Raw genomic sequence first — 108,985 nt, forward strand, 5'->3', positions numbered from 1 at the left:
CGGCTCGGCCGAGGCCCGCGCCAGCTCGGAGGCGCCGGCGAAGGTGGCCACGGCCAGGCGGCGCGCCTGCTCGGCGCCCAGGCCCATCTCGGTGCCGGCCTGCGTCATGGCTTCCAGGAAGTAGAAGACGTAGGCCGGGCCGGAGCCGGACAGCGCCGTGACCGCGTCGAGGTGGCTTTCCTGCTCCACCCACAGGTGCTCGCCGGTGGTGGCGATCACCTGTTCCACGCGCTCCTTGTCGGCGGCGACCACGCCGGCGCGCGCGTACAGCGCGGTCATGCCCTTGCCCACGAGCGCGGGCGTGTTCGGCATGGAGCGCACGATGCGCTCGGTGCCCAGCCAGGCGGCGATGCTGTCCGAGCGGATGCCGGCTGCGACGCTCAGGTGCAGCGCCTGCCGGACGTGCGCCCTGGCCTGCGCGGCGGCCTCCTTGAAGGTCTGCGGCTTCACCGCCCACACCACCAGGCCGGCCGAGGCCAGCGCGGGCCCGGCGTGCTCCTGGGCGTCGACGCCGAACTGCTGCTTCAGGCGCGCGCGCGCCTCGGCGAAGGGCTCGACCACGGCGACGTTCGCCGGCGCGAGCCCCTGCTGGATCAGCCCGCCGATGATGGCGCTGGCCATGTTGCCGCCGCCGATGAAGGCGATGCGGGAGGTGCTGTCGTTCATGCGGTTTCCTCGTAGGCGAAGGCGGCGAACTGGGTGACCTGCCGCCCGCTGAAGTTGTCGTCGCTGGCCACCACCAGGCAGCGGCGGCCGCCGGGCAGGGCCGGCCCCCAGCACATGGCCTCGGTGTTGTCCAGGCGCGAGAGGCCGAGCTGCGCGAAGTCGGCCACCAGCCGCTTTGCCGCGGGCCGGTACTCGCCGGTGCGCAGGGCAGGCAGGGCCAGCGTGTCGCTGCCCTCGCGCGTGTCGATCTCGTACAGGCGCAGCGAATTGCCCACGCCCAGGCTGAAGGCGCGCTCCAGCACGAGCATGCGCGTGGCGTCGATCATCAGGACTTCGGCCACGCCGTTGTCGGTGAAGCCGCCGGGGATGGCGGGCGGCTGCGGCACCGCGTCCGGCAGGTAGGCGATCTGCCGCAGTGCGCGGCCGCCGGCCACGTCGAAGGCGGTGAAGCGGCAGGGGCCGCCCGGGCGGCCGACGCCAGGCACCGGCCCGTCCTGTTCCAGCGCCGCCTCCATGGCGACCCAGGCCGTGCGCGCGTCGGGCGCGAGGGCCAGGCCCTCGAAGGTGTTGTTGTCGCGTGGGCCGCTGCCCGGGCGCGAAGCGAAGTGCAGGTGCTGGGGCACGACGAAATCACGGACGTGCGATCCGTCGAGCCGCGCCTCGCGCAGTCCCGGGGCTGGTTGACGCGGTAATCGCCCTCGCTGGCCCACAGCAGGCCGCGGCCACCCGGCAGCAAGCGAACCGCCTCGGGATCCACCACCTCGCCGCGCGTGGAGCGGCGCGGATAGGGCTGGCCGTCGGCCTGGCGCAGCGTGACGACGTCGAGCACCTGCACCCGCAGGGCGTCGGCCCGCACCGCGACGTCCAGCGTGTAGAAGCGCGCCGGCTGCAGTTCCGAGCGGTCGTCGCTCAGCGCCACCCAGAGGCCGCTGGCCGGGTCGTGGTCGACGCCGGACAGCCCGCCGACCGTGGTGCCGCGGAAGTCCATGTGGTGCGGCAGGATGGTTTCGCCCAGCAGGCGCAGCCGCGAGGACCGCCGCCGGCCGGGACGATGGCGCGCGGCGCGCAGCCGGTGACGGCCGCGGCGCACAAGGCGGCCGCGCCACGCAGCAGGCGGCGGCGGGAAGGGGAGGCGACGGGCGGAAACACCATGGGAGCGGCAGTTTAGTGCCATGCGTTACGCTGCGCCCCCATGAAATACGTCTTGGCCCTGGACCAGGGGACGACCAGTTCGCGCGCGATCGTGTTCGACCAGGAGGCACGCGTCGTGTCGGTGGCGCAGCGGGAATTCCGGCAGGTCTTCCCGCAGCCGGGCTGGGTGGAGCACGACGCCCGCGAGATCTGGGCCACGCAGCACTCGGTCGCGCTGGAAGCCATGGAACGTTCCGGCGCCTCTGCCGGCGACTTCGTGGCGCTGGGGATCACCAACCAGCGGGAAACGACGGTGCTGTGGGACCGGGCGACCGGCCTGCCGGTGGCCAACGCCATCGTCTGGCAGGACCGCCGCACGGCGCCGCGCTGCGATGCGCTGCGCGCCCAGGGCCGCTCCGCACGCATCCAGCAGAAAACCGGGCTGGTGATCGATGCCTATTTTTCCGGCACCAAGCTGGAATGGCTGCTGGACAAGGTGCCGGGCGTGCGCGCCCGCGCCGAGGCGGGCGACCTGGCCTTCGGCACCATCGACAGCTGGCTGGTCTGGAACCTCACCGGCGGCCGCGTGCATGCCACCGACCCGAGCAATGCCTCGCGCACCATGCTGTTCAACCTGCATACGCAGGATTGGGACGAGGAGCTGCTGGCGCTGCTGAATGTCCCGCGCGCAGTGTTGCCGGACGTGGTGCCCTCCAGCGGCGTGATCGCCGAAACGGAGTCCTCCCTGTTCGGCGCCGCGCTGCCGATCGCGGGCATGGCCGGCGACCAACAGGCGGCCACCTTCGGCCAGGCCTGCTTCGCGCCCGGCATGGCCAAGAACACCTACGGCACCGGCTGCTTCATGCTGATGAACACCGGCGCGCAGCCGGTGGCCAGCCGCAAGCGCCTGCTCACCACCGTGGGCTGGCAGGGCCCGGCGGGGGCGCACCGCACCGCCTATTGCCTGGAGGGCAGCGTCTTCATGGCCGGGGCGACCGTGCAGTGGCTGCGCGACGGCCTGCAGGTGATCCAGTCGGCGGCCGAAGTCGAATCGCTCGCGGCGCAGGTGGACGACACCGGCGACGTGTACCTGGTGCCGGCCTTCGCGGGGCTGGGCACGCCGGACTGGGACGGCTACGCGCGCGGCACGCTGGTGGGCATGACCCGCGGGACGACGACGCGCGCGCACATCGCGCGGGCGGCCCTGGAGGCCATTGCGTTGCAGTCCGCCGACGTCTTCGGCGCCATGGCGAAGGATGCGCGCATTCCGCTGCGGGAATTGCGGGTGGACGGCGGCGCTTCGCGCAACAATCTGCTCATGCAGATGCAGGCGGATTTCCTGGGCGTGCCGGTGGTGCGCCCGCAAGTCACCGAGACCACGGCGCTGGGCGCCGCCTACCTCGCGGGACTGGCGACCGGTTTCTGGAGCGGCGCCGACCAGATCTCTTCCCAATGGCAGGCCGATCGCCGCTTCGAGCCGCGCCTGCCCGAGGGTGAGCGGGTGGCCAAGCTCGCGCGCTGGCGCGAGGCGGTGGAGCGCGCGAAGGGCTGGGCCCGCCCTTGAACGACGTTGCCATGACCCGCGCCGTGCCGGCACGGCGCGAGGACCTGTTGGCGCGCCTGGCGCAGGGCGGCACCTGGGACCTGGCCGTGGTCGGCGGCGGCGCCACCGGCCTGGGCGTTGCGCTCGACGCCGCAGCGCGTGGCCTGCGCGTGGTGCTGCTGGAGGCGCACGACTTCGCCAAGGGCACTTCCTCGCGGGCCACCAAGCTGGTCCACGGCGGCGTGCGTTACCTGGCGCAGGGGAACATCGCCCTGGTGCGCGAGGCCCTGCAGGAACGCACGACGCTGCTGAAGAACGCGCCGCACCTGGCGCAGCCGCTGCCCTTCGTGATGCCCTCGTACAAGCTGTGGGAGACGCCCTTCTACGGCATCGGCCTGAAGATGTACGACGCGCTGGCGGGCTCCGCGGGCCTGGGCCCCACCGAATTCCTCAGCCGCCGGCAGACGCTGGCCTGCCTTCCGACCGCCCGGCCCGACGGCCTGAAGGGCGGCGTCAAGTACTGGGACGGCCAGTTCGACGACGCACGGCTGGCGCTGGCTCGCGCGCACGGCCGCCAGCCGCGGTGCACTGGTGGTGAACTACTGCCGGGTCACGGCGCTCCAGCACCGGGACGGCAAGCTCACCGGCCTGACCTGCCGCGACGCCGAGACCCAGCGCGAATTCACGGTGCGCGCGACCTGCGTGGTGAACGCCACCGGCGTCTGGGTGGACGAACTGCGGCGCCTGGACGCCGAGGCCACCGGCCGCCAGGTCAGGCCGATGGTGGCGCCCAGCCAGGGCGTGCATGCGGTGGTGGACCGCGAGTTCCTCCCCGGCAACCACGCCCTGATGGTGCCCAAGACCGCGGACGGGCGCGTCCTGTTCGGCGTACCGTGGATGGGCAAGCTCATCCTGGGCACGACCGACACGCCTCGCGGCGACCTGCCCAAGGAGCCGCGTCCGTTCCGCGAGGAGCTGGACTTCATCCTGAGCGAGGCCGGCCGCTACCTGGTCCGGGCCCCGCGCCAGGAGGACATCCGCAGCCTGTGGGTCGGCCTGCGGCCGCTGGTCAAGCCGGTCGGCGACGACGGCGAGCCGACCAAGGCGCTGAGCCGCGAACACACGGTGCTGGTGAGCCGCAGCGGCCTGGTCACGGTCACTGGAGGCAAATGGACGACCTACCGCGCGATGGCCGAGGACGTGCTGGAAAAATGCTTCGATGCCGGGCTCCTGGCGAGGAGTCCGGCGGGAGTGACCGCTGACTTGCGATTGGTCGGGGCGCCTGCGCCCGGGGCCGTGGCCACGTCGATCAGCGCGGCTCCCGGCCTGCATCTGTATGGCACCGAAGCCGGCGAGGCGGACGCCCTCCAGGGCAGCCAACGCCACCTGGGCGGCGGCCTGACGGCGGCGATGGTGCGCTTTGCCGCCCGCTATGAATATGCGCGGACGGTGGAAGACGTGCTGGCCCGCCGCATGCGCCTGCTGTTCCTGGACGCCCGGCTGGCGGCCTCGCTGGCCGCCGAAGTCGGCGATCTGCTGCGCCAGGAAACCGGGGCGGATCCCCAGGCCGAAGCCTTCCGCGAACTGGCCGCGAGCTACCTTCGCATGCCAGTTTGACCAGGAACAATGTAGGAGGCGTTTGACAACGCCTGCACATCTGCCATAATCGCGGGCTCGCCTTTTTCGAGGTGAGCTTCTACCCATACGAAGTTCCGGCCAGCGCGCAAGTCGCGACCGGGGCGACGGCGGGACCAAGACTGCCCCGATGTCCTGATGGATTGTCCTTCAGGGTGCGTTCGGGACAAGTTGGGAACAATTGAAATGATCCAGACTGAATCTCGGCTCGAAGTCGCCGACAACACCGGCGCGAAGTCCGTCCTGTGCATCAAGGTGCTCGGGGCTCCAAGCGCCGCTACGCCAGCGTCGGCGACGTCATCAAGGTGAGCATCAAGGAAGCCGCTCCGCGGGGTCGCGTCAAGAAAGGCGAGATCTACAGCGCAGTGGTGGTCCGCACCGCCAAGGGCATCCGCCGCGGCGACGGCTCCCTCATCAAGTTCGACGGCAATGCCGCCGTGCTGCTCAACAACAAGCTGGAGCCCATCGGCACCCGCATCTTCGGCCCGGTCACGCGTGAACTGCGTACCGAGAAGTTCATGAAGATCGTGTCGCTGGCCCCGGAAGTCCTGTAAGGAAGACCCCGCCATGAACAAGATCCGCAAGGGTGACGAAGTCATCGTCCTGGCCGGCAAGGACAAGGGCAAGCGCGGCCGCGTGGCCCTGCGCAAGGACGACCAGTACCTGGTCGTCGAGGGCCTCAACCTGGTGAAGAAGCACACCAAGCCCAATCCCATGAAGGGCACCACCGGCGGCATCGTGGAGAAGGCCATGCCGATCCACCAGTCCAACGTGGCGATCTTCAATTCCGCCACCGGCAAGGCTGACCGCGTGGGCATCAAGGTCGACGGCGACTCGCGCAAGCGCGTGTTCAAGTCCTCCGGCGAAGAAATCAAGGTCTGACCATGTCCCGTCTGCAACAACACTACCGCGAGAAGGTCGCTCCCGAGCTGGCCGCGAAGTTCGGCTACAAGTCGCCGATGCAAGTGCCGCGCATCACCAAGATCACGCTGAACATGGGCGTGAGCGAGGCCGTGGCGGACAAGAAGGTCATGGACAACGCCGTGGGCGACCTGACCAAGATCGCCGGCCAGAAGCCCGTGGTGACCAAGGCCAAGAAGGCCATCGCCGGCTTCAAGATCCGCGAACAGCAGGCCATCGGCACGATGGTCACGCTGCGCGGCGCCCGCATGTACGAATTCCTCGACCGCTTCGTGACGGTTGCCCTGCCCCGCGTGCGCGACTTCCGCGGCGTGTCGGCCCGTGCCTTCGACGGCCGCGGCAACTACAACATCGGCGTCAAGGAACAGATCATCTTCCCGGAAATCGAGTACGACAAGGTCGACGCGATCCGCGGGCTGAACATCTCCATCACCACCACGGCCAAGACCGACGAAGAGTGCAAGGCACTGCTCGCGGGCTTCCGTTTCCCGTTCAAGAACTGAAGGTACAACGTGGCTAAAACTGCTTTGATCCAACGCGAACTGAAGCGCGAAAAGCTGGTCGCCCAGTACGCGAAGAAGTTCGAGGAACTGAAGGCCGTCATCAACGACGCGAAGAAGAGCGACGACGAGCGCATGGCCGCGCGCCTGGCGCTGCAGAAGCTGCCGCGCAACGCGAACCCCACGCGCCAGCGCAACCGCTGCGAAATGACCGGCCGTCCGCGCGGGACCTTCCGCCAGTTCGGCCTGGCCCGCGCCAAGATCCGTGAGCTCGCCTTCAGCGGCGACATCCCCGGCATCACCAAGGCCAGCTGGTAAGCCAGGGCAGGAGATTCAGATATGAGCATGAGTGATCCCATCTCCGACCTGCTGACGCGTATCCGTAACGCGCAGATGGTCTCCAAGGCGACCGTGAGCGTGCCCTCTTCCAAGGTGAAGGTGGCCATCGCCCAGGTGCTGAAGGACGAGGGTTACATCGACGGCTTCCAGGTGAAGAGCGAGAACGGCAAGTCCGAGCTCGAGATCGCCCTGAAGTACTACGCCGGCCGTCCGGTGATCGAGCGTATCGAGCGCGTGAGCCGCCCCGGCCTGCGCGTCTACAAGGGCAGCGCCGCCATTCCCCAGGTCATGAACGGCCTCGGCGTGGCGATCGTGACCACGCCCAAGGGCGTGATGACGGACCGCAAGGCGCGCGCTACCGGTGTCGGTGGCGAAGTGCTGTGCTACGTCGCCTAAGGGAAGGATAGGAACATGTCCCGAGTCGGAAAAATGCCGGTCGCCGTCCCCCAGGGCGTCGACGTGGCCGTCAAGGATGACCAGATCAGCGTCAAGGGCAAGGGCGGCCAGCTGTCGCTCGCGCAGAACGCGCTGGTCAAGGTGAGCAACGAAGGCGGCAAGCTGACCTTCGTCGCCGCGAATGATTCGCGCGAAGCCAACGCCATGAGCGGCACCATGCGCCAGCTGGTGAACAACATGGTGCAGGGCGTGACCGCCGGCTTCGAGAAGAAGCTGTCGCTGGTCGGCGTGGGCTACAAGGCCGCCGCCCAAGGCAACAAGCTGAACCTCACGGTGGGCTACTCGCACCCCGTGAACATCGAAATGCCCGCGGGCATCACGGTGGCCACCCCGACCCCGACGGAAATCGTGGTCAAGGGCGCCGACCGCCAGCGCGTGGGCCAACTGGCCGCCGAGATCCGAGCCGTTCGTCCGCCCGAGCCCTACAAGGGCAAGGGCATCCGCTACGCGGACGAAAAGATCGTGATCAAAGAGACCAAGAAGAAGTAAGGAGCATGACGATGTTGACCAAGAAGGAACAGCGTCTGCGCCGTGCGCGCCAGACCCGCATCCGCATCGCCACGCAGGGCGTCGCCCGCCTGACGGTGAACCGCACCAACCTGCACATCTACGCGAGCCTGATCTCCGACGACGGCTCCAAGGTGCTGGCCACTGCGTCCACCGTCGAAGCCGACATCCGCAAGGAACTCGGCGGCTCCGGCAAGGGTGCCACCGTCGCCGCCGCCCAGTCTGTGGGCAAGCGCATCGCCGAGAAGGCGAAGGCCGCCGGCGTCGAGAAGGTCGCCTTCGACCGCGCCGGTTTCGCCTACCACGGCCGCGTCAAGGCGCTGGCCGAAGCGGCCCGCGAAGCCGGCCTGCAGTTCTAACGGACACGGAAACTCGATATGGCAAAGATCCAAGCGAAGACGCAGGGTGACGGTCCGGAAGACGGCCTGCGCGAGAAGATGATCGCGGTGAACCGCGTCACCAAGGTGGTGAAGGGCGGCCGGATCCTCGGTTTCGCCGCACTGACCGTGGTCGGCGACGGCAACGGCAAGGTCGGCATGGGCAAGGGCAAGTCCAAGGAAGTGCCGCTGGCCGTGCAGAAGGCGATGGAAGAAGCGCGCCGCAACATGACCAGCGTGACGCTCAAGAACGGCACCATCCACCACAGCGTGTTCGGCCACCACGGTGCCGCCCGCGTGATGATGGCTCCCGCTCCCAAGGGTACCGGCATCATCGCCGGCGGCCCGATGCGCGCCGTGTTCGAAGTGATGGGCATCACCGACATCGTGGCCAAGAGCCACGGTTCGACGAACCCGTACAACATGGTCCGCGCCACGTTCGACGCGCTGAAGAACGCCACGACCCCCGGTCAGGTGGCGGCCAAGCGCGGCAAGTCGGTCGAAGACATCTTCGCCGCCTAAGGAGTACGCAAATGGCGAACGAACAACAGAAGACGGTGAAGGTGCAGCTGGTGCGCAGCCCCATCGGCACCAAGCAGTCCCACCGCGACACCGTGCGCGGCCTGGGCCTGCGCAGGCTGAACTCGGTCAGCGAACTGCAGGACACCCCTGCGGTGCGCGGCATGATCAACAAGGTCGACTACCTGGTGAAGGTGCTCTGACATGGAACTGAATACCATCAAGCCCGCCGAAGGCTCGAAGAAGGCGCGTCGCCGCGTCGGCCGCGGCATCGGCTCCGGCCTGGGCAAGACCGCCGGCCGCGGCCACAAGGGCCAGAAGTCCCGCGCGGGCGGCTACCACAAGGTCGGCTTCGAAGGCGGCCAGATGCCGCTGCAGCGCCGCCTGCCCAAGCGCGGTTTCAAGTCGCAGAACCTGAAGTTCAACGGCGAAGTGACGCTGGCGGACCTGGAGATCCTCGGCCTGGCCGAAGTGGACCTGCTGGCGCTCAAGACCGCCAAGCTGGTCGCGCAGATCGTCCAGAACGTCAAGGTCATCAAGACCGGTGAACTCAAGCGCGCCGTCAAGCTGACGGGCATCGGCGCAACCGCGGGTGCCAAGGCTGCCATCGAGGCAGCCGGCGGCTCCCTGGCGTAAGCGTTGAAAGGCGTACGTGGCAACTAGCGCAGCCCAGATCGCGAAGACCGGCAAGTTCGGCGACCTGCGTCGCCGGCTGGTGTTCCTGCTGCTCGCCCTGGTGGTCTACCGCGTCGGGGCGCACATCCCCGTGCCCGGCATCAACCCGGACCAGCTCGCGCAGCTGTTCAAGGGCCAGCAGGGCGGCATCCTGAGCCTGTTCAACATGTTCTCGGGTGGCGCGCTGAGCCGGTTCACGGTGTTCGCGCTGGGGATCATGCCGTACATCTCGGCTTCCATCATCATGCAAGCTGCTCACCTACGTGGTCCCCACGTTCGAGCAGCTGAAGAAGGAAGGCGAGGCCGGCCGGCGCAAGATCACCCAGTACACCCGCTACGGGACGCTGGGCCTGGCGCTGTTCCAGTCGCTGGGCATCGCGATGGCGCTGGAAGGCTCCGCCGGCCTGGTGATGAACCCCGGTTTCGGCTTCCGCCTGAACGCCGTGGTCAGCCTGACGGCCGGCACGATGTTCCTGATGTGGCTGGGCGAGCAGATCACCGAGCGTGGCCTGGGCAACGGGATCTCGATCCTGATCTTCGCGGGCATCGCCGCGGGGCTGCCTTCGGCGATCGGCGGGCTGCTGGAACTGGTGCGCACCGGCGCGATGGGACCGCTCGTGGCGATCTTCATCGTGCTGACCGTGGCCCTGGTGACCTACTTCGTGGTGTTCGTGGAACGCGGCCAGCGCAAGATCCTGGTCAACTACGCGCGCCGCCAGGTGGGCAACAAGGTCTACGGCGGCCAGTCCTCGCACCTGCCGCTGAAGCTGAACATGGCCGGCGTGATCCCGCCGATCTTCGCGTCGTCGATCATCCTGCTGCCGGCGACGGTGGTGAGCTGGTTCTCGACCGGAGACAGCATGCGCTGGCTCAAGGACATCGCGGCGACGCTGAGTCCCGGACAACCGATCTACGTGATGCTGTATGCCGCGGCGATCGTGTTCTTCTGCTTCTTCTACACGGCCCTGGTGTTCAACAGCCGGGAGACCGCGGACAACCTGAAGAAGAGCGGCGCCTTCGTTCCGGGCATCCGGCCGGGCGAGCAGACGGCGAAGTACATCGACAAGATCCTGGCGCGTCTGACGCTGGCGGGTGCGATCTACATCACCTTCGTCTGCCTGCTGCCGGAGTTCCTGATCCTGAAGTACAACGTGCCGTTCTATTTCGGCGGGACCTCGCTGCTGATCATCGTGGTGGTCACGATGGACTTCATGGCGCAGGTGCAGAACTATCTGATGAGCCAGCAGTACGAGAGCCTGCTGAAGAAAGCGAACTTCAAGACTTCACTCGGTGGCTGATGCCGCATGTCGAAAGACGATGTCATCCAGATGCAGGGGAGGTGGTCGAAAACCTCCCGAATGCAACCTTCCGGGTGAAGTTGGAAAACGGGCACATGGTGCTCGGACATATTTCGGGAAAGATGCGGATGCACTACATCCGCATCCTGCCGGGTGACAGGGTCACCGTGGAATTGACGCCCTACGACTTGTCGCGGGCACGGATCGTGTTCCGCAGCAAGTGAGCGGATTGGAAAAGGTTTAGGAGAGAACAAATGAGAGTTTCGGCTTCCGTCAAGAAGATCTGCCGCAACTGCAAGATCATCCGCCGCAAGGGCGTGGTCCGCGTGATCTGCACCGATCCGCGTCACAAGCAGCGCCAGGGCTGAGAACAGGTTTAGAGGAAAAGACATGGCACGTATCGCCGGCATCAACATTCCGCCGCACCAGCACGCCGAAATCGGCCTGACCGCGATCTTCGGCATTGGCCGCACGCGCGCTCGCCAGATCTGCGAAGCGACCGGCATCCCCTATTCCAAGAAGGTGAAGGACCTGACCGACGCCGACCTGGAGAAGATCCGCGACCAGATCGCCCAGTTCACGATCGAGGGCGACCTGCGCCGCGAGACGACGATGAACATCAAGCGTCTGATGGACATCGGCTGCTACCGCGGCTTCCGTCACCGCCGCGGCCTGCCCATGCGCGGCCAGCGCACGCGCACCAACGCCCGCACCCGCAAGGGTCCGCGCAAGGCGGCGCAGGCGCTCAAGAAATAAATCGTCGAAAGAGATAAGACATGGCCAAGGCTCCTGCCAACAACGCCGCGCAGCGTGTGCGCAAGAAGGTCCGCAAGAACGTGAACGACGGCGTCGCCCACGTGCACGCGTCCTTCAACAACACGATCATCACGATCACCGACCGCCAGGGCAATGCCCTGTCGTGGGCGTCTTCGGGCGGCCAGGGCTTCAAGGGCTCGCGCAAGTCCACCCCCTTCGCCGCCCAGGTGGCGTCGGAAGTGGCCGGCCGCGCCGCCATGGAGCAGGGCATCAAGACCCTGGACGTCGAGATCCGCGGCCCCGGCCCGGGCCGCGAGTCGTCCGTGCGTGCGCTGGCCGCGCTGGGCATCCGGATCAACTCGATCTCGGACGTCACGCCGGTGCCGCACAACGGCTGCCGTCCGCAGAAGCGTCGTCGTATCTAAGCTTTAGCTCACGCTAAGCCCACCGCCGGCGGCGCACGCGCTGCCGGCTCCCGCGGCAACTGGCCGCGGTAGTCATTTGAAGGAAAGTAAAAGTGGCACGTTACCTCGGCCCCAAGGCCAAACTCTCCCGCCGTGAAGGCACCGACCTGTTCCTGAAGAGCGCCCGCCGCGCCATCAGCGACAAGGCCAAGTTCGACTCAAGCCCGGCCAGCACGGCCGCACTTCCGGCCAGCGCACGTCCGACTTCGGCCTGCAAGCTGCGCGAGAAGCAGAAGGTCAAGCGGATGTACGGCATCCTGGAAAAGCAGTTCCGCCGCTACTTCGAGGAAGCCTCCCGCCGCAAGGGCAACTCCGGCGCGAACCTGCTGTTCCTGCTCGAGTCCCGCCTGGACAACGTCGTCTACCGCATGGGCTTCGGCTCCACCCGCGCCGAAGCGCGCCAGCTGGTGAGCCACAAGGCGATCACGGTGAACGGCCAGGCGATCAACATCCCGTCGTACCAGGTCAAGGCCGGCGACGTGGTCGCGGTGCGCGACAAGTCCAAGAAGCAGAACCGCGTGGTCGAGGCGCTGCAACTGGCCACCCAGGTCGGCATCCCGGCCTGGATCGAAGTGAACGTGGACAAGGCCGAAGGCACCTTCAAGAAGGTCCCGGACCGCGACGAGTTCGGTGCCGACATCAACGAATCGCTGATCGTCGAACTGTATTCCCGCTAAGCCGTTTCGAGTTTTTCTAGTTCCCAACCGCCGGGCACGGCGGTTTGGGCGCTTCACCAGCCTTACCGGTGTAACGAGCCGGGGGTATTGAGAGGAAGTCCTGCATGCAAACCAACCTGCTGAAACCCAAATCCATCAACGTGGAACAGCTTGGCACCAACCGCGCCAAGGTGACCCTGGAGCCGTTCGAGCGTGGCTACGGCCATACGCTGGGCAACGCGCTGCGCCGGGTGCTGCTCTCGTCGATGGTCGGGTACTCGGCGACCGAGGTGACCATCGCCGGCGTCCTGCACGAGTACTCGTCGATCGACGGCGTGCAGGAAGACGTCGTGGGCATCCTGCTGAACCTCAAGGGCGTGGTGTTCAAGCTCCACAACCGCGACGAGGTGACCCTGTCGCTGCGCAAGGACGGCGAAGGCATCGTGACGGCCGCCGACATCCAGACCCCGCATGACGTCGAGATCATCAATCCCGACCACGTGATCGCCACGCTGTCGCAAGGCGGCAAGATCGACATGCAGATCAAGGTGGAGAAGGGCCGCGGCTACGTGCCGGGCACGATGCGCCGCTACGGCGACGAGCCGACCAAGTCGATCGGCCGCATCGTCCTCGACGCCTCGTTCTCGCCGGTCCGCCGCGTGAGCTACACCGTGGAAAGCGCGCGTGTGGAACAGCGTACCGACCTGGACAAGCTGGTGATGGAGATCGAGACCAACGGTGCGATCACCGCCGAAGACGCCGTGCGTGCCTCCGCCAAGATCCTGGTGGAACAGCTCGCCGTGTTCGCGCAGCTGGAAGGCTCGGAACTGGCCGCGTTCGACGCGCCGGTGCAGCGCAGTTCGCAGCAGTTCGACCCGATCCTGCTGCGCCCGGTCGACGAACTCGAACTGACGGTGCGTTCCGCGAACTGCCTGAAGGCCGAGAACATCTATTACATCGGTGACCTGATCCAGCGCACCGAGAACGAGCTGCTGAAGACCCCGAACCTGGGGCGCAAGTCGCTCAACGAAATCAAGGAAGTGCTCGCCTCGCGCGGCCTGACCCTTGGCATGAAACTGGAATCCTGGCCGCCTGCCGGCCTCGACAAGCGTTAATCAACCAATGGTGAACTGGCAGTACCTGACACGGCTGCCTTTAGATAAGGAAAGGAACACACCATGCGTCACGGACACGGTCTCCGCAAACTGAATCGCACGAGCGAGCACCGCCTGGCGATGCTGCGCAACATGATGAATTCGCTGATCGAGCACGAGGTCATCAAGACCACGGTGCCGAAGGCGAAGGAACTGCGACGCGTCATCGAGCCGATGCTCACGCTGGGCAAGGAGCCGACGCTGTCGAACAAGCGTCTGGCCTTCGACCGCCTGCGCAATCGCGACAACGTCGCCAAGCTGTTCTCCGAACTCGGCCCGCGCTACAAGGCGCGCCCGGGCGGCTACACCCGCATCCTGAAGATGGGCTTCCGCGTCGGCGACAACGCGCCGATGGCGCTGGTCGAACTGGTGGACCGTCCCGAGCCCACCGAAGCTGCCGGCACCGAGCAGCAGGCGGCCGAATAAGTTATAATTTCCCTTCTGACGCGCGGTGGAGCAGCCTGGTAGCTCGTTGGGCTCATAACCCAAAGGTCGCAAGTTCAAATCTTGCCCGCGCAACCAATTCAAAAGCCTTCTTCGGAAGGCTTTTTTGTTGCCCGCGTCATCGCGCAGCAAGCCTCGGCCGCTAAGTTCCGTGCGCGGGGCGCGGTGCCCCGGCGAAGGGGCACCATGCAAGTCGTCCACACCATCGCAGCGCTGCGCGAGCGGCTTGCGGGCTCTCGCGCCCCGGCCTTCGTCGCCACCATGGGCAACCTCCACGACGGCCACATCGCGCTGGTGCACAAGGCCAAGCTCCTGGGCGACGTGACGGTGGCCAGCGTGTTCGTCAACCGCCTGCAGTTCCTGCCGCACGAGGACTTCGACAGCTACCCGCGCACGCTGGAGGCCGACGCCGCCAAGCTCGCCGATGCCGGCTGCGACCTGCTGTTCGCCCCGAACGAGCGCGAGCTCTATCCGCAGCCCCAGGCCTTCAAGGTCGTGCCCGATCCTGCGCTGGCCGACCTGCTCGAAGGAGAGTTCCGCCCGGGCTTCTTCACCGGCGTGTCCACCGTGGTGATGAAGCTGTTCCAGTGCGTGCAGCCGCGCGTGGCGCTGTTCGGCAAGAAGGACTACCAGCAGCTGATGGTGATCCGGCGCATGGTGCAGCAGTTCGCCATGCCGATCGAGATCGTGGCGCACGAGACCCTGCGCGCGGAAGACGGCCTGGCGCTGTCGTCGCGCAACGCCTACCTGTCGCCGGAACAACGCCAGGAGGCGGTCCAGCTGTCGCGCGCGCTGGCGCGGATGGCGCAGCAGCTTCGCGGCGGCGCCGCAGTCGCGGCGGTCGAGGCGGAAGCGATGGCCACGCTGGCGCAGCGTGGCTGGCAGCCCGATTACATGACGGTGCGCAGCCGCAACGACCTGCAGCCGCCGGGCGCAGGTGAACCGGTCGTCTTGCTGGGCGCCGCGCGCCTTGGCAGCACCCGGCTGATCGATAACCTCGAAGCCTGAAGTGGGATCGCGATCCTGAGTATGCTGCGGCTCCCCGAACAGGAGCCCGCATGGCCGATCTCAGCGCCTTTCCCATCACGAAGAAGTGGCCGGCGCGCCACCCCGACCGCATCCAGCTCTACTCGCTGCCCACGCCCAATGGCGTGAAGATCTCGATCGCGCTGGAAGAACTCGGCCTGCCCTACGAGCCGCATCGCGTCGCCTTCGACAGCAACGACCAGACCTCGCCCGAGTTCCTGTCCCTCAACCCCAACAACAAGATCCCGGCCATCATCGATCCGCAAGGGCCGGGCGGAAAGCCGCTCGCGCTGTTCGAGTCGGGCGCGATCCTGGTGTACCTGGCGGAGAAGTCCGGCAAGCTGATCCCGCAGGACGCGGCCGGGCGCTACCACGCGCTGCAGTGGGTGATGTTCCAGATGGGTGGCATCGGCCCCATGTTCGGCCAGCTCGGCTTCTTCCACAAGTTCGCCGGCAAGGACTGGGAGGACAAGCGCCCCCGCGACCGCTACGCGAGCGAGGCGAAGCGCCTGCTCGGCGTCCTCGACAAGCACCTGCAGGGCAAGCAATGGGTGCTGGGCGATGCCTACAGCATCGCCGACATCGCGATCTTCCCCTGGGTGCGCAACCTCGTGGGCTTCTATGGCGCGGCGGACCTGGTCGGCTTCGCCGAGTTCAAGCAGGTGCAGCGCGTGCTCGACGCCTTCGTGCAGCGGCCGGCGGTGATCCGAGGCCTCGACATCCCGCCCAAGCCCGCGGGCTAGCCTCAGGCCGTCGCCGCGTAGTCGAGCGCGAGCTCGCCGTCGGTGACGGGATCCAGAACGTCTTCGAGCGTCGGCAGCAGCGCCATGGTTTCCTTCTGGATGTGGGAGACCTGGCGCTCCACGAGCTCCAGCGTGATGAGGCGCAGCCGGTCCCAGCACTCTCGTCGATCGATGCTGCCGGCGGCCGCCTCGCGCGCGAGCGGGACCAGTTCCGCGGCCGCTTCGCGGATCGCCTCGTGTTCCTCCTGCAGCAAGCTGGCCATCGCGCCGTCGCCCGCATCCGCGATGCGCGGGAACAGCTGCTCCTCCTCGAAGCGGAAGTGCCGGCCGATGTCGTGCTCCATGGCGTGTGCGAACTCCAGCAGCAGGCGCGTGATCTGAGGCGTCACGGCAGGCGCGCGGCCGATCGCCTGTTCCATGCGCGAGAGCAGATCGAGATTGGCGCGGTGCTCCTCGTCCAGCATCCGGCCGACCTGGGTGGTGGTCATGGGCAGCTCCTTGCAGTGAATACCGGTATCAAACTACCGGAATTGGCGGCCGGGACATTGCGCCAGCTCAAGGTGCGGCGCGGCGCAGCCGCCTGAGGAGCTGCAGGCAGAAGCCGGCGAACGCGAGGGCCCCCGCCAGGCCCGCCAGTGCGGCGAGCCGGACGAGGACGGCGCTGTCCACGGCGAGGGCGATCGCGAGCAGGGCGAAGGCCGCCAGATGGCACGCGAAGTGGGCGCGCAGGCAGCCCTCGTGCGTCAGCGAGGAGGCGGTGGGGCCGCGGCGCCGCCCGGCGGCCGCGTGCAGGGCCGCAAGGAAAGGCAGGATCCTTTGCAGGATCCCCATCACGAACCCCAGCAGCCATGCCAGCAAGGCAAGGCCGATCCATGCGCGCAGGCGCGGCACGTCCGCGCCGGCCCACGCGAGGCCCCCCAGCACGAGAGCCAGGACCAGTGCCGCCCACGCCAGCTTGACCAGCACGAAGGAGCGCCCGAGCTCCTTGCGCATGCCCGATGCCAGCGTGCGGCGCATCGACTGCAGGTGCAGCAGCACGCCGACGACCGCACAGGTCCAGGCAAGCGCGCGCAGCCAGCTGGCGTCTGCTGCCAGCAGCGAACCCGCAGCCATACAAAGCGCCGCCACCAGCAGCGCGCACGAGCCGAGCTGCACCGCATCGCGCGGCGGACGCGCGAGCGCGAACATGGGCACCAGGATGTAGGACAGCCCGAGCGCCAGCATGCCCATGAAACCGAAGGGTGCGAACAGCAAGTGCATCGGGAGCAGCAGCTGGCGACTCGGGGAGGGCCAGCCCAGCCAGCCAGCCACCAGCAGCAGGGCGCTCGCCAGCAGGATCCACAGCGAAGCCAGTGCGACCCAGGCATGCGCGGCCACGCCCGGCATGCCGCGCGCGCCGGCGAGATGCCTGGCGACCAGCCCGCCCCACGCCAGCAGCGCGAAGCCCACGGCCAGTGCGCCCGCCGCCAGCAAGGCCGGCTGCGCCCCGCCCATGCCCAGTGCCACCGCCGCCACGCCGGGGACGTACAGCCACCAGATCGCCTTGAGCGCGCGCTCGCCCACCGGCGACTGGCGCGTCGCGACCGGCAGCAACTGTGCCGCGGCGCCCAGCGCCGTCATGCCGAACACCCCCAGGGTGAAGAGGTGCAGCGCCGCCAGCGGCCAGCCCAGCCCACCGCCGAACGACAAGGCGTCGCCGGCGCAGGCCGCGAGCGCCAGCCACGCGAGCACGTGGTACACGGCGGCCGCCAGCGAAAAGCGCAAGGGGATCCCGAGCGGCAGCAGCCTTCCGCCTGCGCCGCCGAGGAAGGTCGCCGCGACGCTCATGGCAGCTCGCGCAGCAGCAGCCGGACCTCTCCCGCGGGCGCGGCGATGCGCTCCGCGCCCCAGCCGATCTCGGCCAGTTCCGCATACAGCAGCAGCGGGTCGCGGTCATGGTGCACCACGAGAGACTGCCCCTCCTCCAGCGTGTGGATGCGCTGCAGGATGGCCACCAGCGGCTGGGGGGCGGCAGTCCACGCACGTCGATGTGCGCGACGTCCTGCTCCAGCCATTCGTGGGCGATCGGGTCGTCGTTCATGAGGGTGCCAGTTCCGCGCGCGTGCGTGCGGATGCGGACGCGCTCGAGGCGTCGTCTGCCCCGAGCACGGCCGTCCCCCGCGCCGCAGCACGCGCAGCATGCCGAGCGCGCCCGCCACGCGAACGCAGCCAAGCGGGGCTTTCGGCCCGAAGGCCGCGCCGGCGAGCGCAAAGCCATGCGCGCGAGCAGGCGTGCACCGCCGTCGTCGCCCCGTGCTTCCGTCCAGCAGGCAGGCGCTTCGGGCGGCAGCAGCACGGGAGCGGCGGGGCGCGAAAGCCGGAGGTACGTGCGCCACTCCGCCAGCGTCATCACGCTGTCACGCCAGCCTTCGGCATAGCCTTCCCGCGTGGCATCGAGCACGAAGCGCACGGGAGGATGCGCATGCCTGGCCTGCAGATCCCGCGTCGCGTGCAGCGGCATCGGCACCGCACCGGCCCAGATCGCACCGAGGAAGGCCACCGCGTGTTCCAGGTCCCGCACCGGCCGCATCATCACGACCTCGCCCGGAAGCACTTCGCAGTCCAGCCAGGCGGCGCCCGCCAGCGTCACCGCCGCACGCAGTTCCTCGTAGCCGATGTGCTGCTCGCCGCAGGCGAGCGCCGTGCGTCCGGGCATGTCGGCCGCAAGCAACTGCGCGGCCGCGTTGATGAGATGGGAGGTGGCGGCAGCCATGACCTTGTCAGCCCGCCAGCTGGCGCAGCAGGCGGGCGAGCAGCGCGCCGGCCGCGTCGCGGCGGTACTGCGCCGAGGTGACCGTGCTGCGCATCGGCGCGAGCTGCCGCTGCACCAGCTGCTGCACCTTCTTCCATGCGGCCTCGTCCGCCGGCGCGCCCTGCAGTTCCGCGCCGGCATCGACCAGCACCGGCAAGGAGTTGGTCCCGGAAATGCCGATGCGCAGGCTCACGAGGTGTCCGCGCTCGACTTGCATCGCGACGGCCACCGCCGCCAGCGGGAAGTCGACTCCGCCGCGGGTCCGCGCCTTCGCATAGCCGATGCGCAGCTGCGCGGGCAGTGGCGGGACGCGCACCTGCGCCAGCAGTTCGCCCGGCCGCAGCACCAGGTGCGCGGCCCCGTCGTCCAGGTACATCTCCTGCAGGCCGAGCGAGCGCTGGCCATCGGCGCCGCACAGCTGGACGCGCGCGCCAGCGGCCAGCAACACCGGCGCCAGGTCGCTGCAGAAGGCCGCATGGCAGCGATCGCCTTGCGGCGCGACATGGCAGGTGCTGCCGCGATGCTTCAGGCAGTAGCCGTTGGCGCAACGCCACCAGTCGCTCTGGTTGTAGAACACGCAGCGCGTGTCCTGGCAGAGATTGCCGCCCACGGTCGCGGCGCTGCGGTGGCCGCTGGCAGCGACCGCGCGTGCGGCCTCGGCAAGGGCCGGCAATGCCCGCGCAAGGTCTGCATCCTCGGCCAGCGCCTGCACGGTGGTCGCGGCGCCGATCACCATAGTGCCATCGGGCTCGCGCACCAATCCCGAGATCTCGGGCACCCCGTTGAGGTCCACCAGGGTGGCCGGCGCGCCGATGCCGCGGCGCAGGTTGGGCAGCAGATCGGTGCCGCCACCGAGCGCGCACGCTCCGGGTTCGGCCAGCATCAGGGCCGCCGAGCGCAGGTCGGTCGGGCGCTCCAGCGTGAAGGAGGGCAGGCCACGCGTCATGCGGCCTCCTCGGCGGGACGGCGCAAGGCCTCGAGGCGACGCGCGCGGCGCCGGGCGCGCAAGGCCTCCAGCACGCGCTCGGGCGAGAGCGGGAGGGCGTCGAGCCGCAAGCCGAGCGCATCGGCGATCGCGTTGGCCACCGCGGGCGGGCAGCCGTGCAGCGCACCCTCGCTGCCCTCCTTGGCACCGAAGGGGCCCAGCGGGTCCATGCTCTCGATCAGCGTCACCTCGATGTCGGGCGACTCCGCCATCGTCGGGATCCGGTAGTCCAGCAGGTTGGCGCGCAGCGGCAGGCCCTCGTGGTACTGCGTCTCCTCGGACAGCGCCTGGCCCATGCCCATCCACACGGCGCCCTGGATCTGCCCTTCGAGGGCCAGCGGATTGATGGCGCGCCCGCAGTCCTGCGCCACCCAGACCTTCTGCACCCGAACCAGGCCGGTGTCCTCGTCCACGTGCACCTGCGCGACCTGCGCGGCGTAGCTGAAGCCCGCCGTCGAACCCACGGCGGCACCGCGGAACTTGCCGCCTTGCGTTTCGGACGGGGTGGACCAGCTGCCCTTGACGGTCAGCGTTCCGGTGTCCACCAGCGCCGCCTGCACGCATTGCGCGAATTCCAGGCGCTCGCCGGTTCCGGTGCGCACGCAGCACTCGCCGAGCCACTCCAGCTCCGACGGCTCCGCCTTCAGTCGCGTGGCCGCCGCCTCGAGCAGCACGCGCCTGAGTGCTTCGGCCGCGCGCAGCGCCGCGTTGCCGACCATGAAGGACACGCGTGATGAATAGGAGCCGTTGTCCTTGGGCGTGAGCGCGCTGTCGGCGGACACGACGCGGATGCGCGCCATCGGCAGCAGCAACACCTCCGCAACGACCTGGGAGAGCAGCGTCGTCGATCCCTGGCCGATGTCGGAGGCCCCCGTGAACAGGGTGATGCTACCGTCAAAATCGAGCTTGAGTGTGACCACCGCATGCGGCTCGCCAGTCCAGTGCACCGGCTTGGCGGAACCGCTGACGTAATGCGAGCAGGCCATGCCCAGGCCCACGCCGGGCGGCAACTGGCCGCGCCGCTGCCGCCAGCCCGACGCGCTTTCGACGGCGTCCAGGCACTGCGGCAGTCCGTACGAATTCACCTGCAGGTCGTTGAGCGTGCGGTGCGGCGCCTCCAGCAGGTTGGCGCGGCGCAGGGCGAAGGCATCCAGGCCCAGCGCTGCCGCCGCTTCGTCCAGCAGCGACTCGATGCCGAAACGCACGTTCACCGCGCCGTGCCCGCGCATCGCGCCGCAGGGCGGCAGGTTGGTGTACACGCGGGCGCCGCGGTAGCGGACCGCGCCGACCTTGTAGAGCGCGTGCAGCAGTGCGCCGGCATAGAGGATGGTGACCAGACCGTAGCCGCCATAGGCGCCACCGCGCTGCACCACGTCGGCCTGCAGCGCCGTGATCTCGCCGTTGGCGCGCAATCCGATCTTCAGCTCGATCTCGCTGTGCGGACGTCCGCGGTGCGTGAAGAAGACTTCCTCGCGCGTGAGTTCCAGCTTGACCGTCCCCCGCAGGCGCGGGCCAGCGCCGCCGTCACCATCTCGAAGTTCAGCGGCTCCACGCGGTGCCCGAAGCCGCCCCCGACGAAGGGCTTGACGACGCGAACCTGCGAAGGATCCAGGCCCAGCGTCTGCGCCAGCGTCAGGTGCAGGTAGTAGGGGACCTGCGTCACCGAATGCACCGTCAGCCGCTGCGCCTCCGGCTCCCATTGCGCGATGGTGGTGTTCAGTTCGAGCTGGCCGTGCGCGATCTCGGCGCATTCGAAGCGGCGCGCCAACACCAGGTCGGCCGCGGCGAATCCGGCCTCGACGTCGCCGAACTCCTGCTCCACCCGCCGCTCGAGATTGCCCGGACGGTCCTCGTGCAGCGCCACCGCACCCTCCGCGCGCGCCGCGGCGGCGCTGAAGTAGGCGGGCAGTTCCTCCAGTTCGACGCGCACGGCGGCCAGCGCCGCCATCGCCGTCGCCTGGTCGTCCGCCGCCACCGCGAACAAGGGTTCGCCGCGGTAGCGCACCTTGCCGCGCGCCAGCGGCCATTCGTTCTGCGAGATCGGGATCACGCCGTAGGCCGCGTGGAAGTCCTCGCCGGTGATCACCGCATGCACGCCGGGCAGGGCGAGCGCGGCACTCTTGTCGATGCAGCGGATGCGCGCGTGAGCAACCGTGCTGCGGCCGATCGCACCCACCAGCGCGGGCCCGGGCTGCAGGTCCGCGGTGTAGCGCGCGCGACCCGTGACCTTCTCGACGCCGTCCACCAGCGGCGTGCGCACGCCGATCGAGTGCGTCGGCGGCGCCGGTTCCTGGACGAGGGGTGCGTGCTTGCTCATGGCGCCTTTTCCGCGACGGCCCGCACCGACTCCACCACCTTGACGTAGCCGGTGCAGCGACAGAGATTGCCCGCCATCGCCTCGCGGATCTGTTCGTCGCTCGGGTGCGGCACGCGCCGCAGCAGCGCCTCCGCCGCCATCACCATGCCGGGCGTGCAGAAGCCGCATTGCGTGCCGAGGTGCTCGTGGAAGGACTTCTGCAGCGCGCTCATGCCGCCGGCCTGCGACTGGCTCTCGATCGTCTCGATGGCGGCGCCGTCCACGGTGGCCGCGAGCGTGATGCAGGCCAGCCGCGGCTTGCCGTCGATGATCACGGTGCAGGCACCGCACTCGCCGCCGTCGCAGCCCTGCTTGGTGCCGGTAAGGGCGAGCGAGTCGCGCAGCACGTCGACCAGCAGCGCGTTGTCGGGAACGGCGACGGTGCGCCGGCGGCCGTTGACCTTCAGGCGGAGCAGGCGTTCGGTCACGTCACTGCTCCTTCCTGCGCAGGTCGCGCACGCGCACGGCCTTGCCCTGGGAACGCGCGATGGTCCCAGGCACCAGCACCGTCACGCTGGTGCTGATGCCCACGTGCACCTTGATGTGGTGCACCAGCTCGCGCGCCAGCCCGTCGAAGTGGTCCGAGGGCACGCCGGGCTGGGCCTCGATCTCGATGTCCACTTCGTCCAGCACGCCGCGCCGCTGCACCACCAGCTGGTAGTGCGGCGCCAGGTGCGGGCGGCCGACCATCACCGCCTCGAGCTGCGAGGGATAGACGTTGACGCCGCGGATGATCAGCATGTCGTCGTTGCGCCCCGTGATGCGCAGGATGCGGCCGTGCGTGCGTCCGCACTCGCAGCGTTCGGTGCTGAAGCGCGTGATGTCGCGGGTGCGGTAGCGCAGCATGGGCAGCGCCTGCTTGGTCAGCGTGGTGATCACCAGCTCACCGGCCTGGCCCTCCGGCGCCGGCTTGCCCGTTTCCGGATCGATGATCTCGAACAGGAAGTGGTCCTCCCAGCCGTGCAGGCCCTGCTGCAGGTGGCATTCGCAGGCGACGCCGGGACCCATGATCTCGGACAGGCCGTACACGTCCACCGCCTTGAGGCCGAGCCGCTCCTGGATCTCCGCGCGCATCGCGGCGCTCCAGGGCTCGGCGCCGAACAGGCCCACGCGCAGCTTGCTCTGGCGCAGGTCCACGCCCTGCTGCTCGGCCGACTCCGCGATGGCGAGCGCATAGGACGGCGTGGCGCACAGCACGGTCGCGCCGAAGTCCTGGATCAATCCGACCTGGCGCTCGGTGCCGCCGCCGGACACCGGCACCACGACGGCACCCAGGCGCTCGGCCCCGTAGTGCGCACCCAGCCCGCCGGTGAACAGGCCGTAGCCGTAGGCGTTGTGGACGATGTCGCCGGGGCGCACGCCGGCGCCGTACATGGACCGGGCCATCAGGTCCGACCAGTTCTCCAGGTCCTGCCGCGTGTAACCGACGACGGTGGACTTGCCGGTGGTGCCCGAGCTGGCGTGCAATCGCGCGAGCTGCTCCACCGGCCGCGCGAACAGGCCGTAGGGATAGTGGTCCCGCAGATCCGTCTTCTGGCTGAAGGGCAGCGCGGCCACGTCGTCCAGCGTGCGCACGTCGGCTGGCCGCAGCCCGGCGGCCCGCATGCGATTGCGCACGGGCGGCACGTTGGCATACAGGTTTTCCAGCATCTCGCGCAGGCGGCGCAGCTGCAGCGCTGCGAGCTGCTCGCGCGGCATGGTCTCCAGCTCGGGATGCAGGAAGGCCTGCGTGCGCGTGGTGTCGGAGCGGGTCGTTCCATCCATGGTCGGTCCTCAGGCTGCGGTGCGGGGCACGCCGCGCACCGGCATGCGCGGCAGCACGATGCCGTGGTGGAATCCGGCACGCGTGATCAGGTCGAACTTGAAGCGGCCGCCGGTGATGGCGGCGAGGGCGCCGGCTGTTGCGAGCAGCACGGCGCTCGCGAACGGCGGCAACGCGGTGCTCGCCGCCACCAGCGCGAGCACGCTGGGCACCAGCGCCCCGAGCCACTGGAGAAAGCGCCCCGCCGGCTCCAGTGCGCGCAGCGCCAGCGCGGCACCGTCCGTGCGCTGCAGCCGCTCGCGCCAGACTCGCCACAGCAGCCAGCGCACGATCAGCAGGATCGCCAGCACGACGGCCAGTGCCGGCGATGGCTGCGTCCACGCGCCCACCAGCCAGAACAGGCCGAGGCCCTCGGTGATGCCCGTGGCCATCAGCAGCGGCCGCGTCCAGGGCTCGCGCCAGGCCGGGATCGCCATCGCGCTGCCGAGGATGCGGACCTGGCAATAGAGGAAGGCCGCGGCCGCGACGACCGCAGGCGCGATCGCCCAGTGCACGCGGAGCAGCACCGCGAAACCCAGCGGGAACAGCAGGAGCGCGGCCAGTGCCTCGCGCGACATCCATGATCCCTTCAGGTGCAGCAGCACGTTGGCCGCGCGCAGCGGCCGGCCCAGTTCCAGCCACACGGCGAACAGGCCGAGCGCGACCAGCGCCAGCCCCAGCGCGAGCAGGCCGCGCGCTTCCGGCCGGTCCAGCGCGCAGAGCAGGGTGACGATCACCAGTCCCGCACCGGCCCCACCGCAGACGAAATTCGCCGCCGCGCGCCAGTCCCAGTGCGGCTGGATCCGTTGGAGGTGGCGGCTTTTCATGGCCTCTTGCGATCCCACAGGTAGTAGAAGCCGGGGCCGGTGCCCAGCTCCTCGTTCAGGCGGAAGTGCTCGTTGCGCGCCAGCAGCTGCGACACGTTGCTGCCCGGATCCTCGATGTCGCCGAAGGCCAGCGCCTCGGCGATGCAGGCGTTGACGCAGGCCGGCGTCGCTTCCGGGTCGCGCCCCGGCAGCAGCCCCTTCTCGAGGCCCTGGTCGATGCGGTCCACGCAGAAGGTGCACTTGGTGGCCACCGAGCGCTGCGATGCGTCATCGCGCCGTTCCTCGTTCGCCGTCGGCGTCTTGCCGTAGGCGAACACGCCGGCGGGCGACTTGGAACGCGCCTGGTAGGGGCAGGCCATGGTGCAGTAGGCGCAGCCGATGCACAGGTCGTAATCGATGGTGACGATGCCGTCGGCGCGCTTGCGCGTCGCGGTGGTCGGGCACACCGGCAGGCAGGCGGGCTCGTCGCAATGCTGGCAGCCGATCGGGATGAAGGCGCGCTGCACGTCGGGGAACTCGCCGGTTTCCACGTCGAGCACGCGGCGCCACTGCACGCCAGGGGGCGTGGCGTTGGCGTGCTTGCAGGCCGCCGTGCAGGTCTGGCAGCCGACGCAGCGGCGCAGGTCCGCGATCATCGCCCAGCGTGTCATGCCGCCTCCTTCGCCTTGCGCACGCGCACGCGCACCAGGTCCGCGCCCGATCCGGTCGCGTCGGTGAGGTCCAGCGACATGCCCGCCAGCGCGTTCAGGCTGGGCACGCCGAAATCCTTGGCCAGCGGTGTCGCCCAATGACCGAACTGGCCGATCGCAAGGACGGTGTCGGGCCGCACACCCTGGCGCAGCACGGCACGCCCGCTCACCTTGCGCTTCGGCGTCGCGATCTCGATAGCGTCGCCGTCGGCGATGCCGAGGTCGCGCGCGCTCGCCGCGTTGATGATCAGCCCGCGGTGGCCGGCGATGTTGTCGGCCACCTCGTGGATCATCTGCAGGCCTACATTGCCGCCCCAGGCGTACTGCATGCTGCGCGCGGTCAGCAGCCAGAAGGGGTAGTCGTCGGGCGCGGAGCCGCTCTTGCGCACCGCGTCGGACCAGGGCTGGCTGAAGTCCTTGCACGCCGGCAACGCCTGGTACTCGTGCAGCTGCTGGTCCCACCAGTCCATGCCGTTCTCGTGCAGGCGCCGCCCGAGCTCCACGCCGACGCGCGCCAGCCGCTCCTGGTAGGGCAGCTCGAAGCGCAGGCCGCGCTCCACCATCGTCGGATACAGGTACCAGTCGCTGCGCGGGAATGGACGCGTGGCCAGGCCGTGTTCCTTCCACCAGTCCAGGCCGTGGATCTCGGCCCCGTCGGTGAGCTCGGCGCTCGCGGCGCGGCACACGGCGTCCCAGATCGCGTCGCGATCGGGATCGCGCGCGGGGTCGAGCGAGAAGTCGCCGGCGGCGCACTTGAGGGGCACGCCGGCCGCGCCCTTGTTGATCGCGGCGACGTAGCCGGGCGTCAGGCCGGTGCGGCGCGCGAGCTCGCTCGCGATCTCGGTGAAGTCGCGCGTCTCGCCGCGCGCGGCCACCGCCGGCTGGCGCAAGGCATAGCCTTCGTGGTCCCAGAACTGCTCGACGTACTTGGTGCCGCCGATGCGGATCAGCTGCAGGCTTTCCAGGTCGGTCGCGTCCGGCAGCAGCACGTCCGCGAAGTGGTTGGTCTCGTCGCGCGTGTAGGCGAAGGCCACCACGAAGGGGAAGCGCGCCATCTTGTCGGCGATCGCCGCGGTGTCCCAGAAGGAGATCGCCGGGTTGGTGCGGTAGACGAACCACACGTCCGGAAAGGTCACGCGCGGCAGCCCCTTGGGCGTCGCGTCGAGGAACATCCAGGAGAAGTGGGTCGGGCCTAGCGCCTGGCTCCAGGGGCCATCGCCCGCCAGCGGCACCATGCTGCGGTAGGCGTTGCGGATGTTCGGCTTGGCCGACCAGTGCTCCTTGTCGGTCGGGTTCAACGGGTAGTTCATGAACCCGTCCGGTCCCGGCCGCGCGCTTTCCAGCCGCTGCGCCATCGGCCGCACGATCCGCACCGTGGTGCCCACCGTGCCGCCCGGCACTTCGAGCGCGCCGACCAGCGTGGCCAGCACCGTGCGGGCCCAGCAGGATTCGAAGCCGCCCCAGCCGTTGTTGACCGTCTTGCCCAGGCTCACGGCGACCGGGCGGTAGGGCAACTGCTTGCCGTCGATCTCGATCGTCTGCCCGACGCAGGCGTGCTGCAGGTATTCGTTGGCGACCTGGCGGATGGTCGCCGCGCTGACGTCGCAGACCTTCGCCGCCCATTCGGGCGTGTACTCGCGCATGTGCTCCACCATGCGGGTGAAGGCGGTCTGCCCGCGCAGCAGGCCCTCGGCGAGCACTTCGCCGTCGGCACCGACCTCGATCGCATCGACCTCGTGGCTGCCTTCCAGTGCTTCGGTGATGCCGGGCGTGTCGTGGCAGTGCGCTGCGTTGGACGCGCCGTCCCACACCAGCGGCTTGCGCGAGGAGCGGTCGCGCAGGAAGTAGCCGTTGGGCCCGACCAGGTAGGGCGAGCCGGTGCGGCGCGCCAGGAACTCGACGTCCAGCGAGGAACGGGGCGCCTCGTGCAGCATCACGTGGATCAGCCCGAACAGGAAGGCGGCATCGGTCTTGGGCTTGAGCGGAACCCACTGCGCCGAGCAGGCACCGGTGACCGACAGGTGCGGCTCCACCTGCACCCGCTTCATGCCGCGGGCCCGCGCGCGCGAGTGCCGCCAGATGCCCACCACGCCGCCCGAGGCCTCGATGTTGGAGCCGCAGGAGATCAGGTAATTGCACAGGGGCGTGTCGGCCGCGACGATGAAGGCGCGGTGCCAGAACTCGCCGTAAAGATGCTCTGAGTGGTAGCACTTGACGCCTGGCCGGAGCCGAAGCCCATGTCCACCGGCCCCCAGGCCGCGAGGAAGGCGGGGAAGGTCCCCATGTACGACTGCGGCGTGCCGCCGCCGCCGAAGCTGGCGGCCACGCGCGGGTAGCCGGATTCATCCGCGAGACCTTCCGCCCGCACCCGCGCCAGCTTCTCCGTGATGAGCGTCATCGCCTCGTCCCACGAGATCGGCACGAAGCCCGGATCCTCGTCGCGCCCCTTCTTCGGGTTGGTGCGCTTCATGGGCGTGAGCACGCGGTTCGGGTTGTAGGTCTTCTGGATCAGCCCGAAGGCCTTCACGCATACCTTGCCGCCGCCGGGGTGGATGCCGGCCGCGCAGAAATTGGGCTCGACTTCGGTCGCCACGCCGCCTTCCACCTTGACGGTGAGCAGGTCCGGCCCGGCCACGCACTGGTAGCAGAGCGTGGGCACGCGCCGGGTGGCGGCGGCGGCAGTCATGCCATGCCCGCCTTCGCCGCCTTGGCGGCCAGCCGCTGCTCGGTCGTCGCCACGTCGACGATGAAGCGCTGGTGCGTCGCGCGGCAGATCGGGTCCACGCTGTCCTTGCCCTGCACCGAGAAGGTCACGGCGCGGCCCTTCAGCGCGACCAGCTCCACCTCCAGTTCCACCGGCATGCCCTGCAGCGTGGCGGCGAGGTGGTCGAGTTCGATGCGCGTGCCCACGGAGTCCTCGCCGGGGTCCAGGTGCTGCAGCAGCAGCTCGCGGCAGGCGACTTCCACGTCGCGCACCAGCATGGGCGTGGCATACACGCGCGCCTTCTCGCCCATGAAGCCGATGGTGCGGTCGCGGGTGACTTCGAAGCGCGCCGTGTGGCGCAGGCCGGGTTGCAGGGTCGTCTTCATGCGGGAGTTCCTTCAGCACAGGTTCCGAGATAGGCGCGCTGCACCTGGGGGTTGCGCAGCAGGTCCCGCGCGCCGCCCCCGAGCACGATGCGCCCGGTTTCCATCACGTAGCCGCGGTCGGCGATGCCCAGCGCCGCGCGCGCGTTCTGGTCCACCAGCAGGATCGTGGTGCCCAGCCGGCGCAGCGCGGCGATGCGCGCGAAGATCTCGGCCACCAGCCGCGGCGCCAGTCCCATGCTGGGCTCGTCCAGCAGCAGCAGGCGCGGCCGCGCCATCAGCGCGCGGCCGATTGCCAGCATCTGCTGCTGCCCGCCGGACAGGTTGCCGGCCGCCTCGCGGCGCTTCTCCGCGAGCACGGGGAACAGTTCCAGCACGGGGTCCAGGTGCGTGTCGCTGCCGCGGGCGAATGCGCCCAGCCGCAGGTTGTCCTCCACGCTCATGGGGCCGAACACCTGCCGGCCTTCCGGCACCTGCACGATGCCCAGCTGCGCGCGCGCGCGCGCCGGCAGCCGCGCCAGGTCCTGGCCCTCGAAGCGGATGCTGCCGCCGCTGGCGGGCTGCACGCCGGAGATGGTTCGCAGCAAGGTGGTCTTGCCGGCACCGTTGGCGCCGACCAGCGCCACCAGTTCGCCGGAGCGCACGTCCAGGCTCACGCCGGCCAGCGCGGGGATGCGGCCGTAGCAGCTGGAGAGCTTGGAAATCTCAAGCATGCGCGGCCTCCGCTGCTTCGTCCTCGTCCAGCGTCGCGGTGTCGGTGCCGAGATAGGCCTCGATCACGCGCGGATCGGCCGCCACCTGCGCGGGCGTGCCCTCGGCCAGCTTGCGTCCGTGGTCCAGCACGAACACGTGGTCCGACACTTCCATCACCAGCGCCATGTTGTGTTCGACCAGGACGATCGTGGTTCCGGTTTCGGCCAGCCGCTGGATCAGTGCGTCGATCTCGCGCGCCTCAGTCGCATTGAGGCCGGCCGCCGGTTCGTCCAGCAGCAGCACGGCAGGCGCGGTGGCCAGGGCGCGCGCGATCTCCAGCCGCTTGAGCGCGCCGTAGGGCATCGCGCCGGCCGAGGTGTCTTCCCAGCCGGCCAGGCCCACCAGCCGCAGCAGCTCGCGTGAAGCGGTACGGCATTCCGCTTCTGCGCGCGCCAGCGCGGGCGTGCGCAGCAGCGCGGAGAACAGCGAACAGGGCTCGCGCAGGTGGCGGCCGGTCATCACGTTCTCCAGCGCGGTCATGTTGAAGAAGACCTGCAGGTTCTGGAAGGTGCGCGCGATGCCCGCCATCGCGAAGCGGTGCGTGGGTTGGCCCGCGAGATCCTGGCCGGCCATGAGGATGCTGCCGCGATCGGGCCGGTACACGCCGCTGAGCATGTTGATCAGGCTGGTCTTGCCGGCGCCGTTGGGGCCGATCACGGAATGGATCAGCCCGGCGTGGAAGACGAGGTCGATGCCGGCGATGGCGTGCACGCCGCCGAAGGACTTGGCCAGGCCGCTGGCGGTCATGAGCGTCATGAGGTCCTCCCGCGCCACCAGCGCGCGAGGCTGGGCACCAGGCCCTGCGGGAACAGCACCATGGTGGCCACCAGCACCGCGCCGAAAACCATCATCTCGTAGTCCTTCAGCACCGTCAGCAGCTGCGGCAGCACGGTGAGCACGGCCGCGCCCACCACGGCGCCGAACACCGAGGCCATGCCGCCGAACACCACCATGATCACCAGCTCCACCGAGTGGAGGAAGGACGCCTTCACCGGCGTGATGAAGCCGGCGTAGTGCGCGGTCAGCGCGCCGGCCAGCGCCGCGAGCACCGCCGACAGCGTGAACACCTGCAGCTTGAAACGCGCGGCATCGATGCCCAGCGTCTGCGCGGCGACCTCCGAGCCGTGCAGCGCCCGCAGCGCGCGGCCGTTGGGCGACTCGATCAGGTTCAGCGCCAGCCAGACCGTGCCGACCAGCAGCACGCCGGCGATCCAGTACCAGAGCCGCTCGCCCTGCACCGCCCACCCGAACAGCACCAGCGGCGGCACCGTCATGCCGTCCGGCCCGCCGGTGAGCTTGTCCTCGGTGGTCAGCGCGATCGAGATGATCACGCCCAGGCCCAGCGTCGCCATCGCCAGCGTGTGGCCCTTCAGGCGCAGCGTGGGCCGGCCGACGACATAGGCCAGTGCGCCGACGCCGGCACAGGCCGCCGGCAGCGACAGCCACACCGGCACGCCATAGCGCGCAGCGAGGATCGCGCTGGCATAGCCTCCCAGCGCGAAGAAGCCCGCGTGGCCCAGGCTGATCTGCCCCGCGTAGCCGATCAGGAGGTTGAGGCCCACGCACACCACCGCGTTGAGCGCGACCTGGATCGCGATCTCGTAGGCGTAGTTGTTCGGCAGTGCGAGCGGCGCCAGCACCCACAGCAGGGCGAGCAGCAGCGTGCCGCGCCCCTGCGGCCAGGCGGCGCGGCTGGGTGGGGCCGCGGCCTCAGACGCGGTCGCTGCGGCGGGCACCAAGGAGGCCTCCGGGCAGGAAGAACAGGACGGCGAGGATCACGACGAACGCGATCGCATCCTTGTAGGCCGAGGACACCAGGCCGGCGCCCAGTCCCTCGACGATGCCGAGCACCAGGCCGCCGAGCACCGCGCCCGCGAAGCTGCCGAGGCCGCCCAGCATGGCGGCGGCGAAGCCCTTGAGGCCCAGCATGATGCCGGCGTCGTAGGAAGTGAAGGCGATCGGTGCGATCAGCACGCCGCCGATCGCGCCCAGCCCCGCGGCCAGGCCGAAGCTCGCGAACAGCACCGCGCGCGTGTTGATGCCCACCAGCTGCGCGGCCAGCGGGTTGTACGAGGTCGCCAGCATGGCCTTGCCCAGGAGCGTGCGGCGGTAGAAGGCGCCCAGGCCCACGACGGCCAGCGCCGCGCCGCCCAGCACCCACAGGCTTTGCGGCAGCACGGTCGCGCCGGCGATGGAGATCGGCTCCTCGCCCGAGAAGCCCGGCAGACGGAACACGCCCTTGCCCCACACCAGCTGCGCCAGCCCGCGCAGGAACAGCGAGACGCCGATGGTGATGATGATCAGCGTCACCGTTCCCGAATGCCGTGCCGGCGAGATCGCGATGCGCTCGATCAGCAGCGCCACGATCGCCGAGGCCGCCACCGCCAGCAGGATGGACACCGGCAGCGGCAGGCCGAGCGCCAGCAGCGTCACCGCGCTCATGCCGCCGATCATCACGAACTCGCCCTGCGCGAAATTGATCGCGCCGCTGGCGTTGTAGACGATGGTGAAGCCCAGCGCGACCAGGGCGTAGATCGCGCCGGCGGTCAGCCCGCCGGCGATGAACTGGAGCCAGGCCGAGCCCATGGCCGATCCACGGCTACTTGACGAGCGACCAGTTGCCGTTGCGGACCTCGAGCATGCGGAATGCCGTGAGGTCCAGGCCCATGTGGTCGTTGGGGGGGACATGTTCACCACGCCGCCCGTGCCCACGTAGCCGCGCGTGCCTTCGATCGCGTCGCGCAGCTTGGCCTTGTCGACCGAACCGGCCCGCTTGATCGCGTTGACCGCCAGCATCAGCCCGTCGTAGGCGTGGCCGCCGAAGGTGGAGACGTCGGTCTTGAACTTGTCCTCGTAGGCCTTGCGGTAGGCCACGACGACGGGCTTCTGCGCGTCCTCGGCGGGCAGCAGGTCGGACACCAGCAGGGCGGCGGCCGGCAGGCGCACGCCTTCGGCGGCGGGACCGGCCAGGCGGATGAACTCGCGCGAGGCGACGCCGTGCGACTGGTACAGCGGCAGCGTCAGGCCGACCTGGCGGAAGTTGCGCGTGACGATCGCGGGGCCCTGGCCGAAGCCCGCGTTCAGCACGGCCTGCGCGCTGCTCGCCTTGATCTTCGCCAGCTGCGCCGTCATGTCGGTGTCGGTCGCGCCGTAGGTCTCGTCGGCGACGAACTCGACGCCGTACTTGGCGCCCACCTTCAGGCATTCGCCGCGCATGGACTTGTCGAAGCCGCCGCTGCCGGAGATCAACGCCACCTTGCTCAGCTTGCGCGCCTGCAGGTCCACGAAGATCTTCTCGCAGGCCATGCGGTCGGTGTGCGGCGTCTTGAACACCCACTTCTTGGTCGGCTCGACGATCGGCACGGCGCCGGCCAGCGAGATGAAGGGCGTCCCCGCCTGTTCGGCCAGCGGCACGGCAGCCATGGTGGTGCCCGTCGTCGAGCCGCCCACCAGCACGTCCACCTTGTCCTGCTCGATCAGCCGCTTGGCGAAGGTGCGCGCCTTCTCGGCGTCGCCGGCATCGTCGTAGGAGACCAGCTGCACCTTGCGGCCGAGCAAGCCGCCCTCGGCGTTGATCTTCTCGACGTACATCTCCAGCGTCTTGAGTTCGGGATCGCCGAGGAAGGCCGCGGGGCCGGTGACGGAGAGGAAGGTGCCGATGCGGATCGGTTCCTGGGCGAGGGCGCTGCCGCCCGAGAGCGCCCCGGCGAGTGCGATGCCGGCGGCGGAGAGCAGGCGCAATGCGCCCTCGAAGCGAATGCGAACCATGAGCTTGTCTCCTGTAGGTGCCGGACTCGTAGAATCGGTCGCAGCTGAATTCATTCTGGTAGCCTGATGCCGGAATTCATTGATCTGGCGTAAACTTTTGACTCGCACTTCCTCCCGTTTAACCCGTAGATCCCCACCGGCGATTCCGGCGAGCTCGGGAGCGGTGACCGTCCGCCCGGTGCGCCGCGCGGACCTCGAGCAGGTCATCTCCCTCGATGCCACCGTCACCGGGGTCGAGAAGCGCAGCTATTGGGAGCGCGTGTTCCGCCGCTACGGGCAGGCGGCGCGCGCCGAGCAGCGCTGGTTCCTGGTGGCCGTCGCCGGCAAGGAGGTCGTGGGCTTCCTCATCGGTGAAGTGCGCGACTGGGAGTTCGGCTCGCCGCCCTGCGGCTGGCTCTTCGCCATCGACATCGAGCCGCGGGCACGGCAGGCCGGCATCGGCACGCGCCTGCTGGCGGCGCTGTGCGAGGGGCTGCGCGCCGCCGGCGTGCGCAAGCTGCGCACCATGCTGTCGAGCGACAACACGCTGATCCTGTCCTTCTTCCGCAGCCAGGGCATGATGGCCGCGCCCATGATCCCGCTGGAGATGGACCTGGCCCCGGCGGAGCGCGCATGAAGTTGCAGGTCAACACCAAGCTGGCGCTGTGCAGCGTCATGGAATTCGCGGCCGACCCGCAGCGGCACATCCCCGCCGCCGAGATCGCCGAGAAATACGGCGTGTCCGCCCACCACCTGGCCAAGGTGCTCGCCGAGCTGGCGCGTGCCGGCGTCGTCGAGTCGGTGCGCGGCGTCGGCGGCGGCTACCGCTTCGCGGCCAACGCGCGGCGCCTGACCTTGATGGACGTGATCAGCCTGTTCGAGGACGTCGCGCCCGCGCACCGGCGCGACGCCGAGGAAGGCACGCCGGTGGAGCGCGGCATCGGATCGGTGCTGGCGGAGATCGACCAGATGGCGCGGGCCACCTTCAGCTCGATCACCATCGCCACCATGCTGCAGCTGGTGCAGCGCCAGCAATCGCGCGGGCGCACGCGCTCCTGAGCTCACGGCAGGGCCTGGCCCTCCGCCGGCTGCGCCAGGCGCAGCAGCCACTGCCAGCCCTGGTCCACCTCGGCCTGCAGTTCGGCGATCGAAGCCGGCGAGAGGCCGCGGTAGCGGCGCTGCAGCGCCAGGTAGTCCGCCACCGGCCGCGGCCGCAGCCCATAGTTCAAGGTGTAGCGGGTCCCGTCTTCCACTTCGTACAGCGGGAAGGCACCGCATTCCACCGCGTAGCGCGCTGCGCGCAGGCCGCCGTCGTCGCTCAGCCCCCAGCCTTCCACGCAGGGCACCAGCAGGGTGAGCAGGCGGAAGCCGCGCAGGCCGCGCGCCTTGTCCACCTTGCGTCGCAGGTCGTCGAGGTGGCCGACGCTGGCCGTCGCGGCGTAGGGCACGCCGTGCGCGGCCAGGATCGCCGTCAGGTTCTTCTTGCGCGTGGGCTTGCCTTGCGGCGTGGAGCTGGTGCGGGCGAAATGCGGCGTCGAGGAGGACTTCTGCGCGCCCGTGTTCATGTAGCCCTCGTTGTCCAGGCAGACGTAGAGGATGTCCTCGTTGCGCTCGGCGGCGGAGGACAGTGCCTGCAATCCGATGTCGTAGGTGCCGCCGTCGCCGGCCAGCACCACCACCTGCGTGTTCGAGCGGCCCTGCGCATCGAGTGCCCGGCGCAGCCCGGAAGCCGCCGCCGCGCTCGACTCCAGCGTCGGCTGGTACACCGGGATGCGCAGCGAGCTGTAGGGCTGCGGGCCCGCGATGATCGCCATGCAGGAAGGCGGGATCACCGCCATGGTGTCGGCGCCGAGCTGCGCCAGCACGTGCCGCGCCGACAGCGCCTCGATGCAGCCCGGGCAGGCGGCATGGCCGGAACAGAGCATGGCCGGCGTGCGTTCGAGGGTGGTTTCCATGGCTAGCCCCAGGTGGATTCGTCGGCCGGGACGGTGCGCAGCGCGTTGCGCACCAGCTCGCAGATGCGTTGCGGCGGAACGTTCACGCCGCCCACGCCGGCCAGCACGCCGTGCAGCTGCGGCGGCGTGTCCAGGCCGTAGAGGGCGCTGCGCAGTTCCTGGTGCAGGATGCCGCCCAGGCCCGGCGAGTGGTCGCGGTCCAGCACCAGCACGTGCGGCACGCCCCAGAGCGCCCGTTGCAGCGCGCGCAGCGGCAGCGGCCGCAGCATGCGCAGCTTGAGCAGGCCGGCCGGCACGCCCTGCGCGCGCAGCGCGTCGATCGCCTCGCGCGCGGTGCCGCACATGCTGCCCAGCGCGACCACCACGATGCGCGCGCCGTCGCAGCGGTAGCGCTCGACCAGGCCGTAGGTGCGGCCCGTGAGTTCGCCCCAGGCGCGGTCGGCCTCCTGCGCCACTTCGAGCGCCGAAGCCATTGCCTCCTCCATCGCCTGGCGGTGCCGGCAGTACATCGCCTGCGTCACCACGTTGCCCCAGGAGGATGCGGCCTCGGTGTCCAGCCGCTGCGCCGGCAGGTAGGGCGGCAGGTAGCGGTCCACCAGCTGCTGGGGCGGCACGTGCACCGGCTCCAGCGAATGCGAGACGTAGAAGGCGTCGTGGCTCACCATCACCGGCAGGCGCACCCGCTCGGCGATGCGGAAGGCCTGCAGCACGGTGTCGAGCGACTCCTGCGGGCTCTCGCTGTAGAACTGGATCCAGCCGGTGTCGCGCTGCGCGAGGCTGTCGGTCTGGTCGGGCCAGAAGGCCCAGGGCGAAGCCACCGTGCGATTGACGTTAGCCATGACGATGGGCGCGCGGGCGCCGCTGGCGTAATGCAGCACCTCGTGCATCAGCAGCAGGCCCTGCGAAGCGGTGGCCGTGAACACCCGCGCACCCGCGAGCGAGGCAGGGATGCAGGCCGCCAGCACGGAATGCTCGGATTCGGGCGTGAGGATCTGCGCGTCCATCTCGCCCTGGGCGTGGAACTCGGTGATCTGTTCCAGGATGGGCGTCTGCGGCGTGATCGGATAGACCGGCACGACCTGAGGCCGTGCCAGCTTGGCCGCCCAGGCCACCGCATGGTTGCCGTTGAGCAGCATGGTGCTTCCCTGGACTTCGTTCATCGCAGTTCCTCCTGCAGCAGCATCGAGCCCGTCGGGCATTCCCGCACGCAGATGCCGCAGCCCTTGCAGTAATCGGCCAGCACCGCATAGCCCTCCGGCCCGTGGCTCACCGCCAGGTCGGGGCAGTACTGGAAGCAGTTGTCGCAGGAGGTGCAGCTGCCGCAGGAAAAGCAGCGGGCGGCCTCCGCCTGCAGTTCGGATGCGCTCAGGGGCAGCTGCACTTCCGGGTTGCCGGTGAGGCGATCGGCGACCGGCAGGCGGCGCTGCTGCGCGCGCCGCGCCTGCGGGTGGTACCAGGTGGCGATCTCGTGGGCAGCCGTCGCCGGCACCGTGGACGCGGGCGTGCGCGCCTGCCCGCGCCAAGCGCGGTCGATGTCGAGCGCCGCGCGCTTGCCCATGCCGACCGCCTCGGTCACGAAACGCGCCATGCTGGCCACGTCGCCACCGGCCCAGAGTCCCGCCCTGGCCGTGGCCTGGTGTTCGTCGACGCAGAGCACGCCGCCCGATGAAGACACGCCGGCCGCGACGTCGAGGTCGGCGTCCTGGCCGATGGCCACCACGATCGCGTCGGCCTCCAGCCGGAAGTCGCTGTCCGCCAGTGGCTGCACGACGCCGGCATCGAAGTGCACGCGCACGCAAGCGAGCCCCAGCGCGCCGGCAGCGTCGGCCACGCCGCGCAGCATCGCGCCGTCGCACAGCAGGATGCCCTCCTCCAGCGCCTCGTGCAGCTCCTCGCGCTGCGCCGGCATGCGCTCGCGCGGCTCCAGTGCCAGCACGGTCACGGCGCAGCCGGCCCGGCGGCGCTGCGCGCGACATCCATCGCGGCGCTGCCGCCGCCGACCACGACGATGCTGCGTCCGAGCCGGGGCGTGTCGCCCTCGCTGCAGCGGGCCAGGTAGTCGCTGCCCTGCATCAGCCAGGGGGCCGAGGCCGGAAGCTGCGGCAGCCGCTTGCTGCGCGCGGCGCCGGTGGCGAGGTACACGGCATCGTGGCTGCCCCGCAGGCCTTCGATGGCCGCCGCGTCGAGTGCCTGCACGCGCACCTCGATGCCGAGCGCGAGGATGCGGTCGACCTCTGCGTCCAGCACCTCGCGCGCAAGGCGGTAGGCCGGGATGCCGTGGCGCATCAGCCCGCCCAGCCGGGGCTGCCGCTCGTAGAGCGTGACGCGCCAGCCGCGCAGGCGCAGCTGGTACGCGGCCGACAGGCCCGAGGGGCCGCCGCCGACGACGGCGGCGTGCCCACCGCTGGTGGCGTCGGGAGCGGCGAACTGCCAGCCCGCGGCCAGCGCCGCATCGCCGACCGCGCGCTCCAGCGCACACACCGCCAGCGCCTCGTCGTGCGCCGCGCGGTTGCAGGCCGACTCGCAGGGGTGGTGGCAGATGCGGCCCGAGATCGCGGGGAAGGGGTTGTTGAGCGTCAGCACTTCCCAGGCGCGCTTCACGTCGCCATTGCGCGCGTGGCCGATCCATGTGGCGATCTCGCCGTTGACAGGACAGGCCTGGTGGCAGGGCGAGGGCCGTGCCAGGTGCCGCGGCAGGGCCGCGCGCCAGGTGCCGGTCTTGAAGACTTCGGTGGTCCCGGTGGTCCAGGCGGTGGGCGGCAGGGACGCGTTCATGGCGCGACTCCTGCAGCTGCGCACTCGCCGCCTCGTAGCCGGCGACGCAGGCTGCGGCGTTCTCCTCGCCCATCTGCGGCGACTCGGTGCGCAGCAGCGCTTCCAGCGTCACCAGCGGCGGTTCGCCGAGCACGCGCGCCAGCGCCCCCAGCAGCGCCGAGTTGACGATGCGCCCCAGGCCCAGGTTGCGCGAGATGCTCATGGCATCGACCGCGACGATGCGGTAGCCCGGCGCCTGCGCGCGCAGCTGTGCCGCCGTGTGCGCGGAGTTCACCACGATGGTCGTGCGCTCGTCCGCCCGCGACAGCAGCGGCGGCTGCAGCAGGCTGGCGTCGAAGCAGAGGATGGCGTCGGCCCGTTCGATGTCGCAGCGCAGCCGGATCGGGTGTTCGGCCACGCGCAGGAAGGAACTCACCGGCGTGCCGCGCCGCGCCCCGCCGTAGGTGGCGAAGGCCTGCACCTGGCGGCCGCCGGCGAAGTAGGCCCGCGCCAGCAGGTTGCCCGCGGTCTGGGCGCCCTGCCCGCCGCGTCCCTGGATGATGATTTCGCGCATCGGCTGCTCCTGCTTCACGCCGCGGTGGCGTGGATTTGTTGACGAAGTGCAAGGTTTGCGCACGCAGGCCGCCTACCATGGGCTGCAACCTGGAGGCCACCATGCTGCTGACCGTGAGCAACCTGCACAGCTGCTATGGCGAGAGCCACATCCTGCGTGGCGTGGACCTCGCGCTGCCGGAAGGTGCGGCGCTCGGCCTGCTCGGTCGCAACGGCATGGGCAAGACCACGCTGATCAAGACGCTGCTGGGCATCGTCCGCCCGCGCGAGGGCAGCGTGCGCTTCGCGGGGCGCGAAGTGGCGGGCCGCGCGCCGTGCGAGATCGCGCGCCTGGGCATCGGCTACGTGCCCGAAGGACGCGGCATCTTCGCCAACCTCTCGGTGCGCGAGAACCTGCAGGTGGCGGCCCGCCCGGGCCGCGACGGCCGCTGCGACTGGACCTACGAGCGCGTGCTGGACACCTTCCCGCGCCTGAAGGAGCGGCTGGACACCGGCGGCCAGCTGGTCTCCGGCGGCGAGCAGCAGATGGTGGCCATCGGCCGCGCGCTGCTGACCAACCCGCGGCTGATGATCCTGGACGAAGCCACCGAGGGCCTCGCACCGCGGATCGTCGAACACATCTGGCAGGTGGTGGCGCAGATCCGCGCCGCCGGCATCAGCACCATCATCGTGGACCGCAACTACCGCTCGGTGCTGCGCCACACCGACTGCGCCGTGGTGCTGCAGAAGGGCAAGGTGGCGCTGGCCGGCAGCTCCGCGGAGCTCGCGCAGCAGGCGCCGGCGCTGGAGGGCTTGCTGGGCGTGTGAGTTCATCGCGGCAGCACCGCCGTGGCTTCGAGCTCGATGCAGGCCGGGTGGTCCAGCAGGTCGGCCACGAAGATCATGCTCATCGCCGGATAGTGCCGGCCCATGCGCTCGCGCCAGATCGCGCCCAGCTCCGCCCGGGCGGCGAGGTAGGCGGGCTTGTCCTTGCAGAAGGCGGTGATGCGGCAGACGTGGCGCGGCTCGCCGCCCGCGCAGGCCAGCACGGCCAGCACGTTGTCCAGGGCCTGCGCGAACTGCGGAGCGAGCGCCTCCGACGCGAAGCGCTGCTGCGCATCCCAGCCCACCTGGCCGGCGATGAAGACGATGCGGCCGGCCTCGGCCTCGATGCCGTTGGCGTAGCCGGTCGGCGCCGTCCAGCCTTCGGGAAGCAGCACGCGCATGGAGGCCTCCCGGTTCAGTCGTGGTAACGCGGAGGATCCGGGTCGTCCGCCCAGTTGGCGGGCGGGGGCGGCACCTTCGCCAGCCAGCCTTGCAGCAGGTCGATGTGTTCCTGCTCCTCGGCCTGCAGCCGCAGCGCCGCGCGCCGCACCTCCTCGCTGTCGCTGCGCGCCACCAGCGCCGCGAAGAAGTCGTGCGCTTCGCGTTCCGCCTGCAGCGCGACCTGCAGCGCATGCCAGGGCTGCATCAGGTAGTGCGCCTGCTGCAGGTCGGCGCCGCGCGGCGCCTGCGCCGCTGCCGGCGGCACGGGCGGCTGCTGCCAGCCCATGCTGCGCATCAGCTCCTCGGCGTGCCGCGCCTCCTGCGTCGCGAGCGAACGGAACAGCGCTGCCGCCTCGCGGTTGTTGTGCGTCTCCAGCACGTCGGCGAACTCGGTGTAGCGCTCCACGGCCTCGCGCTCGAAGGCGCAGGCATGCGCCATCAGCTCCTGCAGCGTGCGTGGTACGGCAGCGGGCTGGCTGCTCACAGCGCGAACTCCGCTTCCAGGTCGGGGACGGTGCGGCGCGCAGGCCCGGGCATCCCGGAGTAGGGGGCGCGCTGGCCCGCGTACAGCACGCCGATGTTGAAGCCGTCGTCGGTCATGATGCGCTTGGCGGCCCGCGCCGCATCGTCGGTGGGTGCGACCGGGGCCGGATGCACCACGTTCTTCCAGTCGCGCTGCTCGGGGCGGAAGGTGATGCAGGGGCTCAGGATCTCGATGAAGGAGAAGCCCGGGTGGCGGATGCCGGCGGCGATGATCTCCGCGGTGGTGTTCTGGTCGCCGGAGAAGGCGCGCGCGACGAAGTTCGCGCCGGAGGCCAGCGCGATCACCAGCGGGTGGAAGGAGCGCACGCCGGTGCCGCCCGGCGACAGCTTGCTGTCCCAGTCCGGCTCGGTGGTGGGCGAGGGCTGGCCCTTGGTCATGCCGTACACGTGGTTGTCCATCACGATGTAGGTCAGGTCCACGTTGCGGCGGCAGGCGTGCAGGAAGTGGTTGCCGCCGATCGAGTAGCCGTCGCCGTCGCCGCTGGCCACCAGCACCGTGAGTTCGGGGCGTGCGACCTTCAGCCCGGTCGCGGCCGCGAGCGAACGCCCGTGCACGCCGTGGAAGCCGTAGCAGGAGGTGTAGGCCGGGATGCGCGAGGAGCAGCCGATGCCGGAGACCACCGCCACTTCGTGCGGCGGCCGGCCGACCAGCGACAGCGCCTTGGTGACGGCGTTGAGCACCGTGTAGTCGCCGCAGCCCGGACACCAGATCGGCTTGGTGGCGGACTTGTATTGCTGCGCGGCGTAGGCCTGCGCGCTCAGGCCGGGGGATGGCACATGTCATTCATGATGTTCGCTCGCGCTGATGTCACCCTCTCCCGCTTGCGGGAGAGGGCCGGGGTGAGGGGACGAAGTCACGGGCGCTGCTCCTCGGGTTGCGCCCAGGCGAGCAGGGCGGCACGGATGTCGGTGGGCCGCAGCGGCAGCGGCCCGGGGCGGTGGAAGCTCGCCGGCTTGCCGGGCAGGTCGGCCACGCCGCGCAGGTAGTGCAGCAGCTGCGCGCCGTGGTTCTGCTCCACGACCATCACGCGCTGCACGCCATCGAGCGCGCGCTCCAGCACCGCGGCCTGCAGTGGCGCCAGCAGCCGCAGCACGATCACGCGCAGCTCCACGCCCTGCGCCCTGGCGCGCTGCACGGCCTCGTGCACGGGTCCGGCGCTGGAGCCGAAGGTGATCACCGCGAGCGGGCCATCGCCTTCGACGTCGGCCCAGCGGCTGCCGTAGTCGTGGTCGCGCAGCTTGCGCAGGCGCTTGTCGAGCTGGCGGCGGTGGTCGGCGGCCTGGCTGCTGGGAACACCCGCTTCGCTGTGCTCCAGGCCGTCCGCCGTGTAGGTGACGCCTGGGGTTCCCGGAATCGCCATCGGCGACACGCCGGTGGGGGTGTCGCGGTAGCGCCGGTAATCGGGCGTGTTCGCGGCAACGGTGCTGCGCAGCGCGGTCGATGCGGGCAGCGCCGGCGCGGCGATGACGGCGCGCGACTGGCCCATGAACTGGTCGGACAGCACGAGCGCGGGCGCCTGCAATGCCTCCGCGAGCTGCACGGCCCATTGCAGGGTGGCGGCGCAGTCGGAGATGGAAGTCGGCGCAAGCACCAGGCGCGGCGCGTCGCCGTGCAGGCCGCCCACCGCGTACGACAGGTCGCTCTGCTCGCTCTTGGCCGGGATGCCGGTGGAGGGACCGCCGCGCATCACGTCGACGACGACGATCGGCACTTCGGCGGCGACCGCCAGGCCGATGCCCTCCGTCATGAGCGAGAGTCCGGGCCCCGCGGTGGCGGTGAGCGAGGGCACGCCGCCGAAGGAAGCGCCGATCACCATGTTGATCGAGGCCAGTTCGTCCTCGGCCTGCAGCAACGCGCCGCCCACCTGCGACAGCGCCGGCGCCATCCACTCCAGCATCTCGGTGGCCGGCGTGATCGGGTAGGCGGCGACGAAGCGGATGCCGCCGCGCAGCGCGCCGTAGCCCGCCGCCTCGTTGCCGCTGAGGACCCAGCGCGGCGAAGCGGCCTCGCGCCGTTCGTGCGGCGCCGCGGCGACGTCGCGCGCGGCGGCCACGCCTTCGCGCAGTGCGCGCAGGTTGGACTGCAGCACGTCGGCGTCGCGCTTCCAGCCGGCGTGCACCGCTTCCTCCAGCGCGTCCAGCGGCAGCCGCGCCAGCGCGCCGGTGACGCCGAGTGCCAGCATGTTGATCCAGCTGCCCGGGATCGCCTTGGCCATCTTCTTGAGCGGCAGCGCGAGCACGCGCGCGCCGGTGGCGAGGAACACTTCCGGCACGTCGCCGGCATCCGCGTCGCACACCAGCAGGCCGCCCTGGCGCAGCGGGATCTCGTCGGCGAAACGGTGCACGTTCTGCCAGTCGATGGCGAACAGCACGTCGAAGGCGTCGTCGAGCGACTCCACCTGCTGCGTGGCTATGCGCAGCAGGGCGGCGGCCTCGCCGCCGCGGATCTGCGGCCCGCTCGTGCGCACCATCAGCCCGTACAGGCCGGTGCGCGCCGCCGCGTCCAGCAGCCATTCACCGGCCGTCATCACGCCGCTGCCGCCGCTGCCGGCAATCGCGACCGACACGGTTTCCGCGACCGCCGGGCTGGTGAGGCCCGGACGGACTTCGCTCCTCATGGATGCATCCACGGTTTGTCTCCTCGTGGCCCTGGTGGATGGGGAGTAAAAGGCCGGCGGCCGATCCAGACCTTGGCCCAGATCAAGGTTTTTGCGCAAAAACGTCCCAGAATCCGCCAAATCGGCATTGGAGTACCGGTTTACCGGATCTGCCGGCCCGGAGACCGCGTCCGGGGATCCGCCGCGGCCAACGCACGAGGAGAAACGATGAGCATCGACGCGACCAGGTGGGTGATGACGGCGCCGCAGGAGCCCATGGTGCGGCGCGATTTCGTGGCGTCCGCGGGACCGGGGGAAGTGGTGGTCGAGGTGGCCGGCTGCGGCGTGTGCCACACCGACCTGGGCTACTACTACGACGGCGTGCGCACCAACCAGCCGCTGCCGCTGGCGCTCGGGCACGAGATCAGCGGCAAGGTCGTGAGCGCCGGCGACGGCGCCTCCGCCTGGCTCGGGCAAGTCGGTCATCGTGCCGGCGGTGCTGCCCTGCGGCGAGTGCGACCTGTGCAAGCGCGGGCTGGGCACCATCTGCCGCGGCCAGAAGATGCCGGGCAACGACATCCAGGGCGGCTTCGCCTCGCACATCGTGGTGCCGGCGCGGGGGCTGTGCGAGGTGGACCTCGCGCGCCTTGCGCAGGCCGGCCTCACGCTGCCGCAGGTCTCCGTGGTCGCCGATGCGCTGACCACGCCTTACCAGGCGGTGCGGCGCGCGGGCGTCGCGCCGGGCAGCGTCGCCGTGGTCATCGGCACCGGCGGCGTGGGCGGCTACTGCGTGCAGGTCGCGGCCGCCGCCGGCGCGGCGGTGCTGGCGATCGACGTCGACGACGGCAAGCTGGACATGATCTCAAAGTACGGCGCCGCGAAGACCCTCAACAGCCGCGGCATGGACGCCAAGGCGATCAAGCAGGCCGTGTCGGCCTTCGCCAAGGAGCGCGGGCTGCGCGCCACCGAGTGGATCGTCTTCGAATGCTCGGGCACCGCGGCCGGCCAGCGGACCGCGTGGAACCTGCTGGTGCACGGCGCGACGCTGTGCGTGGTCGGCTTCACCATGGACAAGGTGGAAGTGCGGCTGTCCAACCTGATGGCCTTCGACGCCCGCGCCATAGGCAACTGGGGCTGCCCGCCCGAACACTATCCCGCCGCGCTCGACCTGGTGCTGCAGGGCAAGGTGCAGGTGGCGCCCTTCGTCGAGAGCCACCCGCTGGACGACATCAACCGGATCTTCGACGCGGTGCACCGGCACCAGATCCGCCCGCGCGTGGTGCTGCAACCGCGCTGAACCCCAAGGAGCCGAGGAGACAAACCCATGAACGCATCCGCGCTGGTCCCCCAGATCGAATTCAAGAACCACGACCTCGCGCCCCAGCCGGGCAAGCCGGGCGTGCGCTACGAGAAGCGTCCCGCGCGCCGTCCCGACGGCAGCGAAGTGGCCGGCCTCTACAACGCCTGGATCACGCTGGACAACCCCTCGCAGTACAACTCGTACACGACCGACATGGTCAAGGCCGTGATCCTCGCGGTGCGCGCCGCATCCAATGCACGCGACGTGAACTGCATCGTGTTCACCGGCGCCGGGGACAAGGCCTTCTGCACCGGCGGCAACACCAAGGAATACGCCGAGTACTACGCCGGCCAGCCGCAGGAGTACCGCCAGTACATGCGCCTGTTCAACGACATGGTGACGGCGCTGCTGATCGCGGACAAGCCGGTGATCTGCCGCGTCAACGGCATGCGCATCGGCGGCGGCCAGGAGATCGGCATGGCCTGCGACTTCACCGTCGCCCAGGACCTGGCCAAGTTCGGCCAGGCGGGTCCCAAGCACGGCTCCGCGCCGATCGGCGGCGCCACCGACTTCCTGCCGGTGATCATCGGCGCCGAGCGCGCGATGGCCGCCTGCGTGCTGTGCGAGCCCTTCTCGGCGCACCGCGCGTACCACATGGGAATGATCACGGAAGTGGTGCCGGCGCTGAAGGTCGATGGCCGCTTCATTGCCAACCCGCTGGTGGAGACCCAGCGCGCCTATGACGAATTCGGCCGCCTCGCCTACGGCGCCTTCAAGACGGGCGACGCGGCCAAGGAGGGCAAGGCGCTGATGGCCAAGGGCACGGTGGACCTCTCGCTGCTGGACGAGGCCGTGGAGGCGCTGTGCGCCAAGATCCTGCTGACCTTCCCCGAGTGCACGCTCAAGACGGTGGAGGAACTGCGCAAGCCCAAGCTGGACGCGTGGAACCGCAACAAGGAGAACTCGCGCGACTGGCTGGCATTGAACATGATGACCGAGGCCCGCTCCGGCTTCATCGCCTTCAACGAGGGCACGAAGGAAGACCGCGAGGTGGACTTCGTGCTGCTGCGCCAGAAGCTCGCGGCCGGCGCCAGCTGGCTGGACTCGCTGCACGACGACATCCAGCCGAAGAAGGCCTGAGATGGACACCGCCTCCCCCTGAAGGCCTGGCTGGAAAAGGACGGCGCGCTGCTGCGCCTGCGCCTGGCCAAGCCCAAGGCCAACCTGGTCGACGCCGCGATGATCGAGGCGCTGCACGAGGCGCTGACCCAGTACCGCCGCCACGTGATGCTGCGCGGCGTGATCCTCGACGCCGAAGGGCCGCACTTCAGCTTCGGCGCCAGCGTCGAGGAACACCTGCCGGCGAAATGCGCGGCCATGCTGGCCTCGCTGCATGCGCTGCTGCTCGAGATGCTGGAGTTCCCGGTGCCGGTGCTGGTCGCCGTGCAGGGCCAGTGCCTGGGCGGCGGGCTCGAGCTGGCGCTGGCCTGCGGCCGCATCTTCGCGGCGCCGGGCGCGCAGTTCGGCCAGCCCGAGATCAAGCTGGGCGTGTTCGCACCCGCCGCCTCCGCGCTGCTGCCCTACCGCGTGAACCAGCCGGCCGCCGAGGACCTGCTGCTCACCGGCCGCAGCATAGGCGCCGAGGAAGCGCTGGCGATCGGCCTGGTGCAGGCCGTGGTGGAGGACCCCGCCGCCGCCGCCGCGAGCTGGTTCGAGCAGCATCTCCTGGGCAAGAGCGCCGCGGCGCTGGCCTGCGCCACCGTCGCCGCCCGTGGCGTGATGCAGCACAAGGTGCGCGAGCGCCTGGCGGAACTCGAACGGCTGTACCTGGACTGGCTGATGCGCACGCACGACGCCAACGAGGGGCTGGCCGCCTTCCTGGAAAAGCGCCAGCCCGCCTGGACCCACCAATAGGAGACCCGGCATGGACACGAGCCATCCCGTGCACGCGATCGTCGAGCGCTGCCAGCAACTGTTCGACGACCTGGACTTCAACGCGGTCAAGCAGTGGAAGGCGGCGGTTCCCGGCCGCAAGGCGATCGGCTACATGCCGGTGTACGTGCCGCGCGAGCTGATCCACGCCGCCGGCATGCTGCCGGTGGGCATCCTCGGCGGCGGCGACGCCATGGAGGTGATCCAGGGCGACGCCTACTACCAGAGCTACATCTGCCGCATCCCGCGCTCCACGCTGGAGCTGGGTCTCACCGGAAAGCTGGACTCGCTGGACGGGATGCTCTTCCCCTCCATCTGCGACGTGATCCGCAACCTCTCGGGCATGTGGCAGATCCTGTTCAAGGACAAGTACGTCAAGTACTTCGACGTGCCCCAGAACTACGTGGACGAGGTCGGCGGCAACTTCTACATCCACGAGATGCAGGCATTGCGCGACGACCTGGGCAAGATCCGCGGCGCGACCATCACCGACGCCGAGATCAACGAATCGATCCGCGTCTACAACGACAACCGCGCGGCGATCCGGGAGCTGTATGCCTACCGCGCGGTCAAGCCCTGGCAGGCGCCGACCTCGGAGGTCTACCTGGTGCTGCGCGCCGGCATGGTGCTGCCCCCGGAGGAGCACACGGCGCTGGTGCGCGAGTACATCGCCGCGACCGACCAGGTGGCGCGGGCCCGCCGCGACAACGCGCGCGTGGTCGTCAACGGTTCCTTCTGCGAGCAGCCGCCGCTGGCCCTGATCAAGTCCATCGAGATGGCCGGCTGCTACGTGGTGGACGACGACTTCATGCTGGTCACCCGCTGGCTGCTGGACGAGGTGCCGGCCGACGGCGACCCGCTGCAGGAGCTGTCCAAGGCCTTCCTGCACCGCTCCGCCTCCACGGCCGCCAAGTACGACGCCACGCGCGCGGAGAAGGGCATGTTCCTGCTCAAGCAGGTCAAGACCCGCGGCGCCGAGGGCGTGATCTTCGCCGCGCCTTCCTTCTGCGACCCCGCGCTGCTGGAGCGGCCGATGCTGCAGGACGTGCTGGCACAGCACAAGGTTCCCTACACGGCATTCAAGTACGCGGAGAACACCGGCCAGATGGCGCCGATCCGCGAGCAGGCCGGCACCTTCGCCGATTCGATCAAGCTCTGGAGTGATGCAGCATGAACACGGTCATTTCGATGCCGGAGAGCCGCAAGGCCAAGCCCGTCGCGATCAAGGAAGACGCGATGAACCTCCAGAAGGAGCTGATCAACCGCAACTACATGGACCTCGCGCAGGCGCGGCAGATGGGCCGCAAGGTGTCGGCGACCTTCGTGCCGGGCAACCTGAACGAGCTCCTCATGTGCTTCGACTTCGCGCGCAGCCTGCCGGAGACCAATGCGCTGCAGAACGGCATGCGCAAGAAGTCCGGCAAGTTCATCATGGACGCGGAGCGCGACGGCCAGAGCGAGGACGTCTGCACCTACGTGAAGGCAGACCTGGGGATGATGATGGGCGGCGAGATCGGCCCCACCGGCGACCCGTTGCCGCGGCCCGACGTGCTGCTGCTGTCGTACACGGGCTGCTTCACCTTCATGAAGTGGTTCGAGCTGATCCGCCACAAGTACGGCATCGAGACCCTGATGCTGCACGTGCCCTACCAGAGCCAGGGCCGCATCGATCCCAACATGCGGCAGTACGTGGTCAAGCAGCTGAAGGAAACCATCATCCCGGCGCTGGAGCGGATCTCGGGCGTGAAGTTCGACATCGACCGCCTGCGCCAGTACATGAAGGAGTCGGCCAAGGCGGAGGAGGACCTGGTCAAGGTGCTGCAGTCCGCGAAGCACCGGCCTTCGCCCATCGACGGCTACTTCGGCGCGGTCTACTACATCGGCCCGATCTTCACCGCCTTCCGCGGCACGCCGGAAGCCACCGAGTACTACCGCGTGCTGCGCGAGGAGATTGAGACGCGCATCCGCGAAGGCCGCGGCCCGATCACGCCGGAAGGCGAGATGGGCGAGGAGAAGTACCGGCTGGTGGTCGAAGGCCCGCCCAACTGGACCAGCTTCCGCGAGTTCTGGAAGATGTTCTACGACGAGGGCGCGGTGGTGGTGTCCTCTACCTACTCCAAGGTCGGCGGCCTGTACGACTTCGGCTTCCGCCACGACCCGGACAACCCGATCGAGTCGCTGGCCGACTACTGCCTGGGCTGCTACACCAACCTGAGCCTGCCGGCGCGGATCGACATGATCTGCAACTACATCGACGAGTACCAGGCCGACGGCCTGCTGATCAACTCGGTCAAGAGCTGCAACAGCTTCTCCGCCGGCCAGCTGCTGATCCTGCGCGAAGTGGAAAAGCGCACCGGCAAGCCGGCGGCCTTCATCGAGACCGACCTGGTGGACCCGCGCTACTTCTCCGCGGCCAACGTGAAGAACCGGCTGGAGAGCTACTTCCAGATGGTCAAGCAGAAGCGCACCACCGGCATCGGCGCGGGCGTGCGGCCGGTGATCCCGCTGACCGTGGCCCAGTGAAGGGGAGGACGCACATGCGCTGCTTCATCGGCATCGACCTGGGCTCCACCACCACCAAGGCGGTGGTGATGGACGAGAACCAGAACATCATCGGTCGCGGCATCACCAACTCGCGCTCGAACTACGACACGGCCGCCGCGGTGGCCAAGCAGGAAGCGCTGCTGAACAGCCGCTTCTACCTGTTCCGACAGGCGCTGCAGCGCACCGGCGCGCTCGACGGCGCGCTCGACGTGTTCATCGAACAGCTCGAACGCGACTTCCGCGCCGAGCAGTACATGGAGCAGCTGCAGGACCTGGAGGAGACCTGCTACCGCAACCTGGAGACGGCACATTTCGGCGCCGCCACCGAGTCGGTGCGCGAGGCGTTGCGCGAGGTGTTCCGCCGCATCAACGCGGAAGCGCCCTCGCTGTTCGCCCCCGGCGCCAAGCGCAAGAGCGACTTCTTCCGCGACATTGCCGGCAGCCAGTACCTGGCCATCGGCGAGGCGGTCGCCAAGGAGTCCGGCACGCGCTACGACTACCTGCTGAACCTGTTCGACCGATCGATCATCGAGGTGGAGAACCGCGTGTACGCGGACTCGATCCGGCGCCACCTGCTGGCGGCACTGGAGCGCACCTTCATCGCCGTGCCGGCATCGGCGCAGCGGCGCACCCAGGTCGAGGCGCCGATCAAGGGCGTGCTGGACACCGAGATGGAGGAGACCTACGTGGTGGGCACCGGCTACGGCCGCGCGCGCCTGCCCTTCTCCAAGGAGCACGTGCGCTCCGAGATCCTGTGCCACGGCCTGGGCGCCCATGTGATGTACCGCGGCACGGCCACCGTGCTGGACATCGGCGGGCAGGACACCAAGGCGATCCAGGTGGACCCGGCCGGCATCGTCGAGAGCTTCCAGATGAACGACCGCTGCGCCGCCGGCTGCGGACGATATCTCGGCTACATCGCCGACGAGATGAACATGGGGCTGCACGAACTGGGCCCGATGGCGATGAAGTCCACCAAGGCGATCCGCATCAACTCCACCTGCACGGTGTTCGCCGGCGCCGAGCTGCGCGACCGCCTGAGCCTGGGCGACAGGCGCGAGGACATCATGGCCGGCCTGCACCGCGCCATCATCCTGCGCGCCATGTCGATCCTGGCGCGCTCGGGCGGCATCCGCGACCAGTTCACCTTCACCGGAGGGGTCGCCAAGAACGAGGCCGCCGTCAAGGCGCTGAAGGGCTGGTCTACGAGAACTACGGCCAGCTCACGCTGAACATCGACCCCGATTCGATCTACACCGGCGCCCTGGGCGCGTCCACCTTCGCCTGGCGGGCGGTGGTGGAGGACGGCAAGACCGCCGAAAGGAGGCTGGCAGCATGATCCACACCGTCGGCATCGACATCGGCTCCGGCGCGGTGAAGAGCACGCTCTTCCGCGTCGACGAGGACGGCAGCACGCACTGGCTGGCCAAGCGCTGCGAGCGCATCCGCCGGCGCGACCCCATGACGCTGGCGCGCGAGGGCCTGGACGCGGTGCTGGCCGACGCCGGCCTGGCGGGCAACGACATCGCCTACATCGCCACCACCGGCGAGGGCGAGAACGTGAAGTTCGCCACCGGCCACTTCTACACGATGACCACGCACGCGCGCGGCGGCGTGTTCCTGCGGCCCGGCATCAATGCCGTGGTGGACGTGGGCGCGCTGAACGGCCGCGCGATCTACGTGGACGAGCGCGGCAAGGTGCTGTCATACAAGATGACCAGCCAGTGCGCTTCCGGCTCCGGCCAGTTCCTGGAGAACATCGCCCGCTACCTGGGCGTGGCGGTCGAGGAGATCGGCGCGCTGTCGAAGAGCTCGAAGGACCCGGAGAAGGTCAGCTCGATCTGCGCCGTGCTGGCCGAGACCGACGTGATCAACATGGTCAGCCGCGGCATCGCGACGCCGGACATCCTCAAGGGCATCCACCTCTCGATGGCCTCGCGCATCGTCAAGCTGCTGAAGGTGACCGGCATCAAGAGCGGCACCGCGCTGCTGACCGGCGGGCTGGCCCTGGACGAGGGCCTGCTGGCCGCCGTGCGCGAGGAGATGGCGGCCGAGAAGGTGCCGGTGGAGGTGGCGAGCCACCCCGATTCGATCTACGCGGGTGCGATCGGCGCCGCGCTGTGGGGCGCGTACCGGCATGCGCGCCTGCATGAACTGCAGCAGCGCGCTGCGGCCTGAAACCGAAGGAGACACACCATGGCCCTGATGATCGTGGAAGGCTGCACCGCCTGCGACGCCTGCCGTCCCGCCTGCCCGAACGAGGCGATCAGCATCGGCGAGATCGTGTACGTGATCGACGCGCTGCGCTGCACCGAATGCGTGGGCGCGGAAGACGAGCCGCAATGCAAGCTGGCCTGCCCCGCCGACTGCATCGTGCAGAACCCTGACTTCGTCGAATCGCAGGAAGAGCTGCTGGCGAAGTACAGCAGCCTGCACGGCTAGGTCATCAACTGCGACGGCGTGCGGCCGTCGAAACGGAACTCCACGTCCTTCACGCCGAAGGACGTGCCCACCGCGAGCGCGGCGGCAACCATGGGCGCGTCGGACGAGACCAGGCGCTGCCGGTTGGCGACGTCGGCGATCGCGACGCTGGTGAGCCGGCCGCCTTGCGTCGCGACCATGCGGCCGTACTGGCCGTCGGCCACCAGTGCCGCGGCGTAGGCGCCGAAGGCCGTGGCCAGCGTGCGGTCGAAGGCGTGGGTGGGCGTGCCGCCGCGCTGCACGTGTCCCAGCATGGTCCGGCGCACCTCGCTGGTCAGGCGCTGCGTCAGCTGCTGCTCCAGCACGCCGCAGATGCCGCCCAGGCGCAGCGGATCCGGGCTGTCGGCCACGACCTGCCGGATCGCGTGCTGGCCGCCGATCGGCTTGGCGCCCTCGGCCACGCAGACCAGCGTGTAGCGCTGCCCGCCCTGTTCGCGCGCGCGGCAGACGCGCGCGACCTCCTCGATGTCGTACTCCATCTCCGGGATCAGGATCACGTCGGCGCCGCCGGCCACGCCCGCGTACAGCGCGATCCAGCCGGCGTAGCGCCCCATGGTCTCCAGGATCATCACGCGGTGGTGGCTCTGCGCGGTGGTGTGCAGCCGGTCGATGGCCTCGGTCGCGATCGCCACGGCGGTGTCGAAGCCGAAGGTGCGATCGGTGTACATCAGGTCGTTGTCGATCGTCTTGGGCACGCCCACCATGGGGATGCCGGCCTGCTGCAGGCGGTGCGCGATCGACATGGTGCCGTCGCCGCCGATGGCCACCACGGCGTCGAGCCTGAGTTCGTCGCGCGCGTAGCGCACGGCCTCGGCCGACACGTCGGCGTTGCCGCGCAGGTGGTAGGCGAAGGGATTGGCCTTGTTGCTGGTGCCCAGGATGGTGCCGCCGAGCGTGAGGATGCCGGAGACGTCGCGCAGCGAGAGCGGGCGGGACTGCTTCTCCACCATGCCCGCGAATCCGTCGACGAAGCCGACGACCTCGGCACCCCGGTCCAGGATGAGGCTCTTGGTGACCGCCCGGATGACTGCGTTCAGCCCGGGGCTGTCGCCGCCGCCGGTGAGGATGCCTACTCGCCTGGGAACGGTCATGGCAGGAATGGGTGGCGCGGCTGGCGGGGATCGAACCCACGACCCTTGGCTTCGGAGGCCAATACTCTATCCACTGAGCTACAGCCGCATTTGATGCGAGCGTGCATTATCGCCGATGCCCGCCGTCCTGCCGGGCCGCGGCCTCGGCCCGGGGCCGGCGCGGGGGTGCTCGCTATAATTACCGGTTGATCCCGAAATCGAGATTTCATTGAGGACGCCCATGAGCGACGCGCACGAAGAAGCCCACACCGGCCCGATCAAGACCCCCAAGCAGCTGCTGATCGCGGTGCTGTTCTCCTTCCTGGTCCCGGTCTTCGTGATCATCGCCCTGGTCGCCTTCGTGGTGGCCGAGAACAAGCCGGCGGGCGCGCGGGACGGCGAGAAATACGTGCTGGGCGGCGTGAGCGCCCAGGACATGGAGCGCGGCGTGGCCCAGCGCATCCGCAAGGTCGGCACCGTGGAAGTCCGCGATGCCAACCGCCCCCTGGCCAGCGGCCAGCAGGTGTTCCAGGCGCAATGCACGGCCTGCCACAGCACCGGCGCGGCCGGCGCGCCCAAGGCCGGCGATGCCGCCGCCTGGGCCGCCCGCATCAAGACCGGTTTCGACGCGCTCGTGCAGTCCGCCCTGAAGGGCAAGGGCGCGATGGCGCCGCAGGCCGGCGGCGAATTCAGCGAAGTCGAGATCGCGCGCGCCGTGGCTTTCATGGCCAACTCCGCCGGCGCCAAGTTCGCCGAGCCCGCGGCACCGGCCGGTGGCGCAGCCGCCGCAGCGCCTGCCGCTGCTGCGGCTCCTGCCGCTCCGGCCCCGGCTGCCGCCGCCACGGCTGCTCCCGCCGCTGCGGCGACCGCTGCCGCTGCAGCCGCTCCGGCTCCCGCCGCCGCCCCCGCGCCCGCGCCCGCGACCCAGGTCGCTGCCGCCGGCGCCGGCGGCCAGGCCCTGTACCAGCAAGCCTGCGTGGCCTGCCACGCCGCGGGCGTGGCCGGTGCGCCGAAGCTGGGCGACAAGGCCGCCTGGGCACCCCGCCTGGCGCAGGGCGTTCCGGCCCTCGTGAACAGCGCGCTCAAGGGCAAGGGCGCGATGCCTCCCAAGGGCGGCAGCGCGGCACCGGATGCCGACATCAAGGCGGCCGTGGAATACATGGTGGCGCAGTCGAAGTAAGCGCGCCCCTCGCACGAAGAAGCCGGCCCCGCGCCGGCTTTTTTGTGCCCGTGACGCGGATCAGCCCGGGGTGTTCGCCGCCGCCAGTGCCGCGGGGCTGCGCACGAAGCCGTAGCGATCCGGCAGGTCGGCACTGCGCACTTCGGCGGGTTGCCAGCGCCCGGACTCCACGGCTTCCGAGGCCTGCACAATGTCCTGGGTGTGCACGATGCCGATGCCGTGCTCGGTCTCCAGGTAGAGCCGCCCGCTTTCGTCCACCAGGCAGGCCTTCACCTGCGCGGGCAGGCCGGTGTGGCTGGTGACGCCGGCGTCCGGCGCGACCCGCCAGATCCAGGGCGTCGCCTGCAGTTCCACGTACACCCGCTGCGGGCCGTTCTGGAAGAACCACTGGCCGCGGTCGTCGTGTTCGTAGTTGCGGTGGATGAAGTCCACCAGCTTCTCGTGCCGCAGCAGCGAACCCTTGGCGGCGGGGAAGGCGCCGGCGGCCTGCACGCGGTCGTCGCGCATGTACCAGTTGCCGCGCTCGTCCAGCCCCAGCCAGCCGTAGCAGTTCGGCACGTTGGGCCACTTGGCCATGGCCTGGCGCACGATGTCGTCCATGGCCCATTATGGGCGGGCGGGCTCAGCGCAGGAAGGCGTCGTAACCGGTCTTGAGGATGAGCGCGCTCACCACGAAGATGAACACGACGCGCACGAAGGAAGCGCCATGCTTGAGCGCCATGTGCGTGCCCAGCAGGCTGCCCGCCACATTGGCGATCGCCAGCGCCAGTGCGTAATGCCACCACACATGGCCCTTGAGTGCGAACAGGATCAGAGCGGCCAGGTTGGTGGCCGTGTTGATCAGCTTGGCCGCGGCCGAGGCATGCAGGAAGTCGTAGCCCAGCACCCGCACGAACAGGAACACGAAGAAGCTGCCGGTACCCGGCCCGAAGAATCCGTCGTAGAAACCGAGGACGGCGCCGATCGCGCAGGCGGCCAGCGTCTGCGCGCGGCCGGCCAGGGTGGGGGCGTGGTCGCGGCCCAGGTGCTTGCGCGCCAGGGTGTAGAGCAGCACGCCCAGCAGCACGAAGGGCAGCACCCGGCGCAGGAACTCGGGGAGATCACCGTCACGGCCCAGGCGCCGAGGAAGCTGCCCGCGAAGCCCGCCGCGGCGGCCGGCAGCAGGGTGGGCCAGTGCATGTCGACGCGGCGGCTGTACTGCACGGCCGACAGGGCCGTGCCCCAGACCGAGGCGCTCTTGTTGGTGCCGAACAGGGTGGCCGGGTGCGTGGTGGGGAAGACCGCGAAGAGGGCGGGCACCAGGACGAGCCCCCGCCACCCACGATCGCGTCGACGAAACCCGCCAGCACCGAGGCCAGCGACACCAGCAGCAACTCCATCGCCCCGATTGTCGCAGGCGGCTCTGCAGTACTTTCGACGGACCAATAAAAAGCGCCGCATCAGCGGCGCCTTGAGGGTGTGCGGCCCGCTTTGCGCGGTGCCGTCCAGATTCGTCTTGTTGCTGTTCTTCGGGGGCTTGTCTCCTCGGTCCCTCGTCCTGTCGCGCCCGGGGGCGCAACGCGAGTGCGTGGAATGTACAGGCCTGCACGGGGACGGTGCATTGGGGCTTTCCCGGCCGCGGGCGGGAGTTTGCGGCGAATCAGGAAAGCGCTGCTTGTGACAAGTTAACGCATGCGACCGAGCGGCGCGGTCCGGAACGCGTCTAGCGCCGCGCGTCCCGCGCGATCCACTCGGCGGCCTTCTCCGCCATCATCAGCACAGGCGAGTTGGTGTTGCCGCTGGTGATGGTGGGCATGGCGCCGGCATCGACCACGCGCAGGCCGGCGATGCCGCGCACGCGCAGCTGCGAGTCGAGCACCGCGCGCGGATCGTCGTCGCGGCCCATCGCGGTGGTTCCCACGGGGTGGAAGATGGTGGTGGCGATGTCGCCTGCCAGCCGCGCGAGGTCCTCGTCGGTCTGGTACTGCGGGCCGGGCCGCCACTCCTGCGGCTTGAAGGGCGCCAGCGCCGGCTGCGTCGCGATGCGCCGCGTCACGCGCAGCGAGTCGGCCGCCACCTTGCGGTCTTCCGGCGTGCTCAGGTAGTTGGTCGCGATCGCCGGCGCGTCCTGGAAGCGGTTGCTGCGGATGCGCACCCAGCCGCGGCTGGTGGGGTTCAGGTTGCAGACACTCGCCGTGAAGGCATTGAAGCTGTGCAGCGGCTCGCCGAAGGCGTCCAGGCTCAGGGGCTGCACGTGGTATTCGATGTTCGGCCAGGGCTGGTCCGGCGAGCTGCGCGTGAAGGCGCCCAGCTGCGAGGGCGCCATGCTCATGGGGCCGCTGCGCTTGACCACGTACTCCATGCCGATCTTCAGCTTGCCCCACCAGCTGCTGGCCAGCGTGTTGAGCGTGGCCACGCCGTCCACCTTGTACACCGCGCGCACCTGCAGGTGGTCCTGCAGGTTCTCGCCCACGCCCGGCAGCTCGTGCACCAGCGGGATGCCGTGCTGCCGCAGCAGGTCGGCGGGGCCGACGCCGGACAGCTGCAGGATCTGCGGCGAGCCGATGCTGCCCGCGCACAGCAGCGTCTCGATGCTCGCTTCGACCCGCGTCATCTCGTCGCCGGTCCACACCTCGGCGCCGGTACAGCGCTTGCTGCCGTCCGGCAGGGTCTCGAACAGCAGGCGGGCCACCTGGGCATTGGTCCAGAGCTCGAAGTTGGGCCGCCCGTAGCAGGTGGGCCGCAGGAAGGCCTTGGCCGTGTTCCAGCGCCAGCCGTTCTTCTGGTTCACCTGGAAGTAGCCCACGCCCTCGTTGCTGCCGCGGTTGAAGTCCTCGCTGTGCGGGATGCCCGCTTCCTGCGCCGCCTTGGCGAAGGCGTCCAGCACGTCCCAGCGCAGGCGCTGCTTTTCCACGCGCCACTCGCCGCCGGCGCCGTGCAGCGCGTCGGCGCCCTTGTAGTAGTCCTCGTGCTTCTTGAAGTAGGGCAGGCAGTTGTCCCAGGTCCAGTTCGCATCGCCCACGCCTTGCGCCCAGCCGTCGTAGTCGCGCGCCTGCCCGCGCATGTAGATCATGCCGTTGATGCTGGAGCAGCCTCCCAGCGTCTTGCCGCGCGGATAGCGCAGCTTGCGGCCGTTCAGGCCGGCGTCCTCTTCGGTGTAGTACAGCCAGTCGGTGCGCGCATTGCCGATGCAATAGAGGTAGCCGACCGGGATGTGGATCCAGTGGTAGTCGTCGCGGCGGCCGGCCTCGATCAGGAGGACGCGCTTGGAGGGATCCGCGGAGAGCCGATTGGCAAGAAGGCACCCGGCCGTGCCGGCCCCGATGATGATGTAGTCGAACGTCGTGTCGCTCATGCCTTCTTGTCTCCTCGGAGCGCGCGTCGCGCGCCGCCCCCACCCCAGCCCTCCCCCGGAAGGGGAGGGAGTGAACAGCCTTACTTGGCTGTCGGCATTACAAACTCGGCGCCTTTCCCGATGCTTTCGGGCCAGCGCTGCATGATCGACTTCTGCTTGGTGTAGAAGCGCACGCCTTCCTCGCCGTAGGCATGCATGTCGCCGAACAGGCTCTTCTTCCAGCCGCCGAAGCCGTGCCACGCCATCGGCACCGGGATCGGCACGTTCACGCCGACCATGCCGACCTGCACGCGACGCGAGAACTCGCGCGCGGTGTTGCCGTCGCGCGTGAACAGCGAGACGCCGTTGCCGTACTCGTGGGCGTTGATCAGGTCGGTCGCTTCCTTCAGGTCCTTCGCGCGCACGCAGCCCAGCACCGGACCGAAGATCTCTTCCTTGTAGATCTTCATGTCCGGCGTGACGTTGTCGAACAGCGTGCCGCCCAGCCAGAAGCCGTTGTCGCAGCCGGCGCCGGCCTTGGCGCCCTGGAACTTGCGGCCGTCGACCACCAGCTTGGCGCCTTCGGTCTGGCCTTGGCCGATGTAGCCCGTGATGCGCTCGTGCGCCACCTTGCTGACGATGGGGCCCATCTCCGCGTCGAGCTCGACGCCGTTCTTCACCTTCAGCGACTGGGTGCGCTCGGCGAGCTTGGCCATGATCTGGTCGGCGGCGTCGCCCACCAGGATGCCGACGGAGATCGCCATGCAGCGCTCGCCGGCGGAGCCGAAGGCCGAGCCGATCAGCGCGTCGACCGCCTGGTCCATGTCGGCGTCGGGCATCACCACCATGTGGTTCTTGGCGCCGCCCAGGGCCTGCACGCGCTTGGCGTGCTTCGCGCCCGTTTCGTAGATCTTCTGCGCGATCGGCGTGGAGCCGACGAAGGAGATCGCCTTGACGTCCGGGTGCTCCAGCAGCGCGTCGACGGCGTCCTTGTCGCCCTGCACCACGTTGAACACGCCATCGGGCAGGCCCGCTTCCTTGAGCAGTTCGGCCATGCGGATCGAAGGAGTCGGGTCCAGCGGGCTGGGCTTGAGGATGAAGGTGTTGCCGGCGGCGATGGCCACCGGGTACATCCACATCGGCACCATCACCGGGAAGTTGAAGGGCGTGATGCCGGCCACCACGCCCAGGGGCTGGCGCATCGTCCAGTTGTCGATGCCGGTGGAGACCTGGTCGGTGTAGTCGCCCTTGAGCAGCTGCGGGATGCCGCAGGCGAATTCGACGATGTCGATGCCGCGCGTGACTTCGCCCTGCGCGTCGGTGAACACCTTGCCGTGTTCGGCAGTGATCATGCGGGCCAGCTCGTCGCGGTGCTTGTTCAGCAGTTCCAGGAACTTGAACATGACGCGCGCGGCGGATCGGCGGCGTGTCGGCCCAGGCCGGGAAGGCGGCCTGCGCGGCGGCGACGGCCTGCGCCACTTCGCCGGTGTTGGCCAGTGCGACTTGGCCGCTGACCTGGCCGGTGGCCGGGTTGAAGACGTCGGCGCGGCGGCCGCTCTGGCCCGGCACCAGCTTGCCGTTGATCCAGTGTTCGATGGACGCCGTGGCGGCGGCGGGGCGGGACTTGTCAGGAGCGTTCATGAGGGGTCTTCCGTGCAACGGAGGGCCAGTCTAGGCCCGGGCGGGCGGTTTGGAAATACGCGGGCGCTGACCAGATTGTTTGAGAAAATGAACAATCCACCATGAATGCCGGCACCACCCCCGTCTTTTCCGACCTGCACCTGCTGACGGTGCTGGCCGAAACGCGCAGCTACACGCAGGCCGCGCGCCGCCTGGGCATCTCCAAGGCCTCGGTCAGCGGCCGCATCGCCGAACTGGAACGGGCGGCCGGCGTGCCGCTGGTGCGCAGGACCACCCGCTCGGTGGGGCTCACGCAAGCGGGGCAGCAGCTGGCCGACGAAACGCGCGCGTCCTTCGAGCGCATCGCGCAGAGCTTCGCCGGCATCCGCGACCTCGCCGGCTCGCCGCGCGGGCTGCTGCGCGTGACGGCGCCGGTGGCGCTGGGCCGGCAGTACGTCGCCCCTTCGCTGCCGGCCTTCCTGCTGCAGTACCCGGAGATCCGGCTCGAGCTGGACCTGGGCGACCGGCTGGCCAACCTGCCGCAGGAAGGCTTCGACATCGCGATCCGGCACACGCAGGCTCCGCCCGAAACGCACGTGGCGTGGCAGCTCTGCGCCTCGCGCTCGCTGCTGGTGGCCAGCGCGGACTACCTGCGCCGCCACGGGCGGCTGTCGCATCCCTCGGAGCTGGCGCAGCGCGCCTGCCTGCTGTACCTGCGCGACACGGCGGGGCAGAGCTGGTCCTTCGAGCGTGGCACCGGCCGCAAGGCGGAACGCGTGGTGGTCGCGGTGGACGGGCCGCTACGCGCGAACAACAGCGAGGTGCTGCGCGAAGCGGTGCTGGGCGGCCTGGGCATCGGCCTGCTGCCGGACTTCAGCGCCGCCGCGCACCTGGGGCCGCGCCAGCTGGTGCAGGTGCTGCCGGAATGGCGGCCGCTGGGCTTCTTCGGCGACGGGATCTATGCGATCCGGCCCTGGGCGCCGCAGGTGCCGCGGGCGGTGCAGTGTTTCGTGGATCACCTGAAGACGGTGTTCGCGGGCGGGTTCCTGGCGTGATCGCTGGGGTGCCGCTTCGCTTGCACCGCCAGCCTACAGGGGCCCGCCCGCCGGACTCGTAGGCTGGGGCGGCCGCGGCCGCCGAAGGTGAGCGACGCGAACCCCAGCGATCAACGCCACCCCGGAGGCACCGCCACCGGCATCGCCAGCAGGATCTGCCCCATCCCCTTGCCTAGCGGATCGTTGCGCAGCGACGCCGTGCCGCCGCCATCCAGCGCCTCGCTGCACAGGAAGTTCATGGCATGGATGCCGGGCACGTCGTAGCGCACCACGTCGCCCGCGACCAGGTGGCCCAGCCAGGCCTTCACCCGCTCGGGCGTGAGCTGCCCGCGCAGCCAGGGCAGCCACTCGGGCCGGCGGGCGATCACGCCGATGTTGGACTGGTTGCCCTTGTCGCCGCTGCGCGCCCAGGCCAGTTGCACCAGCGGAACCTGCGGCCAGTCCTCGCGCGGGAAGATGGCGTCGGGGGCGGGCGTGGGATCGGGCGGCGGCACCGGGGCCTGCCCGGCAGGCACGGCGATTTCATGCACTTCGCTGCCGATGCGCACCTGCGCCTGCACCCGCTTCTTGTCCACCATGAAGGCGAACTGGCGGATGCAGGGCGAGGGGCTGGGCCGGCCGCCGGCGCCGGTGGTGCCGGGCGACCAGCTGGTGCCGGCCGGCGCGATCTCGCGCGCGAACAGCTCCAGTGCCTCCTTCTGCGGATGCATCACGGCCACCTGCAGCACGGCTTCGCGCACGTCCTGCGTGCGCGCATGCGGCCCGTAGTTGGCGAGCTCCGATCCCAGCACCTCGATGTGGGTGCGGGTGTAGGGCAGCCAGCGGCGCTGCGCGAACAGCTCGCGCGTGCGCGCCAGGATCGCCTCGCCGGTGCGCTGTGCCTTGCGCGCGGCGTCGAGCCCCACGATGGTGAGCTGCGCGGTGCAGCGGAAACCATCCAGGTAGGTGGCCGAGACCTTGTAGCCGGGCCCCGGCGGCAGGCGCGCGCACCCGTCACCCGCACGCGGTGCTCGCCCAGCTGCTCCAGCTGGACCTGCGTGAAGTCGCAAGTGACGTCGGGCAGCAGGTAGCGGCGCGGATCGCCGATCTCGTACAGCATCTGCTCGGCGATCACCGCCGTGTTCACCAGGCCGCCGGTGTCGCGCGGCTTGGTGACCACGAAGCTGCCGTCGGCCTGGCACTCCAGCACCGGGTAGCCGATGTGCGCCCAGTCCGGCACCGCTTCCCAGTCGGTATGCAGGCCGCCGGTGGCCTGGCAGCCGCATTCGATGATGTGGCCGGCCAGGCTGCCTTGCGCCAGCCGGTCGAAGTCGTCGGCGCGCCACTCGAAGGCATGCATCAGCGCGCCCAGGGTCACGGCGCTGTCGACGCAGCGGCCGGTGATCACCACCTGCGCGCCGGCCTCCAGCGCGGCGCGGATCGGCAGCGCGCCGAGGTAGGCATTGGCGGTGAGCAGCCGTTCGGGCATGGGCCGGCCGTTCTGCAGCTCGCGCACGCCCTGCTCGCGCAGTTCGGGCAGCAGCGGCAGCACGTCGTCGCCGCTCACCACCGCGATCTTCAGCTGCACGCCCTGTTCCGCCGCCACTGCCGCCAGTGCCTGCGCGCAGGCCTGCGGGTTCACGCCGCCGGCGTTGCTGATCACGCGGATGCCCTTGCGCGCCACGTCGCGCACGATGGACTTCATGGTCACGTCCACGAAGTCGGTGGCGTAGCCCAGCTCGGGCTTCTTCGCGCGCGCCGCTGCCAGGATCGACATGGTGAGTTCGGCGAGGTAGTCGAACACCAGGTAGTCCAGCTGCCCGTGCGCCACCAGCTGCGGCGCGCCGATGCTGCTGTCGCCCCAGAAGCCGGAAGCGCCGCCGATGCGCACGACCTTGTCCATGCTCAGCGGCCCTTCCACTGCGGCTTGCGCTTCTGCTGGAAGGCGGCCTGCCCCTCGCGCGCGTCCTCGGTCAGCGTGAACAGCGCGATCTGGCTTTCGGTGAAGGCCATGGACTCCTCGAAGGCCATGGTGTCGATGCTCTTCATGGTGTAGATGCCGCGCCGGATCGCGGCCGGCGACTTGTCCAGGATGCGCTGCAGCAGCCAGTCGAGCTTGCCGTCGAGGTCCTCGTCCACGTGGTTGACCAGGCCGATGGCCAGCGCCTGCTCGCTGCCGATGCTCTCGCCGGTGATGCACAGCTCGGCCAGCTGGCGCCGTGGCACCAGGTGCTGCAGCACGGTGAGCACCTGCGCCGGGAACACGCCGACCTTCACTTCGGGCAGGCCGAAAGTGGCGTGCTTCGCGGCCACGGCCAGGTCGCACATGGCCAGCAGCCCCATGCCGCCGGCCATGCAGGCGCCGTTGACGCGCGCCACCAGCGGCAGGTGGCTGGCACGGGCGCATCGCAGCAGGCGCGCCAGGTGGCCGGTGGGGTCGGAGTAGTCGCTGGTGAAGGCCTGGGCGTTCTGCAGGTCGGCGCCGGCGCAGAAGGCCTTCTCCCCCGCCCCGGTGATCACGATGGCGCGCAGCTCGCGGTCGGACTGGGCGGCATCGATCGCGTCGCCCATGGCCCGCAGCACGGCGTGGTTCATGGCATTGCGCCGCTCCTCGCGCTGGATGGTCAGCCACAGCACGCCGCCACGGCGCTCCACCCCGAGGTCGGCAGGGTTCGTTGTCATCGCGTGCTCTCCTTCCAGCCGCGTTATACCCGCGCTGCGCGGCAGGGCCGTTCTCCTACACGACAGGGGCAGGCTCTACCGTTACGATGGTTGCCCCCAGACATGACCGATCTCACGCCCCGCTTCGAACAGGCGCCAGCACCCGAAGGCCGGGCCATCCGGCTCCTCGGCGAGTGGACGGCCGCCCAGTTCGGCCGCCCCCGCGTGTTCCGCGAGGTGCGCCGCATCCTGCCCGGGGACAGGGGCGGGCAGCTGTGGGACCTGCGGCAGGCCGTGCAACTGGATCACGTGGGCGCGCAGCTGCTGTGGGACCACTGGGGACAACGCTGGCCCGAGCAGGTGGAACTGCTGCCGCCGCAGCGCGCGATCCTGGAGCGGGTCGCGCAGTACACGACGCCGCCGCCGCGGCGCACGCGCCTGGGCCTGCGCGGGATGTACCTCGCCCTGGGTGCGTACGTGCTGCGCGCCCTCGGGCACATGAAGGGCTTCGTGCGCCTGATCGGCCAGCTCACGCTGGACCTGCGCGAACTGGTGCGGGCCTTCCACCGCGCACCCTGGCGCGATTTCTCCGGGCACCTGTACCACATCGGCGCGACCGCACTGGGCATCACGGCCCTGGTGGGCGGGCTGATCGGCGTGGTGCTGGCCTACCTCACCTCGCAGCAGCTGCGGCGCTTCGGTGCCGATGCGTACATCGTCGACATCCTGGGCATCGCGCTGATCCGCGAACTGGGCCCGATGCTGGCGGCCATCCTGGTGGCCGGCCGCTCGGGGTCCGCCATTACCGCGCAGATCGGCGTGATGCGGGTGACCGAGGAACTGGATGCGATGCGGGTGATGGGCATCTCGCACACCTACCGGCTGGTCATGCCGCGGGCGATGGCGCTGTCCGTCGCCATGCCCCTGATCGCCGCGTGGACCACGGTGGCCGGACTGATCGGCGGCATGATCGCCGCCGACCTGTCGCTGGGCATCAGCCCGATCTTCTTCCTCAAGGCGCTGCCGGGCGCGGTGAGCCTGCCCAACCTGGTGCTCGGCCTGTCCAAGTCGGTCGTGTTCGGCATCCTCATCGCCCTGATCGGCTGCCACTTCGGCCTGCGGGTACAGCCCAACACGGAGAGCCTCGGCCAGGGCACGACCTCGGCGGTGGTGACCGCGATCACCGTGGTGATCCTGGTCGATGCGCTCTTCGCCGTGCTCTTCAGCAACGTGGGCATGTGATGGCGGACGCGGTCCTCACCCCCATTCCCGCCGACGGGCCCATCGTCGAGATCCGCAAGCTGACGTCCGCGTTCGACCTGCCGGACCGGCGGCTGGTGATCCACAAGGACCTGGACCTCACCGTCAACCGGGGCGAGGTGCTGTCCATCGTCGGCGGTTCTGGCTCCGGCAAGACCGTGCTGCTGCGCCAGATCCTCGGCCTGGAGCGGCCCGCGGCCGGCGAGGTGCGCATCATGGGCCAGCCGCTCCACACGCTTTCGCAGCGCGGCGCTTCCAGCCGCATCGGCATGCTGTTCCAGCACGGCGCGCTGTTTTCCGCCTTCAACGTGCTGGAGAACGTCGCCTTCCCGCTGCGCGAACTGAAGACGCTGCCGCAGCGGCTGATCGACGAAGCGGCGATGGTGTGCTTGCAGATGGTGGGCCTCAAGCCCGCCGACGCGCAGAAGATGCCGTCCGAACTGTCGGGCGGGATGATCAAGCGGGCCGCCCTGGCCCGGGCGCTGATCATGGATCCGCCGCTGCTCTTGCTGGACGAGCCCACCGCCGGGCTGGACCCGGACAGCTCCGATGCCTTCGTGCACCTGCTGCGTTCCCTGCACCGCGACCTCGCCCTGACTGTCATCATGGTCACCCACGACCTGGACACGCTGTTCGAGCTGTCCACGCGGATCGCGGTGGTGGCCGACCAGCGGGTGATCGTCGCCGGCCGCCCGAAGGACGTGATCGCCTTCCGCCACCCCTTCATCGAGGACTTCTTCCTGGGCGAACGCGGCCAGCGGGCGATGGAACTGCTGCGCGAATATCCCTTCGCGATCTAGAACATGAAGAAAGGTTGAAACACACCATGGAAAACAAGGCCCACGCGATGGCCGCCGGCATCTTCGTCGCGATCCTGTCGGCGCTGGTGCTCGCGCTGGCCGCCTGGCTGACGCGCGACACCGGCGTGCGCGACGTGTACGAGATCTCGACGCGCGAATCGGTCACCGGCCTGCAGGAGCAGGCGCCGGTGCGCTTTCGCGGCGTCGACGTCGGCAAGGTCAAGCGCATCGGCTTCGACCCCAAGCAGATGGGCAACATCCTGATCCGGCTGGAGATCGACCGCGACACGCCGCTGACCCGCGAAACCTTCGCGACCCTGAGCTACCAGGGCGTCACCGGCCTGGCCTTCATCCAGCTGGCCGACGAGGGCCGTGTCGCCGCCAGGCTGCAGCCCAACGACGAGGTGCCGCCGCGCATTCCGCTGCGCCCGGGCCTGATCGCGCGGCTGGAGGAAAAAGGCGAGGTGATCCTGGAGAAGGTGCAGGAGGCGACCGAGCGCGTGAACACGCTGCTGGGGGACCCGAACCAGAAGCGCATCGCCGTCGCGCTGGAGAACATCAGCCAGGCGGCCAGCAGCACCAACCAGCTGGTCACGCGCATCGACGGCACCATCAAGAACGGGCTCGACCCGGCGCTGCGCGAGGCCACGGTCACCTTGCGCGGCACGCAGAAGACGGTGGACCAGGTCGGCGCCGCGGCCGCGCAGTTCGGCCAGACGGCGCAGCGCCTGAACGCCCCGGGCGGCGCGATCGACCGCGTCTCCGAAGGCACCGACGCGTTGGCGCACGCGGCCGAGACCTTCAGCGTCGGCACGCTGCCGCGCATCAACCGCGCCACCGACGAAACGACCCGCACCGTGCGCACGCTCAACCGCGCGGTCAACGAACTCACCGAGAATCCGCAGATGCTGATCTATGGCGATGGTGCCGCGCAACCCGGGCCGGGCGAGCCCGGCTTCCGCGCGCCGGGAGGGCGGCGATGAGGCGATGGCTGCTCGCCGCGCTGGCCGCCCTGGCGCTGGCCGGCTGCAAGGCGCTGCCGGACAAGCCGGTGCGCCAGACCATGTACGACTTCGGCCCCTCCTCGCCGGTGGAGACCGCGGCCACCAGCCGCGGCGCGCTGGTGCTGCCGGAAGTGGAGGTCACCGGCATCCTGGAGACGCCGGCCCTGCTGTACCGCCTGGGCTACGAGGACGCACACCAGCTGCGGCCCTACGCCTATGCGCGCTGGAGCGCGCCGCCCGGGCAGCTGCTGCGGCAGCGCCTGCGCGACGTGCTGGGACGCGATCGCGCCGTGCTCGATGCGGCCGCGGCCGCGGCGCTTTCGCGGCGCGGCGGCACGCCGCCGCCGGTGCTGCGGGTGGAGCTGGAGGAGTTCAGCCAGCTGTTCGATTCGCCGGGTGAGAGCAAGGGCGTGGTGCGCGTGCGCTGCACGCTGCTGGAAAACACCGGCGGCGGCGAGCGCCTGGTGGCGCAGCGCAGCTTCAACGTGCAGCGCCCCGCCCCCAGCGCCGACGCACCCGGCGGCGTGCGCGCGCTGACCGCCGCCACCGACGCGGCGGCGCAGGACATCGCCAGCTGGCTGCAACAGCGCTGAAGCCATGGCCGCCGCCGTGCCGCTGGAAGAACGGATCCGCGCCGCCGGCCTGGAGGTGGCGGGTTGCTGCGAACAGCTGTCGCAGTGGCCCGGGCTGCTGGAGCACAGCACGCTGCTGCAGGACTTCACGCCCAAGGAAGTGGACGTGCTCGGCTCCCTGATGCTGCAGGTGCGGGCCAAGCCGCCGGGCGACATGCTGATCCGCGAAGGCGACATCAACGACTGGATGATGCTGCTTCTGAGCGGCACGGTGGACGTGGGCAAGCGCATCGGCCCCGACGCCAACCACGAGGAGCGCGGGGACAACACGCGGCTGGCGGTGCTGCGGCCCGGCACCGTGCTGGGCGAGATGTCGATGTTCGACGGCGAGCCGCGCTACGCGAGCTGCTGGGCGCTGAGCGCGGTCGAGGCCGCGGTGCTCGACCGCGAGGCCGTGGCACGATTGATCAAGACGCGCCCCGACATCGGCGCCAAGCTGCTGGTCAAGCTGACGCAGCTGCTGGCCCAGCGCCTGCGCAACACCAGCGCCCAACTGGTGAAGGTGCTGCAGCGGCACGTGGCGTGAGACGACGAAGGAGGATGGAGATGTTCAAGGCACTGGTGCTGGAGAAGGAACCCGAATTCCGCGCGAGCGTGCGCGAGGTGGACGAGGGCTTCCTGCCGGAGGGCGACGTCACGGTGGCGGTCGAATACTCGACGCTGAACTACAAGGATGGCCTGGCCATCACCAACAAGTCGCCGGTGGTGCGCAGCTGGCCGATGGTCGCCGGCATCGACGGCTCCGGAACGGTGCTCGAAAGCAGCGCGCCGCAGTGGAAGGCGGGCGATGCGGTGGTGCTCAACGGCTTCGGCGTGGGCGAGACGCACAAGGGCTGCCTGGCCGCCCGTGCGCGCCTGAAGTCGCAGTGGCTGGTGCGCCGGCCGCAGGCCTTCAGCGCACGGCAGGCGATGGCGATCGGCACCGCCGGCTACACCGCGATGCTGTGCGTGCTGGCGCTGGAGCGCCATGGGTTGAAGGCCGGAGAAGGCGAAGTGCTGGTGACCGGCGCCACCGGCGGCGTCGGCTCGGTCGCGGTGGCGCTGCTGGCGAAGCTGGGGCACAAGGTGGTCGCCGCCACCGGCAAGCCGGCGGAAGCGGACTACCTGAAAACGCTGGGTGCCACTGCGATCATCGACCGTGGCGAACTCTCCGCGCCCGGCAAGCCACTGCAGAAGGAACGCTGGGCGGCGGTGGTCGATGCGGTGGGCAGCCACACCCTGGCCAATGCCTGCGCGCAGACGCGCTACGGCGGCGCGGTCGCCGCCTGCGGGCTGGCGCAAGGCATGGACTTCCCCGCGACGGTCGCGCCCTTCATCCTGCGCGGCATCGCCCTGCTCGGTGTCGACAGCGTGATGGCGCCGATGGCGCGGCGCGAGGAGGCGTGGTCGCGCCTGGCGCGCGATCTCGATCCGAAGCTGCTGGAGACGATGACGACGGAGGTCGGGCTGGCGGATGCGGTGGGGGCGGCGCAGAGGTTGATGGCCGGGGAAGTGCGCGGAAGGATCGTGGTCAGGACTTCGTGATCCTTGTAGGTCGGTGGTGAGCCCGAAGGCGAACCCCGACAATCCGCGCGCGTACCGTCGCGGTTCGCCTGCGGGCTCACCACGACCTACATGGAGAGGCGGAACTGCCGCACCGCCTCCACGGTGGTGCAAAGCAAGCCATGCCGCGCCGCGAAAGCAGCCACCTCCGCCCCACGCGCCATGCTCCCGTCCGGATTCATCAGCTCGCACAGCACGCCCGCCGGCTGGCAGCCGGCCAGCTCCGCGAGGTCCACCGCCGCTTCCGTGTGGCCCTGGCGTTCCAGCACGCCACCTGGGCGCGCCACCAGGGGAACACGTGGCCGGGGCTCACGATCTCGCTGCGTTCCAGGGTCGAGCGCAGCGCGCACTGGATGGTCTGCACGCGGTCGGCGGCCGACACACCGGTGCTCACGCCGAAGGCCGCCTCGATCGACTGCGTGAAGGCGGTCGCATAGCGCGAGCGGTTGGTCTCCACCATCGGCCGCAGCTTCAGGGCGCTGGCGCGCTCGGGGCGCATGCACAGGCAGACGATGCCGCTGCCTTCGCGGATCAGCATCGCCATGGTGGCCGCCGTGATGCGGTCGGCGGCGACGATCAGGTCGGCCTCGTTCTCGCGGTCCGCGTCGTCGAGGACGAGCACGGGTTCGCCGGCGCGGATGCGCGCCAGCACCTGGTGGAGGGGCTCAGCGCGATCGCGCGGGCTTCGGTGATGGTTTCGGTGGTCATGAAACGCTCCTGTTGGTTGAACAAAAACGCTTCAAGGCGGCAAAGAACGCGCACGCCTTCCCTTGCGGGCAGGCGCACGCACATCGCACCACGCGAGGCGGCGCGAATCTTCTTTCATCCGGACTGAACAGGCCGTGAGACCTGCAACACCGTCGGCCCCAGCATCGGACTGGGTCTGCTGACCCCGGGGCTGCCTGCGCAGCCCCGGGCGCTCGCGGGCTCGCCACTCGCGTGGCCTACCGCCGGTGGGGAATCGCACCCCGCCCTGAAGACCCCGCCATCGTACGCGCGGGCGAAACACCCCGCAGTCACTGCGGTGTCAGGCGTCCACTTTGGTACTGCTTTGCCCCCAGCACCTATAGTGGCTGCTCCGATGGAGACCGGATCCACTCCCGCAGGGCGCCGCCGCAACCTGCTCGCGCGCCATGCGAGCGTGGCGCAGCGCCGCGTCTCGCGGCTGGACGGCAACGTGCGCGCGCTGCTGTGGTCGGGCACTGCCGGCCTGCTGTTCGTGGTGCTCAACTCGATCATGCGCGCGGTCTCGCTCACGCTCGACATCTTCGAGACGCAGTTCCTGCGCTACCTGATGGGCCTGGCCGTGATGCTGCCGCTGATGGCGCGCGCGGGGCTCGCGGCCTACCGGCCCAAGAACATCGGCGGCCAGTTCGCGCGCGGCGGCGTGCACACCGTGGGCCTGTGCCTGTGGTTCATCGCGCTGCCGCACATCACCATCGCCGACGTCACGGCGATCGGCTTCACCGGCCCGATCTTCATCATGCTGGGCGCGGTGCTGCTGTTCAAGGAGCCGATGCGCTGGGAGCGCTGGCTGGCCGCGGCGATCGGCTTCGCCGGCGTGCTGATCGTGGTCGCGCCCAAGCTGTCCGGCGGCGCCGGCTTCTACAACCTGGTGATGCTGGCGTCGTCGCCGGTGTTCGCCGCTTCCTTCCTGATCACCAAGGCGCTGACGCGCTACGAGCGGCCGGAGGTGATCGTCGCCTGGCAGTCGATCACCGTGACGCTCCTGAGCCTGCCGCTGGCGCTGTGGCACTGGCAGAACCCGACGGCCACGCAGTGGCTGCTGTGCGCCTTGTGCGGCCTGCTCGGGAGCACGGCGCACTACTGCCTGACGCGCTCCTATGCCACGGCCGACATCTCGGCCACGCAGTCGCTCAAGTTCCTCGACCTGGTGTGGGCGACGCTGATCGGCTGGATCTGGTTCGGCGACCATCCGAGCCGCTCGACGATCATCGGCGGCATCGTGATCTGCGCTTCGACGATCTGGATCGCGCGGCGCGAAGCCCGCGGCCCGCGTTAAACCACGCTGTTGGCGATCCCCGCCGACACGTGCCCCGACGGCACGTGCATCGCCGCATGCGTCACGTGCCGGGTCTGGTCGTCGAAGAAGAAGTCCGGCTCGAACTCGCGCAGGAACTCGCCCTTGGGCAGGCCGCCGAGGAACATGGCCTCGTCGACGTTGATCTTCCAGTCCATCAGCGTGCGGATCGCCCGCTCGTGCGCCGGCGCGCTGCGCGCGGTGACCAGCGCGGTGCGCACGCGCATCTGCGGATTGGCCGCCTGCTGCAGCCGGTGCAAGGCGGTCAGCAGCGGCTTGAAGGGGCCGCCGGGCAGCGGCTGGGTCGCCTTGCTCGACTCGTGTTCCTGGAAGGCTTCCAGCCCGCGTGCCTGGAACACCTGCTCGGCCTCGTCGGAGAACAGCACCGCGTCGCCGTCGAAGGCGATGCGCACCTCGTTCGGGTAGTTCGCGCTGGCCAGCACCGATTCGGTCAGCACGCGCGCGGCGGGAAAGCCCGCGGCCAGCGCCTGGCGCACGTCGTCCGCGTTGGCCGACAGGAACAGGTGCGCGCGCAGCGGGCGCAGGTAACCGAAGGGCGAGCGCCCCTGCGTGAACACGCCGCGCTGCAGGTGGATGTTGTTGGCCTTGGCCGAACGGAACACGCGCATGCCCGAGACCGGGTCGTTGCGTGACAGCACGACCACCTCCACCCGTTGCGAAGTGGTGTCGTTGAAGGCCAGCAGCTTGCGGATCAGCGAGAAGGCGATGCCGGGCGACGCCGGCCGGTCCAGGCGCTGCAGCTGCAGCTGCATGTAGCCGGCCGCGTCGCCGCTTTCGAAGACGCGGTTCTCCTCCTCGAAGTCGAACAGCGCCCGCGAGGAGATCGCCACCACCAGCTTGTCGTCCAGGGACACGGAAGCCATGGCCCTATCGTACCCACTGGTTGAGCTGAATGATGGGCAGCAGCACCGCCAGCACGATCAGCATCACCACCAGGCCCATGGCGACGATCAGCAGCGGCTCCAGCAGCGTGGCCAGCTGCAGTGCGCGCCGCTGCACCTCCTGCGACAGCTGCTTGGCCGCCCGCTGCAGCATGGAGGGCAGCTGGCCGGTCTGTTCGCCCAGCCGGGCGAACATGCCCAGCAGGCCGGGGAAGCGCTTCTTCTGCGCCAGCGCGGAGGCCAGCGGCGCGCCTTCGCGCACCAGCACCAGCGCGTCGAGCGCGTCGGCCCGCATCGCCCGGTTTCCCAGGGTCTCGGCCGCGGCCTGCAAGGCCTTCAGGATCGGCACGCCGGCCCCCGCCAGCATGGCCAGCGTGCCGGCGAAGCGCGCCGCGTTGTAGCCGCGCGAAAGCCGGCCGACCAGCGGCAGCGTCAGCCAGCCGGCGTCGAAACGCTCGCGGAAGGCCCGATTGCGCAGCGACAGGCGCAGCATCGCGAAGGCCGCCGCCAGCACCAGCAGCAGCGCGATGCCCCAGCTGCGCAGGAAGGCGCTGAAGGCCAGCATCACCACCGTCAGCAGCGGCAGCGCGCGCTTGCTGCCCGCGAACACGTTGGCCACCTGCGGCACCACGTAGGTCATGAGCAGTAGCACGATCACCAGCGCGGCCACCGTCACGATCGCCGGATAGAGCGTGGCCGCCATCAGCTTGGCGTTGAGCGCCTGCCGCTCCTCCAGGTCGTCGGCCAGCCGCTCCAGCACCACGCCCAGGTGGCCGCTCTGCTCGCCGGCGCCCACCACCGCCACGTAAATGTCGGAGAACTCGCGCGGAAAGCGCGACAGCGCCTTGGCGAAGGAGGAGCCCGCGTTCACCTCGGCGCGCAGGGCGGCGATCAGGTGGTGCTGCTGCTCGTTCTCGGCCTCGTCGGCCAGCGCGGTCAGCGCCCGCTCGAGCGTCAGGCCCGAGCCGACCAGGCCGGCCAGCTGCCGCGTCCAGATCGCCAGCCCGGTGGAATTGAACACCGCCCGGCGCAGGGACAGGGCGGACGCGACCGCCTCGCCGCGCGTCTCGCCCGAGGAGACCGGCTTCACGGCGAGCGGCACCAGGGCACGGCCGCGCAGCAGGCCGCGCGCGGCCCGGGCGGTGTCGGCCTCGATCACCCCCTTCTGGGTGGCGCCCTCGGCGTCCAGTGCCTCGAATGCATATGCAGGCATGGCGGCATGATACGGGCCGCGCCCGGCCGGAAGGAACGCGGCTGAGGCGCCGGCCTACAGGGCCCGGGCCGCGGCTGGGGTAGCGTGCTGGCTCGCAACCAGGAGAACGACCATGGCCAGCCCACCCGGGGTCGCACCCGACCGCATAGCCCGCGTGCAGGAGCAAGGGTGAAAGGCCCCATGCGGCCGCTGCTGCTCGCCTTCGGCGCGGTGCACGCGCTGATGGCGGCGCTGTTCGCGATCGCCGCGCTGGTGCTGACCGGCGTGGCGGCGGTCTCGCTGTGGGAAGCGGCGTGGGCCGGCCTGGTGCCGAAGACGGCGCAGATCATCATCGAGGCGGTCGGCGTGCTGGCCGCCGCGGTGGTCGCCCTGCAGATCGCGCAGACGATCGCCGAGGAGGAAGTCGTGCGCATGGCGCAGGTGAGCGCGCCCACGCGCGTGCGCCGCTTCCTCTCGCGCTTCCTGGTGGTGCTGGTGGTTGCGCTGGTGATCGAGGGCCTGGTGATGACGCTCAAGGCCCTGCACGAGCGCCCGGCCGACATGCTCTATTCGGCGGCCCTGATCATCGCGTCCGCCGTGCTGCTGGCGAGCTGGGGCTGGTTCGTGCGCATGAACCGCTATGCCGAGGAACTGGAGCCGCAGGCGCTGGAGGAGGCGAAGGCCGAGGACCGGAAGGTGCAGTAGGATCGCCGCCGAAAGCGAGATCCTCCATGACCCCGTCCCGACGCTCCTTCCTGGCCGCCACCGGCGGCGCCACCCTGTGCGGCCTGTGGCCGGCGAGTGCCTTCGCGCAGTCGTGGCCGACCAAGCCGGTGCGCTTCGTCGTCCCGTTCGCGCCGGGCGGCAGTTCCGAGATCATCGCGCGCGCCACGGCCGGCGAGCTGACCAAGCAGCTCGGGCAGAGCGTGTTCGTGGACAACAAGCCGGGCGCCTCGGGCAACATCATCGCGATGGCGGAGGTCGCGCGGGCGGACGACCAGCACACGCTGATCCTGGGCCACATCGGCACGCTGGCGGTGAACCCGTACATGTACGACAAGCTGCCCTACGACGCCAACAAGGACTTCAAGCCGGTCAGCCTGCTGGCCAAGGTCCCGAGCCTGTACGTCGTCAACCCGGGCGTGCCGGCCAAGGACCTCAAGGAGTTCATCGCCCTGGTGAAGGCCAAGCCCGGCCAGATGAACTACGGCTCCGCCGGCAACGGCAGCGCGGGCCACCTGGCCATGGAATACCTGAAGATGACCGCCAACATCTTCATCACGCACATCCCGTACAAGGGCACCGGCCCGCAGCTGACCGACCTGCTGGCCGGCCGGCTCGATGCGGCTTCCGTCGGCGCCTCGGCGATCCTGCAGCACATCAAGTCGGGCAAGCTGCGCTGCATCGCCACCGGTTCCACGCAACGCCTGGCGCAGTTGCCCGACGTGCCCACCGTGGCGGAGCAGGGCTTCCCCGGCTTCGAGATGACGCAGTGGTACGGGATGCTGGCCCCGGCCACCATGGCGCAGGCGAACATCGACCGCCTCGCCGCCGAGACGCAGAAGGCGATGAAGTCGCAGGCCGCGCTGGAGCGCCTGAACCAGGATGCCGCGCAGTCGGTGGGCGGCAGCCCGGCGCAGTTCGCGCAGTTCATCGCCGCCGAGCAGAAGCGCTGGAAGCAGGTCGTGGAGCGCGCGAAGATCAAGCCGGAGTGAGCTGGGTAGGTCGGTGGTGAGCGGCGCAGCCCGAACCCCGACGCCGCCTCACAACTGCCGCAGTTTGAAGCGCTGCAGCTTGCCCGTCTCCGTGCGCGGCAGGCTGGCCACAAACTCGATCTCGCGCGGGTACTTGAAGGGCGCGATCATGGCCTTCACGTGGTCCTGCAGCGTGCGCACCATCGCCGCATCCGCCTGGTGCCCCGGCTTGAGCACGCAATAGGCCTTGACGATCATGCCGCGCTCCTCGTCGGGCTTGCCGACGACGCCGCATTCGGCCACGGCCGGGTGCTTCAGCAGCGCATCCTCGACCTCCGGGCCGCCGACGTTGTAGCCGGAGGTGATGATCATGTCGTCGGCACGCGCCTGGTAGATGAAGTAGCCGTCGGCGTCCTGCAGGAAGGCGTCGCCGGGGTAGTTCCAGCCGTCCTTCACGTAGTTGGCCTGGCGCGGATCCTCCAGGTACTTGCAGCCGGTGGGGCCGATCACGGCGAGCTTGCCGATGGTGCCGCGCGGCACTTCGCGCCCTTCGTCGTCGACCACCTTCGCGGTGTAGCCCGGCACCACCTTGCCCACGGCGCCGCGCCGCACCTCGGCGCCGGCCGAGGAGATGAAGATGTGGAACATCTCGGTGGCGCCGATGCCGTCCAGCATCTCGAGGCCGGTGGCGTCCTTCCACAGCTGGCGCGTGGCGTCGGGCAGGCCCTCGCCGGCGCTGACGCTGGTGCGCAGCTTGCCGATCCCCAGCTCGCGCGCGAAGGGCGCGGCCTGCCGGTAGAAGGTGGGCGCGGTATAGCAGATGGTGGCGCCGACGTCGCGGATGGTGCGGATCATGTTCTCCGGCGTGTACGGGCCGTCCGGGAAATACACGGACGCGCCGGCCCACATCGGGAACATGAGCAGGCCGCCCAGGCCGAAGGTGAAGGCCAGGGGCGGGCTGCCGACCACGATGTCCTCCGGTGTCGCGCGCAGCACGTGGCGCGGCCAGGCTTCGCAGGCGGCCAGCACGTCGCGGTGCGTGTGCACGGCGGCCTTGGGCTTGCCGGTGGTGCCGGAGGTGAAGGCGAGCAGGGCGATGTCGTCGGCGGCCGTGGGGCAGGCGGCGAAGAAGGGCCGCTTCTGCGCGGCGCGCGCCTCCAGCCCGTCGGCCTCCGCCGCGTTGAAGCGCACCACGGTGCGCAGGCCCGGCCGCTCCTTGCGCGCGAGTTCCAGTTCGTCCAGCAGCTTCGCGTCGCACAGCGCCAGCGCGGGTTGCGCCTTGTCGATGATGTCGCCGAGCTCTCGCGCGCGCAGCAGCGGCATCGTGGCCACCGCGATGCCGCCGGCCTTCACCACCGCCAGCCAGGCCAGCGCCATGGCGACGGAGTTGCCGCCGCGCATCAGCACGCGGTTGCCGGGCACCAGGCCCAGGTCTTCCACCAGCACGCGGCAGATGCGGTCGACTTCCTCCCGGGCCTGCACGTAAGTGAGCGTGCGCTGCGGCGAGCGCAGCATGGGCCGCGTGCCCCAGCCCTTCTCCCCGGCCCGGTCCAGCAATTCGGCGACCAGGTTGAACTGCGGCGGCAACTGCAGTTCGGGCAGTTCGTAGCGCAATTGCGGCCACTGCTCGCGCGGCGGCAGGCGGTCGTGCACGAAGCGGTCGACCTGGGCGGAGGCGATCGGGGCTCTCATGCGGCGGTCTCCTGGCGCGGTGCGTTGGCCTGTTCCTTCACCTTGCCCAGCAGCTTGTGCAGGGTGGCGATCTCCTTGTCGCTCAGGCTGGAAAAGGCCTCCACGATCCATTCCTCGTGCTGGCGGGCCATGTCGTGGAACTGCTTGCGGCCCTTGGCGGTCAGGCGCACGCGGTAGGCCCGCCGGTCGCCGGCGACGTCGATGCGCTCGACCAGCCCTTCGCTCACCAGCTGGTCGGTGATGCCGGTGACGTTGCCGCCGGTGACCATCATCCGGCGCGACAGCTCGTTCATCTTCAGGCCCTCGGGCGCGCGTTCCAGCTGCGCCATCAGGTCGAAGCGGGGCAAGGTGGTGTCGAAGCGGTCGCGCAGCAGCGTGCGGACCTGCTTTTCCACCAGCTGGGTGCAGGTGAGCAGCCGCAGCCACAGGCGCAGTGCCTCGGGGTGTTCGCTGTGGGCTCGCGCTTCGATGTCCATGGGGTCCTTTGCGTGGGGCCTAAATAGTTTAGGCTTGAATAAATCCGGGGGCAAGCTTGCCGCCCGCGTCGCCAGCTCAGGTGAAGCAAGCGTCCTACAGCCCGGCTGTTGACGCCGCGGCCGGGAGTCGCCAAGAATTTGCGCATGGAGCCGCTGCTGCAGAAGCTCGAAGCGCAACTCGCCGCCCTTCCCGTGCCCGTGGCGCTCGGCCTGCCGGGCATGCGGCAGCTCGGCCCCGCGGACGCCGCAGTCCGCCTGGAGTTCCAGGACTGGTCGGGCCTGGCCACCTTCGCGGCGGGCCACATCGGCAAGATCGCCGAGGATTACGTCGAGAAGCGCGTGCGCATCGAGGGCCGCATGCGCGACGTGATGGCGGCGGGGGCGAGCCTGCTGCCGGGCAGCCCGGTGGCCAGCGACACCAGCTGGTGGACGCAGATGCTGCGGCGGGCGCGCTCCCTGGCGCTGCACACGCCGCAGAAGGACGCGGAACTGGTCCGCTTCCACTACGACGTCTCCGACGATTTCTACGCGCTCTGGCTCGACCCGCGGCGCGTCTATTCCTGCGCCTACTTCCGCGAGCCGCAGATGACCCTGGCGCAGGCCCAGGAAGCCAAGCTGGACCACATCTGCCGCAAGCTGATGCTGCGCGGCGGCGAGCGCTTCCTGGACATCGGCGCCGGCTGGGGCGGGTTGCTGCTGTGGGCCGCCGAGAACTACGGCGTGAACGCCACCGGCATCACGCTGTCGCGCAACCAGCACGCGCACGTGAACCGGCTGATCGAGCAGAAGGGCCTGCAGGGCCGCGTGCGTATGCTGCTGCTCGACTACCGCGAGCTGCCGGAGGACACGCCCTACGACAAGGTCGCCTCGGTCGGCATGTTCGAGCACGTCGGCCAGGCCAACATGCCGGCCTACTTCGCCAAGATCCGCCGCCTGCTGGTGCCCGGCGGCCTGGCCATGAACCACGGCATCACGGCCGGCAGCATCGAGCCGGGCCAGCTCGGCGCCGGCATGGGCGACTTCATCGGCAAGTACATCTTCCCGGGCGGCGAACTGCTGCACACCAGCCTGGTGCTGCGCGACATGGCCGTAGGTGGCCTGGAGATGGTCGACACCGAGAACCTGCGGCCGCACTACGCACGCACGCTGTGGGCCTGGTCGGATGCGCTGGAGGACCGGCTGGAGGAAGCGCGCGCGGTGCTGGTCGGCACGCACGGCGAGGAAGGCGCGGGCACGGTGCTGCGCGCCTACCGCCTGTACCTCGCCGGTTCCGCCATGTGCTTCGAGCGCGGCTGGATCGGGCTGCACCAGATCCTGGCGGCGCGGCCCGACGGCGACATGCACACGGGCACGCTGCGCGGGGCGCAGTCGGCCTATCCCTTCACCCGCGACTACATCTATCGCCGAGAATGAGCGGATGCTCTACAAGTTCAAATCCAAGGCCGCAGGGGACCTGATCATGCTCGAGCCCAACGGCCGGCGCGTGCTGGAGATCATCGGCAAGGACGCGGGCCCCAAGGGGATCATCCTGCCCGAGGAGATGCCGGGCGCGATGAAGGCGCTGGAAGGCGCCATCGCCCGCGAGGAGGCCGAGCACAAGGCCATCGCCGACGAAGCCAGGGCCAAGGGCGAGGTGCCGCCGAAGTTCGACGCCGTCTCGCTGCGGCAAAGGGCGGTGCCCTTCCTGGACATGCTGCGGCGCTGCAGCAGCGCCGGCAAGGAAATCGTCTGGGGCGTGTAGTCCCAGCCGGACTCAGTCCACCTTCGCGCCGGACGCCTTCACCACCGGCGCCCACTTTTTGATCTCGCGGTCGATGAACTGCGCGAACTGCGCGGGCGTGTTGCCGCTGGGGATCGCGCCCTGGGCCTGCAGCCGCTCCTTCATCGCCGGGGTCGCCAGCGCCTTCGCCGTTTCCTGCTGGATGCGGTTCACGATGTCCATCGGCGTGCCGGCCGGCGCCAGCAGCCCGAACCAGGAACTGGCCTCGAAGCCCTTGAGCGTGGGGCCGCCGGCCTCTTCCACCGTCGGAATGTCCGGCACGGCGGAAGAGCGCGTGGCACTGGTGACGGCCAGCGCCTTGAGCTTGCCCGACTTGATGTGCGACATCGCCGAGGGCAGGTTGTCGAACATCACGTCCATGTCGCCCGCCAGCAGGCTGAACAGCGCGGGGTTGGAGCCGGTGAAGGGGAAGTGCGTCATGTAGACGCCGGTCATGGCCTTGAACAGCTCGCCGGCCAGGTGGATCGAGGTGCCGTTGCCGCTCGAGGCCATGTTCAGCTTGCCCGGGTTGGCCTTGGCGAGCTTGATGAAGTCCTGCACCGTGTGGATGTTGCGCGCGGCCGCCTTCTCGGCGTTCACCACCATCACGTTGGGCACGCCGGCCACCAGCGTGATCGGCTGGAAGTCCTTCTGGCCGTCGTAGGGCATCTTCGCGTACAGCGACTTGTTGATCGCGTGCGTGCCGACCGTTCCCATCAGCAGCGTGTAGCCGTCCGGCGCCGCCTTGGCCACGACGTCGGCGCCGATGTTGCCGCCTGCCCCCGCCCGGTTCTCCACCACGAAGGACTGGCCCAGCGCCTTGGTCAGCTCCTGCGCGACCGCGCGCGCCAGGATGTCGGTGGTGCCGCCGGCGTTGAAGGGCACGACGATGCGCACCGGCTTGGCCGGCCACGCGCCCTGGGCGCGCGCCGCCAGCGGCAGCAGGCCCTGCAGGGCGAGGGCGCCGCCGGAGGCGAGCAGGAGGCGGCGGGAGGAGGAAGGGGAACGGCGCACGGGGTCTCCTTGGATGTCTTCGTTGCCGCCGATCATGCCAAAGAAAAAGGCCTCCCGAAGGAGGCCTGCCTTTGCGGGTCCCGGGGACTCACTCGACGTAGACGTTGGCCGCCTTGATCAGCGGGCTCCACTTGTTGATCTCGGACTGCACGAACTTCTTGTGTTCGGCGGGCTCGACGCGGCGGTCGGTCACGACCACGGCGCCCAGGCCTTCCTGCTTCTTCACGAAGTCGGCGTCCTTCAGGGCGACCTTCAGCGCATCGTTCAGCTTCTTGAGCACCGGCGCGGGCGTGCCCTTGGGCGCGTACAGGCCGTGGAAGATGCTGACGTTGAAGTCCTTCACGCCCATTTCCTGCAGGGTGGGCAGGTCCTTCAGGGCGGGGGTGCTCAGGCGCTTGGTCGAGGTGACGGCATAGGCCTTGACCTTCTTGCCCTCGATCTGTGCCGTGGTGTTGGTGGTCTGGTCGCACATCAGGTCGATCTGGCCGCCGATCAGGTCGGTCATGGCCGGGCCGGTGCCCTTGTACGGCACGGCGGTCATGTCCACGCCCAGCACGTTCTGGAACAGCATGCCGCACAGGTGCGACGCCGAGCCGACGCCGGCGTTGCCCAGGTTGATCTTGCCCTTGTTGGCGTTGATCCAGCCGACCAGTTCCTTGTAGTTGTTGGCCGGCAGCGAGGGCTTGCCGATCAGCGTCATGGGCACGTCGTTGATCAGGCCGACGTATTCGAAGTCGCTGTCGACCTTGAAGGGGATGTTGCGCACCAGCGTGGGCATGGTGGCCATGCCGATGTGGTGGACCATCAGGGTGTAGCCGTCGGCCGGGGCCTTGGCGACCTTGTTGGCGCCGATGGAGCCGCCCGCGCCCGCGGCGTTGTCCACGACCACGGTGGCGCCCAGCGGCTTGCGCAGCGCTTCGGCCAGGTCGCGGGCCACGCGGTCCGTCGGGCCGCCGGCCGCGAAGGGCACGATCAGGGTGATGGGCTTGCTGCCCGGGTAATCCTGGGCGCCGGCGGAAAAGGCGGCAGCGGCCAGGGCGAGCGGAACGACCGCCTGGAACAACTTCTTCATGGGGACTCCAAAGGGGGAAACGGCGCGATCATAGAGACGCGCGCGCGATGATGCATCGCCGGAAGTACTTACGCCTTGTCCTGCATCAGGAATCAGGACTTTTGTCCCGGGGGCCGGGCCGCCGCAGCCCGGCCGTGTGTCGCCCGGATGTCTACTTGTAGCTGCGTGCGTCCTCGATCACCTTGCCGTCGTTGGGCAGGGAGCCCGGCTGCACCAGCTGGATGTCCGCCCGCAGCTTGGTCACGTCGCGTACGGCTTCGCCGATGCGCGCATCCAGTCCCTGGGGCGTGGCCCTGGCCTCGACCTTCAGCGTCATCACGTCGTTGGCCATCTCGCCGGACACGACCAGCCGCGCCTTGACGATCTCCGGGAAGCGGCGGGTGATGTCGGCCACCTGGCCGGGGTGCACGAACATGCCGCGGATCTTGGTGGTCTGGTCGGCCCGGCCGAGCCAGCCCTTGATGCGCATGTTGGTGCGGCCTGTGGGGTCCTCCCCGGGCAGCAGCGCCGACAGGTCGCCCGTGCCGAAGCGGATCAGCGGATAGCCGGGGTTCAGCGTGGTCACGACGACCTCGCCCACCTCGCCCGGGGCGACCACGTCGCCGGTGCCGGGGCGCACGATCTCGACGATCACGCCCTCGTCCACCACCATGCCCTGGCGCGCGCTGGTCTCGTAGGCGATCAGGCCCAGGTCGGCGGTGGCATAGCTCTGGTAGACCTCCATGCCGCGCTCCAGGAACCAGTCGCGCAGGCTGGGCGGGAAGGCTTCGCCGCCCACCATGCCCTTGCGGATCGAGGTGATGTCCGCGCCGGCCTCGACTGCCTTCTCCACCAGGATGCGCAGGAAGCTCGGGGTGCCGGTGTAGGCCACCGGACGCAGCGCGGTGATCGCCTCCAGCTGCTGTTCGGTCTGGCCGACGCCGGCCGGGAACACCGTGCAGCCGATCGCATGCGCCGCCGACTCGAAGATGAACGCGCCGGGCGTCATGTGGTAGCTGAAGCAGTTGTGCACCAGGTCGCCGGCGCGGAAGCCCGCGGCGAACAGCGCGCGGCCGCAGCGCCAGTAGTCGCGCGTGCCGCCTTCGGGTTCATAGATGGGACCGGGCGAGGCGAAGATGTGCGGCATGGCCGGGCCGCGCACCAGCGCGGAGAAGCCGCCGAAGGGATCGACCGGGCGCTGCGCCTTTTGCCGCTCCTGCAGTTCGTGCTTGCGCGTGACCGGCAGGCGGGCCAGGGCCTCGCGCGAGCCGATGCCGCGCGCATCCACGCCGGCCAGGATCTCGCGGAAGGCGGCGGTGGCCTGCTGCGCATGCGCCACCTGCGCCGGCAGTGCGGCCATGAGTTGCGCTTCGCGTTCCGCGGGCGCGCGGGTTTCCAGGCTGTCGTAAAACTGCTTGCTCATTCCTGTTCCCTGTTCGTGTTCAGGCCAGCCAGCGCTTGCGGCGCTTGTAGCTCTTGACCTCGCGGAAGCTCTTGCGCTTGCCGCTGCCGACGCCCAGGTAGAACTCCTTGACGTCCTCGTTGTTGGCCAGGTCGGCGGCCGGCCCGTCCATCACGATGCGGCCGCTTTCCATGATGTAGCCGTAGTCGGCGTACTTCAGGGCCATGTTGGTGTTCTGCTCGGCGAGCAGGAAGGTGACCTGCTCCTTGAGGTTCAGGTCCTTCACGATCTCGAACACTTCCTCGACGATCTGCGGGGCCAGGCCCATCGACGGTTCGTCCAGCAGCACGATGCTCGGGTTGGCCATCAGCGCGCGGCCGATCGCGCACATCTGCTGCTCGCCGCCGGAGGTGTAGGCCGCCTGCGAGGTGCGGCGCTGCTTCAGGCGCGGGAAGTAGTTGTAGACCTTCTCCAGGTTGGCAGCGACCTCGGCGCGGTCGCTGCGCGTGTAGGAGCCGGTCAGCAGGTTCTCCTCGATGGTGAGGTGGGCGAAGCAGTGCCGGCCCTCCATCACCTGCACCACGCCGCGCTGCACCAGGTCGGCGGGCGTCAGCTTCTCGATGCGCTCGCCGCGCAGCTCGATCGAGCCCTTGGTGACCTCGCCGCGTTCGCCGGCCAGCAGGTTCGACACCGCGCGCAGGGTGGTGGTCTTGCCCGCGCCGTTGCCCCCGAGCAGGGCGACGATGCCGCGCTCGGGCACCTGCAGGGACACGCCCTTGAGCACGAGGATCACGTGGTTGTAGATGACCTCGATGCCGTTGACGTTCAGGACAATCTTGCGTTCTTCCATGGCGGTTCCGGTTTTGCTCCTTCCCCCTCCGGGGAAGGCTGGGATGGGGGCACTCGGCGGGGACGATTTCGCGAGCGCGCCCCCACCCCAGCCCTCCCCGGAGGGGGAGGGAGGAAGTCAGGTCAGGTTATGACTGGCAGTCCGCGGGCGTGCGCGGGGTGATCTTCTTTTCGGCCGCGTACTTGGCCGCCGTCTGCTTCACCAGCGGGCGGATCACCTGCTCGTCGGCCTGCAGCCAGTCGGAGCTGAACTTCCACTGCTTGCCGTCCCAGGTGTGGATGCGGGCCCAGGCGGCGCCCATGTGGTCGACGCACGAGGTGCTGATCGGGCGCATCACGCCGGCGAAGCCCAGGCCGTCCAGCTTGGGCTGCGTGAGGTTCAGGTTCTCCAGGCCCCAGCGGACCTGCTCGCCCGTCATGACCTTGCCCTTGCCGAAGCGGTCCTGCGCGGCGCGGATGCCCTCGATGCCGATCATGGCGCTCATGGCGCCACGCATGTACAGCACCTGGCCGACTTCGTCCTTCGGGCCCGTGCCCTGGCCCTTGCCGTGCACCAGCGTCAGGATGTCCTTGACCACCTTGGACTGCGGCTCGGCGCCGTGCTGCATGGTCACCGCGTTGTAGCCCTTGGCGCCATCGCCCACGTCCTTGACGTCCGGCTCGGCACCGGCCCACCACACGCCGTACATCTTCTCGCGCGCGTAGCCCGTGGCCACGGCTTCCTTCAGCGCGGTGGAGTTCATCACGCCCCAGCCCCACAGGAACACGTAGTCGGGGCGGTTCTGGCGGATCTGCAGCCAGGTGGACTTCTGCTCCACGCCGGGCGCCGTCACCGGCAGCAGCGTCAGCTCGAAGCCGTGCATGCGCGCGCGCTCCTGCAGCAGCGGGATCGGCTCCTTGCCGTAGGGGCTGTCGTGGTAGACCAGCGCGATCTTCTTGCCCTTGAGCTTGTCGAGGCCGCCTTCCTTCTTGGCCACGGCCTGCAGGATGGCGTCGCTGGCGACCCAGTAGGTGCCGGCGATCGGGAAGTTCCACTTGAACACGGAGCCGTCGGCGCTTTCGCTGCGGCCGTAGCCGATGGTCACGACCGGGATCTTGTCGGCCGGGGCCTTCTCGGTGATCGCGAAGGTGGCGCCGGTGGACAGCGGCTGCACGAAGGACGCGCCCTTGCTCTTGAGGCGCTCGTAGCACTCGACGCTGCGGGCTGTGTCGTAGCCGGTCTCGCATTCCTCGAAGGTGAGCTTCACGCCGTTGATGCCGCCGCGCGCGTTCACCAGCTTGATGTAGTCGACGTAGCCGTTGGCCCAGGGCGTGCCGTTGGGGGCGTACGGGCCGGTGCGGTAGGACAGCACCGGGATGAACTGGTCCTTCGCCTGCGCGAAGGCGCTGGTCGACAGCCCGGACGTCACCGCCGCCGCCACGGCCGCGACCGCCAGGATTCCATTGCGAAACTTCATGCTTGTCTCCTTGTGAAAAATCAATGCGGGAAGGGCCACAGGCGCAGCTTCTGCTTGCCGGTGGACCACAACTTGGCGAGCCCGTGCGGCTCGACGATCAGGAACCAGACGATCAGGGCGCCGAAGATCATCAGCTCGGCGTGCGACACGCCGGCCGTGGAGATCGTCACCCCGAACAGCGCGGCGAACCAGGGCAGGAACTGGTTCAGGAAGATCGGCAGCACCACGATGAAGGCGGCGCCGAAGAAGCTGCCCATGATGGAGCCCAGGCCGCCGATGATCACCATGAACAGCAGGCGGAAGGACATGTCCACCGAGAAGGCGGCCGGTTCCCAGGCGCCCAGGTAGACGAAGGCCCACAGCGCGCCGGCCACGCCGATGATGAAGGAGCTGACCGCGAAGGCGCTGAGCTTGGCGTACATCGGCCGGATGCCGATCACCGCCGCCGCCACGTCCATGTCGCGGATGGCCATCCACTCGCGGCCGATCGCGCTGCGCACCAGGTTCTTGGCCGCCAGCGCCACCACCGCCAGCACCACCAGGCAGAACAGGTACTTGGCCGTGGCGCTTTCGATCGGGATGCCGAACACCTGCAGGTTGGACACCGAGACCGAACCCGAAGGCGTGTCCATGGTGAACCACTTGATGCGCAGGAACATCCAGTCGGCGAAGAACTGCGCCGCCAGCGTCGCGACCGCCAGGTACAGGCCGCGCACGCGCAGGCTGGGCAGGCCGAACAGGATGCCGAAGGCCGTGGCGCACAGGCCGCCGAGGATCAGCGTCGGGATCAGCGGCATGCCCGGGATGCGGACGAAGAAGTTGTAGGCCCCGTAGGCGCCCACCGCCATGAAGGCGCCGGAGCCCAGCGAGATCTGGCCGCAGTAGCCCACCAGGATGTTCACGCCCAGCGCCGCCAGCGCCATGATCACGAAGGGGATCAGGATGGCGCGGAACATGTAGTCGCTGGCGATCGCCGGCACGAGGAAGAAGGCAACCAGCAGGATGGCCAGCACCGCCCAGCGGTCCTGCAGGATCGGGAAGATCTGCGTGTCGCTGCGGTAGCTGGTCTTGAACTGGCCGTTTTCGCGGTAAAGCATGTCTGTGTTCCCTTACACGCGGTCGATGATCTTTTCGCCGAACAGGCCTTGCGGCCGGACCAGCAGGAAGCCCAGGGCGAGCACGTAGGCGAACCAGATCTCGATGCCGCCGCCGACCATGGGGCCGAGGTAGACCTCCGACATCTTCTCGCCCACGCCGATGATCAGGCCGCCGATGATGGCGCCGGGCACCGAGGTGAGGCCGCCCAGGATCACCACCGGGAGCGCGCGCAGCGCCACCGTGGACAGCGAGAACTGCACGCCCAGCTTGCTGCCCCAGATCATCCCGGCCACCAGCGCCACGACGCCGGCCACGCACCACACCACGACCCACATGCGATTGAGCGGGATGCCGATCGACTGCGCCGCCTGGTGGTCGTCGGCCACCGCGCGCAGCGCGCGGCCGGTGGACGTCTTCTGGAAGAAGACGGACAGCAGGGCGACCAGGGCCGCGGCGATGATCGCCGCCACCAGGTCTTCCTTGTTGATCAGGATGCCGCCCTGGAAGGTGGACTCGAAGGCCATCACCGGGTCCTTGGGCATGCCGATGTCGATCTTGTAGATGTTGCTGCCGAAGATCGTCTGGCCCACGCCCTCCAGGAAGTAGGTGATGCCCAGCGTGGCCATCAGCAGCGTGGCGGCTTCCTGGTTCACCAGGTGGCGCAGCACCAGGCGCTCGATCAGCCAGGCCACGCCGAACATGATCACGCCGGCGATCACGAAGGCGGCGCCGTTGGCGAAGAAGGGGTTGCTGATGCCGGTCCAGGCCGGGATCCATTCGGCGAAGCGCGCCATCGCCAGCGCCGCGAACAGCACCATGGCGCCCTGCGCGAAGTTGAAGACGCCGGAGGCCTTGAAGATCAGCACGAAGCCGAGCGCCACCAGCGAGTAGAGCATGCCGGCCATCAGGCCGCCGAGCAGGATTTCGAGGAAAAAGCCCATGGTGTCCCTGTCAGTGCGAAGTGCCGAGGTAGGCGCGGATCACTTCCGGGTTCTCGCGCACTTCGTCCGGCGAACCGTCGCCGATCTTCTTGCCGTAATCGAGCACCACGACCCGGTCGGAGATGTCCATCACCACGCCCATGTCGTGCTCGATCAGGACGACCGTGGTGCCGAACTCGTCGTTCACGTCGAGGATGAAGCGGCACATGTCCTGCTTTTCCTCCAGGTTCATGCCCGCCATCGGTTCGTCCAGCAGCAGCACCTGCGGCTCCATCGCCAGCGCCCGGCCCAGGTCCACGCGCTTCTGCAGGCCGTAGGGCAGCTGGCCCACGGGCGTCTTGCGGTAGGCCTGGATCTCCAGGAAGTCGATGATCTTCTCGACGAACTCGCGGTGCCGGTTCTCCTCGCGCTCGGCCGGGCCGATGCGCAGCGCCTGCAGGAACAGGTTGCTCTTGATCCGCAGGTTGCGGCCGGTCATGATGTTGTCCAGCACGCTCATGCCCTTGAACAGGGCCAGGTTCTGGAAGGTGCGGGCGATGCCCATCTCCGCGACCTGCCGGCTCTTCATGTGGTCGAAGGTCTTGCCGCGGAAGGTGATGCTGCCGTGCTGCGGCTGGTACACGCCGTTGATGCAGTTGAGCATCGAGCTCTTGCCGGCGCCGTTCGGCCCGATGATCGCGCGCACCTCGTGCTCGCGCACGTCGAAGGAGATGTCGGTGAGCGCCTTCACGCCCCCGAACGCCAGCGAGATGTTGCGCACGTCGAGGATCACGTCGCCGAACTGGCGGCCCGCGGGCTCGGTGGTGGGCGCGGCGGGCGCCGCGGTGATGCCGGAGTGGTTGGGATCTCTCATGATCTTCATGCCGCAGCCCTCATGGCGGGATAGGTCCGCACGTCCTCGATCTTCAGCGTGGCGCTGACCATGCCGGTGCGTCCGTCCTCGAACTTGACCTGGGTTTCGATGTACTGCTCCTTGCGGCCGCCGTACAGCGCGTCCACCAGCACCGCGTACTTCTCGGCGATGTAGCCGCGGCGGACCTTGTTGGTGCGGGTGAGCTCGCCGTCGTCGGCGTCCAGCTCCTTGTGCAGGACCAGGAAGCGGTGGATCTGGCTGCCGGCGAGCTTGTCGTCGGCCGCGAGGTCCGCGTTCACCTTCTCGATGCACTCCTTGACCAGCTGGTACACCTCGGGCTTCTGCGCCAGGTCGGTGTAGCCCGCATACGGCAGGTTGCGCTTCTCCGCCCAGTTGCCCACCGCCTCGAAGTCGATGTTCACCATCGCGGTGACCATGTCGCGCCGGTCGCCCATCGCCACCGCTTCCTTGATGTGCGGGAAGAACTTGAGCTTGTTCTCGATGTACTTGGGCGCGAACATCGAGGCGTCGGCCAGGCGGCCCACGTCCTTGGCGCGGTCGATGATCTTCAGGTGGCCCTGCGCGTCCAGGAAGCCGGCGTCGCCCGTGTGGTACCAGCCTTCGCCGTCCTTCACTTCGGCCGTGGCCTCCGGGTTCTTGTAGTACTCCTTGAGCAGGCCGGGCGAGCGCGCACCAGGATCTCGCCGGTGTCGGTCAGGCGGATCTCCACGTCGCGGCAGGGCACGCCCACGGTGTCGGCATGGACCTGGTTGTCCGGCTGCATGCAGACGAACACCGCGGTCTCGGTGCTGCCATAGAGCTGCTTCAGGTTGATGCCGATGGCGCGGTAGAAGGTGAACAGGTCGGGGCCGATCGCCTCGCCGGCGGTGTAGGCCACCCGCACGCGCGACATGCCCAGGTTGTTGCGCAGCGGCCCGTACACCAGCAGGTTGCCGATCGCGTACTTCAGGCGGTCCGCCGCGGCCACCGGCTTGCCGTCCATCAGGGCGGGACCCACGCGGCGCGCCACGTCCATGAAGGCGTGGAACATCCGGCGCTTGATGGCGCTGGCGTCTTCCATGCGGATCATCACGCTGGTCAGCAGCCCCTCGAAGATCCGCGGCGGCGCGAAGTAGTAGGTCGGCCCGATTTCCTTCAGGTCGATCATCACCGTGCCGGCGGACTCCGGGCAGTTGACCACGTAGCCGCACGCGAGCCACTGCGCGTAGCTGAAGATGTTCTGGCCGACCCAGGCGGGCGGCATGTAGGCCAGGACTTCTTCCTTCTCGGTCAGGCGGTCGAACTCCGCGCCGGCGTGCGCGCGATCGAGCAGCGAGCGGTGCGTGTGCACCACGCCCTTGGGCTGGCCGGTGGTGCCCGAGGTGAAGAACATCGAGGAGACGTCATCGGGCGCGCCCCGGTCCACTTCGGAACGGAAGAACTGCGGGTGCTGGCGCGCGAACACCTCGCCTGCGGCCACCAGTTCGTCGAGTGCCACGATGCCGGTGTCGGTGTACTTGCGCAGGCCGCGCGGGTCGTCGTAGTAGATCGTGGCCAGCTGCGGGCACTGCGGCTGGATCTCCAGCAGCTTGTCGACCTGTTCCTGGTCCTCGGCCAGCGCGAAGCGCACTTCGGCGTTGTTGATCGGGAACACGCACTCCGCGCCCGCGGCGTCCTGGTACAGCGGGATCGGCACCGCGCCGAGCGACTGGATCGCCAGCATGGTGGCGTACAGGCGCGGGCGGTTGGTGCCGATCACCACCATGTGCTCGCCGCGCGTCAGGCCCGCATGGTGCAGGCCGCAGGCGATGTGCTCCACCATGTGCGCGAGGTGCGCCCACGACAGCGATTGCCAGATGCCGTATTCCTTCTCGCGCATGGCGGCTGCGGTGGGCCGCGTCGAAGCGTGCTGCAGCAGCAGCCGCGGGAATGTTGTCTCCATGCCTTGTCCTTCGCCCTGGGGCGTATGGGGCGCAATGTAGGCCCCGGTTTGACGTCGATCTGTCTTTGCGACGACATTCCTAGGGATAGTCCTAGTAGGGCGTGCACTGAGCGCGCACGGTGCTTGATGCACGTCATACGCGGCGGCCATGGGCTTGACTCACGTCAACGGGCCTTGCCTGCCTGCAGTAGATGCTCGCTCCCAACGAAAGAGCATCAACTTGACGCAGAACATCGCGCCGTCCCTCGCCGGCGGGGACCAGGACAGCGGGGACCTCCGGTGGCCCGCGCCCCACCACCTCCGCCTGATCGACAACCGCGCGCCTGGCGAGGCCGAGCGCGCGCTGGTGACGCTCCTGGGCGGCGACAAGCTCCTGGGCACCGTGCTCGCGATCGACTTCGAGCAGCAGCTGCTGGACTTCCAGCCCGAGACCGGCGCGCGCCGCGCGCTGCGCTTCCAGGAGTTCCGCAGCCTGTTCCTCTCGCGTTCGGTGGAACTGGAGCCGGTGCCGATGGAAGCGCCGCCCGGCGCCGTGATGAGCCGGCCCAGGCGCGTGAAGCGCGAATGCACCGTGCAGCTCAAGGACGGCGGGATGCTGCACGTGGACGTGGCGGCGGTGCTGCCGCGGCGCGCGGGCCTGTTCCTGTACGTGGTGAACTACTCGGACGCGGTGCTGCGCTGGTTCGTGCCCGTGCAGGCCCTGGTGCACTACAAGCTGGCAGGCGCCGGCGCGACCTCGCTGCAGGACCAGATCCTGCACACCTGCAGCCGGGGCAGGCCGCCAACACCTGCGAGTTCTTCGGCAAGGCCAAGAGCGAGACGCGCCAGGAAGTCGAGGACGCGCTGCAGCGGCGCAAGCTCGCCAGCCAGGACCTGGGCGAGGTGCTGGTGCAGGACGGCCTGATCACGCCGCAGCAGCGCGACGAGGCCATCGAACGGCAGAAGCAGGGCGACGCGCGCTCGCTGCACGAGATCCTGTGCGAGGCCGGCGCGGTCAGCCGCGAGGTGATCCGGCAGGCCATGGTCAGCCAGCTGGGCGTGCCCTCGGTGCAGCTGGCGCGCTTCCCCTTCGACCCGAACGCGCTGAAGGCGATCACGCCCGAGCTCGCCCGCAAGCACAAGGCGATGCCGCTGTTCCGTTCGGAAAAGCGGCTGGCCGTGGCGCTGGAGAACCCGCTGTCCTGGCAGGCGCTGCACGAGCTGGAGTTCTTCACCTCACTGAAGGTCGATCCCTGCCTGGCGCCCGCCGCGGAGCTGGACGCCGCCATCGAGCAGTTCTACGGGGACGGCAAGGGCCGCGAGAAGATCGGCCAGCTGCTCAAGAAGCTGGGCGAGGAGGGCGGCGGGCAGCCGGAGCGCACCGCGCACGACGCGGTGGGCGAATCGGACAACACGCTGGTACGGCTGGTCAACAAGATGATCAGCGACGCCTGGGAACAGGGCGCCTCCGACGTCCACATCGAGTCGCGCGGCGACGACAAGCCCAGCCGCGTGCGCTTCCGCCAGGACGGGGTGCTCACGCCCTACATCGAGGTGCCGCCGAACTTCCGCTCGGCGCTGATCTCGCGCCTGAAGATCATGGCGGAACTGGACATCTCCGAGCGCAGGCGGCCCCAGGACGGCCGCATCCTGTTCGGCACCTTCGGCGAGCGCCCCATCGAGCTGCGCGTGCTGACCATGCCCACCGCCGGCGGGCTGGAGGACGTGGTGATGCGGATCCTGTCCGCGCCGCGTGCGATGTCGGTGGACAGCTGGGTCTGGCGCCGCCCGACCTGGTGAAGCTGAAGGAAGCGGCGCACCGCTCCTACGGCCTGGTGATGGTGTGCGGCCCCACCGGCTCCGGCAAGACCACCACGCTGCACTCGCTGCTGGCGCACATCAACACCGCGGACCGCAAGATCTGGACTGTGGAGGACCCGGTGGAGATCACCCAGGACGGCCTGTGCCAGGTGCAGGTCAACCCCAGGCTGGGGCTGGACTTCCCCACCGTGCTGCGCAGCTTCCTGCGTGCCGATCCCGACGTGATCATGGTGGGCGAGACGCGCGACGCGGAGACCGCGCGCACGGTGACGGCCGCGGCGCTGACCGGGCACCTGGTGTTCTCCACCATGCACACCAACAGCGCGGTGGAGAGCGTGCTGCGACTGATCGACCTGGACGTGGACCCGTTCAATTTCTCCGATGCGCTGGTGGCGGTGGTCGGGCAGCGCCTGGTGCGCAGCCTGTGCCATTGCAAGCAGCCGCACGTGGCCAGCGACGAGGAGATCGCTTACCTGGCCCGCGAGTACTGCCGTGAAAGCGGGCAGGACCCTGGCGAGATCGCGGCGCGCTGGCGCAAGCGCCATGGCGATGCCTCCGGAGCGCTCACGCTGCAGGCCCCGCACGGCTGCCCGGACTGCGAGAACAGCGGCTACAAGGGACGGCTGGGGGTGTATGAGCTGCTGGTGAATTCGCCGGCGCTCAAGGCCGCGATCCAGCGCCGCGCCAATTCGGGCGAGCTGCTGCGCCTGGCGCTGCAGGAAGGCATGACCACGCTGGAACAGGACGCGATCGAGAAGGTCCTGCAGGGGCAACTGGACTTGAAGCAGGTCCTCACCAGCTGCCGCTGAAGCAGAATCGGGGGCGCCGCATCCCCGATCCCCATGGCCACCGAACTCACCCTCCACCAGCGGCGGCGCGACCCGACGCCGCAGGAGCTCGCCGGCATTCCCTGGCTGGCGGTGCTGCAGGCGGCGGAGCGCGAGGTGGCGGTGCGCAACATCAAGGTGGGCGACGCGATGGCGGGCGACTACGTCTGCCGCGTCGGGCGGCCGGTGACCTACTGGTTCGGCGTGGTCGAAGGCCTGCTCAAGATGAGCAACGAGAACGCACAGGGCCAGACCATCACCTTCAGCGGCCTGCCGCCCGGCGGATGGTTCGGCGAGGGCACGGTGCTCAAGCGCGAGATCTACCGCTACAACATCCAGGCGCTGCGCCGCAGCGTGGTGGCGGGGCTGCCGGCCGACACCTTCCACTGGCTGCTGGACCACTCGATCGGCTTCAACCGCTTCGTGATGAACCAGTTGAACGAGCGGCTGGCGCAGTTCATCGCCGCCCGCGAGATCGACCGCATGAGCAACCCCGACCTGAGGGTTGCGCGCAGCCTGGCGGCGCTGTTCAACCCGGTGTTGTTCCCCGGCGTGGGCGAGGTGCTGCGCATCACGCAGCAGGAACTGGCCTACCTGGTGGGCCTGTCGCGCCAGCGCGTGAACGAGGCGCTGTCGTCGCTGCAGGAACAGGGCATCATCCGGGTCGAATACGGCGGCGTCCGCATCCTCGACCTGCAGGCGCTGCGCTCCACTCCCTTCCCCCTCCGCAACGATGCCTGAAGCACCAGCCGCCCCCGGCGGCACCACCCGACTGAACAAGCGCATGGCCGAACTCGGTCTGTGCTCGCGCCGCGAGGCGGACGACTGGATCGCCAGGGGCTGGGTGAAGGTGGACGGCGCGGTCGCCACCATGGGCCTGCAGGTGGCCCCGCAGGCGCGCATCGACATCGACCCGCGGGCGCGCGGGCAGCAGCGCGAGCAGGTGACCATCCTGCTGCACAAGCCGATCGGCTACGTGAGCGGGCAGGCCGAGGACGGGCACGAACCGGCAGTGGTCCTCGTGCAGGGACGCAACCGCTGGAAGGACGACCGCTCGCCGCACCGCTTCGTGCCCGCGCAGCTGAAAGGCCTGGCGCCGGCCGGCCGGCTGGACATCGATTCCACCGGGCTGCTGGTGCTGACGCAGGATGGCCGCGTGGCGCGCCAGTTGATCGGCGAGGACTCCGGCGTCGAGAAGGAATATCTCGTGCGCGTGGCCTTCGGCGCGGTGAGCAACGACGTGCAGGCCGCCTTCCCGCCGCAGCAGCTCGCGCGCCTGCGCCACGGCCTCACGCTCGACGGGCAGGCGCTGAAACCCGCGAAGGTGGACTGGCAGAACCCGGAGCAGCTGCGCTTCGTGCTCACCGAGGGCAAGAAGCGCCAGATCCGGCGCATGTGCGAGCTGGTCGGCCTGAAGGTGGTGGGGCTCAAGCGGGTGCGCATCGGCCGCATCACGCTCGGCCAGCTGCCGCTGGGCCAGTGGCGCTACCTCGCGCCGCACGAACGCTTCTGAAGGAGAAGGCATGCAACGCAGGATGTGGATCGCGGCCGCCCTGGTGGCCGCCGCGCTGCAGGGGCCGCGCGCGCGCAGGGCGTGGTCAACGCGATCTGCAGCACGGACCAGTCCTGGTGCGAGCTGGCGGCGCAGGAGTTCAGCAAGGCCACCGGCGTGCGCGTGCTGCAGACGCGCAAGCCCACCGGCGAGGCGCTGGCGCAGCTGCGCGCCGAGGCGGCCAACCCCAAGACCGACCTCTGGTGGGGCGGCACGGGCGACCCCTACTACCAGGCGGCGGAAGCCGGGCTGCTGGAGCCCTACCGCCCCGACTACCTCGGCGACCTGCACGGGTGGGCCGTGCGGCAGTACGCCATGAGCCAGAACCACGTCGGCGGCTTCTACACCAGCGCGATCGGCTTCGGCTGGAACGAGGAGGTGCTGAAGAAGAAGAAGCTGCCGGCGCCGAAGTGCTGGAAGGACCTGCTGGATGCGCGCTACCAGGGCGAGATCGAAACCTCGCACCCGGCCTCGAGCGGCACGGCGTACACGATCCTCGCCGGCCTGGTGCAGCTGATGGGGGAGGACGCCGCCTTCGACTACATGAAGAAGCTGCACCGCAACGTCACGCAGTACACGCGCAGCGGCACCGCCCAGGCCCGCAGCGTGGCCAAGGGCGAGGTGGGCATCGGCATCAGCTTCATCTTCGGCTTCGACAACGAGCGCCTGACCAACAAGTTCCCCGTCTACGCCGCCGCGCCCTGCGAGGGCACGCCTTACGAGATCGGCGGCATCGCGCTGGTCAAGGGCGCGCGCAACCGCGAGGCGGCCAAGCGCTACTACGACTGGCTGATGGGGCCGGCCGGCCAGCAGATCGGCGCCCGCGCCAACAGCCTGCAGGTGCCGGCCAACAAGACCTTCCGGCCGGATCCGCGCATCCCCACGATCGACGCGGTGCGGCTGATCAAGTACGACTTCGAGCGCTTCGGCAAGGCCAGCGAGCGCCGGCGGCTGGTGGAACGCTGGACGCGCGAAGTGGAGTCCCAGCCCCGCTGAGAGCCGCGTTCGCAGGCAGGCGGCGCGGCCCGGCCGACCAAAGGGCAGGGCGCGCGGCCTGCTCTTCCATAAACTCTGCTCTTTGTACTACTACAAGGAGCGGCCATGGCAGGCAGCCTGAACATCGTCGGTTTCGGCCGGGACGACTTCGACAACGTCCTGTCGAAGCTCACCGCCAAGGAGGTCGACCAATTGGCCTTCGGCGCCGTGCAGCTCGATGGCAAGGGCACCATCCTGCAGTACAACGCGGCGGAAGCCAGCATCACCGGCCGCGACGCGAAGGCGGTGATCGGCAAGAATTTCTTCCGCGACGTGGCGCCCTGCACCAGCACGCCGACCTTCAAGGGCGTGTTCGACGCCGGGGTGCGGGACGGCAACCTGAACACGATGTTCGAGTACGTGTTCGACTACAACATGAGCCCGACCAAGGTGAAGATCCACATGAAGAAGGCCATCAGCGACGGCAGCTTCTGGATCTTCGTCAAGCGCCTGTGACCCTGCCCTGGTGGGAGCCGCGCGCCGTGCTGCGCGGCTTCGTCGCCGACCTGCTGGCCGACGAACTGGCGCGCATGCGGCGCGCCGCCGTGCCGCATGCGCGCCTGTGGACCGACGCGACCCGGCTCGAGGCTGACCTGGGCGTGGATTCGCTCGAACTGATGACCGCGGCCGCCGCGCTGGCCGAGGCGCTGCACCTGCACGCTTCGGGCATCGAGGATTACCTGCTGGCGCGGCGCACGCTCGGCGACTGGGTGGACATCGCGCGGGCCGGCCTGGAGCGGTACAGCGAGTGCCTCACCTTCCGCACCTCGGGCAGCACCGGCCTGCCCAAGCCCTGCCTGCATCCCCTGGCCACGCTGCGCCAGGAAACGGCGCACCTGGCCACGCTGTTTCCCGGGCGGCGCCGCATCCTGGCGGCGGTCCCCGGCCACCACATCTACGGCTTCCTGTTCACCGTGCTGCTGCCGCGCGAGCTGGGCGTGTTCTCGGACGCGGTGCAGGACCTGCGCGGCAGCACGCCCGCATGGCTGGCGCGCGGTGCGCAGCCGGGCGACCTGGTGGTCGCGCACCCCGAATTCTGGCGCGCCGTGGCACGCACCGTTCCGGCCCTGCCGCCCGACGTGGTGGGCGTGACTTCCACCGCGCCCTGCCCCGACGAGGTGGCGCTGCAACTGCAGGGCACCGGGCTGTCACGGCTGGTGCAGGTGTACGGCGCGTCCGAGACCGCCGGCATCGGCGCGCGGGATTCGCACGAAGCGCCCTACGCCTTCTTCCCGCACTGGCGGGTCGATCCGCAGAACCCGCACTGGCTGCTGCGCACGCTGCCGCAAGGCGGCGAGCAGGCGGCAGCCTTGCCCGATGCGCTGGTGCCGGGGGCGACGGCTTGTTCCGCGTGGGCGCGCGGCACGACGACGCGGTGCAGGTCGGTGGCATCAATGTGTTCCCGGCGCGCGTGCGCGAGGTGCTGCGCCGCCATCCCGCCGTGCTGGACGCGGCGGTGCGGCTGATGCGCCCCGACGAGGGCACGCGGCTGAAGGCCTTCATCGTGACCCGGCCGCCCGCGCCGCCCGCGCCCACGCTGCTGGCCGACCTGCAGCACTGGATCGACCGCGAGCTCAGCACCCCGGAGCGGCCCAAGGCGATCCGCTTCGGCGCGCAGCTTCCGGTGACGCCGTCGGGCAAGGCGGCGGACTGGAGCCTGCACGACTGACGCGGCTCAGGCCGCGGGGCCGGACAGCAGCAGGTCCCCCACCGCTTCGACGGCCGCCGCCGTGGCGGCGTCTTCCTGCATGCGCTGCTGCACGGCGTCGAGCAGCAGCGGCAGCGCGGGGTCGTTCAACAGCCCGGCGCCGAACTCGCGCGACAGCTCCGCTTCCAGGTAGAGCCGCACCGCCTTGCGCCGGCGGTCGGGGTCGCCGCGGTCGATGGCGCCGATGCGCTGCGCCATGCCTGCCGCCTGCGCGCCTGGGGGCGCGGCAGCTCCTGCGGCACGGGCCCGCTGCGGCACGCGGGCGCGCTCGCGCGCGGCCGCGAGCTGCGCCTGCAGGGCGGCCGCCAGCTGCATCCTGGGGTCGATGGTCGTCACGCCCATACATCCGCGGCCTGGCGCTTTTGTTTAGCCCATGAAAAAAGCCGCGGCTCTCGCCGCGGCTTCCTCTTCGCTTGAAGGCCAGCCTTCAGGCAGCGGACATCACATGTCCATGCCGCCCATGCCGCCCATGCCACCCATGCCACCACCGCCCATGGCGGGGGCCTCTTCCTTCGGGGCTTCGGCGACCATGGCTTCCGTGGTCAGCATCAGGGACGCGACCGACGCGGCGTTCTGCAGCGCGGTGCGGGTCACCTTGGTCGGATCCAGGATACCCATCTCGATCATGTCGCCATAGGTGTCGTTGGCGGCGTTGAAGCCGTAGTTGCCCTTGCCGTTCAGCACGGCGTTGACCACCACGGACGGCTCGCCACCAGCGTTGGCCACGATCTCGCGCAGGGGAGACTCGACCGCCTTCAGGACCAGCTTGACGCCGGCGTCCTGGTCGGGGTTGTCACCCTTGATCGTGCCGGCCGCCTGGCGGGCGCGCAGCAGGGCCACGCCACCGCCGGCCACGATGCCTTCTTCCACGGCAGCGCGGGTGGCGTGCAGCGCGTCTTCCACGCGAGCCTTCTTTTCCTTCATTTCCACTTCGGTCGCGGCACCGACCTTGATCACGGCAACGCCGCCGGCCAGCTTGGCCACGCGCTCTTGCAGCTTCTCACGGTCGTAGTCGGACGTGGCTTCCTCGATCTGCACGCGCACTTGCTTGACGCGCGCTTCGATGTCGGCAGCGGCGCCGGCGCCGTCGATGATGGTGGTGTTTTCCTTGCCCACTTCGATGCGCTTGGCCTGGCCCAGGTCGGCCAGCGTCACCTTCTCGAGCGTCAGGCCGACTTCTTCCGAAATCACCTTGCCGCCGGTCAGGATGGCGATGTCTTCCAGCATGGCCTTGCGGCGGTCGCCGAAGCCCGGCGCCTTGACGGCCACGACCTTCAGGATGCCGCGGATGGTGTTGACCACCAGCGTCGCCAGCGCTTCGCCTTCGACTTCTTCCGCGATGATCAGCAGCGGACGCGAAGCCTTGGCGACCTGCTCCAGCACGGGCAGCAGGTCACGGATGCTCGAGACCTTCTTGTCGTACAGCAGCACGAAGGGGTTGTCGAGCAGCGCGGACTGCTTTTCCGGGTTGTTGATGAAGTAGGGCGACAGGTAGCCGCGGTCGAACTGCATGCCTTCGACGATGTCGAGTTCGTTTTCCAGGCTCTTGCCGTCTTCGACGGTGATCACGCCTTCCTTGCCGACCTTGTCCATCGCCTTGGCGATGATGTCGCCGATGGAGGCGTCGGAGTTGGCGGAGATGGAGCCGACCTGCGCGATTTCCTTGCTGGTCGTCGTCGCCTTGGAGGCCTTCTTCAGCTGCTCGGTCAGGGCCAGCACGGCCTTGTCGATGCCGCGCTTGAGGTCCATCGGGTTCATGCCGGCGGCCACGTACTTCATGCCTTCGCGGACGATGGACTGGGCCAGCACCGTGGCGGTGGTGGTGCCGTCACCGGCGATGTCGCTGGTCTTGGAAGCGACTTCCTTGACCATCTGCGCGCCCATGTTCTGCAGCTTGTCCTTCAGCTCGATTTCCTTGGCCACGGACACGCCGTCCTTGGTCACGGTGGGGGCGCCGAAGGAGCGCTCGAGCACCACGTTGCGGCCCTTGGGGCCCAGGGTGACCTTGACCGCGTTGGCCAGGATGTTCACGCCTTCGACCATGCGGTGACGCGCGTCAGCGCCGAAAATCACGTCTTTTGCTGCCATTGTTCTTTACCTCTGTGAGATGGATTCGGGGGAGGAGGCTTACGCGACCTTCTTGAGGCCGGCGGCGGGAGCGCCCTCGACCACGGCGAACAGGTCGTCTTCCTTCATGACCAGGAGCTCGTCGCCATCGACCTTGACGGTCTGGCCGGAGTACTTGCCGAACAGGACGCGGTCACCGACCTTGACGTTCAGCGCGATGACGTCGCCCTTGTCGTTCTTGCGGCCGGGGCCCACGGCCAGGATCTCGCCCTGGTCCGGCTTCTCGGCGGCGTTGTCCGGGATCACGATGCCGGAGGCCGTCTTGGTTTCTTGCTCGAGGCGCTTGACGATCACACGGTCGTGCAGGGGGCGAAGCTTCATTGCATCTCCTTCAATGGATACAGGGGTTGGACACCAGGAGCGCCAACCGAAGTTAGCGCCCATTAACTAGTGCGCGGAGGGGTGCTGGAGACAGCTCGGCTGTTAGCACTCAACTCCAACGAGTGCTAATGATAAGGGGTTTTGTGTCGGTTTCAAGCGGGGCGGCGCGTAGTCTTCGGCTGACCTTGCCGCGCCGTAGCGCGGGCACCGGCCGCTGGCACTGTAATTTTCACGCACACCACGGCGCCGCTCATCCGTCGCGGGACGGCGCCCATCCGCCGGTGGCCCATCCGTGCGGCGCTCCGCATGGCGCCTGCCCGGCGCTCTCCTCTAATGGACCGCTCGAACAAGAAAACCCATGGAGGGAACCATGCACATCCTCAAAAACGCGCAGCCGCGCTCCTTGCCGTCTTCCTGCTCGCTGCCTGCTCCAGCGTGACCAAGGTGACCGATTTCGAGCACCGCTCGCTCGCCTACGGGTGGGTCGACATCAAGGACGTGGAGATCAACCACGTCAGCTCGATCTACATCCAGCAGTACCGCCCCAAGACGGACGCGCCCTACTACACGACCGGCTTCAAGAAGTTCAAGGACGGCTTCCTGTTCTGGTCGATGGCGCTGCCTGTGGGTTCGCACAAGCTGGACACGATCAAGGGCCAGTCCTGCCTGGGCATCCTGTGCAGCAACACCTTCTACACCTACAACTTCGGCAAGCAGGGTGACGAGGTCGGTGCGGTGGTGATCAAGGCGCCCGGTGTCTACCACCTGGGCTCGTACAAGATGAAGAACGAGAAGAGCGGCTGGCTGGAGCAATCCAAGTTCCAGGTGCTGCCGGCGCCGAACGCGCCCTCGCGCCGTGAAATGCTGGAGGAGATCCTGAAGGACGACGACACGAAGGACACCCCGATCATCGTCGAGCGCATCAAGCGCGAACTGGCGCGGCTGTGATGACCAGGCTCCTCGCACTGATCTTTCCCCTGCTGCTTCTGCAGGCCTGCGCCGTTCCGCAGGCGCTGCCGCCGGCCACCGACCTGAAGGCCGGCCAGGGCGAAGTCGTCGTGATCGGCAAGATCGAACTGGTGCCGCCACTCGAACAGGGCGAACAGAAGTCGCACTGGAACGTGATCGGCGAAAAGCGCATGTTCCGCATGTGGATGGCCACCGGTCCGGAATACCGGCCGGTCACGCCGGGCGCCGTGAAGGCCTCCGAGTTCCAGACCAGCCTGGAGGTCGACTGGGGCACGCCCTTCATGGTGAAGATGGCGCGGCAGCGGACCTTCCTCAACGGCGGCCTGACCTTCCTGGACGGCATCCGGCAGGAAAAGCTCTGGTTCCCGGGCGGCCTGTACTTCGACGTGCCGGCGGACGCCAGGGCCGTCTACATCGGCACGCTGCGCTTCCACCGCAACGACTTCAACTCCATCACGCGGGTGGAGGTCGTCGAGGAGCGCAAGGACATCCCGGTGGTGCTGAAGTCGGGCTCCGCGTCCGAGGTGCGCAGCTCGCTGCTCAAGCGCGCCGTGCCGCCGGGCGGGGGCCGCATGGCCGTGGTCGAACCGAAGGCGTCGGCCAGGTAGCCGGCGCGGCGCGAGCTTCAGCCGGCAGCGCGGCCGAGGATGGGGAACAGCTTGCCCAGGCCCTCGGCCATCACCTCCACGGCCAGCGCGGCGAGGATCAGGCCCATCAGGCGCGTCAGCACGTTGATGCCGGTCTGCCCCAGCACCCGCGCGATCGGGTGCGCCAGCGCGAAGCTCACCGCCGTGACCAGCGCGATCACCACGCCGTAGCCCACCAGCGTGGCCAGCTCCAGCGCGTTGTGCGCGCGGTCGGCATAGATCACCACCGTGGACATGGTGGCCGGGCCGGTGAGCAGCGGGATCTCAGCGGCACCACCGCGATGCTGTTGCCCATGGCCGCCTTCTCCGCGCCCGCCTCCATCTCGTTGCTGGAGGGCTTGGCCTCCGCCGGCTTGGCATTGAGCATGTTCAATGCGCTGATCAGCAGCAGCATGCCCCCGCCCACCTGGAAGCTGGCCAGCGAGATGCCGAAGAACTCCAGGATGCGGATGCCCAGCAGCGCGCAGGTGGCGATCACCAGGAAGGCGGTGATCGAGGCGACGACCACGGTGTGCCGCCGCTGCGCCGACGAGAAGCCCTGCGTGTAGTAGATGAAGAAGGGAATGATGGCCGGCGGGTTGACGATGGCCAGCAGCGTGATGAGCGGCTTGAACTCCATTCAGGCCGCCGCGCGTTGCGCATCCATGCGGGCCAGTTCCTCTTCGCTCGCAGGCTGGCGCCGGCCGAAGAAGCCGTAGCCGTCCATCTCCAGCACCTTGTCGCCGTCCTGGTTGAACATCTCCCAGCGCGAGCGGACCATCCCGGTGTCGGGCCGCTTGCGCAGCGCGCGCGACTCCAGGATGGTGTGACGCAGCGAGAGCCGGTCGCCGGGGAAGACCGGCTTGAGCCACTTGAGGCTTTCCAGCCCGGGCGAGCCCAGGCTGGAGGAATCGCGCAGCATGTGGTCCACGGTCAGGCGCATGGCCAGCGCGCAGGTCTGCCAGCCGCTGGCGCACAGCCCGCCGAACAGCGAGCGGCGGCCGGCTTCCTCGTCGAGGTGGAAGGGCTGCGGGTCGTATTGGGCCGCGAACTCCTTGATCTGCTCGGCGCTCACGGATGTGGTGCCCAGTTCGCGCACCGTGCCGGGCCGCAGGTCCTCCCAGTAGGTCGTGACCGCCATCAGCGCCCTCCCGACACTTCGATCAGAGACATGGTGGTGTAGCTCGCCTCGGGTGAGAGCAGCCACACGATCGCATGTGCCACTTCCTCGGCGCTGCCGCCGCGCTGCATCGGCACCAGGTGCTGCAGCTCGCGCACGCGGTTCGGCAGCCCGCCGGAGGCGTGGATGTCGGTCTCGATCAGGCCCGGGCGCACCGCGTTGACGCGGATGCCTTCGGCCGCGATTTCCTTGGCCAGCCCGATGGTGAAGCTGTCGATCGCGCCCTTGGAGGCCGCGTAGTCCACGTACTGGCCCGGTGCGCCCAGGCGCGCCGCCGCGCTCGACACGTTGACGATCGCGCCGCCCTTGCCGCCGTGCCGCGTGCTCATGCGCTTGATGGCTTCGCGGGCGCAGACGATGCTGCCGATCACGTTGACATCCATCATGCGCTTCAGGCGTTCGACGCTCATTTCCTCGACCCGCGCGGTGCGGTCGACGATGCCGGCGTTGTTCACGAGCGCGGTGAGCCGCCCGAGCTTGGCATCGACCTGGCGGAACAGCTCCATCACCTGGGCCTCGTCGCCGACGTCCCCCTGCAGCGCCACAGCCTTGCCGCCGGCCGAGCGGATCGCGTGCACCACTTCCTCGGCGGCCGCGCCGTTGCGCGCGTAGTTCACCGCGACGGCGAAGCCCTTGCGTGCCGCCAGCACCGCCGTGGCGGCGCCAATGCCCCGGCTGCCGCCGGTGACCAACAGAACTTCGTCCACTGATTGCCTCCACTGCCGCGCTGTGCGACCCCAGCTGATTAGACCAAAAGCCCCGGATTGACGCCGAAGTGCCGGATGAGGGAAGCTCGGCCCCCTTGCATTGACCAACCAGGAGACCGTCACATGGGCCAATTCACGGAACTCAAGGCAGCCGATGGGCAGGCCATCCCCGCCTACGTTGCCCAGCCCAAGGGGCAGGCCAAGGGCGGCATCGTCGTGATCCAGGAGATCTTCGGCGTCAACTCGCACATCCGCTCGGTGGCCGACGGCTATGCGGCGGAAGGTTATCTCGCGGTGGCGCCGGCGATCTTCCACCGCGTCAAGCCCGATGTCGAACTGGGCTACGAGCAGGACGACATGACCGCCGGCATGGCGCTGAAGACCGCCACCGAGGCGCTGTCGTCTCCCGGCGTGATGCAGGACATCCAGGCGGCGATCCAGCATGCGTCGCAGGCGGGCAAGGTCGGCATCGTCGGCTTCTGCTACGGCGGCCTGCTCACCTGGCGCTCGGCCTGCAAGCTCGATGGCCTGAGTGCGGCGGTACCCTACTACGGCGGCGGCGTCACCACGCCGGACGAGGTCGCGCGCAAGCCGAAGTGCCCGGTGCTGGCGCATTTCGGCGACCAGGACCACTGGATCCCGCTGGAGAGCGTGGAAGCCTTCAGGAAGGCGCATCCCGAAGTGGAGGTGCACGTGTACCACGCCAACCACGGCTTCAACTGCGACCAGCGCGGCTCGTGGAACGCGGACGCGGCGAAGCTCGCGCGCGAGCGCACGCTGGCCTTCTTCGGCAAGCACGTCGGCTGATGCGGCGCTGGCTCGCCCTGGCGGCCCTCGCCGCTTCCTCCGCCTCGGCCGCCGACTACAGCGGGCCGCTGTTCGACGCACACCTGCACTACAACGAGGAAGCCTTCAACGGCAGCGAGGGCCCGCACCCGCTGCCGGACGTGCTGGGACGCATGAAGCGCAACGGCGTGCGCGCGATCATCGCCAACTCGCGGCCGAACGACGGCACCAAGTCGCTCGCGCAGTCGCCCGAGACCCGCCAGGCCGGTGTCACGGTGGTGCCCTTTGTGCGCCTGTACCGCAACCGCGCGGACTACACGAACTGGTTTCGCGACGAGACCATCTACGAGATGGTGCAGGCGGAGCTGGCGCGCGGCACAGCGGCCGGGCCCTACCGCGGGCTGGGCGAGTTTCACCTATACGACTCGGCCAATGCCAACGGGCCGGTGGCACGCAAGCTGATGGCGCTGGCGGAGGAGAAGGACCTGGCGGTGTTGGCGCACGTGGACGACACCGCGATCGACCTGCTGATGGCGCACACGCCTTCCAAGGGCGCGAAGGCGCGCCTGATCTGGGCGCACACGGGCATCGGCGGCGCGCCGGTGGCGCGCGTCGACCAGCTGATGGCGAAATACCCGCGGCTGGTCGGCGAACTGTCGTACCGGCCGGGGCTGACCTGCGAGGGCGGCAGGCTGTGCCCGGAGTGGCGCCAGCTGCTGCTGAAATATCCCACGCGCTTCGTCGTCGGCTCCGACACCTGGATCAACCAGCGCTGGCAGTACTACGACGACACGATGAAAGGCTACCGCACCTGGCTGGGCGAGCTGCCGCCGGACGTGGCGCGGCGCATCGCCTGGGACAATGGCGCGTCGCTTTTCGGACTGAAGCCACCATGAGCGCCGCACGGCCGCCCGAAGGCGCTCGCCCCCTCCGCTTGCGGAGGGGGGAGGAGCAGTCCGCGTAGCGGACAATCCTGGGGAGGAACTCAATGATCCAGCTGCATTACTACCCCAGCACCGCCGCGATGATCCCGCACATCGTGCTGGAGGAACTCGGCATCCCCTACTGGCGCGTGCTGGTGGACCGCTCGCAGAACCGGCACAAGGAGCCGGCCTACCTGAAGCTCAATCCCAACGGGCTGATCCCGGTGCTGACCGACGGCGACCTCGTGCTGTACGAGACGGCGGCGATCGTGCTGCACCTGTGCGACACGAACCCCGCAGCACGCCTGGCACCCGAGATCGGCACGCCGGCTCGGGCGCACTTCTACAAGTGGCTGATGTGGTGCACCAACACCCTGCAGGCCACGCTGATCGTGTACTTCTATCCGGAACGCTGGGTGAAGGAAGGCAATGCGGAAGGCGCGGCGGAAGTGAAGGCGAAGGCGCAGGAGAAGGTCGGCGGCCTGCTGGACCAGCTCGATGCGCTGGTCGCGGACAACGGCGGCCCCTGGGTGCTCGGCCAGGACTACAGCGCGCTGGACGCCTACGTGTTCACGCTGTGCCGCTGGACCCGCAACTTCCCGCAGGGCAAGGCGCGCGAGCGCGCCCATCTCGGTCCCTACCTGCAGCGCATGAGCGAGCGCCCCGCGGTGCAGCGCGTGTTCGAGGCCGAGAAGCTGTCAGCGCCCTTCTTCTAGCAGGCGCTGCAGGTCCAGTGCGTTGCCGGCCGCGGCGCCGGAGGCCGTGTTGTCGAAGATGCACCAGACTTCCGCGCCCTCGCGCGCGGCGATCCGCATCCGGTCGGACAGCGCGCGCAGCAGTTCCGGCTCGTAGGACGAGTAATAGACCCGCGGCGTGCCATGCAGCCGCAGGTAGATGCGCTCGGTCCAGCCGCCGGGCCAGCGACCGGCATCGTGGCGCACGGGGTCGGCCAGCACGCGGGCGATCTGCAGTTCGCGCAGCAGCCCGTCGGCCTCGGGCTCGAACCAGGTGGCGTGGCGCGGCTCCATCGCCAGCGCGCCGGCAAAGCGCGCGCGCAGCAACGCGAGGAAGGGCGTGGCCACGGACGCGTCGAAGGCGAAGCTCGGTGGCAACTGCACCAGCAGGCAGGCGAGCTTGTCGCCCAGTCCGCCCGCCTGCGCCAGGAACTCGCCGAGCAGCGTTTCGCAGTCGACCAGCCTGCGCTCGTGCGTGATCGTCTTCGGCAGCTTGGCGCAGAACCGGAAGTGCGCCGGCACGGCCGCCGCCCACTTCTCGTACAGCGAGCGCTGGTGCGGACGGTGGAACGAGGAATTGATCTCGGCCACCGGGAATCGCGTCGCGTAGCGCGCCAGGTGGCTGTCCCCCTCGGCGAATGCGCCCTGCACATCGCGCGGCAGGCTCCAGCCGGCGGTGCCGACCAGGATCACCGCGTGCGCGCCAGGTAACGCTTGCGCCAGAAGACCACGCCCAGCGCGATCGCGATCGTCGCCATGGTGCCCAGCGTCCACCAGAAGCCGGTGGCCTGGTGGACCAGCGGGACGAACTCGAAGTTCATGCCGAACACGCCGGCGATCAGGTTCAGCGGCAGGAAGATGGCGGTCAGCGCTGTCAGCGTGCGCATGATCTCGTTGGTGCGGTTGCCCAGCGCCGAGAAGTGGATCTGCACCGCCGTCTCGGCGCCGTGTTCCATGCGGCGCACGTGGTGCACCACGCGTTCGATGTGCTCCACCACGTCGCGTGCGCGGGCCATCAGGCCGTCGCGTTCGGCCTGCGTCATCCAGGGCGCGGGCTGTTCCTGCTGGCCGTCCAGCCACTCCTGCATGGCGTCGTTCTGCTCCTCGCAAAGGTCTTCCAGCGTGTGCAGCGCGTTGCGCGCGGACAGCAGGGCGGCCCAGTCGGCGCCTCGCGCACGTGCGGCCAGCAGGGCGTGCTGCCAGTGCTCCAGTTCCGCGCTGAGCACCTTGCGCAGCTCCAGGTAGCTGTCCACCATCATGTTGACCATGCGCAGCATCAGGTCGGCGGGGCTGCCGGGCAGGCGCGTGCGCGCGACGGCGGTCACGCCCTCGTTGCGCACCACTTCGCCGAGATAGCGCTGGATGAAGGTGCGGGCCGACTGGCAGCCGGCCGGATGCACGCTGACCAGCAGGCGGTCGAACACGGCGAAGCCGATCGCGCGCGTGCGGATGCGGCCGAAGGTGGCGAGCACCTTGTCGGCGTCGGCCGCGTCGTCGTCGCCCAGCTCCACCTTCACTTCTTCTTCCGTGGCCAGCCGCCGGAAGATCACCAGGTCGTAGATGGAGGTGTAGTCGTAGTGCGAAGGGTGGGCGCGGTTGCCCAGGTCCTTCAGGTGCAGGTCGAGCAGCGCGGAGCCGCCAAGGGACTGCGCCGCCTGCTGCAGCGCCGGAAGGCTGGCTTGCAGCTCCTCGCGGTCCAGGTAGATCCAGACGAAGCCGCCTTCCGGGACCTTCTGCGGCGGCTGCTCCAGGAATCGCAGCGTGCCGGCGCCGAACTCGACGATCTGCACGCCGGTTTCCTCAGGCGCGCAGCTTGCGCGCGGCGTCGAGCGCGAAATACGTCAGCACGCCGTCGGCGCCGGCGCGCTTGAAGGCGAGCAGGCTTTCCATCATCACCAGGTCGTGGTCGAGCCAGCCGTTGGCCGCCGCCGCCTTGAGCATGGCGTACTCGCCCGACACCTGGTAGGCGAAGGTGGGCACGCGGAACTCGTCCTTCACCCGGCGCACGATGTCCAGGTAGGGCATGCCGGGCTTGACCATCACCATGTCCGCGCCTTCGGCCAGGTCCATCGCCACTTCCCGCAGCGCCTCGTCGGAGTTGCCCGGGTCCATCTGGTAGACCTTCTTGTTGCTCTTGCCCAGGTTGCCGGCGGAGCCCACCGCGTCGCGGAAGGGACCGTAGAAGCCGCTCGCGTACTTGGCGCTGTAGGCCATGATCCGGGTGTGGATGTGCTGGTCCTTCTCCAGCGCATTGCGGATCGCGCCGATGCGGCCGTCCATCATGTCCGAGGGCGCGACGATGTCGACACCGGCGCGCGCCTGGGTGAGCGCCTGCTTCACCAGCACTTCCACCGTCTCGTCGTTCAGGATGTAGCCGGTCTCGTCCAGCAGCCCGTCCTGGCCGTGGCTGGTGAAGGGATCGAGCGCGACGTCCGTCATCACGCCCAGCTCGGGAATTCCTTCTTCTTCAGCCCCTGCACCACGCGCGGCACCAGGCCTTCCGGGTTCATGGCCTCGCGGCCGTCGGGCGTCTTCAGCTTCGCATCGATCACCGGGAACAGCGCGATCACCGGGATGCCCAGCTTCATGCACTCCTCGCCGACCGGCAGCAACTGGTCCAGGCTCAGGCGCTCCACGCCGGGCATGGAGGGCACGGCCTGCCGCTGTTTCTGGCCATCCAGCACGAACACCGGGTAGATCAGGTCGTTCGGCGTGACGGCGTGCTCGCGCACCAGGTTGCGCGTGAACGTGTCGCGGCGCAGGCGGCGCGGGCGGCCTTGCGGGTAGGGTGCGAAGGAAGTCATAAGGAAAATTGTGCCCGATGCACGGCCGGGCCTCCGTCAGAGAACTTAAGACTTTATGCTTGAAAGCCCAGCCGCACGCTGTTAAATTAGCGCCGGGCAGCTTGCTGCTCCCCCGCTTTTCCTCCCTGAGCGGGCGCCTTGATGTGTGACAGCAAAAGGCTTCCCACCCCGGCCCCCAAGGTGCCGGGGCTTTTTGCCCGCAGCGCGCGGGCGGCCCGGCAACCTGCCGCAAGGCACGGTCCGTACACTCCGCGGATGCTCTGGGCCAAGGCTTTCCACATCGTATTCGTCGCCAGCTGGTTCGCTGGCCTGTTCTACCTCCCGCGCATCTTCGTGAACCTGGCCATGGTGCCCGAGGGTTCGACGGCGGAGCGCGATCGCCTTCTGCTGATGGCGCGCAAGCTGCTGCGCTTCACGACCATGCTGGCGGTGCCGGCGCTGGCGCTCGGCTTGTGGCTGTGGCTGGGCTACGGCATCGGCCGGGGCTCGGGCTGGATGCACGCCAAGCTGGCCATCGTGCTGCTGACCATCGGCTACCACCACGCCTGCGCCGTGGTGCTGCGCAAGTTCGCCGCCGGCCAGAGCCGGCGCAGCCACACCTGGTTCCGCTGGTTCAACGAGCTTCCCGTGCTGTTCCTGCTGGGCGCCGTCATCCTGGTCGTGGTCAAGCCCTTCTGACATGCACAAGACCTCGGCCTGGCCGCTGGCGGGTGCGTATGGGGTGCTGGTGGTGTACGCCAGCCTGTATCCGTTCTCGGACTGGCGCAACCAGCAGATCCCGCCCTGGGACTTCCTGTTCGCCGGCTGGCCGAAGTACTGGACCGGCTTCGACCTGGCGGCCAACGTCGTGGGCTATGTGCCGCTCGGCTTCCTGCTGGCACTGAGCTTCATGCGGCGCGGCAACGTCCGCTATTTCGAGAACCACCCGAACCTGGCGGCGCTGGCGGTGGCGGTGCTCGCGGGGACCTTGCTGTCCTTCTGCATGGAGGCGCTGCAGAACTTCCTGCCCTCGCGCGTGGCGTCGAACGTGGACTTCGGCCTGAACGTCGCGGGCACGCTGCTCGGCGCGGTGGTGGCGACCGGCCTGGAAGTGGGCGGTGCCATCGACCACTGGAGCCGCTTTCGCGAACGCTGGTTCATTCCCGAGGCGCGCGGCGCGCTGGTGCTGCTGGCGCTCTGGCCCTTCGCCCTGCTGTTCCCCGCCGCCGTGCCGCTGGGCCTGGGGCAGGTGATGGAGCGCATGGAAACGGCGATCGCCGGCTGGCTGGAGGAAACGCCTTTCCTCGAGTGGCTGCCGATGCGCGAAGTGGAGCTGCAGCCGCTGGTGCCGGCCGCCGAGCTCCTGTGCGTGGCGCTCGGCGCCTTCATCCCCGCGCTGCTGGGATACACGATCCTGCGTTCGGTCCCCAAGCGAGCCTTGTTCGCGGTGGCCGCGGTGGCGCTGGGCACGGCGGTCACGGCGCTGTCGGCCGCCCTGAGCTGGGGCCCGACGCACGCGTGGGCCTGGCTGAGCCTGCCGGTGCGGCTCGGCTTGCTGTTCGGCCTGCTGCTGTCGCTGCTGATGCTGGCCGTGCCCCGGCGCGGCTGCGCGGCGATGCTGCTGATGGCCTTGGTGGTGCACCTGGCCGTGTTGAACCAGGCGCCCGCCAGCGCCTACTTCGCCGACACCCTGCAGGCCTGGGAGCAGGGCCGCTTCATCCGCTTCCACGGCGTCGCGCAGTGGCTGGGATGGCTCTGGCCTTATGCGGTGCTGGTGTATGTGCTGCTGCGGGTCTCGCGGCCGGAGCGCACTCCTACAATTCCCGGATGACCGCGCCGTCCCAGTACTACCGCCACCATATCTTCTTCTGCCTGAACAAGCGCGACAACGGCGAAGCCTGCTGCGCCGACCACGACGCACAGGCGGCGTTCGACCGCTGCAAGTCGCAGGTGAAGGCCCAGGGACTCGCCGGCCCCGGCAAGGTGCGCGTGAACAAGGCGGGCTGCCTCGATCGCTGCGCCGCCGGCCCAGTCGCGGTGGTCTATCCGGAAGGCACCTGGTACACCTACGTGGACCAGAACGACATCGACGAGATCGTCGAATCGCACCTGAAGAACGGCAAGGTGGTGGAGCGCCTGCTGACGCCGCCGCACCTGGGTCGCTGATGAACGCGCAGACGGAACGCCTGGAACTGGCCGGGCCGGCGGGGCGCGTGCAGGTGCTGCGCGACCAGCCGGAAGGCCCGCCGCGCGGTGTGGCCGTGATCGCGCACCCGCATCCCCTCTTCGGCGGCACCATGGACAACAAGGTGGTGCAGACCCTGGCGCGCGCCTTCGTGCAATGCGGCTGGACCGCGCTGCGCTTCAACTTCCGCGGCGTCGGCACGAGCGAAGGCACGCACGACGAAGGACGCGGCGAGGCGCTCGACCTGCAGGCGCTGGTGCGCGATCTGGCGCCGCAGGGGCCGATCGCACTGGCCGGCTTCTCCTTCGGCGCCTTCGTCACCGCGCAGGCGTTGCAGGCCCTGTGGAGCGAACGAGAGGTGCGCGCGCTGGTGCTGGTGGGCACGGCAGCGTCGCGCTTCGCGGTGGCACCCCTGCCGCCCGAGAGCCACGATCGTGCGCTGGTCATCCATGGCGAGAAGGACGAGACGGTTCCGCTGGCCGCGGTGCTCGACTGGGCCCGGCCGCAGTCACTTCCCGTTACGGTGGTTCCCGGGGTGGAGCATTTCTTTCACGGACAATTGCCCCTCCTCAAAAACCTGGTGGTCCGCCACCTGCGCGCACTCGGATGAGAACTCGTTGGATGCAGGCGCTGCTCGCGCCCTGGTTGGTCTTTTTCTGCCTCGTTGCCGCCGCCCAGGTGCCGCAACCTCCGGAGGTGGCGGCGCGCAGCTACCTGCTGATGGACCTGAGCGCGAACCAGGTGCTCGCCGCGCGCGAACCCGACGCTCCCGTGGAGCCGGCCTCGCTCACCAAGCTGATGACGGCCTACCTCGTCTTCGATGCCCTGCGCGCCAAGAAGATCACCCTGCAGCAGACGCTGCCGGTGAGCCAGCGCGCCTGGAAGATGCCCGGCTCGCGCATGTTCATCGACCCGAAGATGCAGGTGCCGGTGGAGGACCTCATCAAGGGCATGATCGTCCAGTCCGGCAACGACGCCACCATGGCGCTGGCCGAAGGTGTGGGCGGGACGGCCGAACACTTCGTCGAACTCATGAACCAGCAGGCCAAGGCGCTGGGCATGAAGAACACCGGCTACAAGAACCCCGAAGGCCTGACGGCGCCCGGCCACACCACGACGGCGCGCGACCTCAGCATCCTGTCGACGCGGCTGCTGCAGGACTTCCCCGAGTACATGGGCTACTACAAGACCCAGAAGTACCGCTACCAGGGCACGCCGACGGCCAACGACACCAACCGGAACATGCTGCTGTTCCGCGATCCGACGGTCGACGGCCTGAAGACCGGCCACACGGAAGCGGCCGGCTATTGCCTGATCGCCACCGCCAAGCGCGACTTCCCCAACCTGGCCGGCCGCCGCCTGCTGGCGATCGTGCTGGGGGCCAACAGCGAGACCGCCCGGGCCAACGAGGCGCAGAAACTGCTGAACTGGGGCTACACCGCCTACGAGGGGCTCAAGCTGTTCGACGCCAAC

At 69.4% G+C, this 108,985-nt stretch carries 109 protein-coding genes, 2 tRNA genes, 17 pseudogenes and 1 riboswitch (2 of these 129 only partly in view); of the genes and pseudogenes, 67 read left to right on the forward strand and 61 right to left on the reverse strand.

Annotated elements, in window-relative coordinates; genetic code table 11:
• From proC to HK415_RS26635, 3 genes and pseudogenes are all read right to left on the reverse strand, one after another.
• Nucleotides 1–666, reverse strand: partial view of a pyrroline-5-carboxylate reductase gene (proC, locus tag HK415_RS20065; RefSeq protein WP_171562323.1) — the 5' portion only. It extends 156 nt beyond the left edge of the window; the window shows 666 of its 822 coding nt (coding positions 1–666); the start codon lies at nt 664–666; its stop codon lies off the left edge, out of view.
• Nucleotides 663–1,289: an esterase-like activity of phytase family protein gene (locus HK415_RS25625; RefSeq protein WP_309246770.1), complete on the reverse strand. Its 627-nt coding sequence runs from the start codon at nt 1,287–1,289 to the stop codon at nt 663–665. The genes proC and HK415_RS25625 overlap by 4 nt, the downstream gene beginning before the upstream one ends.
• 113 nt (nt 1,290–1,402) lie before the next feature.
• Nucleotides 1,403–1,840, reverse strand: a pseudogene (locus tag HK415_RS26635) (esterase-like activity of phytase family protein); the annotation flags it as partial.
• Between the two features lie 18 nt (nt 1,841–1,858).
• On the opposite strand from HK415_RS26635, the gene glpK reads away from it, so the two are divergent.
• From glpK to HK415_RS20185, 23 genes and pseudogenes are all read left to right on the forward strand, one after another.
• Nucleotides 1,859–3,361 carry a glycerol kinase GlpK gene (gene glpK, locus HK415_RS20075; protein WP_171562325.1) on the forward strand — a complete coding sequence of 501 codons (1,503 nt, stop codon included), beginning with the start codon at nt 1,859–1,861 and terminating at the stop codon, nt 3,359–3,361.
• Between the two features lie 11 nt (nt 3,362–3,372).
• Nucleotides 3,373–4,957: pseudogene (locus HK415_RS20080) on the forward strand (glycerol-3-phosphate dehydrogenase/oxidase).
• A gap of 204 nt (nt 4,958–5,161) precedes the next feature.
• Nucleotides 5,162–5,529: pseudogene (gene rplN / locus HK415_RS20085) on the forward strand (50S ribosomal protein L14).
• Between the two features lie 13 nt (nt 5,530–5,542).
• Complete coding sequence (gene rplX, locus HK415_RS20090) at nt 5,543–5,857, forward strand: 50S ribosomal protein L24 (protein ID WP_171562327.1); 315 nt, start codon at nt 5,543–5,545, stop codon at nt 5,855–5,857.
• Between the two features lie 2 nt (nt 5,858–5,859).
• Nucleotides 5,860–6,399 carry a 50S ribosomal protein L5 gene (gene rplE, locus HK415_RS20095; protein ID WP_171562329.1) on the forward strand — a complete coding sequence of 180 codons (540 nt, stop codon included), beginning with the start codon at nt 5,860–5,862 and terminating at the stop codon, nt 6,397–6,399.
• Between the two features lie 9 nt (nt 6,400–6,408).
• Nucleotides 6,409–6,714, forward strand: coding sequence for a 30S ribosomal protein S14 (gene rpsN, locus HK415_RS20100; RefSeq protein WP_171562338.1), 306 nt, complete (start codon nt 6,409–6,411; stop codon nt 6,712–6,714).
• 21 nt (nt 6,715–6,735) lie between these two features.
• On the forward strand, nt 6,736–7,131 hold the full coding sequence (gene rpsH / locus HK415_RS20105) for a 30S ribosomal protein S8 (protein WP_171562340.1): 396 nt from the start codon (nt 6,736–6,738) through the stop codon (nt 7,129–7,131).
• A 15-nt stretch (nt 7,132–7,146) separates the two neighbouring features.
• Complete coding sequence (rplF, locus tag HK415_RS20110) at nt 7,147–7,680, forward strand: 50S ribosomal protein L6 (RefSeq protein ID WP_171562342.1); 534 nt, start codon at nt 7,147–7,149, stop codon at nt 7,678–7,680.
• Between the two features lie 11 nt (nt 7,681–7,691).
• Nucleotides 7,692–8,057, forward strand: coding sequence for a 50S ribosomal protein L18 (gene rplR, locus HK415_RS20115; protein WP_171563571.1), 366 nt, complete (start codon nt 7,692–7,694; stop codon nt 8,055–8,057).
• An 18-nt stretch (nt 8,058–8,075) separates the two neighbouring features.
• Nucleotides 8,076–8,597, forward strand: a complete 522-nt coding sequence (gene rpsE, locus HK415_RS20120) for a 30S ribosomal protein S5 (RefSeq protein ID WP_171562344.1) — start codon at nt 8,076–8,078, stop codon at nt 8,595–8,597.
• 11 nt (nt 8,598–8,608) lie between these two features.
• Nucleotides 8,609–8,797 (forward strand): 50S ribosomal protein L30, encoded by a 189-nt coding sequence (gene rpmD, locus HK415_RS20125; RefSeq protein WP_171562345.1) that lies wholly within the window; start codon nt 8,609–8,611, stop codon nt 8,795–8,797.
• A 1-nt stretch (nt 8,798) separates the two neighbouring features.
• Nucleotides 8,799–9,230 (forward strand): 50S ribosomal protein L15, encoded by a 432-nt coding sequence (rplO, locus tag HK415_RS20130; protein WP_171562347.1) that lies wholly within the window; start codon nt 8,799–8,801, stop codon nt 9,228–9,230.
• A 16-nt stretch (nt 9,231–9,246) separates the two neighbouring features.
• Nucleotides 9,247–10,567, forward strand: a pseudogene (gene secY, locus HK415_RS20135) (preprotein translocase subunit SecY).
• A 6-nt stretch (nt 10,568–10,573) separates the two neighbouring features.
• Nucleotides 10,574–10,791 (forward strand): annotated as a pseudogene (infA, locus tag HK415_RS20140) (translation initiation factor IF-1).
• A gap of 30 nt (nt 10,792–10,821) precedes the next feature.
• Complete coding sequence (rpmJ, locus tag HK415_RS20145; RefSeq protein ID WP_011481465.1) at nt 10,822–10,935, forward strand: 50S ribosomal protein L36; 114 nt, start codon at nt 10,822–10,824, stop codon at nt 10,933–10,935.
• Nucleotides 10,936–10,957: 22 nt separating this feature from the next.
• The gene (gene rpsM, locus HK415_RS20150) at nt 10,958–11,323 is read left to right on the forward strand and encodes a 30S ribosomal protein S13 (RefSeq protein WP_171562359.1); all 366 of its coding nucleotides are present in this window, start codon (nt 10,958–10,960) and stop codon (nt 11,321–11,323) included.
• Nucleotides 11,324–11,343: 20 nt separating this feature from the next.
• A complete protein-coding gene (gene rpsK / locus HK415_RS20155; protein ID WP_171562366.1) occupies nt 11,344–11,748 on the forward strand; it encodes a 30S ribosomal protein S11 in 405 nt (134 codons plus the stop codon).
• 92 nt (nt 11,749–11,840) lie between these two features.
• Complete coding sequence (rpsD, locus tag HK415_RS20160) at nt 11,841–12,464, forward strand: 30S ribosomal protein S4 (protein WP_309246771.1); 624 nt, start codon at nt 11,841–11,843, stop codon at nt 12,462–12,464.
• A gap of 104 nt (nt 12,465–12,568) precedes the next feature.
• Nucleotides 12,569–13,558, forward strand: a complete 990-nt coding sequence (locus HK415_RS20165) for a DNA-directed RNA polymerase subunit alpha (RefSeq protein ID WP_171562368.1) — start codon at nt 12,569–12,571, stop codon at nt 13,556–13,558.
• A 63-nt stretch (nt 13,559–13,621) separates the two neighbouring features.
• The gene (gene rplQ, locus HK415_RS20170) at nt 13,622–14,023 is read left to right on the forward strand and encodes a 50S ribosomal protein L17 (protein WP_171562370.1); all 402 of its coding nucleotides are present in this window, start codon (nt 13,622–13,624) and stop codon (nt 14,021–14,023) included.
• Nucleotides 14,024–14,042: 19 nt separating this feature from the next.
• Nucleotides 14,043–14,119: transfer RNA gene (locus tag HK415_RS20175), tRNA-Met, on the forward strand.
• 108 nt (nt 14,120–14,227) lie between these two features.
• Complete coding sequence (gene panC, locus HK415_RS20180; RefSeq protein WP_171562372.1) at nt 14,228–15,049, forward strand: pantoate--beta-alanine ligase; 822 nt, start codon at nt 14,228–14,230, stop codon at nt 15,047–15,049.
• Between the two features lie 50 nt (nt 15,050–15,099).
• The gene (locus tag HK415_RS20185) at nt 15,100–15,810 is read left to right on the forward strand and encodes a glutathione S-transferase N-terminal domain-containing protein (RefSeq protein ID WP_171562374.1); all 711 of its coding nucleotides are present in this window, start codon (nt 15,100–15,102) and stop codon (nt 15,808–15,810) included.
• Between the two features lie 2 nt (nt 15,811–15,812).
• Here the strand turns inward: HK415_RS20185 and HK415_RS20190 are convergent, their stop codons facing one another.
• The 17 genes and pseudogenes from HK415_RS20190 to HK415_RS25635 form a co-directional block, all read right to left on the reverse strand.
• Nucleotides 15,813–16,298 carry a hemerythrin domain-containing protein gene (locus HK415_RS20190; protein WP_171562384.1) on the reverse strand — a complete coding sequence of 162 codons (486 nt, stop codon included), beginning with the start codon at nt 16,296–16,298 and terminating at the stop codon, nt 15,813–15,815.
• A 67-nt stretch (nt 16,299–16,365) separates the two neighbouring features.
• Nucleotides 16,366–17,637 (reverse strand): hypothetical protein, encoded by a 1,272-nt coding sequence (locus HK415_RS20195; RefSeq protein ID WP_171562385.1) that lies wholly within the window; start codon nt 17,635–17,637, stop codon nt 16,366–16,368.
• A complete protein-coding gene (locus HK415_RS26640; protein ID WP_309246864.1) occupies nt 17,634–17,990 on the reverse strand; it encodes a DUF2249 domain-containing protein in 357 nt (118 codons plus the stop codon). The genes HK415_RS20195 and HK415_RS26640 overlap by 4 nt, the downstream gene beginning before the upstream one ends.
• Nucleotides 17,991–18,569: 579 nt before the next feature.
• On the reverse strand, nt 18,570–19,547 hold the full coding sequence (locus tag HK415_RS20205) for an FAD binding domain-containing protein (RefSeq protein ID WP_171562389.1): 978 nt from the start codon (nt 19,545–19,547) through the stop codon (nt 18,570–18,572).
• Entirely contained in the window at nt 19,544–20,791 is a 1,248-nt protein-coding gene (locus HK415_RS24095; RefSeq protein WP_373684662.1) for a molybdopterin cofactor-binding domain-containing protein, read from the reverse strand. Before HK415_RS24095 ends, HK415_RS20205 begins: the two co-directional genes overlap by 4 nt.
• Nucleotides 20,768–21,903 (reverse strand): annotated as a pseudogene (locus HK415_RS24100) (molybdopterin cofactor-binding domain-containing protein); the annotation flags it as partial. The pseudogene HK415_RS24100 and the gene HK415_RS24095, both read right to left, overlap by 24 nt.
• Entirely contained in the window at nt 21,900–22,370 is a 471-nt protein-coding gene (locus HK415_RS20215; RefSeq protein WP_309246772.1) for a (2Fe-2S)-binding protein, read from the reverse strand. The pseudogene HK415_RS24100 and the gene HK415_RS20215, both read right to left, overlap by 4 nt.
• Before the next feature lies 1 nt (nt 22,371).
• On the reverse strand, nt 22,372–23,706 hold the full coding sequence (locus HK415_RS20220; RefSeq protein WP_171562391.1) for a phenylacetate--CoA ligase family protein: 1,335 nt from the start codon (nt 23,704–23,706) through the stop codon (nt 22,372–22,374).
• 9 nt (nt 23,707–23,715) lie between these two features.
• The gene (locus HK415_RS20225; RefSeq protein WP_171562393.1) at nt 23,716–24,570 is read right to left on the reverse strand and encodes a DmsC/YnfH family molybdoenzyme membrane anchor subunit; all 855 of its coding nucleotides are present in this window, start codon (nt 24,568–24,570) and stop codon (nt 23,716–23,718) included.
• Nucleotides 24,567–25,220 (reverse strand): 4Fe-4S dicluster domain-containing protein, encoded by a 654-nt coding sequence (locus tag HK415_RS20230; protein WP_171562395.1) that lies wholly within the window; start codon nt 25,218–25,220, stop codon nt 24,567–24,569. Before HK415_RS20230 ends, HK415_RS20225 begins: the two co-directional genes overlap by 4 nt.
• Entirely contained in the window at nt 25,217–27,349 is a 2,133-nt protein-coding gene (locus HK415_RS20235; protein ID WP_216369840.1) for a molybdopterin-dependent oxidoreductase, read from the reverse strand. The genes HK415_RS20230 and HK415_RS20235 overlap by 4 nt, the downstream gene beginning before the upstream one ends.
• Before the next feature lie 35 nt (nt 27,350–27,384).
• Nucleotides 27,385–27,945, reverse strand: a complete 561-nt coding sequence (locus HK415_RS24105; RefSeq protein ID WP_216369841.1) for a molybdopterin-dependent oxidoreductase — start codon at nt 27,943–27,945, stop codon at nt 27,385–27,387.
• Nucleotides 27,942–28,349 carry a thioesterase family protein gene (locus tag HK415_RS20240; RefSeq protein ID WP_171562398.1) on the reverse strand — a complete coding sequence of 136 codons (408 nt, stop codon included), beginning with the start codon at nt 28,347–28,349 and terminating at the stop codon, nt 27,942–27,944. Before HK415_RS20240 ends, HK415_RS24105 begins: the two co-directional genes overlap by 4 nt.
• A complete protein-coding gene (locus HK415_RS20245) occupies nt 28,346–29,059 on the reverse strand; it encodes an ABC transporter ATP-binding protein (RefSeq protein WP_171562400.1) in 714 nt (237 codons plus the stop codon). The genes HK415_RS20240 and HK415_RS20245 overlap by 4 nt, the downstream gene beginning before the upstream one ends.
• On the reverse strand, nt 29,052–29,855 hold the full coding sequence (locus tag HK415_RS20250; RefSeq protein ID WP_171562402.1) for an ABC transporter ATP-binding protein: 804 nt from the start codon (nt 29,853–29,855) through the stop codon (nt 29,052–29,054). The genes HK415_RS20245 and HK415_RS20250 overlap by 8 nt, the downstream gene beginning before the upstream one ends.
• Nucleotides 29,852–30,835 carry a branched-chain amino acid ABC transporter permease gene (locus HK415_RS20255; RefSeq protein WP_171563574.1) on the reverse strand — a complete coding sequence of 328 codons (984 nt, stop codon included), beginning with the start codon at nt 30,833–30,835 and terminating at the stop codon, nt 29,852–29,854. The genes HK415_RS20250 and HK415_RS20255 overlap by 4 nt, the downstream gene beginning before the upstream one ends.
• The gene (locus HK415_RS25635; protein WP_253261968.1) at nt 30,810–32,867 is read right to left on the reverse strand and encodes an ABC transporter substrate-binding protein; all 2,058 of its coding nucleotides are present in this window, start codon (nt 32,865–32,867) and stop codon (nt 30,810–30,812) included. Before HK415_RS25635 ends, HK415_RS20255 begins: the two co-directional genes overlap by 26 nt.
• A gap of 163 nt (nt 32,868–33,030) precedes the next feature.
• Between HK415_RS25635 and HK415_RS20270 the strand changes: the two genes are divergently transcribed.
• Both HK415_RS20270 and HK415_RS20275 read left to right on the forward strand, forming a co-directional pair.
• Nucleotides 33,031–33,483, forward strand: coding sequence for a GNAT family N-acetyltransferase (locus HK415_RS20270; RefSeq protein WP_216369842.1), 453 nt, complete (start codon nt 33,031–33,033; stop codon nt 33,481–33,483).
• Nucleotides 33,480–33,905, forward strand: a complete 426-nt coding sequence (locus HK415_RS20275) for an RrF2 family transcriptional regulator (RefSeq protein ID WP_171562406.1) — start codon at nt 33,480–33,482, stop codon at nt 33,903–33,905. The genes HK415_RS20270 and HK415_RS20275 overlap by 4 nt, the downstream gene beginning before the upstream one ends.
• A gap of 2 nt (nt 33,906–33,907) precedes the next feature.
• Here the strand turns inward: HK415_RS20275 and HK415_RS20280 are convergent, their stop codons facing one another.
• The 5 genes and pseudogenes from HK415_RS20280 to HK415_RS27285 form a co-directional block, all read right to left on the reverse strand.
• Nucleotides 33,908–34,801: a thiamine pyrophosphate-dependent enzyme gene (locus HK415_RS20280; protein ID WP_171562408.1), complete on the reverse strand. Its 894-nt coding sequence runs from the start codon at nt 34,799–34,801 to the stop codon at nt 33,908–33,910.
• A 2-nt stretch (nt 34,802–34,803) separates the two neighbouring features.
• Entirely contained in the window at nt 34,804–35,961 is a 1,158-nt protein-coding gene (locus HK415_RS20285) for a transketolase C-terminal domain-containing protein (RefSeq protein ID WP_171562410.1), read from the reverse strand.
• On the reverse strand, nt 35,958–36,389 hold the full coding sequence (locus HK415_RS27280; RefSeq protein WP_171563578.1) for a 4Fe-4S binding protein: 432 nt from the start codon (nt 36,387–36,389) through the stop codon (nt 35,958–35,960). The genes HK415_RS20285 and HK415_RS27280 overlap by 4 nt, the downstream gene beginning before the upstream one ends.
• 24 nt (nt 36,390–36,413) lie before the next feature.
• Nucleotides 36,414–37,576, reverse strand: a pseudogene (locus tag HK415_RS20295) (FAD-dependent oxidoreductase); the annotation flags it as partial.
• Nucleotides 37,577–37,661: 85 nt separating this feature from the next.
• A pseudogene (locus HK415_RS27285) lies at nt 37,662–38,129 on the reverse strand (2-oxoacid:acceptor oxidoreductase family protein); the annotation flags it as partial.
• Nucleotides 38,130–38,233: 104 nt separating this feature from the next.
• On the opposite strand from HK415_RS27285, the gene HK415_RS20305 reads away from it, so the two are divergent.
• Nucleotides 38,234–38,935 carry an ABC transporter ATP-binding protein gene (locus HK415_RS20305; RefSeq protein WP_171563580.1) on the forward strand — a complete coding sequence of 234 codons (702 nt, stop codon included), beginning with the start codon at nt 38,234–38,236 and terminating at the stop codon, nt 38,933–38,935.
• A gap of 2 nt (nt 38,936–38,937) precedes the next feature.
• On the opposite strand, the gene HK415_RS20310 is transcribed toward HK415_RS20305, so the two are convergent.
• The 4 genes from HK415_RS20310 to HK415_RS20325 form a co-directional block, all read right to left on the reverse strand.
• Nucleotides 38,938–39,333, reverse strand: coding sequence for a RidA family protein (locus HK415_RS20310; protein WP_171562414.1), 396 nt, complete (start codon nt 39,331–39,333; stop codon nt 38,938–38,940).
• Nucleotides 39,334–39,347: 14 nt separating this feature from the next.
• Nucleotides 39,348–39,857, reverse strand: a complete 510-nt coding sequence (locus HK415_RS20315) for a ferritin family protein (RefSeq protein WP_171562416.1) — start codon at nt 39,855–39,857, stop codon at nt 39,348–39,350.
• On the reverse strand, nt 39,854–40,693 hold the full coding sequence (locus HK415_RS20320; protein WP_216369843.1) for a 2-oxoacid:ferredoxin oxidoreductase subunit beta: 840 nt from the start codon (nt 40,691–40,693) through the stop codon (nt 39,854–39,856). The genes HK415_RS20315 and HK415_RS20320 overlap by 4 nt, the downstream gene beginning before the upstream one ends.
• A 77-nt stretch (nt 40,694–40,770) precedes the next feature.
• The gene (locus HK415_RS20325; protein ID WP_216369844.1) at nt 40,771–42,546 is read right to left on the reverse strand and encodes a 2-oxoacid:acceptor oxidoreductase subunit alpha; all 1,776 of its coding nucleotides are present in this window, start codon (nt 42,544–42,546) and stop codon (nt 40,771–40,773) included.
• 243 nt (nt 42,547–42,789) lie between these two features.
• On the opposite strand from HK415_RS20325, the pseudogene HK415_RS27290 reads away from it, so the two are divergent.
• The 9 genes and pseudogenes from HK415_RS27290 to HK415_RS20365 all read left to right on the forward strand — a co-directional run.
• Nucleotides 42,790–42,969: pseudogene (locus HK415_RS27290) on the forward strand (alcohol dehydrogenase catalytic domain-containing protein); the annotation flags it as partial.
• Nucleotides 42,970–42,994: 25 nt separating this feature from the next.
• Nucleotides 42,995–43,810 (forward strand): annotated as a pseudogene (gene had / locus HK415_RS20330) (6-hydroxycyclohex-1-ene-1-carbonyl-CoA dehydrogenase); the annotation flags it as partial.
• Nucleotides 43,811–43,837: 27 nt separating this feature from the next.
• Entirely contained in the window at nt 43,838–44,953 is a 1,116-nt protein-coding gene (oah, locus tag HK415_RS20335; RefSeq protein ID WP_171562418.1) for a 6-oxocyclohex-1-ene-1-carbonyl-CoA hydratase, read from the forward strand.
• Between the two features lie 30 nt (nt 44,954–44,983).
• Nucleotides 44,984–45,727: a cyclohexa-1,5-dienecarbonyl-CoA hydratase gene (locus tag HK415_RS20340; RefSeq protein WP_256373121.1), complete on the forward strand. Its 744-nt coding sequence runs from the start codon at nt 44,984–44,986 to the stop codon at nt 45,725–45,727.
• A gap of 10 nt (nt 45,728–45,737) precedes the next feature.
• The gene (gene bcrC / locus HK415_RS20345; RefSeq protein WP_171562420.1) at nt 45,738–46,919 is read left to right on the forward strand and encodes a benzoyl-CoA reductase subunit C; all 1,182 of its coding nucleotides are present in this window, start codon (nt 45,738–45,740) and stop codon (nt 46,917–46,919) included.
• The gene (bcrB, locus tag HK415_RS20350; protein WP_171562423.1) at nt 46,916–48,268 is read left to right on the forward strand and encodes a benzoyl-CoA reductase subunit B; all 1,353 of its coding nucleotides are present in this window, start codon (nt 46,916–46,918) and stop codon (nt 48,266–48,268) included. The genes bcrC and bcrB overlap by 4 nt, the downstream gene beginning before the upstream one ends.
• A 14-nt stretch (nt 48,269–48,282) precedes the next feature.
• Nucleotides 48,283–49,521, forward strand: coding sequence for a benzoyl-CoA reductase subunit A (gene bcrA, locus HK415_RS20355; RefSeq protein ID WP_216369846.1), 1,239 nt, complete (start codon nt 48,283–48,285; stop codon nt 49,519–49,521).
• A 103-nt stretch (nt 49,522–49,624) separates the two neighbouring features.
• Nucleotides 49,625–50,467 (forward strand): benzoyl-CoA reductase subunit D, encoded by an 843-nt coding sequence (bcrD, locus tag HK415_RS20360; RefSeq protein ID WP_171562426.1) that lies wholly within the window; start codon nt 49,625–49,627, stop codon nt 50,465–50,467.
• A gap of 18 nt (nt 50,468–50,485) precedes the next feature.
• Entirely contained in the window at nt 50,486–50,731 is a 246-nt protein-coding gene (locus HK415_RS20365) for a YfhL family 4Fe-4S dicluster ferredoxin (protein WP_171562428.1), read from the forward strand.
• Here HK415_RS20365 and HK415_RS20370 read toward each other — a convergent pair.
• Both HK415_RS20370 and HK415_RS20375 read right to left on the reverse strand, forming a co-directional pair.
• Entirely contained in the window at nt 50,728–51,861 is a 1,134-nt protein-coding gene (locus tag HK415_RS20370; RefSeq protein WP_171562431.1) for an ATP-dependent 6-phosphofructokinase, read from the reverse strand. The two genes, HK415_RS20365 and HK415_RS20370, sit on opposite strands and share 4 nt — an antisense overlap.
• Before the next feature lie 12 nt (nt 51,862–51,873).
• A tRNA-Arg gene (locus tag HK415_RS20375) sits at nt 51,874–51,949 on the reverse strand.
• A gap of 132 nt (nt 51,950–52,081) precedes the next feature.
• Between HK415_RS20375 and HK415_RS20380 the strand changes: the two genes are divergently transcribed.
• Entirely contained in the window at nt 52,082–53,020 is a 939-nt protein-coding gene (locus HK415_RS20380; RefSeq protein ID WP_171562433.1) for a c-type cytochrome, read from the forward strand.
• 60 nt (nt 53,021–53,080) lie between these two features.
• Here the strand turns inward: HK415_RS20380 and HK415_RS20385 are convergent, their stop codons facing one another.
• The 4 genes and pseudogenes from HK415_RS20385 to HK415_RS20400 all read right to left on the reverse strand — a co-directional run bounded on the left by HK415_RS20385 (nt 53,081) and on the right by HK415_RS20400 (nt 57,974).
• Complete coding sequence (locus tag HK415_RS20385; protein WP_171562435.1) at nt 53,081–53,620, reverse strand: DUF2946 family protein; 540 nt, start codon at nt 53,618–53,620, stop codon at nt 53,081–53,083.
• Nucleotides 53,621–53,642: 22 nt separating this feature from the next.
• Nucleotides 53,643–54,399: pseudogene (locus HK415_RS20390) on the reverse strand (sulfite exporter TauE/SafE family protein).
• 323 nt (nt 54,400–54,722) lie between these two features.
• Nucleotides 54,723–56,354 (reverse strand): GMC family oxidoreductase, encoded by a 1,632-nt coding sequence (locus tag HK415_RS20395; RefSeq protein WP_171562437.1) that lies wholly within the window; start codon nt 56,352–56,354, stop codon nt 54,723–54,725.
• 80 nt (nt 56,355–56,434) lie between these two features.
• A pseudogene (locus HK415_RS20400) lies at nt 56,435–57,974 on the reverse strand (CoA-acylating methylmalonate-semialdehyde dehydrogenase).
• 101 nt (nt 57,975–58,075) lie between these two features.
• Between HK415_RS20400 and HK415_RS20405 the strand changes: the two are divergent.
• The gene (locus tag HK415_RS20405; RefSeq protein WP_171562439.1) at nt 58,076–59,008 is read left to right on the forward strand and encodes a LysR family transcriptional regulator; all 933 of its coding nucleotides are present in this window, start codon (nt 58,076–58,078) and stop codon (nt 59,006–59,008) included.
• 110 nt (nt 59,009–59,118) lie between these two features.
• On the opposite strand, the gene HK415_RS27485 is transcribed toward HK415_RS20405, so the two are convergent.
• The 3 genes and pseudogenes from HK415_RS27485 to HK415_RS20415 all read right to left on the reverse strand — a co-directional run bounded on the left by HK415_RS27485 (nt 59,119) and on the right by HK415_RS20415 (nt 61,669).
• Nucleotides 59,119–59,586: an AtuA-related protein gene (locus tag HK415_RS27485; protein ID WP_444965411.1), complete on the reverse strand. Its 468-nt coding sequence runs from the start codon at nt 59,584–59,586 to the stop codon at nt 59,119–59,121.
• Nucleotides 59,587–59,610: 24 nt separating this feature from the next.
• Nucleotides 59,611–60,890, reverse strand: a pseudogene (locus tag HK415_RS20410) (acyclic terpene utilization AtuA family protein); the annotation flags it as partial.
• 2 nt (nt 60,891–60,892) lie between these two features.
• Nucleotides 60,893–61,669: an enoyl-CoA hydratase/isomerase family protein gene (locus tag HK415_RS20415; RefSeq protein WP_171562442.1), complete on the reverse strand. Its 777-nt coding sequence runs from the start codon at nt 61,667–61,669 to the stop codon at nt 60,893–60,895.
• Between the two features lie 102 nt (nt 61,670–61,771).
• Here HK415_RS20415 and HK415_RS20420 point away from each other — a divergent pair, with 102 nt between their 5' ends.
• From HK415_RS20420 to acuI, 6 genes are read left to right on the forward strand one after another with little or no spacing between them, the layout of a single operon-like run.
• Complete coding sequence (locus HK415_RS20420) at nt 61,772–62,890, forward strand: MlaE family ABC transporter permease (RefSeq protein WP_171562444.1); 1,119 nt, start codon at nt 61,772–61,774, stop codon at nt 62,888–62,890.
• Nucleotides 62,890–63,708, forward strand: coding sequence for an ABC transporter ATP-binding protein (locus tag HK415_RS20425; RefSeq protein WP_171562446.1), 819 nt, complete (start codon nt 62,890–62,892; stop codon nt 63,706–63,708). Before HK415_RS20420 ends, HK415_RS20425 begins: the two co-directional genes overlap by 1 nt.
• A gap of 26 nt (nt 63,709–63,734) precedes the next feature.
• Nucleotides 63,735–64,691: an MlaD family protein gene (locus tag HK415_RS20430; protein ID WP_171562448.1), complete on the forward strand. Its 957-nt coding sequence runs from the start codon at nt 63,735–63,737 to the stop codon at nt 64,689–64,691.
• Nucleotides 64,688–65,305 carry an ABC-type transport auxiliary lipoprotein family protein gene (locus tag HK415_RS20435; protein ID WP_171562450.1) on the forward strand — a complete coding sequence of 206 codons (618 nt, stop codon included), beginning with the start codon at nt 64,688–64,690 and terminating at the stop codon, nt 65,303–65,305. Before HK415_RS20430 ends, HK415_RS20435 begins: the two co-directional genes overlap by 4 nt.
• 4 nt (nt 65,306–65,309) lie before the next feature.
• Nucleotides 65,310–65,870 carry a Crp/Fnr family transcriptional regulator gene (locus tag HK415_RS20440; protein WP_171562452.1) on the forward strand — a complete coding sequence of 187 codons (561 nt, stop codon included), beginning with the start codon at nt 65,310–65,312 and terminating at the stop codon, nt 65,868–65,870.
• A gap of 20 nt (nt 65,871–65,890) precedes the next feature.
• A complete protein-coding gene (gene acuI, locus HK415_RS20445; protein ID WP_171562454.1) occupies nt 65,891–66,868 on the forward strand; it encodes an acrylyl-CoA reductase (NADPH) in 978 nt (325 codons plus the stop codon).
• 86 nt (nt 66,869–66,954) lie between these two features.
• Here the strand turns inward: acuI and ribB are convergent.
• Nucleotides 66,955–67,610 (reverse strand): annotated as a pseudogene (gene ribB, locus HK415_RS20450) (3,4-dihydroxy-2-butanone-4-phosphate synthase); the annotation flags it as partial.
• An 86-nt stretch (nt 67,611–67,696) separates the two neighbouring features.
• Nucleotides 67,697–67,871: riboswitch (FMN riboswitch) on the reverse strand.
• 96 nt (nt 67,872–67,967) lie between these two features.
• Here ribB and HK415_RS20455 point away from each other — a divergent pair.
• On the forward strand, nt 67,968–68,909 hold the full coding sequence (locus HK415_RS20455) for a DMT family transporter (protein ID WP_171562457.1): 942 nt from the start codon (nt 67,968–67,970) through the stop codon (nt 68,907–68,909).
• Here the strand turns inward: HK415_RS20455 and HK415_RS20460 are convergent.
• Nucleotides 68,906–69,811, reverse strand: coding sequence for a 5'-nucleotidase (locus tag HK415_RS20460; protein WP_171562459.1), 906 nt, complete (start codon nt 69,809–69,811; stop codon nt 68,906–68,908). The genes HK415_RS20455 and HK415_RS20460 overlap by 4 nt on opposite strands.
• A 4-nt stretch (nt 69,812–69,815) precedes the next feature.
• Complete coding sequence (gspF, locus tag HK415_RS20465) at nt 69,816–71,042, reverse strand: type II secretion system inner membrane protein GspF (RefSeq protein ID WP_171562461.1); 1,227 nt, start codon at nt 71,040–71,042, stop codon at nt 69,816–69,818.
• Between the two features lie 180 nt (nt 71,043–71,222).
• On the opposite strand from gspF, the gene HK415_RS20470 reads away from it, so the two are divergent.
• Together HK415_RS20470 and HK415_RS20475 are read left to right on the forward strand one after the other, a co-directional pair.
• Nucleotides 71,223–71,726 (forward strand): hypothetical protein, encoded by a 504-nt coding sequence (locus HK415_RS20470; protein ID WP_171563584.1) that lies wholly within the window; start codon nt 71,223–71,225, stop codon nt 71,724–71,726.
• A 26-nt stretch (nt 71,727–71,752) separates the two neighbouring features.
• The gene (locus HK415_RS20475) at nt 71,753–72,736 is read left to right on the forward strand and encodes a Bug family tripartite tricarboxylate transporter substrate binding protein (RefSeq protein WP_171562463.1); all 984 of its coding nucleotides are present in this window, start codon (nt 71,753–71,755) and stop codon (nt 72,734–72,736) included.
• A gap of 48 nt (nt 72,737–72,784) precedes the next feature.
• Here the strand turns inward: HK415_RS20475 and HK415_RS20480 are convergent, their stop codons facing one another.
• Together HK415_RS20480 and HK415_RS20485 are read right to left on the reverse strand one after the other, a co-directional pair.
• Nucleotides 72,785–74,407 carry an AMP-binding protein gene (locus HK415_RS20480; RefSeq protein ID WP_171562465.1) on the reverse strand — a complete coding sequence of 541 codons (1,623 nt, stop codon included), beginning with the start codon at nt 74,405–74,407 and terminating at the stop codon, nt 72,785–72,787.
• Nucleotides 74,404–74,883: a MarR family winged helix-turn-helix transcriptional regulator gene (locus tag HK415_RS20485; protein WP_171562467.1), complete on the reverse strand. Its 480-nt coding sequence runs from the start codon at nt 74,881–74,883 to the stop codon at nt 74,404–74,406. The genes HK415_RS20480 and HK415_RS20485 overlap by 4 nt, the downstream gene beginning before the upstream one ends.
• A gap of 144 nt (nt 74,884–75,027) precedes the next feature.
• On the opposite strand from HK415_RS20485, the gene HK415_RS20490 reads away from it, so the two are divergent.
• The gene (locus tag HK415_RS20490) at nt 75,028–76,296 is read left to right on the forward strand and encodes a class I SAM-dependent methyltransferase (protein ID WP_171562470.1); all 1,269 of its coding nucleotides are present in this window, start codon (nt 75,028–75,030) and stop codon (nt 76,294–76,296) included.
• A 4-nt stretch (nt 76,297–76,300) separates the two neighbouring features.
• On the forward strand, nt 76,301–76,624 hold the full coding sequence (locus HK415_RS20495; RefSeq protein WP_171562472.1) for a DUF1840 domain-containing protein: 324 nt from the start codon (nt 76,301–76,303) through the stop codon (nt 76,622–76,624).
• 12 nt (nt 76,625–76,636) lie between these two features.
• On the opposite strand, the gene HK415_RS20500 is transcribed toward HK415_RS20495, so the two are convergent.
• The 9 genes and pseudogenes from HK415_RS20500 to HK415_RS20540 all read right to left on the reverse strand — a co-directional run bounded on the left by HK415_RS20500 (nt 76,637) and on the right by HK415_RS20540 (nt 87,249).
• On the reverse strand, nt 76,637–77,692 hold the full coding sequence (locus tag HK415_RS20500; protein ID WP_171562474.1) for a Bug family tripartite tricarboxylate transporter substrate binding protein: 1,056 nt from the start codon (nt 77,690–77,692) through the stop codon (nt 76,637–76,639).
• 52 nt (nt 77,693–77,744) lie between these two features.
• Entirely contained in the window at nt 77,745–78,728 is a 984-nt protein-coding gene (locus HK415_RS20505; RefSeq protein WP_171562476.1) for a tripartite tricarboxylate transporter substrate-binding protein, read from the reverse strand.
• A gap of 151 nt (nt 78,729–78,879) precedes the next feature.
• Nucleotides 78,880–80,130, reverse strand: coding sequence for a phenylacetate--CoA ligase family protein (locus HK415_RS20510; protein ID WP_171562478.1), 1,251 nt, complete (start codon nt 80,128–80,130; stop codon nt 78,880–78,882).
• A gap of 19 nt (nt 80,131–80,149) precedes the next feature.
• On the reverse strand, nt 80,150–80,959 hold the full coding sequence (locus tag HK415_RS20515) for an ABC transporter ATP-binding protein (protein ID WP_171562480.1): 810 nt from the start codon (nt 80,957–80,959) through the stop codon (nt 80,150–80,152).
• Nucleotides 80,960–81,086: 127 nt separating this feature from the next.
• Complete coding sequence (locus HK415_RS20520) at nt 81,087–82,415, reverse strand: ABC transporter substrate-binding protein (protein WP_171562482.1); 1,329 nt, start codon at nt 82,413–82,415, stop codon at nt 81,087–81,089.
• A gap of 20 nt (nt 82,416–82,435) precedes the next feature.
• Nucleotides 82,436–83,512, reverse strand: a complete 1,077-nt coding sequence (locus HK415_RS20525) for a branched-chain amino acid ABC transporter permease (RefSeq protein WP_171562485.1) — start codon at nt 83,510–83,512, stop codon at nt 82,436–82,438.
• A gap of 12 nt (nt 83,513–83,524) precedes the next feature.
• The gene (locus tag HK415_RS20530; RefSeq protein ID WP_171562487.1) at nt 83,525–84,454 is read right to left on the reverse strand and encodes a branched-chain amino acid ABC transporter permease; all 930 of its coding nucleotides are present in this window, start codon (nt 84,452–84,454) and stop codon (nt 83,525–83,527) included.
• Between the two features lie 10 nt (nt 84,455–84,464).
• On the reverse strand, nt 84,465–85,307 hold the full coding sequence (locus HK415_RS20535) for an ABC transporter ATP-binding protein (protein WP_373684663.1): 843 nt from the start codon (nt 85,305–85,307) through the stop codon (nt 84,465–84,467).
• 5 nt (nt 85,308–85,312) lie between these two features.
• A pseudogene (locus HK415_RS20540) lies at nt 85,313–87,249 on the reverse strand (AMP-dependent synthetase/ligase).
• Between the two features lie 220 nt (nt 87,250–87,469).
• On the opposite strand from HK415_RS20540, the gene HK415_RS20545 reads away from it, so the two are divergent.
• From HK415_RS20545 to HK415_RS20585, 9 genes are all read left to right on the forward strand, one after another.
• On the forward strand, nt 87,470–88,153 hold the full coding sequence (locus HK415_RS20545) for a hypothetical protein (RefSeq protein ID WP_171562489.1): 684 nt from the start codon (nt 87,470–87,472) through the stop codon (nt 88,151–88,153).
• The gene (locus tag HK415_RS20550; RefSeq protein WP_171562496.1) at nt 88,132–89,028 is read left to right on the forward strand and encodes a GspE/PulE family protein; all 897 of its coding nucleotides are present in this window, start codon (nt 88,132–88,134) and stop codon (nt 89,026–89,028) included. Before HK415_RS20545 ends, HK415_RS20550 begins: the two co-directional genes overlap by 22 nt.
• Nucleotides 89,025–89,858 carry a GspE/PulE family protein gene (locus HK415_RS20555; protein ID WP_171562504.1) on the forward strand — a complete coding sequence of 278 codons (834 nt, stop codon included), beginning with the start codon at nt 89,025–89,027 and terminating at the stop codon, nt 89,856–89,858. Before HK415_RS20550 ends, HK415_RS20555 begins: the two co-directional genes overlap by 4 nt.
• Before the next feature lie 33 nt (nt 89,859–89,891).
• Nucleotides 89,892–90,617 carry a Crp/Fnr family transcriptional regulator gene (locus tag HK415_RS20560; RefSeq protein ID WP_171562506.1) on the forward strand — a complete coding sequence of 242 codons (726 nt, stop codon included), beginning with the start codon at nt 89,892–89,894 and terminating at the stop codon, nt 90,615–90,617.
• Nucleotides 90,610–91,389 (forward strand): pseudouridine synthase, encoded by a 780-nt coding sequence (locus HK415_RS20565; RefSeq protein WP_171562508.1) that lies wholly within the window; start codon nt 90,610–90,612, stop codon nt 91,387–91,389. Before HK415_RS20560 ends, HK415_RS20565 begins: the two co-directional genes overlap by 8 nt.
• A 24-nt stretch (nt 91,390–91,413) precedes the next feature.
• The gene (locus tag HK415_RS20570) at nt 91,414–92,424 is read left to right on the forward strand and encodes an ABC transporter substrate-binding protein (RefSeq protein ID WP_171562510.1); all 1,011 of its coding nucleotides are present in this window, start codon (nt 91,414–91,416) and stop codon (nt 92,422–92,424) included.
• 105 nt (nt 92,425–92,529) lie between these two features.
• The gene (gene pyp / locus HK415_RS20575; RefSeq protein ID WP_216369847.1) at nt 92,530–92,919 is read left to right on the forward strand and encodes a photoactive yellow protein; all 390 of its coding nucleotides are present in this window, start codon (nt 92,530–92,532) and stop codon (nt 92,917–92,919) included.
• Nucleotides 92,916–93,929: an AMP-binding protein gene (locus tag HK415_RS20580; RefSeq protein ID WP_171562512.1), complete on the forward strand. Its 1,014-nt coding sequence runs from the start codon at nt 92,916–92,918 to the stop codon at nt 93,927–93,929. Before pyp ends, HK415_RS20580 begins: the two co-directional genes overlap by 4 nt.
• Nucleotides 93,905–94,132 carry an AMP-binding enzyme gene (locus HK415_RS20585; protein ID WP_171562515.1) on the forward strand — a complete coding sequence of 76 codons (228 nt, stop codon included), beginning with the start codon at nt 93,905–93,907 and terminating at the stop codon, nt 94,130–94,132. Before HK415_RS20580 ends, HK415_RS20585 begins: the two co-directional genes overlap by 25 nt.
• A 6-nt stretch (nt 94,133–94,138) precedes the next feature.
• Here the strand turns inward: HK415_RS20585 and HK415_RS20590 are convergent, their stop codons facing one another.
• From HK415_RS20590 to groES, 3 genes are all read right to left on the reverse strand, one after another.
• A complete protein-coding gene (locus HK415_RS20590) occupies nt 94,139–94,507 on the reverse strand; it encodes a hypothetical protein (protein WP_171562517.1) in 369 nt (122 codons plus the stop codon).
• Nucleotides 94,508–94,612: 105 nt separating this feature from the next.
• The gene (gene groL / locus HK415_RS20595; protein ID WP_171562519.1) at nt 94,613–96,259 is read right to left on the reverse strand and encodes a chaperonin GroEL; all 1,647 of its coding nucleotides are present in this window, start codon (nt 96,257–96,259) and stop codon (nt 94,613–94,615) included.
• A 39-nt stretch (nt 96,260–96,298) separates the two neighbouring features.
• A complete protein-coding gene (groES, locus tag HK415_RS20600; RefSeq protein WP_171562521.1) occupies nt 96,299–96,619 on the reverse strand; it encodes a co-chaperone GroES in 321 nt (106 codons plus the stop codon).
• 435 nt (nt 96,620–97,054) lie between these two features.
• Between groES and HK415_RS20605 the strand changes: the two genes are divergently transcribed.
• Both HK415_RS20605 and HK415_RS20610 read left to right on the forward strand, forming a co-directional pair.
• Nucleotides 97,055–97,567 (forward strand): hypothetical protein, encoded by a 513-nt coding sequence (locus HK415_RS20605; protein ID WP_309246774.1) that lies wholly within the window; start codon nt 97,055–97,057, stop codon nt 97,565–97,567.
• Nucleotides 97,567–98,196: a hypothetical protein gene (locus tag HK415_RS20610; protein ID WP_171562525.1), complete on the forward strand. Its 630-nt coding sequence runs from the start codon at nt 97,567–97,569 to the stop codon at nt 98,194–98,196. Before HK415_RS20605 ends, HK415_RS20610 begins: the two co-directional genes overlap by 1 nt.
• A gap of 17 nt (nt 98,197–98,213) precedes the next feature.
• On the opposite strand, the pseudogene HK415_RS20615 reads toward HK415_RS20610, so the two are convergent.
• The 3 genes and pseudogenes from HK415_RS20615 to HK415_RS20625 form a co-directional block, all read right to left on the reverse strand.
• Nucleotides 98,214–98,854, reverse strand: a pseudogene (locus HK415_RS20615) (MarC family protein).
• Nucleotides 98,855–99,355 carry a MaoC family dehydratase gene (locus tag HK415_RS20620; RefSeq protein WP_171562527.1) on the reverse strand — a complete coding sequence of 167 codons (501 nt, stop codon included), beginning with the start codon at nt 99,353–99,355 and terminating at the stop codon, nt 98,855–98,857.
• On the reverse strand, nt 99,355–100,101 hold the full coding sequence (locus tag HK415_RS20625; protein WP_171562529.1) for an SDR family oxidoreductase: 747 nt from the start codon (nt 100,099–100,101) through the stop codon (nt 99,355–99,357). Before HK415_RS20625 ends, HK415_RS20620 begins: the two co-directional genes overlap by 1 nt.
• Before the next feature lie 123 nt (nt 100,102–100,224).
• Between HK415_RS20625 and HK415_RS20630 the strand changes: the two genes are divergently transcribed.
• The 3 genes from HK415_RS20630 to HK415_RS20640 all read left to right on the forward strand — a co-directional run bounded on the left by HK415_RS20630 (nt 100,225) and on the right by HK415_RS20640 (nt 102,526).
• Nucleotides 100,225–100,908: a dienelactone hydrolase family protein gene (locus HK415_RS20630; protein WP_171562531.1), complete on the forward strand. Its 684-nt coding sequence runs from the start codon at nt 100,225–100,227 to the stop codon at nt 100,906–100,908.
• The gene (locus tag HK415_RS20635) at nt 100,908–101,783 is read left to right on the forward strand and encodes an amidohydrolase family protein (protein ID WP_171562533.1); all 876 of its coding nucleotides are present in this window, start codon (nt 100,908–100,910) and stop codon (nt 101,781–101,783) included. The genes HK415_RS20630 and HK415_RS20635 overlap by 1 nt, the downstream gene beginning before the upstream one ends.
• Before the next feature lie 92 nt (nt 101,784–101,875).
• Nucleotides 101,876–102,526 carry a glutathione S-transferase family protein gene (locus tag HK415_RS20640; protein WP_171562535.1) on the forward strand — a complete coding sequence of 217 codons (651 nt, stop codon included), beginning with the start codon at nt 101,876–101,878 and terminating at the stop codon, nt 102,524–102,526.
• Here the strand turns inward: HK415_RS20640 and HK415_RS20645 are convergent.
• From HK415_RS20645 to hemB, 3 genes and pseudogenes are all read right to left on the reverse strand, one after another.
• On the reverse strand, nt 102,509–103,237 hold the full coding sequence (locus HK415_RS20645; protein ID WP_309246775.1) for a DUF72 domain-containing protein: 729 nt from the start codon (nt 103,235–103,237) through the stop codon (nt 102,509–102,511). The two genes, HK415_RS20640 and HK415_RS20645, sit on opposite strands and share 18 nt — an antisense overlap.
• On the reverse strand, nt 103,234–104,334 hold the full coding sequence (locus HK415_RS20650) for a magnesium transporter CorA family protein (protein ID WP_171562537.1): 1,101 nt from the start codon (nt 104,332–104,334) through the stop codon (nt 103,234–103,236). The genes HK415_RS20645 and HK415_RS20650 overlap by 4 nt, the downstream gene beginning before the upstream one ends.
• A gap of 10 nt (nt 104,335–104,344) precedes the next feature.
• Nucleotides 104,345–105,348, reverse strand: a pseudogene (gene hemB / locus HK415_RS20655) (porphobilinogen synthase).
• A gap of 255 nt (nt 105,349–105,603) precedes the next feature.
• On the opposite strand from hemB, the gene HK415_RS20660 reads away from it, so the two are divergent.
• The 5 genes in view from HK415_RS20660 to HK415_RS20680 are tightly spaced (at most 11 nt apart) and all read left to right on the forward strand, a layout consistent with a single transcriptional unit that may run on beyond the window.
• On the forward strand, nt 105,604–106,026 hold the full coding sequence (locus tag HK415_RS20660; protein ID WP_171562539.1) for a CopD family protein: 423 nt from the start codon (nt 105,604–105,606) through the stop codon (nt 106,024–106,026).
• A gap of 1 nt (nt 106,027) precedes the next feature.
• Nucleotides 106,028–107,158 carry a VanZ family protein gene (locus tag HK415_RS20665; RefSeq protein WP_171562540.1) on the forward strand — a complete coding sequence of 377 codons (1,131 nt, stop codon included), beginning with the start codon at nt 106,028–106,030 and terminating at the stop codon, nt 107,156–107,158.
• Nucleotides 107,155–107,493, forward strand: coding sequence for a (2Fe-2S) ferredoxin domain-containing protein (locus HK415_RS20670; RefSeq protein ID WP_171562542.1), 339 nt, complete (start codon nt 107,155–107,157; stop codon nt 107,491–107,493). The genes HK415_RS20665 and HK415_RS20670 overlap by 4 nt, the downstream gene beginning before the upstream one ends.
• Nucleotides 107,493–108,122, forward strand: coding sequence for an alpha/beta hydrolase (locus tag HK415_RS20675; protein WP_171562544.1), 630 nt, complete (start codon nt 107,493–107,495; stop codon nt 108,120–108,122). Before HK415_RS20670 ends, HK415_RS20675 begins: the two co-directional genes overlap by 1 nt.
• An 11-nt stretch (nt 108,123–108,133) precedes the next feature.
• Nucleotides 108,134–108,985: the 5' portion of a D-alanyl-D-alanine carboxypeptidase family protein gene (locus tag HK415_RS20680; RefSeq protein ID WP_253262354.1), read on the forward strand. 294 nt of this gene lie beyond the right edge of the window; only the first 852 of its 1,146 coding nucleotides appear in the window; it begins with the start codon at nt 108,134–108,136; its stop codon lies beyond the right edge, outside the window.

This window comes from Ramlibacter montanisoli, assembly GCF_013087525.1.
GTDB classification, from domain to species: domain Bacteria; phylum Pseudomonadota; class Gammaproteobacteria; order Burkholderiales; family Burkholderiaceae_C; genus Ramlibacter; species Ramlibacter montanisoli.

What these genes read in the sequence shown, in the direction of transcription:
- glpK (WP_171562325.1), top strand. Translation starts at nt 1,859, where the DNA reads ATGAAATACGTCTTGGCCCTGGACCAGGGGACGACCAGTTCGCGCGCG.
- rplX (WP_171562327.1), top strand. Translation starts at nt 5,543, where the DNA reads ATGAACAAGATCCGCAAGGGTGACGAAGTCATCGTCCTGGCCGGCAAG.
- rplE (WP_171562329.1), top strand. Translation starts at nt 5,860, where the DNA reads ATGTCCCGTCTGCAACAACACTACCGCGAGAAGGTCGCTCCCGAGCTG.
- rpsH (WP_171562340.1), top strand. Translation starts at nt 6,736, where the DNA reads ATGAGCATGAGTGATCCCATCTCCGACCTGCTGACGCGTATCCGTAAC.
- rplF (WP_171562342.1), top strand. Translation starts at nt 7,147, where the DNA reads ATGTCCCGAGTCGGAAAAATGCCGGTCGCCGTCCCCCAGGGCGTCGAC.
- rplR (WP_171563571.1), top strand. Translation starts at nt 7,692, where the DNA reads ATGTTGACCAAGAAGGAACAGCGTCTGCGCCGTGCGCGCCAGACCCGC.
- rpsE (WP_171562344.1), top strand. Translation starts at nt 8,076, where the DNA reads ATGGCAAAGATCCAAGCGAAGACGCAGGGTGACGGTCCGGAAGACGGC.
- rpmD (WP_171562345.1), top strand. Translation starts at nt 8,609, where the DNA reads ATGGCGAACGAACAACAGAAGACGGTGAAGGTGCAGCTGGTGCGCAGC.
- rplO (WP_171562347.1), top strand. Translation starts at nt 8,799, where the DNA reads ATGGAACTGAATACCATCAAGCCCGCCGAAGGCTCGAAGAAGGCGCGT.
- rpmJ (WP_011481465.1), top strand. Translation starts at nt 10,822, where the DNA reads ATGAGAGTTTCGGCTTCCGTCAAGAAGATCTGCCGCAACTGCAAGATC.
- rpsM (WP_171562359.1), top strand. Translation starts at nt 10,958, where the DNA reads ATGGCACGTATCGCCGGCATCAACATTCCGCCGCACCAGCACGCCGAA.
- rpsK (WP_171562366.1), top strand. Translation starts at nt 11,344, where the DNA reads ATGGCCAAGGCTCCTGCCAACAACGCCGCGCAGCGTGTGCGCAAGAAG.
- HK415_RS20165 (WP_171562368.1), top strand. Translation starts at nt 12,569, where the DNA reads ATGCAAACCAACCTGCTGAAACCCAAATCCATCAACGTGGAACAGCTT.
- rplQ (WP_171562370.1), top strand. Translation starts at nt 13,622, where the DNA reads ATGCGTCACGGACACGGTCTCCGCAAACTGAATCGCACGAGCGAGCAC.
- panC (WP_171562372.1), top strand. Translation starts at nt 14,228, where the DNA reads ATGCAAGTCGTCCACACCATCGCAGCGCTGCGCGAGCGGCTTGCGGGC.
- HK415_RS20185 (WP_171562374.1), top strand. Translation starts at nt 15,100, where the DNA reads ATGGCCGATCTCAGCGCCTTTCCCATCACGAAGAAGTGGCCGGCGCGC.
- HK415_RS20190 (WP_171562384.1), bottom strand. Translation starts at nt 16,298, where the DNA reads ATGACCACCACCCAGGTCGGCCGGATGCTGGACGAGGAGCACCGCGCC.
- HK415_RS20195 (WP_171562385.1), bottom strand. Translation starts at nt 17,637, where the DNA reads ATGAGCGTCGCGGCGACCTTCCTCGGCGGCGCAGGCGGAAGGCTGCTG.
- HK415_RS26640 (WP_309246864.1), bottom strand. Translation starts at nt 17,990, where the DNA reads ATGCTGCGCGTGCTGCGGCGCGGGGGACGGCCGTGCTCGGGGCAGACG.
- HK415_RS20205 (WP_171562389.1), bottom strand. Translation starts at nt 19,547, where the DNA reads ATGACGCGTGGCCTGCCCTCCTTCACGCTGGAGCGCCCGACCGACCTG.
- HK415_RS20220 (WP_171562391.1), bottom strand. Translation starts at nt 23,706, where the DNA reads ATGGATGGAACGACCCGCTCCGACACCACGCGCACGCAGGCCTTCCTG.
- HK415_RS20225 (WP_171562393.1), bottom strand. Translation starts at nt 24,570, where the DNA reads ATGAAAAGCCGCCACCTCCAACGGATCCAGCCGCACTGGGACTGGCGC.
- HK415_RS20230 (WP_171562395.1), bottom strand. Translation starts at nt 25,220, where the DNA reads ATGACACGCTGGGCGATGATCGCGGACCTGCGCCGCTGCGTCGGCTGC.
- HK415_RS24105 (WP_216369841.1), bottom strand. Translation starts at nt 27,945, where the DNA reads ATGACTGCCGCCGCCGCCACCCGGCGCGTGCCCACGCTCTGCTACCAG.
- HK415_RS20240 (WP_171562398.1), bottom strand. Translation starts at nt 28,349, where the DNA reads ATGAAGACGACCCTGCAACCCGGCCTGCGCCACACGGCGCGCTTCGAA.
- HK415_RS20245 (WP_171562400.1), bottom strand. Translation starts at nt 29,059, where the DNA reads ATGCTTGAGATTTCCAAGCTCTCCAGCTGCTACGGCCGCATCCCCGCG.
- HK415_RS20250 (WP_171562402.1), bottom strand. Translation starts at nt 29,855, where the DNA reads ATGACGCTCATGACCGCCAGCGGCCTGGCCAAGTCCTTCGGCGGCGTG.
- HK415_RS25635 (WP_253261968.1), bottom strand. Translation starts at nt 32,867, where the DNA reads ATGGTTCGCATTCGCTTCGAGGGCGCATTGCGCCTGCTCTCCGCCGCC.
- HK415_RS20275 (WP_171562406.1), top strand. Translation starts at nt 33,480, where the DNA reads ATGAAGTTGCAGGTCAACACCAAGCTGGCGCTGTGCAGCGTCATGGAA.
- HK415_RS20280 (WP_171562408.1), bottom strand. Translation starts at nt 34,801, where the DNA reads ATGGAAACCACCCTCGAACGCACGCCGGCCATGCTCTGTTCCGGCCAT.
- HK415_RS20285 (WP_171562410.1), bottom strand. Translation starts at nt 35,961, where the DNA reads ATGAACGAAGTCCAGGGAAGCACCATGCTGCTCAACGGCAACCATGCG.
- HK415_RS27280 (WP_171563578.1), bottom strand. Translation starts at nt 36,389, where the DNA reads ATGGCGCGTTTCGTGACCGAGGCGGTCGGCATGGGCAAGCGCGCGGCG.
- HK415_RS20310 (WP_171562414.1), bottom strand. Translation starts at nt 39,333, where the DNA reads ATGCGCGTGCTGCTTCCCGAAGGCTGGACGGCGCCGACCGGCTACGCC.
- oah (WP_171562418.1), top strand. Translation starts at nt 43,838, where the DNA reads ATGAACGCATCCGCGCTGGTCCCCCAGATCGAATTCAAGAACCACGAC.
- bcrC (WP_171562420.1), top strand. Translation starts at nt 45,738, where the DNA reads ATGGACACGAGCCATCCCGTGCACGCGATCGTCGAGCGCTGCCAGCAA.
- bcrB (WP_171562423.1), top strand. Translation starts at nt 46,916, where the DNA reads ATGAACACGGTCATTTCGATGCCGGAGAGCCGCAAGGCCAAGCCCGTC.
- bcrA (WP_216369846.1), top strand. Translation starts at nt 48,283, where the DNA reads ATGCGCTGCTTCATCGGCATCGACCTGGGCTCCACCACCACCAAGGCG.
- bcrD (WP_171562426.1), top strand. Translation starts at nt 49,625, where the DNA reads ATGATCCACACCGTCGGCATCGACATCGGCTCCGGCGCGGTGAAGAGC.
- HK415_RS20365 (WP_171562428.1), top strand. Translation starts at nt 50,486, where the DNA reads ATGGCCCTGATGATCGTGGAAGGCTGCACCGCCTGCGACGCCTGCCGT.
- HK415_RS20370 (WP_171562431.1), bottom strand. Translation starts at nt 51,861, where the DNA reads ATGACCGTTCCCAGGCGAGTAGGCATCCTCACCGGCGGCGGCGACAGC.
- HK415_RS20380 (WP_171562433.1), top strand. Translation starts at nt 52,082, where the DNA reads ATGAGCGACGCGCACGAAGAAGCCCACACCGGCCCGATCAAGACCCCC.
- HK415_RS20385 (WP_171562435.1), bottom strand. Translation starts at nt 53,620, where the DNA reads ATGGACGACATCGTGCGCCAGGCCATGGCCAAGTGGCCCAACGTGCCG.
- HK415_RS20395 (WP_171562437.1), bottom strand. Translation starts at nt 56,354, where the DNA reads ATGAGCGACACGACGTTCGACTACATCATCATCGGGGCCGGCACGGCC.
- HK415_RS20405 (WP_171562439.1), top strand. Translation starts at nt 58,076, where the DNA reads ATGAATGCCGGCACCACCCCCGTCTTTTCCGACCTGCACCTGCTGACG.
- HK415_RS27485 (WP_444965411.1), bottom strand. Translation starts at nt 59,586, where the DNA reads ATGGTGGACAAGAAGCGGGTGCAGGCGCAGGTGCGCATCGGCAGCGAA.
- HK415_RS20415 (WP_171562442.1), bottom strand. Translation starts at nt 61,669, where the DNA reads ATGACAACGAACCCTGCCGACCTCGGGGTGGAGCGCCGTGGCGGCGTG.
- HK415_RS20420 (WP_171562444.1), top strand. Translation starts at nt 61,772, where the DNA reads ATGACCGATCTCACGCCCCGCTTCGAACAGGCGCCAGCACCCGAAGGC.
- HK415_RS20425 (WP_171562446.1), top strand. Translation starts at nt 62,890, where the DNA reads ATGGCGGACGCGGTCCTCACCCCCATTCCCGCCGACGGGCCCATCGTC.
- HK415_RS20430 (WP_171562448.1), top strand. Translation starts at nt 63,735, where the DNA reads ATGGAAAACAAGGCCCACGCGATGGCCGCCGGCATCTTCGTCGCGATC.
- HK415_RS20435 (WP_171562450.1), top strand. Translation starts at nt 64,688, where the DNA reads ATGAGGCGATGGCTGCTCGCCGCGCTGGCCGCCCTGGCGCTGGCCGGC.
- HK415_RS20440 (WP_171562452.1), top strand. Translation starts at nt 65,310, where the DNA reads ATGGCCGCCGCCGTGCCGCTGGAAGAACGGATCCGCGCCGCCGGCCTG.
- acuI (WP_171562454.1), top strand. Translation starts at nt 65,891, where the DNA reads ATGTTCAAGGCACTGGTGCTGGAGAAGGAACCCGAATTCCGCGCGAGC.
- HK415_RS20455 (WP_171562457.1), top strand. Translation starts at nt 67,968, where the DNA reads ATGGAGACCGGATCCACTCCCGCAGGGCGCCGCCGCAACCTGCTCGCG.
- HK415_RS20460 (WP_171562459.1), bottom strand. Translation starts at nt 69,811, where the DNA reads ATGGCTTCCGTGTCCCTGGACGACAAGCTGGTGGTGGCGATCTCCTCG.
- gspF (WP_171562461.1), bottom strand. Translation starts at nt 71,042, where the DNA reads ATGCCTGCATATGCATTCGAGGCACTGGACGCCGAGGGCGCCACCCAG.
- HK415_RS20470 (WP_171563584.1), top strand. Translation starts at nt 71,223, where the DNA reads ATGCGGCCGCTGCTGCTCGCCTTCGGCGCGGTGCACGCGCTGATGGCG.
- HK415_RS20475 (WP_171562463.1), top strand. Translation starts at nt 71,753, where the DNA reads ATGACCCCGTCCCGACGCTCCTTCCTGGCCGCCACCGGCGGCGCCACC.
- HK415_RS20480 (WP_171562465.1), bottom strand. Translation starts at nt 74,407, where the DNA reads ATGAGAGCCCCGATCGCCTCCGCCCAGGTCGACCGCTTCGTGCACGAC.
- HK415_RS20485 (WP_171562467.1), bottom strand. Translation starts at nt 74,883, where the DNA reads ATGGACATCGAAGCGCGAGCCCACAGCGAACACCCCGAGGCACTGCGC.
- HK415_RS20490 (WP_171562470.1), top strand. Translation starts at nt 75,028, where the DNA reads ATGGAGCCGCTGCTGCAGAAGCTCGAAGCGCAACTCGCCGCCCTTCCC.
- HK415_RS20495 (WP_171562472.1), top strand. Translation starts at nt 76,301, where the DNA reads ATGCTCTACAAGTTCAAATCCAAGGCCGCAGGGGACCTGATCATGCTC.
- HK415_RS20500 (WP_171562474.1), bottom strand. Translation starts at nt 77,692, where the DNA reads ATGATCGGCGGCAACGAAGACATCCAAGGAGACCCCGTGCGCCGTTCC.
- HK415_RS20505 (WP_171562476.1), bottom strand. Translation starts at nt 78,728, where the DNA reads ATGAAGAAGTTGTTCCAGGCGGTCGTTCCGCTCGCCCTGGCCGCTGCC.
- HK415_RS20510 (WP_171562478.1), bottom strand. Translation starts at nt 80,130, where the DNA reads ATGAGCAAGCAGTTTTACGACAGCCTGGAAACCCGCGCGCCCGCGGAA.
- HK415_RS20515 (WP_171562480.1), bottom strand. Translation starts at nt 80,959, where the DNA reads ATGGAAGAACGCAAGATTGTCCTGAACGTCAACGGCATCGAGGTCATC.
- HK415_RS20520 (WP_171562482.1), bottom strand. Translation starts at nt 82,415, where the DNA reads ATGAAGTTTCGCAATGGAATCCTGGCGGTCGCGGCCGTGGCGGCGGCG.
- HK415_RS20525 (WP_171562485.1), bottom strand. Translation starts at nt 83,512, where the DNA reads ATGCTTTACCGCGAAAACGGCCAGTTCAAGACCAGCTACCGCAGCGAC.
- HK415_RS20530 (WP_171562487.1), bottom strand. Translation starts at nt 84,454, where the DNA reads ATGGGCTTTTTCCTCGAAATCCTGCTCGGCGGCCTGATGGCCGGCATG.
- HK415_RS20535 (WP_373684663.1), bottom strand. Translation starts at nt 85,307, where the DNA reads ATGAGAGATCCCAACCACTCCGGCATCACCGCGGCGCCCGCCGCGCCC.
- HK415_RS20560 (WP_171562506.1), top strand. Translation starts at nt 89,892, where the DNA reads ATGGCCACCGAACTCACCCTCCACCAGCGGCGGCGCGACCCGACGCCG.
- HK415_RS20565 (WP_171562508.1), top strand. Translation starts at nt 90,610, where the DNA reads ATGCCTGAAGCACCAGCCGCCCCCGGCGGCACCACCCGACTGAACAAG.
- pyp (WP_216369847.1), top strand. Translation starts at nt 92,530, where the DNA reads ATGGCAGGCAGCCTGAACATCGTCGGTTTCGGCCGGGACGACTTCGAC.
- groL (WP_171562519.1), bottom strand. Translation starts at nt 96,259, where the DNA reads ATGGCAGCAAAAGACGTGATTTTCGGCGCTGACGCGCGTCACCGCATG.
- groES (WP_171562521.1), bottom strand. Translation starts at nt 96,619, where the DNA reads ATGAAGCTTCGCCCCCTGCACGACCGTGTGATCGTCAAGCGCCTCGAG.
- HK415_RS20610 (WP_171562525.1), top strand. Translation starts at nt 97,567, where the DNA reads ATGACCAGGCTCCTCGCACTGATCTTTCCCCTGCTGCTTCTGCAGGCC.
- HK415_RS20620 (WP_171562527.1), bottom strand. Translation starts at nt 99,355, where the DNA reads ATGGCGGTCACGACCTACTGGGAGGACCTGCGGCCCGGCACGGTGCGC.
- HK415_RS20630 (WP_171562531.1), top strand. Translation starts at nt 100,225, where the DNA reads ATGGGCCAATTCACGGAACTCAAGGCAGCCGATGGGCAGGCCATCCCC.
- HK415_RS20635 (WP_171562533.1), top strand. Translation starts at nt 100,908, where the DNA reads ATGCGGCGCTGGCTCGCCCTGGCGGCCCTCGCCGCTTCCTCCGCCTCG.
- HK415_RS20640 (WP_171562535.1), top strand. Translation starts at nt 101,876, where the DNA reads ATGATCCAGCTGCATTACTACCCCAGCACCGCCGCGATGATCCCGCAC.
- HK415_RS20660 (WP_171562539.1), top strand. Translation starts at nt 105,604, where the DNA reads ATGCTCTGGGCCAAGGCTTTCCACATCGTATTCGTCGCCAGCTGGTTC.
- HK415_RS20665 (WP_171562540.1), top strand. Translation starts at nt 106,028, where the DNA reads ATGCACAAGACCTCGGCCTGGCCGCTGGCGGGTGCGTATGGGGTGCTG.
- HK415_RS20670 (WP_171562542.1), top strand. Translation starts at nt 107,155, where the DNA reads ATGACCGCGCCGTCCCAGTACTACCGCCACCATATCTTCTTCTGCCTG.
- HK415_RS20675 (WP_171562544.1), top strand. Translation starts at nt 107,493, where the DNA reads ATGAACGCGCAGACGGAACGCCTGGAACTGGCCGGGCCGGCGGGGCGC.